This window comes from Streptomyces sp. DSM 120436 (assembly GCF_055778765.1).
In genome coordinates, this window is the sequence record NZ_JBSKBS010000001.1 from 1019402 (window position 1) to 1122500 (window position 103099).

105 protein-coding genes, 1 tRNA gene, 2 rRNA genes and 1 pseudogene (2 of these 109 cut by a window edge) are annotated in these 103099 nt (G+C 72.6%); 48 read left to right on the forward strand and 61 right to left on the reverse strand.

The genetic code is table 11. The features are described from left to right. On the reverse strand, window positions 1–357 hold the 5' portion of the coding sequence (locus ACWH4W_RS04575) for a pentapeptide repeat-containing protein (RefSeq protein ID WP_473074551.1). 321 nt of this gene lie to the left of the window's left edge; only the first 357 of its 678 coding nucleotides appear in the window; its start codon is at window positions 355–357; its stop codon lies beyond the left edge, outside the window. Between the two features lie 312 nt (window positions 358–669). Between ACWH4W_RS04575 and ACWH4W_RS04580 the strand changes: the two genes are divergently transcribed. Continuing rightward, window positions 670–1644, forward strand: a complete 975-nt coding sequence (locus tag ACWH4W_RS04580; protein WP_473077414.1) for a zinc-binding dehydrogenase — start codon at window positions 670–672, stop codon at window positions 1642–1644. Window positions 1645–1719: 75 nt separating this feature from the next. After that, entirely contained in the window at window positions 1720–2607 is an 888-nt protein-coding gene (locus ACWH4W_RS04585) for an aminoglycoside phosphotransferase family protein (protein ID WP_473074552.1), read from the forward strand. Between the two features lie 56 nt (window positions 2608–2663). On the opposite strand, the gene ACWH4W_RS04590 is transcribed toward ACWH4W_RS04585, so the two are convergent. Both ACWH4W_RS04590 and ACWH4W_RS04595 read right to left on the reverse strand, forming a co-directional pair. Further along, window positions 2664–2740 (reverse strand) — tRNA-Thr (locus ACWH4W_RS04590). 70 nt (window positions 2741–2810) lie between these two features. Next, window positions 2811–3227 carry a DUF3224 domain-containing protein gene (locus ACWH4W_RS04595; protein WP_473074553.1) on the reverse strand — a complete coding sequence of 139 codons (417 nt, stop codon included), beginning with the start codon at window positions 3225–3227 and terminating at the stop codon, window positions 2811–2813. 101 nt (window positions 3228–3328) lie between these two features. Here ACWH4W_RS04595 and ACWH4W_RS04600 point away from each other — a divergent pair, with 101 nt between their 5' ends. The 4 genes from ACWH4W_RS04600 to ACWH4W_RS04615 all read left to right on the forward strand — a co-directional run bounded on the left by ACWH4W_RS04600 (window position 3329) and on the right by ACWH4W_RS04615 (window position 7421). Continuing rightward, window positions 3329–4309 (forward strand): helix-turn-helix transcriptional regulator, encoded by a 981-nt coding sequence (locus ACWH4W_RS04600; RefSeq protein ID WP_473074554.1) that lies wholly within the window; start codon window positions 3329–3331, stop codon window positions 4307–4309. A 162-nt stretch (window positions 4310–4471) separates the two neighbouring features. Next, window positions 4472–5560 carry an ABC transporter ATP-binding protein gene (locus tag ACWH4W_RS04605; protein WP_473074555.1) on the forward strand — a complete coding sequence of 363 codons (1089 nt, stop codon included), beginning with the start codon at window positions 4472–4474 and terminating at the stop codon, window positions 5558–5560. A 184-nt stretch (window positions 5561–5744) separates the two neighbouring features. Then, window positions 5745–6200, forward strand: coding sequence for a hypothetical protein (locus ACWH4W_RS04610; protein ID WP_473074556.1), 456 nt, complete (start codon window positions 5745–5747; stop codon window positions 6198–6200). A gap of 489 nt (window positions 6201–6689) precedes the next feature. Next, window positions 6690–7421 carry a nucleotidyltransferase family protein gene (locus ACWH4W_RS04615; protein WP_473074557.1) on the forward strand — a complete coding sequence of 244 codons (732 nt, stop codon included), beginning with the start codon at window positions 6690–6692 and terminating at the stop codon, window positions 7419–7421. 77 nt (window positions 7422–7498) lie between these two features. On the opposite strand, the gene ACWH4W_RS04620 is transcribed toward ACWH4W_RS04615, so the two are convergent. From ACWH4W_RS04620 to ACWH4W_RS04645, 6 genes are all read right to left on the reverse strand, one after another. After that, the gene (locus ACWH4W_RS04620) at window positions 7499–9163 is read right to left on the reverse strand and encodes a DoxX family membrane protein (protein ID WP_473074558.1); all 1665 of its coding nucleotides are present in this window, start codon (window positions 9161–9163) and stop codon (window positions 7499–7501) included. A gap of 118 nt (window positions 9164–9281) precedes the next feature. Continuing rightward, window positions 9282–10220, reverse strand: a complete 939-nt coding sequence (gene rlmB, locus ACWH4W_RS04625) for a 23S rRNA (guanosine(2251)-2'-O)-methyltransferase RlmB (protein WP_473074559.1) — start codon at window positions 10218–10220, stop codon at window positions 9282–9284. Window positions 10221–10402: 182 nt separating this feature from the next. Then, window positions 10403–11803, reverse strand: a complete 1401-nt coding sequence (gene cysS / locus ACWH4W_RS04630; protein ID WP_473074560.1) for a cysteine--tRNA ligase — start codon at window positions 11801–11803, stop codon at window positions 10403–10405. A gap of 122 nt (window positions 11804–11925) precedes the next feature. Continuing rightward, complete coding sequence (gene ispF / locus ACWH4W_RS04635; protein ID WP_473074561.1) at window positions 11926–12420, reverse strand: 2-C-methyl-D-erythritol 2,4-cyclodiphosphate synthase; 495 nt, start codon at window positions 12418–12420, stop codon at window positions 11926–11928. Further along, window positions 12410–13204, reverse strand: a complete 795-nt coding sequence (gene ispD / locus ACWH4W_RS04640; protein ID WP_473074562.1) for a 2-C-methyl-D-erythritol 4-phosphate cytidylyltransferase — start codon at window positions 13202–13204, stop codon at window positions 12410–12412. The genes ispF and ispD overlap by 11 nt, the downstream gene beginning before the upstream one ends. Window positions 13205–13590: 386 nt before the next feature. Beyond that, on the reverse strand, window positions 13591–14073 hold the full coding sequence (locus ACWH4W_RS04645; RefSeq protein WP_003953493.1) for a CarD family transcriptional regulator: 483 nt from the start codon (window positions 14071–14073) through the stop codon (window positions 13591–13593). A 690-nt stretch (window positions 14074–14763) separates the two neighbouring features. Between ACWH4W_RS04645 and ACWH4W_RS04650 the strand changes: the two genes are divergently transcribed. Then, window positions 14764–15453: a copper chaperone PCu(A)C domain-containing protein gene (locus tag ACWH4W_RS04650; protein WP_473074563.1), complete on the forward strand. Its 690-nt coding sequence runs from the start codon at window positions 14764–14766 to the stop codon at window positions 15451–15453. Between the two features lie 77 nt (window positions 15454–15530). Here ACWH4W_RS04650 and phoP read toward each other — a convergent pair whose 3' ends face one another. Together phoP and phoR are read right to left on the reverse strand one after the other, a co-directional pair. Then, window positions 15531–16202: a two-component system response regulator PhoP gene (gene phoP, locus ACWH4W_RS04655; protein WP_466090894.1), complete on the reverse strand. Its 672-nt coding sequence runs from the start codon at window positions 16200–16202 to the stop codon at window positions 15531–15533. A 5-nt stretch (window positions 16203–16207) separates the two neighbouring features. After that, entirely contained in the window at window positions 16208–17497 is a 1290-nt protein-coding gene (phoR, locus tag ACWH4W_RS04660) for a two-component system sensor histidine kinase PhoR (protein WP_473074564.1), read from the reverse strand. A gap of 248 nt (window positions 17498–17745) precedes the next feature. Here phoR and phoU point away from each other — a divergent pair, with 248 nt between their 5' ends. Both phoU and ACWH4W_RS04670 read left to right on the forward strand, forming a co-directional pair. Continuing rightward, entirely contained in the window at window positions 17746–18447 is a 702-nt protein-coding gene (gene phoU, locus ACWH4W_RS04665; protein ID WP_473074565.1) for a phosphate signaling complex protein PhoU, read from the forward strand. A 164-nt stretch (window positions 18448–18611) separates the two neighbouring features. Then, window positions 18612–18767, forward strand: coding sequence for a hypothetical protein (locus ACWH4W_RS04670; protein WP_198602524.1), 156 nt, complete (start codon window positions 18612–18614; stop codon window positions 18765–18767). Window positions 18768–18857: 90 nt separating this feature from the next. Here ACWH4W_RS04670 and ACWH4W_RS04675 read toward each other — a convergent pair whose 3' ends face one another. Then, a complete protein-coding gene (locus tag ACWH4W_RS04675; RefSeq protein WP_473074566.1) occupies window positions 18858–20243 on the reverse strand; it encodes an MDR family MFS transporter in 1386 nt (461 codons plus the stop codon). A gap of 198 nt (window positions 20244–20441) precedes the next feature. Here ACWH4W_RS04675 and ACWH4W_RS04680 point away from each other — a divergent pair, with 198 nt between their 5' ends. Continuing rightward, complete coding sequence (locus ACWH4W_RS04680) at window positions 20442–21203, forward strand: phosphoglyceromutase (protein WP_290001631.1); 762 nt, start codon at window positions 20442–20444, stop codon at window positions 21201–21203. A gap of 79 nt (window positions 21204–21282) precedes the next feature. Here ACWH4W_RS04680 and ACWH4W_RS04685 read toward each other — a convergent pair whose 3' ends face one another. From ACWH4W_RS04685 to ACWH4W_RS04720, 8 genes are all read right to left on the reverse strand, one after another. Further along, complete coding sequence (locus ACWH4W_RS04685) at window positions 21283–21804, reverse strand: DUF6336 family protein (RefSeq protein ID WP_473074567.1); 522 nt, start codon at window positions 21802–21804, stop codon at window positions 21283–21285. Between the two features lie 420 nt (window positions 21805–22224). Then, window positions 22225–24075: an Ig-like domain repeat protein gene (locus ACWH4W_RS04690; RefSeq protein WP_473074568.1), complete on the reverse strand. Its 1851-nt coding sequence runs from the start codon at window positions 24073–24075 to the stop codon at window positions 22225–22227. A 338-nt stretch (window positions 24076–24413) separates the two neighbouring features. Further along, the gene (locus ACWH4W_RS04695; RefSeq protein ID WP_473074569.1) at window positions 24414–24620 is read right to left on the reverse strand and encodes a hypothetical protein; all 207 of its coding nucleotides are present in this window, start codon (window positions 24618–24620) and stop codon (window positions 24414–24416) included. Between the two features lie 121 nt (window positions 24621–24741). Next, on the reverse strand, window positions 24742–25209 hold the full coding sequence (locus tag ACWH4W_RS04700) for a type II toxin-antitoxin system VapC family toxin (RefSeq protein ID WP_473074570.1): 468 nt from the start codon (window positions 25207–25209) through the stop codon (window positions 24742–24744). Next, a complete protein-coding gene (locus tag ACWH4W_RS04705) occupies window positions 25199–25468 on the reverse strand; it encodes a type II toxin-antitoxin system Phd/YefM family antitoxin (RefSeq protein WP_473074571.1) in 270 nt (89 codons plus the stop codon). Before ACWH4W_RS04705 ends, ACWH4W_RS04700 begins: the two co-directional genes overlap by 11 nt. Window positions 25469–25527: 59 nt before the next feature. Beyond that, complete coding sequence (gene gap / locus ACWH4W_RS04710) at window positions 25528–26526, reverse strand: type I glyceraldehyde-3-phosphate dehydrogenase (RefSeq protein ID WP_473074572.1); 999 nt, start codon at window positions 26524–26526, stop codon at window positions 25528–25530. A gap of 113 nt (window positions 26527–26639) precedes the next feature. Next, window positions 26640–27596 (reverse strand): GlxA family transcriptional regulator, encoded by a 957-nt coding sequence (locus ACWH4W_RS04715; protein WP_473074573.1) that lies wholly within the window; start codon window positions 27594–27596, stop codon window positions 26640–26642. Window positions 27597–27778: 182 nt separating this feature from the next. Continuing rightward, on the reverse strand, window positions 27779–28201 hold the full coding sequence (locus tag ACWH4W_RS04720; protein ID WP_473074574.1) for a DUF2000 family protein: 423 nt from the start codon (window positions 28199–28201) through the stop codon (window positions 27779–27781). Window positions 28202–28250: 49 nt separating this feature from the next. Here ACWH4W_RS04720 and ACWH4W_RS04725 point away from each other — a divergent pair, with 49 nt between their 5' ends. Beyond that, window positions 28251–29087, forward strand: a complete 837-nt coding sequence (locus ACWH4W_RS04725) for a helix-turn-helix transcriptional regulator (RefSeq protein WP_473074575.1) — start codon at window positions 28251–28253, stop codon at window positions 29085–29087. A 101-nt stretch (window positions 29088–29188) separates the two neighbouring features. On the opposite strand, the gene ACWH4W_RS04730 is transcribed toward ACWH4W_RS04725, so the two are convergent. From ACWH4W_RS04730 to mshA, 3 genes are all read right to left on the reverse strand, one after another. Further along, the gene (locus tag ACWH4W_RS04730) at window positions 29189–29998 is read right to left on the reverse strand and encodes a hypothetical protein (protein WP_473074576.1); all 810 of its coding nucleotides are present in this window, start codon (window positions 29996–29998) and stop codon (window positions 29189–29191) included. 167 nt (window positions 29999–30165) lie between these two features. Further along, entirely contained in the window at window positions 30166–30678 is a 513-nt protein-coding gene (locus ACWH4W_RS04735; RefSeq protein ID WP_473074577.1) for a type III secretion system chaperone family protein, read from the reverse strand. Beyond that, the gene (mshA, locus tag ACWH4W_RS04740; RefSeq protein ID WP_473074578.1) at window positions 30671–32008 is read right to left on the reverse strand and encodes a D-inositol-3-phosphate glycosyltransferase; all 1338 of its coding nucleotides are present in this window, start codon (window positions 32006–32008) and stop codon (window positions 30671–30673) included. The genes ACWH4W_RS04735 and mshA overlap by 8 nt, the downstream gene beginning before the upstream one ends. 220 nt (window positions 32009–32228) lie before the next feature. Between mshA and ACWH4W_RS04745 the strand changes: the two genes are divergently transcribed. The 3 genes from ACWH4W_RS04745 to ACWH4W_RS04755 all read left to right on the forward strand — a co-directional run bounded on the left by ACWH4W_RS04745 (window position 32229) and on the right by ACWH4W_RS04755 (window position 36048). Next, window positions 32229–33050: a class I SAM-dependent methyltransferase gene (locus ACWH4W_RS04745; protein WP_473074579.1), complete on the forward strand. Its 822-nt coding sequence runs from the start codon at window positions 32229–32231 to the stop codon at window positions 33048–33050. A 224-nt stretch (window positions 33051–33274) separates the two neighbouring features. Beyond that, on the forward strand, window positions 33275–34366 hold the full coding sequence (locus ACWH4W_RS04750; RefSeq protein ID WP_473074580.1) for a C40 family peptidase: 1092 nt from the start codon (window positions 33275–33277) through the stop codon (window positions 34364–34366). Between the two features lie 344 nt (window positions 34367–34710). Continuing rightward, entirely contained in the window at window positions 34711–36048 is a 1338-nt protein-coding gene (locus ACWH4W_RS04755) for a PP2C family protein-serine/threonine phosphatase (protein ID WP_473074581.1), read from the forward strand. A 43-nt stretch (window positions 36049–36091) separates the two neighbouring features. Here the strand turns inward: ACWH4W_RS04755 and ACWH4W_RS04760 are convergent, their stop codons facing one another. The 3 genes from ACWH4W_RS04760 to ACWH4W_RS04770 all read right to left on the reverse strand — a co-directional run bounded on the left by ACWH4W_RS04760 (window position 36092) and on the right by ACWH4W_RS04770 (window position 37816). Continuing rightward, window positions 36092–36424, reverse strand: a complete 333-nt coding sequence (locus ACWH4W_RS04760; protein ID WP_473077415.1) for a DUF2516 family protein — start codon at window positions 36422–36424, stop codon at window positions 36092–36094. A gap of 199 nt (window positions 36425–36623) precedes the next feature. Then, a complete protein-coding gene (locus ACWH4W_RS04765; RefSeq protein WP_473074582.1) occupies window positions 36624–37247 on the reverse strand; it encodes a hypothetical protein in 624 nt (207 codons plus the stop codon). A gap of 77 nt (window positions 37248–37324) precedes the next feature. Then, window positions 37325–37816, reverse strand: a complete 492-nt coding sequence (locus tag ACWH4W_RS04770) for a helix-turn-helix domain-containing protein (protein ID WP_473074583.1) — start codon at window positions 37814–37816, stop codon at window positions 37325–37327. A gap of 154 nt (window positions 37817–37970) precedes the next feature. Here ACWH4W_RS04770 and ACWH4W_RS04775 point away from each other — a divergent pair, with 154 nt between their 5' ends. From ACWH4W_RS04775 to ACWH4W_RS04785, 3 genes are all read left to right on the forward strand, one after another. Further along, window positions 37971–39047 (forward strand): MerR family transcriptional regulator, encoded by a 1077-nt coding sequence (locus ACWH4W_RS04775; RefSeq protein ID WP_473074584.1) that lies wholly within the window; start codon window positions 37971–37973, stop codon window positions 39045–39047. Between the two features lie 80 nt (window positions 39048–39127). Next, the gene (locus ACWH4W_RS04780; protein WP_473074585.1) at window positions 39128–39994 is read left to right on the forward strand and encodes a GNAT family N-acetyltransferase; all 867 of its coding nucleotides are present in this window, start codon (window positions 39128–39130) and stop codon (window positions 39992–39994) included. A 264-nt stretch (window positions 39995–40258) separates the two neighbouring features. Then, window positions 40259–40882 carry a DinB family protein gene (locus tag ACWH4W_RS04785; protein ID WP_473077416.1) on the forward strand — a complete coding sequence of 208 codons (624 nt, stop codon included), beginning with the start codon at window positions 40259–40261 and terminating at the stop codon, window positions 40880–40882. Here ACWH4W_RS04785 and ACWH4W_RS04790 read toward each other — a convergent pair. The 6 genes from ACWH4W_RS04790 to ACWH4W_RS04815 all read right to left on the reverse strand — a co-directional run bounded on the left by ACWH4W_RS04790 (window position 40804) and on the right by ACWH4W_RS04815 (window position 48094). Beyond that, window positions 40804–42042 (reverse strand): aminotransferase class V-fold PLP-dependent enzyme, encoded by a 1239-nt coding sequence (locus ACWH4W_RS04790; RefSeq protein ID WP_473074586.1) that lies wholly within the window; start codon window positions 42040–42042, stop codon window positions 40804–40806. The two genes, ACWH4W_RS04785 and ACWH4W_RS04790, sit on opposite strands and share 79 nt — an antisense overlap. Before the next feature lie 642 nt (window positions 42043–42684). Continuing rightward, window positions 42685–44724 carry a HelD family protein gene (locus ACWH4W_RS04795; RefSeq protein ID WP_473074587.1) on the reverse strand — a complete coding sequence of 680 codons (2040 nt, stop codon included), beginning with the start codon at window positions 44722–44724 and terminating at the stop codon, window positions 42685–42687. 40 nt (window positions 44725–44764) lie between these two features. Further along, a complete protein-coding gene (locus tag ACWH4W_RS04800) occupies window positions 44765–45376 on the reverse strand; it encodes a TetR family transcriptional regulator (RefSeq protein WP_473074588.1) in 612 nt (203 codons plus the stop codon). 9 nt (window positions 45377–45385) lie between these two features. After that, window positions 45386–46348: a phosphotransferase family protein gene (locus tag ACWH4W_RS04805; protein WP_473077417.1), complete on the reverse strand. Its 963-nt coding sequence runs from the start codon at window positions 46346–46348 to the stop codon at window positions 45386–45388. 52 nt (window positions 46349–46400) lie between these two features. Continuing rightward, window positions 46401–47210, reverse strand: a complete 810-nt coding sequence (locus ACWH4W_RS04810) for an HAD family hydrolase (RefSeq protein ID WP_473074589.1) — start codon at window positions 47208–47210, stop codon at window positions 46401–46403. After that, entirely contained in the window at window positions 47207–48094 is an 888-nt protein-coding gene (locus tag ACWH4W_RS04815) for a winged helix-turn-helix domain-containing protein (RefSeq protein WP_473074590.1), read from the reverse strand. Before ACWH4W_RS04815 ends, ACWH4W_RS04810 begins: the two co-directional genes overlap by 4 nt. A gap of 218 nt (window positions 48095–48312) precedes the next feature. Here ACWH4W_RS04815 and ACWH4W_RS04820 point away from each other — a divergent pair, with 218 nt between their 5' ends. Beyond that, window positions 48313–48498 carry a hypothetical protein gene (locus tag ACWH4W_RS04820; protein ID WP_473074591.1) on the forward strand — a complete coding sequence of 62 codons (186 nt, stop codon included), beginning with the start codon at window positions 48313–48315 and terminating at the stop codon, window positions 48496–48498. A 60-nt stretch (window positions 48499–48558) separates the two neighbouring features. Here ACWH4W_RS04820 and ACWH4W_RS04825 read toward each other — a convergent pair whose 3' ends face one another. Continuing rightward, window positions 48559–49467, reverse strand: a complete 909-nt coding sequence (locus ACWH4W_RS04825) for a winged helix-turn-helix domain-containing protein (protein ID WP_473074592.1) — start codon at window positions 49465–49467, stop codon at window positions 48559–48561. A gap of 181 nt (window positions 49468–49648) precedes the next feature. On the opposite strand from ACWH4W_RS04825, the gene ACWH4W_RS04830 reads away from it, so the two are divergent. Beyond that, complete coding sequence (locus ACWH4W_RS04830; RefSeq protein WP_473074593.1) at window positions 49649–49834, forward strand: hypothetical protein; 186 nt, start codon at window positions 49649–49651, stop codon at window positions 49832–49834. 204 nt (window positions 49835–50038) lie between these two features. Here the strand turns inward: ACWH4W_RS04830 and ACWH4W_RS04835 are convergent, their stop codons facing one another. Together ACWH4W_RS04835 and ACWH4W_RS04840 are read right to left on the reverse strand one after the other, a co-directional pair. Then, window positions 50039–51295: a GNAT family N-acetyltransferase gene (locus ACWH4W_RS04835; RefSeq protein WP_473074594.1), complete on the reverse strand. Its 1257-nt coding sequence runs from the start codon at window positions 51293–51295 to the stop codon at window positions 50039–50041. A gap of 61 nt (window positions 51296–51356) precedes the next feature. Then, entirely contained in the window at window positions 51357–51992 is a 636-nt protein-coding gene (locus ACWH4W_RS04840; protein ID WP_473074595.1) for an RsiG family protein, read from the reverse strand. A gap of 177 nt (window positions 51993–52169) precedes the next feature. On the opposite strand from ACWH4W_RS04840, the gene dtd reads away from it, so the two are divergent. Next, window positions 52170–52595, forward strand: coding sequence for a D-aminoacyl-tRNA deacylase (gene dtd / locus ACWH4W_RS04845; RefSeq protein ID WP_473074596.1), 426 nt, complete (start codon window positions 52170–52172; stop codon window positions 52593–52595). Between the two features lie 19 nt (window positions 52596–52614). Here the strand turns inward: dtd and ygfZ are convergent, their stop codons facing one another. From ygfZ to ACWH4W_RS04880, 7 genes are all read right to left on the reverse strand, one after another. Further along, a complete protein-coding gene (gene ygfZ, locus ACWH4W_RS04850) occupies window positions 52615–53583 on the reverse strand; it encodes a CAF17-like 4Fe-4S cluster assembly/insertion protein YgfZ (RefSeq protein WP_473074597.1) in 969 nt (322 codons plus the stop codon). 9 nt (window positions 53584–53592) lie between these two features. Continuing rightward, the gene (locus ACWH4W_RS04855) at window positions 53593–54030 is read right to left on the reverse strand and encodes a Fur family transcriptional regulator (RefSeq protein ID WP_473074598.1); all 438 of its coding nucleotides are present in this window, start codon (window positions 54028–54030) and stop codon (window positions 53593–53595) included. 29 nt (window positions 54031–54059) lie between these two features. Beyond that, window positions 54060–54713 (reverse strand): restriction endonuclease subunit S, encoded by a 654-nt coding sequence (locus tag ACWH4W_RS04860; RefSeq protein ID WP_473074599.1) that lies wholly within the window; start codon window positions 54711–54713, stop codon window positions 54060–54062. Continuing rightward, window positions 54710–56344, reverse strand: a complete 1635-nt coding sequence (locus ACWH4W_RS04865) for an N-6 DNA methylase (RefSeq protein ID WP_473074600.1) — start codon at window positions 56342–56344, stop codon at window positions 54710–54712. Before ACWH4W_RS04865 ends, ACWH4W_RS04860 begins: the two co-directional genes overlap by 4 nt. A gap of 13 nt (window positions 56345–56357) precedes the next feature. Then, the gene (locus ACWH4W_RS04870) at window positions 56358–57017 is read right to left on the reverse strand and encodes a hypothetical protein (protein WP_473074601.1); all 660 of its coding nucleotides are present in this window, start codon (window positions 57015–57017) and stop codon (window positions 56358–56360) included. Between the two features lie 339 nt (window positions 57018–57356). After that, window positions 57357–57932, reverse strand: a complete 576-nt coding sequence (locus ACWH4W_RS04875) for a heme-binding beta-barrel domain-containing protein (RefSeq protein WP_473074602.1) — start codon at window positions 57930–57932, stop codon at window positions 57357–57359. Window positions 57933–57957: 25 nt separating this feature from the next. Beyond that, window positions 57958–58092: a hypothetical protein gene (locus tag ACWH4W_RS04880; protein WP_274543384.1), complete on the reverse strand. Its 135-nt coding sequence runs from the start codon at window positions 58090–58092 to the stop codon at window positions 57958–57960. A gap of 74 nt (window positions 58093–58166) precedes the next feature. Here ACWH4W_RS04880 and ACWH4W_RS04885 point away from each other — a divergent pair, with 74 nt between their 5' ends. Continuing rightward, window positions 58167–58529, forward strand: a complete 363-nt coding sequence (locus ACWH4W_RS04885; protein ID WP_473074603.1) for a DsrE family protein — start codon at window positions 58167–58169, stop codon at window positions 58527–58529. A 5-nt stretch (window positions 58530–58534) separates the two neighbouring features. On the opposite strand, the gene ACWH4W_RS04890 is transcribed toward ACWH4W_RS04885, so the two are convergent. The 8 genes from ACWH4W_RS04890 to ACWH4W_RS04925 all read right to left on the reverse strand — a co-directional run bounded on the left by ACWH4W_RS04890 (window position 58535) and on the right by ACWH4W_RS04925 (window position 64397). Beyond that, a complete protein-coding gene (locus ACWH4W_RS04890; RefSeq protein WP_473074604.1) occupies window positions 58535–58795 on the reverse strand; it encodes a DUF3099 domain-containing protein in 261 nt (86 codons plus the stop codon). A 71-nt stretch (window positions 58796–58866) separates the two neighbouring features. Next, a complete protein-coding gene (locus tag ACWH4W_RS04895; RefSeq protein ID WP_004986406.1) occupies window positions 58867–59154 on the reverse strand; it encodes a DUF1416 domain-containing protein in 288 nt (95 codons plus the stop codon). A 28-nt stretch (window positions 59155–59182) separates the two neighbouring features. Then, on the reverse strand, window positions 59183–60028 hold the full coding sequence (locus ACWH4W_RS04900) for a sulfurtransferase (protein WP_473074605.1): 846 nt from the start codon (window positions 60026–60028) through the stop codon (window positions 59183–59185). Between the two features lie 116 nt (window positions 60029–60144). Then, entirely contained in the window at window positions 60145–60252 is a 108-nt protein-coding gene (locus ACWH4W_RS04905; protein WP_351998383.1) for a putative leader peptide, read from the reverse strand. Window positions 60253–60432: 180 nt separating this feature from the next. Further along, a complete protein-coding gene (locus tag ACWH4W_RS04910; protein ID WP_473074606.1) occupies window positions 60433–61173 on the reverse strand; it encodes an LmeA family phospholipid-binding protein in 741 nt (246 codons plus the stop codon). Between the two features lie 805 nt (window positions 61174–61978). Beyond that, window positions 61979–63187, reverse strand: coding sequence for a hypothetical protein (locus ACWH4W_RS04915; RefSeq protein ID WP_473074607.1), 1209 nt, complete (start codon window positions 63185–63187; stop codon window positions 61979–61981). Between the two features lie 3 nt (window positions 63188–63190). Next, window positions 63191–63445: a MoaD/ThiS family protein gene (locus tag ACWH4W_RS04920; protein WP_106413580.1), complete on the reverse strand. Its 255-nt coding sequence runs from the start codon at window positions 63443–63445 to the stop codon at window positions 63191–63193. Between the two features lie 40 nt (window positions 63446–63485). Beyond that, window positions 63486–64397 (reverse strand): alpha/beta hydrolase, encoded by a 912-nt coding sequence (locus ACWH4W_RS04925; RefSeq protein WP_473074608.1) that lies wholly within the window; start codon window positions 64395–64397, stop codon window positions 63486–63488. A gap of 276 nt (window positions 64398–64673) precedes the next feature. Between ACWH4W_RS04925 and ACWH4W_RS04930 the strand changes: the two genes are divergently transcribed. The 6 genes from ACWH4W_RS04930 (at window position 64674) to ACWH4W_RS04955 (ending at window position 70219) form a co-directional block, all read left to right on the forward strand. Beyond that, window positions 64674–65453 carry a winged helix-turn-helix transcriptional regulator gene (locus ACWH4W_RS04930; protein ID WP_473074609.1) on the forward strand — a complete coding sequence of 260 codons (780 nt, stop codon included), beginning with the start codon at window positions 64674–64676 and terminating at the stop codon, window positions 65451–65453. 107 nt (window positions 65454–65560) lie between these two features. Beyond that, the gene (locus tag ACWH4W_RS04935) at window positions 65561–66583 is read left to right on the forward strand and encodes a LacI family DNA-binding transcriptional regulator (RefSeq protein ID WP_473074610.1); all 1023 of its coding nucleotides are present in this window, start codon (window positions 65561–65563) and stop codon (window positions 66581–66583) included. 132 nt (window positions 66584–66715) lie between these two features. Next, window positions 66716–67720: a S1C family serine protease gene (locus tag ACWH4W_RS04940; protein ID WP_473074611.1), complete on the forward strand. Its 1005-nt coding sequence runs from the start codon at window positions 66716–66718 to the stop codon at window positions 67718–67720. Window positions 67721–67819: 99 nt separating this feature from the next. Then, window positions 67820–68554 (forward strand): response regulator transcription factor, encoded by a 735-nt coding sequence (locus ACWH4W_RS04945; protein WP_473074612.1) that lies wholly within the window; start codon window positions 67820–67822, stop codon window positions 68552–68554. Next, window positions 68551–70020 (forward strand): HAMP domain-containing sensor histidine kinase, encoded by a 1470-nt coding sequence (locus ACWH4W_RS04950; protein WP_473074613.1) that lies wholly within the window; start codon window positions 68551–68553, stop codon window positions 70018–70020. Before ACWH4W_RS04945 ends, ACWH4W_RS04950 begins: the two co-directional genes overlap by 4 nt. Before the next feature lie 13 nt (window positions 70021–70033). Then, window positions 70034–70219, forward strand: a complete 186-nt coding sequence (locus ACWH4W_RS04955; protein WP_473074614.1) for a DUF1737 domain-containing protein — start codon at window positions 70034–70036, stop codon at window positions 70217–70219. A gap of 48 nt (window positions 70220–70267) precedes the next feature. On the opposite strand, the gene ACWH4W_RS04960 is transcribed toward ACWH4W_RS04955, so the two are convergent. Continuing rightward, window positions 70268–72091 carry a bifunctional metallophosphatase/5'-nucleotidase gene (locus ACWH4W_RS04960; protein WP_473074615.1) on the reverse strand — a complete coding sequence of 608 codons (1824 nt, stop codon included), beginning with the start codon at window positions 72089–72091 and terminating at the stop codon, window positions 70268–70270. Window positions 72092–72272: 181 nt separating this feature from the next. Here ACWH4W_RS04960 and mshD point away from each other — a divergent pair, with 181 nt between their 5' ends. After that, complete coding sequence (mshD, locus tag ACWH4W_RS04965; protein ID WP_473074616.1) at window positions 72273–73199, forward strand: mycothiol synthase; 927 nt, start codon at window positions 72273–72275, stop codon at window positions 73197–73199. Between the two features lie 448 nt (window positions 73200–73647). On the opposite strand, the pseudogene ACWH4W_RS04970 reads toward mshD, so the two are convergent. Next, window positions 73648–74033: pseudogene (locus tag ACWH4W_RS04970) on the reverse strand (RNA polymerase subunit sigma-24); the annotation flags it as partial. A gap of 109 nt (window positions 74034–74142) precedes the next feature. On the opposite strand from ACWH4W_RS04970, the gene ACWH4W_RS04975 reads away from it, so the two are divergent. From ACWH4W_RS04975 to pstB, 10 genes are all read left to right on the forward strand, one after another. Then, window positions 74143–74568: a GntR family transcriptional regulator gene (locus ACWH4W_RS04975; protein ID WP_473074617.1), complete on the forward strand. Its 426-nt coding sequence runs from the start codon at window positions 74143–74145 to the stop codon at window positions 74566–74568. Continuing rightward, window positions 74565–75476, forward strand: coding sequence for an ABC transporter ATP-binding protein (locus ACWH4W_RS04980; RefSeq protein WP_473074618.1), 912 nt, complete (start codon window positions 74565–74567; stop codon window positions 75474–75476). The genes ACWH4W_RS04975 and ACWH4W_RS04980 overlap by 4 nt, the downstream gene beginning before the upstream one ends. Further along, window positions 75473–76480 (forward strand): ABC transporter permease, encoded by a 1008-nt coding sequence (locus ACWH4W_RS04985; protein ID WP_473074619.1) that lies wholly within the window; start codon window positions 75473–75475, stop codon window positions 76478–76480. The genes ACWH4W_RS04980 and ACWH4W_RS04985 overlap by 4 nt, the downstream gene beginning before the upstream one ends. A gap of 134 nt (window positions 76481–76614) precedes the next feature. After that, complete coding sequence (locus ACWH4W_RS04990) at window positions 76615–78981, forward strand: RNA degradosome polyphosphate kinase (RefSeq protein ID WP_473074620.1); 2367 nt, start codon at window positions 76615–76617, stop codon at window positions 78979–78981. Next, complete coding sequence (locus tag ACWH4W_RS04995) at window positions 78962–80161, forward strand: CHAD domain-containing protein (RefSeq protein WP_473074621.1); 1200 nt, start codon at window positions 78962–78964, stop codon at window positions 80159–80161. The genes ACWH4W_RS04990 and ACWH4W_RS04995 overlap by 20 nt, the downstream gene beginning before the upstream one ends. 25 nt (window positions 80162–80186) lie before the next feature. Beyond that, window positions 80187–80627, forward strand: coding sequence for an NUDIX hydrolase (locus ACWH4W_RS05000; RefSeq protein WP_473074622.1), 441 nt, complete (start codon window positions 80187–80189; stop codon window positions 80625–80627). A 209-nt stretch (window positions 80628–80836) separates the two neighbouring features. Continuing rightward, entirely contained in the window at window positions 80837–81964 is a 1128-nt protein-coding gene (gene pstS, locus ACWH4W_RS05005) for a phosphate ABC transporter substrate-binding protein PstS (protein ID WP_473074623.1), read from the forward strand. Window positions 81965–82097: 133 nt separating this feature from the next. After that, window positions 82098–83102: a phosphate ABC transporter permease subunit PstC gene (gene pstC / locus ACWH4W_RS05010; protein WP_106413565.1), complete on the forward strand. Its 1005-nt coding sequence runs from the start codon at window positions 82098–82100 to the stop codon at window positions 83100–83102. Then, window positions 83099–84160, forward strand: coding sequence for a phosphate ABC transporter permease PstA (pstA, locus tag ACWH4W_RS05015; protein WP_473074624.1), 1062 nt, complete (start codon window positions 83099–83101; stop codon window positions 84158–84160). The genes pstC and pstA overlap by 4 nt, the downstream gene beginning before the upstream one ends. A 49-nt stretch (window positions 84161–84209) precedes the next feature. Beyond that, window positions 84210–84986 carry a phosphate ABC transporter ATP-binding protein PstB gene (gene pstB, locus ACWH4W_RS05020; RefSeq protein WP_106413563.1) on the forward strand — a complete coding sequence of 259 codons (777 nt, stop codon included), beginning with the start codon at window positions 84210–84212 and terminating at the stop codon, window positions 84984–84986. A 132-nt stretch (window positions 84987–85118) separates the two neighbouring features. On the opposite strand, the gene ACWH4W_RS05025 is transcribed toward pstB, so the two are convergent. Both ACWH4W_RS05025 and ACWH4W_RS05030 read right to left on the reverse strand, forming a co-directional pair. Continuing rightward, window positions 85119–86117 (reverse strand): inorganic phosphate transporter, encoded by a 999-nt coding sequence (locus ACWH4W_RS05025; RefSeq protein WP_106413562.1) that lies wholly within the window; start codon window positions 86115–86117, stop codon window positions 85119–85121. 7 nt (window positions 86118–86124) lie between these two features. Beyond that, window positions 86125–86745 (reverse strand): DUF47 domain-containing protein, encoded by a 621-nt coding sequence (locus ACWH4W_RS05030; RefSeq protein ID WP_037930976.1) that lies wholly within the window; start codon window positions 86743–86745, stop codon window positions 86125–86127. A gap of 237 nt (window positions 86746–86982) precedes the next feature. Between ACWH4W_RS05030 and ACWH4W_RS05035 the strand changes: the two genes are divergently transcribed. Continuing rightward, on the forward strand, window positions 86983–87405 hold the full coding sequence (locus ACWH4W_RS05035) for a metal-sensitive transcriptional regulator (protein WP_473074625.1): 423 nt from the start codon (window positions 86983–86985) through the stop codon (window positions 87403–87405). 20 nt (window positions 87406–87425) lie between these two features. Here ACWH4W_RS05035 and ACWH4W_RS05040 read toward each other — a convergent pair whose 3' ends face one another. After that, a complete protein-coding gene (locus ACWH4W_RS05040; RefSeq protein ID WP_473074626.1) occupies window positions 87426–87611 on the reverse strand; it encodes a hypothetical protein in 186 nt (61 codons plus the stop codon). A 116-nt stretch (window positions 87612–87727) separates the two neighbouring features. Continuing rightward, entirely contained in the window at window positions 87728–88570 is an 843-nt protein-coding gene (locus ACWH4W_RS05045; RefSeq protein WP_473074627.1) for an SCO4651 family lipoprotein, read from the reverse strand. Window positions 88571–88672: 102 nt separating this feature from the next. Here ACWH4W_RS05045 and ACWH4W_RS05050 point away from each other — a divergent pair, with 102 nt between their 5' ends. Then, window positions 88673–88834 (forward strand): hypothetical protein, encoded by a 162-nt coding sequence (locus tag ACWH4W_RS05050; RefSeq protein ID WP_473074628.1) that lies wholly within the window; start codon window positions 88673–88675, stop codon window positions 88832–88834. A 129-nt stretch (window positions 88835–88963) separates the two neighbouring features. Beyond that, complete coding sequence (locus tag ACWH4W_RS05055) at window positions 88964–90520, forward strand: FAD-binding oxidoreductase (protein WP_473074629.1); 1557 nt, start codon at window positions 88964–88966, stop codon at window positions 90518–90520. Window positions 90521–90600: 80 nt separating this feature from the next. On the opposite strand, the gene ACWH4W_RS05060 is transcribed toward ACWH4W_RS05055, so the two are convergent. Both ACWH4W_RS05060 and ACWH4W_RS05065 read right to left on the reverse strand, forming a co-directional pair. Then, window positions 90601–91308 carry a phosphatase PAP2 family protein gene (locus tag ACWH4W_RS05060; protein WP_473074630.1) on the reverse strand — a complete coding sequence of 236 codons (708 nt, stop codon included), beginning with the start codon at window positions 91306–91308 and terminating at the stop codon, window positions 90601–90603. Window positions 91309–91518: 210 nt separating this feature from the next. Continuing rightward, window positions 91519–92463, reverse strand: a complete 945-nt coding sequence (locus ACWH4W_RS05065) for a bifunctional lytic transglycosylase/C40 family peptidase (RefSeq protein ID WP_473077418.1) — start codon at window positions 92461–92463, stop codon at window positions 91519–91521. Window positions 92464–92876: 413 nt separating this feature from the next. Between ACWH4W_RS05065 and ACWH4W_RS05070 the strand changes: the two genes are divergently transcribed. From ACWH4W_RS05070 to ACWH4W_RS05100, 7 genes are all read left to right on the forward strand, one after another. After that, window positions 92877–93185 carry a hypothetical protein gene (locus ACWH4W_RS05070; protein WP_106413556.1) on the forward strand — a complete coding sequence of 103 codons (309 nt, stop codon included), beginning with the start codon at window positions 92877–92879 and terminating at the stop codon, window positions 93183–93185. Between the two features lie 89 nt (window positions 93186–93274). Next, window positions 93275–93397, forward strand: a complete 123-nt coding sequence (locus tag ACWH4W_RS05075) for a hypothetical protein (protein ID WP_274543355.1) — start codon at window positions 93275–93277, stop codon at window positions 93395–93397. Beyond that, the gene (locus tag ACWH4W_RS05080; protein WP_473074631.1) at window positions 93394–94197 is read left to right on the forward strand and encodes a DUF8175 domain-containg protein; all 804 of its coding nucleotides are present in this window, start codon (window positions 93394–93396) and stop codon (window positions 94195–94197) included. The genes ACWH4W_RS05075 and ACWH4W_RS05080 overlap by 4 nt, the downstream gene beginning before the upstream one ends. Next, window positions 94187–95518 (forward strand): hypothetical protein, encoded by a 1332-nt coding sequence (locus tag ACWH4W_RS05085; protein WP_473074632.1) that lies wholly within the window; start codon window positions 94187–94189, stop codon window positions 95516–95518. The genes ACWH4W_RS05080 and ACWH4W_RS05085 overlap by 11 nt, the downstream gene beginning before the upstream one ends. Continuing rightward, window positions 95515–97074 carry an SCO6880 family protein gene (locus ACWH4W_RS05090; protein ID WP_473074633.1) on the forward strand — a complete coding sequence of 520 codons (1560 nt, stop codon included), beginning with the start codon at window positions 95515–95517 and terminating at the stop codon, window positions 97072–97074. The genes ACWH4W_RS05085 and ACWH4W_RS05090 overlap by 4 nt, the downstream gene beginning before the upstream one ends. Window positions 97075–97088: 14 nt before the next feature. Next, window positions 97089–98498: an ATP-binding protein gene (locus ACWH4W_RS05095; RefSeq protein ID WP_473074634.1), complete on the forward strand. Its 1410-nt coding sequence runs from the start codon at window positions 97089–97091 to the stop codon at window positions 98496–98498. Between the two features lie 20 nt (window positions 98499–98518). Next, window positions 98519–99997 carry a type VI secretion protein gene (locus ACWH4W_RS05100; RefSeq protein ID WP_473074635.1) on the forward strand — a complete coding sequence of 493 codons (1479 nt, stop codon included), beginning with the start codon at window positions 98519–98521 and terminating at the stop codon, window positions 99995–99997. On the opposite strand, the gene ACWH4W_RS05105 is transcribed toward ACWH4W_RS05100, so the two are convergent. The 3 genes from ACWH4W_RS05105 to ACWH4W_RS05115 all read right to left on the reverse strand — a co-directional run. Further along, entirely contained in the window at window positions 99986–100549 is a 564-nt protein-coding gene (locus tag ACWH4W_RS05105) for a GNAT family N-acetyltransferase (protein ID WP_473074636.1), read from the reverse strand. The two genes, ACWH4W_RS05100 and ACWH4W_RS05105, sit on opposite strands and share 12 nt — an antisense overlap. A gap of 102 nt (window positions 100550–100651) precedes the next feature. Beyond that, a 5S ribosomal RNA gene (rrf, locus tag ACWH4W_RS05110) occupies window positions 100652–100768 on the reverse strand. A 90-nt stretch (window positions 100769–100858) separates the two neighbouring features. Further along, window positions 100859–103099: ribosomal RNA gene (locus ACWH4W_RS05115) — 23S ribosomal RNA — on the reverse strand; it runs 883 nt beyond the window's last position.

The window sequence follows — 103099 nt, forward strand, 5'->3', positions numbered from 1 at the left end:
CTCCAGCGCCGCCCCGTGCAACTGGGTCCCGCCGAGCCGCGCGTCGGTCAGCTCGACGTCCCGCAGCGTCGCCCCCGCCAGATCCGTGCCCACACCCCGCACCCCGCCCAGCGCCGTGTCCAGCAGCCGGGCCCGGGACAGCCGCGTCTCGTCCAGCGCGCACCCCCGCAGCGCGCAGTCCATGAAGCGCGCCCCCGCCCCGTCCTGCCCGGCGAGGTCCGCGCCGTCGAACTCCAGCCCGTCGTAGTCCCCGTCCGGCTCCAGCCCGCCCCCCTCGTACCGCTCCAGCCGGGGCAGCCGCAGCTCCGGCCGCCGCGCCGCCCGCACACCCGCTCCGCCCGCCGCTCCACGCACCATGCGCCCATACTGCACCCGGCCACTGACATCCCGTCCGGCCTGGGGAAACACCCAGCGGGTCACCTCCCGGCGCCCTCCGGCGACCTGCTCGCGCACCGCCGGACGGCGCCTCCGGCAACCCGGCCGAACCCGGCCGAGCCCGGCCGGGGAGAAGCCCCGAAGCCCCGTCATGCACCGCATCACCGCGGCCGTCTCCCCCTCCCCGGCCGTACGGCGCTTGACCTCGAGCGCGCTTGAGGTCGCACCGTGGAGCCGGAGCGGCGCACGACACCGAAGGCGCCCCGCACCGGCGACCCGACCTGGGGGATCCACATGCACGCCGTCCGACTGCACGCCCACGGCCCGGCCGAGAACCTCACCTACGAGCGGGTGGAGGACCCGCGCCCGGGCCCCGGCCAGGTCCGCGTCGCCGTCCGGGCGGCCGGGGTGCACCTCCTCGACACGGCCCTGCGCGAGGGCCTGCCCGGACCCGGCCCGGCCCCCGCCACACTGCCGACGGTCCCCGGTCGCGAGATCGCCGGGGTGGTCGACGCGCTCGGCCCGGACACCCCCGCACACTGGCTCGGCAAGCGGGTCGTCGCCCACCTCGGCTTCGTCCCCGGGGGGTACGCGGAACTGGCGGTGACCGACGCCGGACGGCTGCACGAGATCCCGGAGCGCCTGGACTTCGCCGAGGCCGTCGCCATGATCGGCACGGGCCGTACGGCGATGGGGATCGTACGGTTCGCCGAACCGGGGCCCGGCGACGTGGTGGCCGTGCCGGCCGCCGCGGGCGGCGTCGGCACCCTCCTCGTGCAGTACGCCCGGAACGCGGGCGCGACCGTGATCGGCCTCGCCGGCGGCCCCGGGAAGACGGCCCTGGTGGCGGCGGGCGGCGCCGACCTCGCCGTCGACTACACGGCCCCGGACTGGCCCGCACGGGTCGAGGGGCACCGGGGCGAGGTGACCGTCGTGTACGACGGCGTGGGCGGGGACGTGGCCCGCACCCTGGTCGGTCTGCTGGCGCCCGGCGGCCGGCACGTGGTGTTCGGCTGGTCGTCGCAGGGCCTCCGCAGCGACAGCCCGTATCTCGTGGAGGGCGTCTCGGTGAACGTCCTCGGCCCCGAGATGATGCGCCGGGCCGGCGGCCCCGACCCGATCCGCACGCTCGAACTGCGCGCCCTCGCCGAGGCCGCCGCGGGCAGGCTCACCCCCGCCGTGCGGCGCTTCCCCCTCGCCCGGGCGGCCGACGCCCACCGGGCCCTGGAGAACCGGGCGACCACCGGCAAGGTCGTCCTGGAGCCGTAGGCGCCCCGCGCGCGGTCGTACGGCACTCGGGAAACCGGGCCCGCCGCACCCCCGTACGGCACTACCGTACGAGGCGTGATCGACGTCCCCGCGGAACTCGCCGAATCCCAGGTCAAGTTCAACAAGGAAGCCGGCCGGGCCTTCATCGCCGCCCTGCCGGACCTCGCCGCCGGTTTCCTGGAGCGCTGGGAGCTGCGCCTCGCCGGGGCGCCCATGCACGGCGTCAGCGCCCTGGTCCTGCCCGTCGACCGCGCCGACGGCACACCGGCGGTGCTCAAGCTCCAGATCCGCGACCACGAGAGCGAGGGCGAGCCGGTCGCCCTGCGCCTGTGGAACGGCGACGGGGCGGTCCGCCTGCTCGACCACGACGAGCCGACCGGCACCATGCTGCTGGAGCGCCTGGACTCCTCCCGGATGCTCGCCCACCGGCCGGACGTCCACGAGGGCGTCCTGGTGATCGCGCGGCTCCTGGCCCACCTCCACACCACCCCGGCCCCCGCGGGCATGCGCCGCCTCGGCGACATCGCCGCCTCCATGCTGGAGCGCACGCCCGCCGTGCTGGAGCGCATCCCGGACCCCGAGGCCCGCCGCCTGGTCGCCGACTGCGCCGCCGCCGTGCGCGAGGTCGCGGACGAGCCGGGCGACCGGCTGCTGCACTGGGACCTGCACGACGAGAACGTCCTCGCCGCCGACCGGGCGCCCTGGCTCGCCATCGACCCCAAGCCGCTGGCCGGCGACCCCGGCTTCGACCTGTGGCCCGCCCTGGCCAACAACTTCGACCCCGGCGACGTCCTGTGGCGCTTCGACGCGATGACCGAGGTACTGGGCCTGGACCGCGCGCGGGCGCGCGCGTGGACGTACGGCCGGGTGCTGCAGAACTGCCTCTGGGAGACCGAGGAAGGCCGCCCGCTGGACGACGCGGACCTGGAGATCGCCCGCCGCCTGCGCGGCCGTACGGCGTGAGGCGGCGTCTGCCATGAAGGACCCGGGCCGGAGAAGGTCCGGCCCGGGAACGTCGGTGGAGCCCCCTGTCGGATTCGAACCGACGACCTGCTGTTTACAAGACAGCTGCTCTGACCGTCTGAGCTAAGGAGGCACCGCGCGCGGCGCGCGCGAAGCGCGGTCCACTGTACACAGTGCCGGTTTCGCCGAGCCACGCACTTGTCTCAGGCGCGCGCCACCTCGTACGCGAAGGTGTACGGCACCTTCGTCTCGCCGTGCCGGTAGGTGAAGGCGCCCGTGCCGCGCAGCCCGGTCAACCCGCCGGTGCCCGAGCCCTCGACCACCTCGAAGGCGCAGTGCACGGTGCCGTCGCCGTCGAAGCGGCCGCGCTCCTCCAGCACGAAGGCGCCGGCCCGGCCGTCGAGCCGGCCGGTGACGAGCTCCAGTCCGGCGAAGGAGCCGGTGGCGGCGGCCTGGTAGGCGATCGTGTAGTCGCAGACGGTGGCCTCGGCCTCGATGCCGCCGAAGAAGGCGTTGACGACGGTGGCGTGCGCGAGCCGGGGGAAGGACCCCTCCGGTGAGACGGGGCTCTCCTTCCAGTCGGCGAAGGTGAAGTGGCCGGTGGTCTCGGTGACGGGCATGGCGGGCCCCTTTCAGGGTCGTCGGACGCTGCGCCCCCACCCTCCCGGCCGTACCTGACACCTCCTGTCAGGTACGGCGCCACGCCCCGACAATGGGCGGCATGCGTGCCGACCGGCTCCTCACCCTGCTCCTGCTGCTGCAGAACCGCGGCCGGATGACCGCGCCCGAACTCGCGGCCGAACTGGAGGTGTCGGTGCGCACCGTCTACCGGGACGTCGAGGCGCTCGGCGCCTCCGGGGTGCCGGTGCGCACCGAACGCGGACCGCACGGCGGCTTCCGGCTGGTGGAGGGGTACCGGACGCGGCTCACCGGGCTGACGGACGCGGAGGCCGGTTCGCTGGTCCTGGCGGGACTGCCGGGTCCGGCCGGGGAGTTGGGGCTCGGGGCCGTCCTGGCGAGCGCCCAGCTCAAGGTGGAGGCCGCCCTGCCGGACGGTCTGGCGGAGCAGGCGCGGCGGGTGCGCGAGCGGTTCCACCTGGACGCGCCGGCCTGGTTCCGGGACGCCGACCCGGTGCCGTACCTGGCGGTGGTCGCGCGGGCGGTGTGGGAGCGGCGGGTGCTGCGGACCCGCTACGCGCGCTGGCGCGGCGAGGTGCGGCGGGAGGTACGGCCGCTGGGGCTCGTGCTGAAGGGCGGCATCTGGTACCTGATCGCCCTCGCGGACGACGCGGTGCGCACCTACCGCGTGTCGCGGTTCCAGGAGGCGGAGGAGACCGGCGAGGAGTTCGACCGGCCCGCCGGGTTCGACCTGGCCGCGTACTGGACGGAGACCTCGCGGCGGCTGGAGGCGGCGCTGCGGCGGGGCACGGCACGGCTGCGGCTGTCCCCGCGCGGGCGGAAGTTGCTGCCGATGCAGTTCGGGGCGGCGGGCGCGCGGGCGCTGGCGGAGGCGGGAGCGCCGGACGCGGACGGCTGGGTGGAGGTGGAGGTGGCGGTGGAGTCGGAGGCGGTGGCCACCGGCGATCTGCTCCGCCTCGGCGTGGAGGCGGAGGTGCTCGGTCCTCCGGAACTGCGGCGGGCGGTCGCCGAGGCGGCGGCGGTTCTGGCGGAGCGGTACGCGCGGGATCGGAAGTTCTCGTGAAATTCACCGGCCGGAACCTGCTGACAAGCAGGTGAACGCCGGGTACCGTCCTGAGCCAGTTCACTCGTGTGGACCACACACCACAACGGAACACCCGTCGTGGCATCACCTTCCTACTCGGATCGTCCGGCACGTTCCTGCCGGTAGAAGGGGACCATTCACATGGCCACTGTCACGTTCGACAAGGCGACCCGGATCTACCCGGGCTCGACCAAGCCCGCCGTCGACGCCCTGGACATCGAGATCGCGGACGGCGAGTTCCTCGTCCTGGTCGGCCCGTCCGGTTGCGGCAAGTCCACCTCGCTCCGCATGCTCGCGGGTCTCGAGGACGTCAACGGCGGCGCCATCCGCATCGGCGACCGCGACGTCACGCACCTGCCGCCGAAGGACCGGGACATCGCCATGGTGTTCCAGAACTACGCGCTCTACCCGCACATGACGGTCGCCGACAACATGGGCTTCGCGCTCAAGATCGCCGGCGTCAACAAGGCGGAGATCCGCAAGAAGGTCGAGGAGGCCGCGAAGATCCTCGACCTCACCGAGTACCTGGACCGCAAGCCGAAGGCGCTCTCCGGCGGTCAGCGCCAGCGTGTGGCGATGGGCCGCGCCATCGTGCGTGAGCCGCAGGTGTTCCTCATGGACGAGCCGCTGTCCAACCTGGACGCCAAGCTCCGTGTGTCCACCCGTACGCAGATCGCGTCGCTGCAGCGCCGCCTGGGCATCACCACCGTCTACGTCACCCACGACCAGGTCGAGGCCCTCACCATGGGCGACCGCGTCGCGGTGCTCAAGGACGGTCTGCTCCAGCAGGTCGACACCCCGCGCAACATGTACGACAAGCCCGCGAACCTGTTCGTCGCCGGCTTCATCGGCTCCCCGGCCATGAACCTGGTCGAGGTCCCGGTCACCGACGGCGGTGTGAAGTTCGGCAACTCGGTGGTGCCGGTGCAGCGTGACGCGCTCTCCGCGACCAGCGACAAGACCGTCACGGTGGGCGTCCGCCCCGAGCACTTCGACGTCGCCGGCGCCGACTCCGACCTGGGCGTGGCGGTCACCGTCAACGTCGTGGAGGAGCTGGGCTCCGACGCCTTCGTCTACGGCACCGCGCAGATCGGCGGCGAGGCGAAGGACCTCGTGGTCCGCGTGGGCGGCCGTGACGTCCCGGAGAAGGGCAGCACGCTCCACGTCGTGCCGCGCTCCGGTGAGACCCACGTGTTCTCCACCTCGACGGGTGCGCGCCTGTCCGACTGAACGAGTTGACGCCGGAGAGCCCCGCAGCGCGCTGCGGGGCTCTCCGGCGTTGTCGACAAATACCTCGACAATCCCGGCAAATTCGCCCAGCTCGTCAACACGCGGCGCGGAAGCCGTCGTTCCTCGTCCCCCGTAACGGTGACGGAATGTTTCACCGCGGCTACCGGGCGCTACCCTCACACGCGTGACGCACTCCCTTCACCCTCAGACGCGACGCGGCCGGGGCCCCGCCCGCCGGATCGGCCGCTCCCTCGCCCTCGTCCTGCCCGTCGTCCTGGTGTTCTCCGGGACCCTCGCGGTCGCGCGGGTCAACTGGTCGGGAGCCCCGCAGAGTCCGGTGCTCACCGCCGCGGACACGTCCGCCGCCGGCGCCTCGTCGCGGGCCGCGTCCCGCGCGCCCCAGGACGTGCTGCGCGACCGACTGCTCATCGAACTGCAGAAGAAGGACCCGGGCGCCGCCCTGACCCAGCTTCAGCAGGCGGTCGACGACCGCCCGTCCCTGGCCAGGCACTGCGCCTCCATCGCCCGCTCCCTCGGCAAGGCCGCGGTCCGCGTCCACGGCCCCACCAAGGCCCAGTCCTACGCCCGCCCGGTCTGCGACACGTCCTTCGCGGCGGGAGTGGTCGCCGCGAACGACTGACGCCCCCGGGCACGACGCGCGCGGCCCGGCCCGTCCCCGGGTCACCTGCCACCCCCGTCCCGCACCCCCCACCGGGCCGCCACCCCGTCCCGCGCCGGCCGCCGACTCCCGCCCCGCGGCCGGCCGCACCCCACCCACCCGGACACGCGGGCCACGGCAGCGGCCCGACACGCGCGGAAGTCGCCCACGACCGGGCGCCGTCACCGAGCTCCCCCGCCGGACCGCTCCACCGGCGCCTTCGACAGCCCGGCCGCAGACACCGGACCCGCCGCCGCACCGGCGTGATGGCGGGGTGTCCCACCCGAGCACACACCGCACGTCCGCGAGGGCCGGCCCCAAGGGGGCCGCAGACAGCGCGACCCTCCGCCCACCGAGCCACGGCGCCTCAACACCCCCGCCGAAGCTCCCCGGCGGACCGGACCCGACAACACCGCCCCGGCACCCGAGACCGCCCATGATCCGCGGCCCCCGGCCGCGTACAGTGCGGGCATGACCGATCCGCGTGCCGTGTCCCGCCCCACGCAAGCCGTCGTCCTGGCCGGCGGCCAGGGTTCCCGGCTCCGTCCGTACACCGACGACCGGCCCAAGCCGATGGTCGAGATCCCCGGCACGGGAACCCCGATCATCGGCCACCAGCTGACCTGGCTCGCCGAGGAGGGCGTCACCGACGTCGTCGTGTCCTGCGGCCACCTCGCCGAGGTGCTGCAGAAGTGGCTGGAGACCGCCGACCTGCCCGTCTCCGTCACCACCGTCGTCGAGACGGAACCCCTCGGCCGCGGCGGCGGACTGAAGTACGCCGCCGCCCGTCTGCCGCACCCGGACCGGCCCTGGTTCGCCACCAACGGCGACATCTGGACCCGCTTCTCGCTGCGCGACATGGCCGACTTCCACACCGAGCGGGACGCCGTCGCCACCGTCGCGCTGGCCCGCCCGCGCCTTCCGTGGGGCGCGGTCCGCACCGACGGGTTCGGTCTGATCACCGACTTCATCGAGGCCCCGCCGTCCACCTTCGAGATCAACGCGGGCGTCTACGTCTTCTCCCCCGAGTTCGCCGGCCTGCTCCCGGAGCGCGGGGACCACGAGCGCACCACGTTCCCCCATCTCGCGCGCGAGCGCCGACTGGCCGGGTTCACGATCCCGCAGGGCTCCTACTGGCGTGCCATCGACACCGCCAAGGACCTCACCGAGGCCGCCAAGGAGCTCGCCTCACAGAACCGTTGAGCCGACGCGACCCACGAAGGACGGGGTCCCGTACGCCACCGCGTACGGGACCCCGCCGTCGTGCCGACGGGCGTCCGCTACCCCAGCAGGCCGCCCACCAGGCCGGGCCGGTCCGAGGAGCCGCCGTCGTCCCCGCCCGGGGCGCCGCTCCCGCTGCCGCCGGAGCCGTCGCCGCCGCCCGAGGTCGGGCCCGCGGTGGTGCTCGGCGCCTCGTCCACCGGCGTGGACTGCTGCGGCGGGGCCTGCCCCGTGGTGCCCTGGGTCTGGGTGGGCGCCCCGGTGGCGGCGTCCGCGCCCTGGGTGGCGCCGGGGGTGCCGCCGGTCCCGGCGGACGGGCTCGCCGAGCCGGAAGTGGCCTCCCGCGTGGGCGAGTCGGAGGCGGACGGCGTCCGCTTCTCCTCCGTGTCCTTCCGCTCGCCGGAGTCCTCCGGCAGCGGCGAGCCGGGCAGGTTGTTGCGCGGCGCCTCACCGGGGCCGGGCACGATCACCCGGTCCGCGTCCCGGACGGCGCCGCCGAGCAGCGCGCCCACGAGCATGCTGAACCCGCACACCACGAACGTGACGAGCGCCCCGCGGCGCAGCACGTAGCGGCGCAGGTCCCAGATGTCCGCGCGCGGCCCGAGCCGCCGCCAGGCCCGGCCCGCGAGACTGCCGTCGACGGAGTAGACGGGCGCGCCCGCGATGATCAGCGGTGACCAGGCGGCGAGGTAGATGATGTCGGGCGTCTCGTAGGCGGGGACGCTCTTCCAGCTCACGGTGACCAGCAGCGCCGCGGACAGCGTCGCCCCGATGCCGGCGGCCAGGCGCTGCCAGCAGCCGAGGACGGTGAGGACGCCGACGACGACCTGGGCGAAGGCGATGGCCAGACCGGTGCCGACGGGGTGGGCGAGCGCGAACTGCCGCAGCGGCTCGGCGACTTCCCACGGGTGCAGGCTGTGCAGCCACTTGACCATGGACCCGCGCGGCCCGCCGTCGAAGTACAGCGGGTCGCACAGCTTGCTCATCCCGGCGTAGACGGAGATCCCGCCGAGGAACACGCGCAGCGGCAGCAGCACGACGCCCAGGTTCATCCGGCGCCCGGGGTAGTACGCGTGCCGCGCCGGGTCGTCGCCGTGGCGCCGGCCGTGCCGGCCGCCGCCCTCCGGCCGCTCCCCGGGCTCGTAGTCGGCCTCGTACTCCGGTCCGGCCTCGTCGAGGACCGCGTGGTCGTCCTCGTCGTAGGCGCTGCCGACCGTGCGCATCGGGGGCAGCAGCGGCCCGCCGGGGTGGCCGCGCCGGGCGCCGGCGAACGGGCTCTCCAGCGGCTGGGTGTCGTCGTGGCCGCCGTACCCGCCCGGCCGCGGGATGACCCGGGTGTTCCCGGAGTCGGTGAGCGGCTCGTCGGCGTGGCGCAGCCCTCCGTGCCGTACGGCCTGGAGGAGGCGGTGGGCGCCGGTGTCGTCGGGGGCGGACCTGCCGCTCCACACGACGGGGCGGCGGCGCGGCGCGGCCGGTCCCGCGCCCACGGCGGTGACGACGGGGATCCGCGCGGTGTCCTCGGCGGCACCCGGATGCCGGGCGATGCGCGGCGACCGGGCGCGCCACGCCGAACCGCCCAGCTGCACGCGGAAGCTGGCGTGGTTGACGATGACCTGCGCCGGATCGCTCGGCACCTTCACCATGCTCAGCGCGGGAGCGTCGTCGAGTCCCGACGAGCGGGCCCCCGTGGGTGTGCGGGGTGGTGTTCTGGTGTCCACACTCATCTAACCGAGTGACAAGGCGTTAGGACACTGCCTTGACCGGCCAGATGTGTCCGGACCGCGTCAAGCCGGTCCGGACCGCCCGGAATCCGCCATGTGGGTGACGAACTCGCACATCCGTTCAGATACGGCGGCGGGCCGCCTCGTACAGCACGATGCCCGCCGCCACACCGGCGTTGAGCGACTCGGCGCCGCCCGGCATCGGGATCCGCACCCGCACGTCACAGGTCTCGCCGACCAGCCGGGACAGCCCCTTGCCCTCGCTGCCGACGACGATGACGACCGGCCCGCCCAACGCCTCGAGGTCACCCAGCTCGGCCTCCCCGTCGGCGGCCAGACCGACGACGACGACACCCGCCTTCTTGTACGCCTCCAGCGCCCGCGTCAGGTTGGTGGCGCGGGCGACCGGCGTCCGCGCGGCCGTGCCCGCGGACGTCTTCCAGGCGCCGGCGGTCATCCCGGCCGCCCGCCGCTCGGGCACGACCACGCCGTGGCCGCCGAAGGCGGAGACGGAGCGGACGACCGCACCGAGGTTGCGCGGGTCGGTGACCCCGTCGAGGGCGACGATCAGCGGGTCCTGCCCCTCGTCGTGCGCGGCGGCGACCAGGTCCTCCGGGTGCGCGTACTCGTACGGTGGGACCTGGAGGACCAGGCCCTGGTGGTTGAGGCCGTTGGTCATGCGGTCCAGCTCGGGGCGGGGCGCCTCCATGAGGTTGATGCCGCCGCGCTCGGCCGCGAGCTGCAGCGCCTCACGCACCCGCTCGTCGTTGTCGATGAACTGCTGGACGTACAGCGTGGAGGCGGGGACGCCCTCGCGCAGCGCCTCGACCACCGGGTTGCGGCCGACGACCAGCTCGGAGGCGGAGCGTCCGCCGCGTCGCTGCGTGGTGCGGCCCTGGGCGCGGCGCGCCTTCGCCTGGGCGGCACGCTGCTTGGCGTGCCCCTTGCGCATCTCGGCGGGCGGGGTCGGGCCCTTGCCTTCCAGGCCCCGGCGCCGCTGGCCGCCGCTGCCGACCTGCGCGCCCTTCTTGCCGGACATGCGGCGGTTGTTCGCGGCCATGAGGTATCCGTCTCCGTGAAGTCGTGGGGGTGCGCCCACGTCGGTGGGTGCGCCCGTGTCCGTAGGTGTGCCTGTGTTCGTAGGTGTGCCTGTGCAGTGTGCCGCCCGGCGGCCCGGACGGCACACTCGATCTTGCGCGCGGCCGGAGCCGGGAGGCCCCGGGCCGGGTCCGCGACCGGTCCTCAGCGGGGACCGAGGCTCCAGCGCGGGCCCTGCGGGCCGTCCTCGATGACCAGCCCGGACTGGTTGAGCTGGTCGCGGATGGCGTCCGCGGTGGGCCAGTCCTTGCGGGCCCGGGCGGCCTCGCGCTGATCGAGGACCATGCGGACCAGGGTGTCGACGACGCCGTGCAGGTCGTCCCCGCGGTCGCCGTCGCCTGCCCAGTGCGGGTCCAGCGGGTCGAGGCCGAGCACGCCGAGCATGGCGCGGACCTCGGCGAGGCGGGCGACCGCCTCCTCCTTGTCGTCGGCGGCCAGCGCGCTGTTGCCCTGCCGGACGGCGGTGTGCACGACGGCGAGCGCCTGCGGAACGCCCAGGTCGTCGTCCATCGCCTCGGCGAACGCGGGCGGCACCTCGGCGGCGGGCTCGACGACATCGCCGGCCTTCTCCATCACGCGCTGCACGAAGCCCTCGATCCGCGCGAACGCGGACTCGGCCTCGCGCAGCGCCTCCTCGCTGTACTCGATCATCGACCGGTAGTGCGGGGTGCCCAGGTAGTAGCGGAGCACGATGGGCCGCCAGCGCTTGACCATCTCGCTGACCAGCACCGAGTTGCCGAGCGACTTCGACATCTTCTCGCCGCTCATGGTGACCCAGGCGTTGTGCACCCAGTACCGGGCGAACTCGTCGCCGAAGGCCTTGGCCTGCGCGATCTCGTTCTCGTGGTGCGGGAAGACCAGGTCGAGGCCGCCGCCGTGGATGTCGAAGGCGGTGCCGAGGTACTTGTGCGCCATCGCCGAGCACTCCAGGTGCCAGCCCGGGCGCCCGCGGCCCCACGGCGTCTCCCAGCTCGGCTCGCCCGGCTTGGCCGCCTTCCACATCGCGAAGTCGCGCGGGTCCCGCTTGCCGGTCTCGCCCTCGCCGGACGGCTGGAGCAGGTTGTCCAGCTCCTGGTTGGACAGCCGCAGGTACTCCGGGAACGAGGTGACGGCGAAGTACACGTTGCCGTCGGCCTCGTAGGCGTGCCCGCGCTCGATCAGGCCGCGCATCATCTCGACCATCTCGGTGATGTGGCCGGTGGCGCGCGGCTCGTAGGTCGGCGGCAGGCAGCCCAGCGCGCGGTAGCCGTCGCTGAAGGCGCGCTCGTTGTCGTAGCCGATGGCCCACCAGGGGCGGCCCTGCTCGGCGGACTTGGCGATGATCTTGTCGTCGATGTCCGTGACGTTCCGTACGAACGTCACGTCGAGGCCGCGGTACTCGAACCAGCGGCGCATGACGTCGAAGTTCAGCCCGGAGCGGATGTGCCCGATGTGCGGTGCCGCCTGCACGGTGGCACCGCACAGGTAGATCGAGACACAGCCCGGCCGGAGCGGGGTGAAGTCACGGATCTGCCGGGCGCTGGTGTCGTACAGGCGAATAGTCACGGGTCCCAGGGTAGTGGGCGCGAGGGCGTGCGGTGTGCCCCCGGCGGTTTCGACGGCACATGTCACGTGCGGACCGGCGGGGGCTCGGCGCGCGGTTCCCCGCGCCCCTCAGGGGCGGACGCTCACCCCTCCCGTACGACCAGCGCCGTCGCCACCGCCATCAGGCCCTCGTCCCGGCCCGGGAAGCCCAGGCCGTCGGTCGTGGCGCCGGAGACGGAGACCGGGGCGCCCGCCGCCTCGGAGAGGATCCTCTGGGCCTCCTCCCGGCGCTTGCCGATCTTCGGGCGGGGGCCGACGACCTGGACGGCGATGTTGCCGATGCGGAAGCCCGCCTCCCGGACGATGCGCGCGGCCTCGGTGAGCAGGGTGACGCCGGAGGCGCCGGACCACTCCGGGCGGCCGGTCCCGAAGTGCCGGCCGAGGTCGCCGAGGCCGGCGGCGGAGAACAGGGCGTTGCAGGCGGCGTGCGCGACGACGTCCGCGTCGGAGTGCCCGGCGAGCCCGGGCCCCTCCCCCTCCCACTTGAGGCCGGCGCACCACAGGTCGCGGCCGTCCTCGAAGGCGTGGACGTCGGTGCCGATGCCGACCTGCGGCAGCGGGTACGCCTCAGAAGCCATCGTTGAGCCTCCTGCGCGCCAGGACCGCCTCGGCGAGGACCAGGTCGAGGGGGCGGGTGACCTTGAAGGCCTCCTCGTGCCCGGGGACGGTGACCACGGTCAGGCCGAGCCGCTCGACCATGCTCGCGTCGTCGGTGACGTCGTCGGTCACGGTCTCGTGGGCGCGGACCAGGGTGGCCCGGTCGAAGCCCTGCGGGGTCTGCACCGCCCGCAGCACGGACCGGTCGGGAGTGGCGACCACGGCCTCCGGCTCGCCGGCGGCGGCCGGCTCGACCTGCTTGACGGTGTCGGCGAGCGGCAGCGCCGGCACCACGGCGGGGGCGCCGTCGCGGACGGCCTCGACGACCGCGTCGACGGTGTCCACCGGGACCAGCGGGCGGGCCGCGTCGTGCACCAGGACGATGTCGTAGCCCGGGGGCAGCGCCTCCAGGCCGAGCCTCACGGATTCCTGGCGGCTGTCGCCGCCGGGGACGACGAGGACGTCGGTCCTCCCCCAGCCGCCGCCGGGGGGACCCCCGGGCAGCGCGTGGGTGTCGAGCAGTGACCTGACCTCGCCGGCGCCGTCGGGCGGCGCCACGACGACGACCAGGGAGACGGCGCGGGAATCGGCCATGGCGCGCACCGCGTGGACGAGCATGGGCGTGCCGCCGAGCGCGCGGAGCGCCTTGGGGGCGCCGGGGCCGAGCCGCACACCCCGGCCCGCGGCCGGGATGACGGCCGCCGTCCGGACCGTCGGACGGCCGGGAGCAGGGGTCGGCGGGGGCGGGAGCGGATCGTCAGACATCGGTTCCTGTCAGGTTTGTGGGCTCGGCCCACGTGGGTATGGCCTGGGCGTGCCTCCGCTCCTGGAGCGGGGGAAGTGCCGGGCGTTCCGCCTCGACCAGCCCCTTCCGTGACTCTGGTCGAGCCGACCGCCCGGGCCCGGCGCGCCAGGGGCGGGGACGTGAGTGAGGGCACATTCTGTGTCTTGGCGTATCGGCGTATCTGTGTGTCGGCGTTTCGGCGCACGTGCAGCCTACGCAGGGTGTCCGGGTACGAACATGCCGCAGCGCCCGGCGACGTCCTGGACGTCATCGGGCACCGCGGCATTTCGATGCGCTGAGCGCTCTGAGCGCTGCTCCGACGGCCGGCGTGGCGGCACGCGACGGGCGGAGCCACGACTCGGGGAACTCAGGAGGCGAGAACCTCGTCGAGCAGGGCCTCGGCCTTGTCCTCGTTGGTGTTCTCAGCGAGGGCCAGCTCGCTGACCAGGATCTGACGCGCCTTCGCGAGCATGCGCTTCTCACCGGCGGAGAGCCCGCGCTCCCGCTCCCGACGCCACAGGTCACGCACGACTTCCGCGACCTTGATGACATCGCCCGAGGCGAGCTTCTCGAGATTTGCCTTGTACCGACGGGACCAGTTCGTGGGCTCCTCGGCGTACGGTGCGCGCAGCACCTCGAAGACCCGGTCCAGCCCGTCCTGACCGACCACATCACGCACGCCGACGAACTCCGCATTGTCCGCTGGCACACGTACCGTCAGGTCACCCTGGGCGACCTTCAGCACCAAGTAGGTCTTGTCCACGCCTTTGATCTGGCGAGTTTCGATTGCCTCGATCAGCGCGGCCCCATGATGGGGATAGACCACGGTGTCGCCAACCTTGAACGTCATGTGACAGGTACCCCTTCCGTGGCTATCCAGGGTAACACGGATACGACGGCTCCTGAATGGCGTTTTCGCAGGTCAGGGCCATTCTCGGGGCTTGACAACAGCAACAGGAACGTGCTTCGGACGCCCGGCGGAAGCAGGTATTCGCAGGTCGGAGCGGTTCTCCGGGGCGAGCGAAACGCGCACGTCACACCCTTCCGGAGTCCCCCACGAGTGATCGAACAGCCCCATATGTCCGGTTCCAGAAGTGCGACTTCCGCTACTCCGTTCGGTGAGTCGAACCGCTTCCGGCCGAATCCGGAATTGATCACACGGTGTGAGGATCACCGACCGGTGATCAATTACCGGGATCCCCCTCATTCCTTCACCGAAATGCGCGCCCGCGTGAATGAAGGGGCGGCGCGGACGGAAGTGGCGGATGTTTACCGGCGGGTCACGTGCGGTTCCCGTGACCGGTGGGGTGTGCGGTCCGCGCGAGGGGCCGGTCGTCCGGGAGGACCGGCGGGCCGGTCACCGGGTGATCGGGTGACTTCCCCGGCGCGGGCACGCCTCGCGGGCCCGGCCCGGGTAGGCGTGGGGAGGGCCGGGTGCAGCCGTCCGCGGGCGGCTCGGTAATCTGGGGCCGCTGACAGACACTTAGGGCGGCTTCACCCGGTCGCCACCGCACGCTCGAGTCAAGGAGTTGCCGCCGCCGTGAGCAGCAGCCTTCGACGCGGCGCCCTCGCCGCCGCCGCCATCGCTTTCTCGATCACCACGCTCTCCGCGTGCGGGGCCGGCAACAACGCCCAGTCCCTGCAGATCCAGCCGGACAACGCGTCGACGACGGTCGGCGACATCCAGGTGGAGAACGCCGTCGTCATCACCCAGCCCGACCTGGAGTCGACCGGCCCCGCCTCCATCGCCGCCACCCTCTTCAACTCGGGCGACAAGGACCAGACCCTGGAGTCGGTCACCGTCTCCGGCACCGGCAAGACCGCCGAGCTCAGCCCCGCCGAGGGCGGCGACCTCGTCGTCCCGGCCGGCGGCAGCCTGATCCTCGGCGGCGAGGGCAACGCCTCCGCCATCCTGCCCAGCAGCCGCGAGGCCGTCCGGGACGGCAACGCCCAGAAGATCACCTTCACCCTCAGCGAGACCGGCGAGGTGAGCCTGCGGGCCCGCGTCCACCCGGCCGAGAACTTCTTCGAGAGCTGGGGCCCGAGCGGGGCCCCGGACGCGGGCGCCTCCCCGTCGCCGTCGGCGGACGCCTCCGGCGCGCCGGCCGACGAGGCCACGGGCGAGGGCGCGTCGGGCGAGGAGACCTCCGGCAGCGCGTCCGAGTCGAGCGCCCCCTCGGGCACCCCGTCCGACGCGGCCTCCGCGAGCCTGGACCCGGCCGACCACTGACCGGCCGTACGCGCACCGCACGTCGAAGGGCGGGACCCCCACCGGGGTCCCGCCCTTCACGTCGACGAGGCCGCGGCCTACGGCTCGAACTTGTAGCCGAGCCCGCGCACGGTCACGAGGTAGCGGGGCGCCCCCGGGTCCGGCTCGATCTTGGCGCGCAGGCGCTTGACGTGGACGTCGAGGGTCTTGGTGTCGCCCACGTAGTCCGCGCCCCACACCCGGTCGATGAGCTGCATCCGGGTCAGCACCCGGCCGGCGTTGCGCAGCAGCATCTCCAGCAGGTCGAACTCCTTCAGCGGCAGGTCGATCTTGGTGCCGCCGACGGTCACCACGTGCCGGTCGACGTCCATCCGCACCGGGCCGGCCTCCAGGGCCGCCGGGGCGGTCTCCTCGGGCTCGCCGCGCCGGCGCAGCACCGCGCGGATGCGGGCCACCAGCTCACGCGAGGAGAACGGCTTGGTGACGTAGTCGTCGGCGCCTATCTCCAGGCCGACCACCTTGTCGATCTCGCTGTCCTTGGCGGTCACCATGATCACGGGGACGTTGGAGCGGCCGCGCAGCTGACGGCACACCTCGGTGCCCGGCAGCCCGGGCAGCATCAGGTCGAGGAGGACGAGGTCGGCGCCGTTGCGCTCGAACTCGTCGAGTCCGTCGGGCCCGGTGGTCGCCACGGCGACCTCGAAGCCCTCCTTGCGGAGCATGTACGACAGGGCGTCGGAGAAGGACTCCTCGTCCTCGACGACGAGCACTCGGGTCACGGAAGGACCTCCGGGGAGGGAAGCGTTTCGTACGCGGATGGATCGGACGCGTGGGGGGAGGGGTGGGACGTCCCTCCGGCCTCGTTGTCGAGGCCCTCGGAGTCGTCCCGCTCGGACGGCCGGCGGCCGCCGCGGGCCGCTCGGGCCTCGGGCAGCCGCAGGGTGAAGGTGGAGCCCTGGCCCTCGGCGCTCCACACCGTGACTTCCCCGCCGTGCGAGGCGGCCACGTGCTTCACGATCGCGAGGCCCAGCCCCGTGCCGCCGGTGGCACGGGAGCGGGCGGGGTCGACGCGGTAGAAGCGCTCGAAGATGCGCTCCTTGTCCTTGTCGGAGATGCCGATGCCCTGGTCGGTCACGGCGATCTCGATCAGGTCCCCGCCGGGCTGCGCGACCGAACGGACCGCGATGCCCACGCGGGTGCGGGCGGGTGAGTAGTTGACCGCGTTCTCGACGAGGTTGCCGAGTGCGGCGGCGAGCTGTCCCCGGTTGCCCCAGACCCGCAGGTCGACGGCGCCCGCGGCGGCCATGGTGATCTCCTTGGTGCCCGCCGCGTGCCGGCAGCGGTCGACGGCCTCGGCGACCAGTTCCTCGACCGGGACCGGCTCGGCGTCCTCCAGCGGGTCGTCGTTCTGCACCCGGGACAGGTCGATCAGCTCCTGCACCAGGCTGGTCAGCCGGGTCGCCTCGATCTGCATGCGCCCGGCGAACCGCTGCACGGCCTCGGGGTCGTCGGAGGCGTCCATCACGGCCTCGGACAACAGGGACAGCGCGCCGACGGGGGTCTTCAGCTCATGGCTGACGTTGGCGACGAAGTCGCGCCGTACGGCCTCGATACGGCGGGCCTCGGTGAGGTCCTCCACCAGCAGCAGCACCAGCCGGGAGCCGAGCGGCGCCACCCGCGCGGACACCGCGAGGGCTTCGCCCCGTCCGGTCCCCCGGCGCGGCAGGTCCAGTTCCACCTGCCGTATCTCGCCGTCCCGCCGGGTGTCGCGGGCCATCTTCAGCATCGGCTCCACGGCGAGCTTGCCGCCGCGGACCAGGCCGAGGGCGTACGCGGCCGAGCTGGCCTTCACCACGCCGTCGTTCTCGTCGAGGACCACGGCGGACGAGCGCAGCACGGACAGCACCGTGTCGACGCCGGGCGGGAGCACCGGATCGGTGTGCAGCGAGGTGCGCGTGGGGCGCCGCTGCTCGCGTTCACTGACGCGGAACGCCAGCATGGCGATGACGCCGGTGAGCAGTCCGGCGATCGCTGCCACTGCGGCGACCGCCGCGTTCACGTCCATGCGTCCAGGTTAGGCATGGGGTGAGCGCTGCCCACAGCGGTCGACGGGCGACCTCGGACACTCGTCGCCCAGAGTTCACCTACAGGCCAAGGCCGGTTCACGCGAGGTGACGGAACCGGACGCGTGGCGGGCGGAACGTGGGAACGTGGGCGGGACCCGGACGCCGGACGCCGGAACCCGGAGAGCCCGAAGAGCCCGGAGAGCCCGGACCGGGACAGCCCGGACAGAGACGCACGAGAGGAATTCCGATGCGGGACGCGTACCACGAGGAACTGGATTCGATCGGCGACGGTCTGGTGGAGATGGCCCGGCTGGTCGGATCGGCGATCGGACGCGCCACGACCGCCATCCTCGACGCCGATCTGAAGCTCGCGGAGAGCGTGATCGAGGCCGACCAGAAGGTCGACGAGCTGCAGCACGACCTGGAGGCGCGGGCCATCGCCCTGCTGGCCCGGCAGCAGCCGGTGGCGACCGACCTGCGGATCGTCGTCACCTCGCTGCGGATGTCCGCGGACCTGGAACGGTCCGGCGACCTCGCCCAGCACGTGGCGAAGCTGGCCCGGCTGCGGTACCCGGAGCGCGGGGTGCCGCGGGACCTGCACGCCACCATCCTGGAGATGGGCCAGCTCGCCCAGCGCCTGATGGCGAAGGCGGCCGAGGTGATCATCACCAAGGACGTCGACCTGGCGCTCCAGCTCGAGCAGGACGACGACGCGATGGACCTGCTGCACCGCACCCTCTTCCGGCACCTGATGGACGACCGCTGGAAGCACGGCATCGAGACGGCGGTCGACGTCACCCTGCTGGGCCGCTACTACGAGCGGTTCGCTGACCACGCGGTGTCGGTCGCCAAGCGGGTGGTGTACCTGGTCACCGGCGAGCACGCGGACGAGATCCAGGCGGAGCTGCAGCCGGGGACCGCACCGGCGCAGGGGGCGGAGGGGAGCTGAGGTCCGTGTGATCCGTGCGGTCCTCGCGGTCTCTGCGGGCGTGCACGCGGTGGACGGGGGCGCGGGTGAGCTTCAGCCGCTCCCGATGCGCCGTTGATGCGCCCGGCCGGCCGGGCGTGCAATGGGGAGCAGGTGTGCGCAGGCCCCAGCCCGAGGAGGGACCCATGGCCGAATCCCCCGGCACGACGCCCGACCCCACGCAGGAGCGCGAGACCGAGCAGCCCGCCGAGGTCAGGCGCCTCACCCTGATCGCCGCCTGCGGCTGCGGTTCGGGCTGCGGCTGCGGGTGCCAGTCGGGCAGTCCGTGCCAGTGCGGCTGACGTGACGGACGTACGGAGGCCCCGGTGCCGGTGACGGCGGCCGGGGCCTCCGGCGTGAGGGGGGCCGGGAGGGGGCCAGGGGGCGGGCGGTCAGGAGGCGCTGCTCTCGGGGACGGCACGGGTGGTGGTGTCTTTGAGCCGTGGCATCGGCTCGGTGGGCTGCTTCAGCAGTCCGGTGGGTTGCTTCGCTTGCTCGGGGGACTGCTTCACCGGCTCGGCGGGCGGCTTCGCTGATCCGGTGGGCTGCTTCACCGGCTCGGTGCCGGTCTCCTCCGGCAGCCGCCGCATCAGCAGCCCGTACCCGAGACCGGCCACCGTGCCGACGACGGCACACGTCCCCCACAGCCAGGCGGCGCCCCACCGGTCGATGACGAAGCCGGACATCAGCGGGGCGACGAGGGCGGCGACCGCCCAGGACGAGGTGTACATGCCCTGGTAGCGTCCGCGCCCGTGCACCGGGGAGAGACGTACGACGAGGCCGGTCTGGGTGGGCGCGTTGACGATCTCGGCGAGCGTCCACACGCAGACGGTGAGGGCGAAGACCCCGACCGACCCGGCGAAGGCGGTGAGCCCGAAGCCGTACCCGGCCAGCAGCGAGGAGACCACGAGCAGCCGGCGCGGGTCGCGGTGCTCGATCAGCCGCGTGACGGGCAGCTGGAGGACGACGATCAGGACGCCGTTGACGGCGATGGCCATGCCGAAGTCCGCGGGCGTGAAGCCGGCCTCGCCCATGGCGACCGGGAGTCCCAGGTAGCCCTGCTGGAAGACGAGGGCGATGAGGAAGGACAGCCCGACGACGCTCATGAACCGCCCGTCGCGCAGCACGGTGCCGAGGGAGACGGCCTCCTCCGCCTCCTTCCCCGGACCGGCGGCCTGCTGCTCCGGGCGGGACTCGGGCAGCTTGACGAAGACGAGCACGGCGCAGACGAGCGTCATCCCGGCCTCGATCAGGAAGCCGGCGAGGTAGCTGACCTCGGCGATGAACCCGGCGCCCACGGAGGAGATCGCGAAGCCGAGGTTGATGGCCCAGTAGTTGAGCGAGAAGGCCCGGATACGGTCCTCCGGCCGCACGATGTCCGCCATCATCGCCTGCACGGCGGGCCGGGAGGCGCTGGACGCCATGCCGACGAGGAAGGCGACGGCCGCGATGGCGACGGGGTGGTGGACGAAGCCGAGCAGGGCGACGGACAGCGCGGTCGCGGTCTGGGCGACGAGGAGGGTGGGCCGCCGCCCGAGCCGGTCGGTCATGACGCCGGCGCCGAGGGAGGAGATCACCCCGCCGAGCCCGTGGAGCGCGACGACGAGACCGGCGTAGGAGGCGGAGTAGCCGCGGTCGAGGGTGAGGTAGAGCGCCATGAAGGTGGCGACGAAGGCGCCGAGCCGGTTGACCAGCGTGCTGGCCCACAGCCACCAGAAGGCGCGGGGAAGCCCCGAGACGGACTCGCGCAGGGCACGTCTGACTCCGGTGACTGACATGAGTGGCCCCCCAAGGCGCCCGGGCCCGGCCCGGGGTGACGTGTGCGTGGCTGACGCCGACGTGTAAGTGTCTGTTGCAGCGAGCACACATTACGAAGGCGGGGCCCCCGGCGGCCACTCGATTAACAGATCCCGTCAACCGTCCGCCAGGCGGGCAGGGCGCGCGGTCCGCGCGGGGCGTCGATTACGCTCGGGCACATGGCCGACGCACCGTACAAGCTGATCCTCCTCCGCCACGGCGAGAGCGAGTGGAACGAGAAGAACCTGTTCACCGGCTGGGTGGACGTCAACCTCACCCCGAAGGGCGAGAAGGAGGCGACGCGCGGCGGCGAGCTGCTCAAGGAAGCCGGCCTGCTGCCCGACGTGCTCCACACCTCCCTCCAGAAGCGCGCGATCCGCACGGCCCAGCTCGCGCTGGAGTCCGCCGACCGCCTGTGGATCCCGGTCAGCCGCAGCTGGCGCCTGAACGAGCGTCACTACGGCGCCCTCCAGGGCAAGGACAAGGCGCAGACGCTCGCGGAGTTCGGCGAGGAGCAGTTCATGCTGTGGCGCCGCTCCTACGACACCCCGCCGCCGCCGCTCGACCGTGACGCCGAGTACTCCCAGTTCTCCGACCCGCGCTACGCGACCCTCCCGCCGGAGCTGCGTCCGCAGACGGAGTGCCTCAAGGACGTCGTCGTCCGGATGCTGCCGTACTGGTTCGACTCGATCGTCCCGGACCTCCTCACCGGCCGCACGGTCCTGATCGCCGCCCACGGCAACAGCCTCCGAGCCCTGGTCAAGCACCTGGACGGCATCTCGGACGCCGACATCGCGGGCCTCAACATCCCGACGGGCATCCCCCTGTACTACGAGCTCGACGCCGACTTCAAGCCGGTCACCCCGGGCGGCAAGTACCTCGACCCGGAGGCCGCGGCGGCGGCGATCGAGGCTGTGAAGAACCAGGGCAAGAAGAAGTAGACGCCCACGCACAAGCCCCCTGCCTGCGGTCATCCGCGAGCAGGGGGCTTGTTGCCGCCTTCGGGGCGCCTGTGGGCCGTCACGGTACGGGTCCGGTGCCCGGTTGCCGCTGTGCGAGTACTGCGACGGCCCTGGCGGTGACGAAGTGGGGCAGTCTCCTACGCGCCTCCTGGGCGCGTTCTGCTGGTGAGGGCAGGTTCTGGCTGTGCAACCAGCTGCCGTGAGGCGCAGCGTCCACGAGTTGGTACAGCCCGGAAGCGGCAGCCCCTACGACGAAGAGACACAGCCCGGAGCGCAGGAACACCGGACCCACGACGGTGACTGAGTCGGCCTGCCCCGTGAGGGTGCGCCAGTCCCGCACACGTCGGATGTCCCCCGCACTGAGCCACCAGAAACCGGCACCGAACACGAGGAAGATCGCACCGAGGAAGCCCAGAACGCTGACGCCGGCCAGGAAGTCCCGTCGGTCGCTGTGGCCACTGATGCTCAAAGTCGCCACCACGAGCGGCACCACGCCCCACAGGCCGAAGGCGACCCCTCGCCGCGCGACGACGCCCGGCCGCAGTCGCGGCAGCATCACGCCGTCCTGGTCCAAAGCCATGACCAGCACCCTGGTCCGCCCGGACCGAGCAGCCGCAACGTCCCTCGGGCCGCCCTTGGAGGATCGCGTTGGTCACCGGTTCCGAGAGCATCAGCCCAGACTCGCCGAACTCGGTTACGAGCCGGCGCACTTCCGGGAAGAGGTCCGTTCACGCATGCCGTTGAAGGACGGGGATGACACTGGACGCCGCCTCGTACGTCCTGGAGTACGACTACGTCCTGGAGTACGACTTCGACGCGAGCCCGGCGAGCACCCGGGCCGGCGGCTGAGTCACCTCCGCGGTCCTGCCGCCGTCAGGGACGAGGGCGGGATGCGTCACTTCGACCGGGCGGGGTGACTCGCGGTCCTCACGTGACGACGCCTCCCACCCCCCGCGTGCGGCACGGAGGGGGAGGCGTCGTCATCGCCTCGCGGCGCGGGTCACTTCGTGAACGTGAAGTACTTCCAGGCGCCGTGGGTCGTCGAGTTGACGGAGTCGCCCGAGGAGCCGTTGACGTACGACGAGCGGATGCGGGCGCGGATGCCCGGCTCGCCCGGGGCCTCCAGGCGTACGACCGACTTGCCCTTGCTGTTCAGGGCGAAGTACTCGGCGGCCGTGTCGCGCCAGGCGCCCGCGTACCGGACCTGGAGCTGGACGCGCTGCGCGCGGCCCTTGTAGTAGCTCATGGTCGTGGTGAACACGGGGTCGGTGTTCTTGCGGAAGTAGTGGTACCTGGTGGAGCCGATCTTGCCCGTCTTGTAGTGCCTGGAGACGGCGGTGGAGACGCTCACCCTGGCGTACCCCGTGGACTTCACGGTCTTCGAGGCGTAGCGGGCGTCGCCGGCGAAGACCGCGCTGACGGTGGTGTCACGGCCCAGGGTGACGGTCGCCGACAGGTTGCCCTTGGAGTTGACCCGGCCGGTCCTCAGCAGCTTCCTCGGCTTGTCGGCGCCGAAGGGGTCCGCGTAGATCGAGACGGTGCGGTTCTTGTAGGTCGTGCCGAGGTGCGCCGTGAAGGTGACCTTCTTGCCGTACGCGTAGACCTTGCCGTTGTTGTTCAGGGTCAGCGAGGTCGCCTTGCGCGAGACCGCCACGGCGTCCGAGCCGGAGGCGGGGGCGTGCGTGGCGTCGCCCGCCCAGGTGACCTTGTAGGTGACCTTGCCGCCGGCCGGCGGGGTGTCCGCGAAGGAGAAGCTGCCGTCCGCCTTCGTCCTGACGGACGCCAGCGCCCTGCCCTTCGGCGACTCGACGTCCGTGCGCGTCACCTTCAGGGCGGTCCCGGCCGGCGGGAGCGTCCTCGAGGTCAGTTTGCCGGTGACGGTGAGCCTCTTGGCCCGCTCCGCCTTCGCCGGGGCCGACACCTTGAGGGCGGGCAGCTCCTTGGTGGGGCTGGTCAGGGCACGCAGGGTGTGGGTGCCGTAGTCGTTCACGGAGACGGCGAAGACCCGGCTGGAGTCCGGCGCCCACGCCAGCGCCCCGTCCACGAGGGTGTCGGCGCCGCTGGTGTTGCCCGTGTTGGGGAAGTCGTACTCCCGCACCGGCACCGGGTCACCGGGGCGGTGGATGTGGACGTCGGGGTCGTACCAGGAGAAGCTGCCGCCCGCGATGCTGCCGTCGGGCGCGATGCGCACGGCGTTCGGGTAGGCGTCGATGGGATAGCCCGGCTGCTCGGTGAGGTCGGCGGTCGAGTAGGCACCGAGGCTGTAACCGTCGCCCTGGCCCCACGAGGTGAGGACCTGCTTGCCGTCCGGCGTCAGGTCCAGCTGCTTCACGCCGCTGCCCATGTAGCCCTTGGCGCGCAGAACGGCCCCGTCGGCCGAGACGTCGTAGACGGCGAAGCGGCTGTCGCTGGCGGCCACCAGGGTGCCCGGGACGGCGGGGTCGGACGCCAGGATGCTGTCGGCGCCGTAGAAGCCGGCGTCGCCCCGCTGGCCGAGGTGCACGACGGGCTCGGGACCGGAGAGGTCCAGCGAGCCGAAGTCGGTGCCGTGGGCGAACCAGACGCGGCCGTCCACCACCTCCAGGTCGCCGGGGGCCGCGCCCACCAGGTGACTCGCCGTCTGCGTGTACGTGCTGGTGTCGACCGAGACGATCCGGTCGCCCTTCGTCACGGCGGCGTACACCTGGCCGCCGTCGTCGGACACGGCCAGGCCGGACACTCCGGACAGGCCCGTGAGCGTCGCCCTCACGGTGCCGTGGTAGTCGGTGACGACGATCTTTCCGCCGGTCGGGTCGGAGACGTAGACCCGCTGGTGGGTCCCGTCGACGACGATGTCGCCGACCGAGCTCACCGGAAGGACCTTCGCGGAATCGGCCGCCGCCGGTGTTGCCGCGCCCCCCACCAGAGCCGCGGAACTGAGGACGACCGCGAGTGCCGTCGCGGTCGCGGTGCTGCGCCTGCGCACAGTGATGTGCCCCCAAGGAAGAAGTCCGGTACTCGCCGGACGTGAAGAGGAAAGAGGCCGCGCGTCCCCCTCACCCGGACGGGTGTTGGACGCTGCCGGGAACGCAGCGTATGGCATGTGACTGACCATCGGGGAACGGAACACCTCGCGGATCGCGCGCGGGCTCGGGTGGGGCGGTCGGGGGCAGCGGTTCGGCCACGGTGTCCGTTCGCACCGGACGCCGCTCAGGCGTTGTTCCGCCGGGCGCGGAGGTGGCGGGTGCCCAGGGCCGTGAGGGCGGCGAGGGTGATGAGGCCCGTGGTCAGGTTCACCACGAGGGGGGCCTGGGCGACGGACGCGACGAGGTTGGCCACACCGCCGACGGCCACGAGGGCCCAGAGGGTCGTGCGGGTGGCGGAGTCGTCGGACGCCTTGGGGTGGGTGGTCGTCATGGCGGTTTCTCCTGAGTCGAGTTCGCGGATCCGTTCCGTGGTCCCACGCTAGGAAGTGGAGGGCTCGGCATCGCGCCGGGAAGCACCCCTGTTCGTGGTACAGCAGGCTGTACCGTCCACCTCAGCGTTCGTGCGGAACCGTCGGACGGGTGACCGGTACGACGGTGAGGAGGTCGTCCAGCCCTTTGAAGTCGTCGGGGTGGGTGGTGAAGAGGGGCAGGTCCTCGGCCACCGCGATGGCGGCGATCACCAGGTCGGCGATCCGGCGGCGCGGCTTGCGGCCCGCGCTGATCACCGCCGCGCAGATGCGACCGTAGATGCGGGCGGCTCCGGCGCCGAAGGGGATGGGGTCGAACCCGTTCTCGGCGCGCTGGAGGACGTCCAGCCTGCGGGCGCGTTCGACGTGCTCCTCGTAGAGGCTCTGCTCGTCGTTGCGGCGGACCTCGTGCGGGCCGGCGGACAGCTCGGCCAGGGTGAGGGCGGTGATCGCCCTCTCGTCCGGCGGTTCCTCGGGGTCGGCCCAGCGCCGCAGGATCACGATGTCGGTGTCGAGGAGCCCCTGCCCGTACGTCGGGTGGTCAGCGCGCATAGAGGTCGTCCGGGTAGGTGTCCGCCGTGGCGTCCTGGTCGGCGCGGAAGGTGTCGATGTCGATGGCCGAAGCCGTCCTCGACATCGGGGCGAACTCCTGGCGGGAGACGAAGCGACGGCGCCGCCGCAGCGGGACGAGCTGACCGATCGGGTGGCCGTCACGAGTGACCGTGAACGACTGACCGCTCTGTATGGCGTCCATGATCTCCCGGGACCGGTTCCGCAAGTCCCGCTGGATGATTTCCGGCTGAGCGCTCATGCCCGCCACCGCGGCAAGGCGTGCCACCCGGTGCCACGCCTTGCCGCGGTGCCCGTTCGTCAGCCCCGCGCCAGCAGCTCCAGCGTGTCGATCACCCGGTTCGAGAAGCCCCACTCGTTGTCATACCAGGCGACCACCTTGATGTGGCGGCCGTCGACGCGGGTGAGGGCCGAGTCGAAGACGGACGACGCCGGGTTGCCGGTGATGTCCGAGGAGACCAGCGGGTCCTCCGAGTACTCCAGGACCCCGGCCAGCGGGCCCTCGGCCGCCGTGCGGTACGCGGCCAGCACCTCGTCGCGCGTCACGTCGCGGGAGACCGTCGTGTTGAGCTCGACGACGGAGCCCACCGGGACCGGCACGCGGATCGAGTCGCCCGACAGCTTGCCGTCGAGGTTCGGCAGCACCAGGCCGATCGCCTTCGCGGCGCCCGTCGTGGTCGGCACGATGTTCACGCCGGCGGCACGGGCGCGGCGCGGGTCGCGGTGGGGGCCGTCCTGGAGGTTCTGCTCCTGCGTGTAGGCGTGCACGGTCGTCATGAACCCGTGCTCGATGCCGGCCAGGTCGTCGAGGACGGCGGCCAGCGGCGCGAGCGCGTTGGTGGTGCAGGACGCGTTGGAGACGATCGTGTGCAGCTCCGGGTCGTACGCGTCGGTGTTCACGCCGTACGCCAGCGTCACGTCCGCGCCGTCCGAGGGCGCGCTGACCAGGACCTTCCGTGCGCCCGCGTCGAGGTGGGCGCGGGCGGCCCCGGCCGAGGTGAAGCGGCCGGTGGCCTCCAGCACGATGTCGACGCCCAGGTCGGCCCACGGCAGCCGCGCCGGCTCGCGCTCGGCCAGCACCTTGATCCGGCGGCCGTCGACGACGAGGGTGTCGCCGTCGATGCTCACCGGGCGCCCGAGGCGTCCCGCGGTGCTGTCGAAGGCAAGCAGCCGGGCGAGGGCGGCCGGCTCGGTCAGGTCGTTGACGGCGACGACCTCCAGGCCGGTGTCGCGCTCCAGCAGGGCGCGCAGCACATTGCGTCCGATGCGGCCGAATCCGTTGATGGCGATGCGAGTCATGAGTGGTGTCCCTTCCTCTCGCCACCCAGACTCGCGCGCCCATCACGCCGCTGACAGTGGCGGGATCGCCATGGTTCACAAGGATCCTGCCAGCGGCCCTCATACCCTGCTGATCACTCGCCGCGCGTGAACGTGCGCCGGTACTCGCTCGGCGTCGTGCCGAGGATCCGCTGAAAGTGCAGCCGCAGATTCGCGCCGGTACCGAGGCCGGTGTCGGCGGCGATCTGCTCGACGCTGCGCTGCGAGCGTTCCAGCAGCTCACGGGCCAGGTCGATGCGGGCCCGCATCACCCACTGCATCGGCGTGTACCCGGTCTCCTCGACGAACCGCCGGGAGAAGGTGCGGGGCGAGACCCCCGCCCGCCGCGCCAGCACCTCCAGCGTGAGGGGCTCGCCCAGCCGGTGCAGCGCCCACTCCCGCGTCGCGGCGAACCGCTCGCCCAGCGGCTCGGGCACGCTGCGCGGCACGTACTGCGCCTGGCCCCCGCTGCGGTACGGGGCCGCGACCAGCCGCCGGGCCGCGTGGTTGGACGCGGCCACCCCGAGGTCGCCGCGCAGGATGTGCAGGCACAGGTCGATCCCGGAGGCGGCGCCCGCCGAGGTGAGCACGCTGCCCTCGTCGACGAACAGCACGTTCTCGTCGACCCTGACGTGCGGGTACCGGGCCATGAGGGCGCGCGTGTAGTGCCAGTGCGTGGTGGCGCGCCGCCCGTCCAGCAGCCCCGTGGCGGCCAGCGCGAACGCGCCCGTCGAGATCGCGGCGAGCCGCGCACCCCGCTCGTGCGCGGCGATCAGCGCGTCGACGACGGCCGGCGGCGGGTCCTCACGGTCGGGGAAGCGGTACCCGGGCACGAAGACGATGTCGGCCCACTCCAGCGCGTCGAGCCCGTGCGAGACGGCGTACGCGAGACCGTCTCCGCCGGTCACCAGGCCGGGCGCCGCCCCGCACACCCGCACCTCGTACGGCATGCTCGCGCGGGTCGTGAAGACCTGCGCGGGGATCCCGACGTCGAGCGGCTTCGCGCCCTCGAGCACCAGGACGGCGACGCGATGCGGACGGGGTGCGGGCACGGAGGAAGCGTACGCGGACGCGCCGGGTCCGGTCCCCGCCCGGCCGCCGCCCCGTCCCGCCCACCCGTGCGCAGGGCGGGCGGGACGGGGCGGTGGGCCCGGAGTGCGCGGGCGGCTGCCGGAGCCGGCCGCCGTCGGCCGTCGGTCGTCGTGCGGTGTGCGGTGTGCCTCGCGCCCCGTCCTCACGGATGCATCCGCGCCCCCTTCAGCGCCTTGTCCACCGCGTTGCGCGGGCCGTGGACGGCGAGGCCGACCAGGTCGAGGTCGCTCGTGCGGACCGCGCGGACGGCCGCGCGGTTGGCCTCGTCGTGGCCGGTCGCGAAGAGGTCGGAGGTGAAGACCGCGCGCGGCAGGGCGCGGCTCAGGGCCCGATCGTGAGCCGCTTTCAGGACCTCCTTGGCGCCCTGGAGGACCAGCACCGGCTGGCGGAACATCGGCAGGTAGGGCATGCCGTCCGCGTCCTCGTAGGGCTGCCCGATCAGCTCGGGGACCTGCGTGCCCAGGCCGCTGACCAGGAACGCGGTGACGTTGAGGCACTGCCAGGGCTCCAGGTCCTCACGCAGCAGGACGGCGATCTTCGTGTCGAAACGGGTGCTCGTGCTCATGCCGTGAGACTGCCGCCCGGGGCCGTCCCCGGTCTTGTACGTTGTTTGCATGCCCGCCCCGGCAGCCCCGCCCCCGGAACCAGCGCCGGCAGCGCCGTCGGCGAGCGTCTCCGCCTGGCGGCCCTCCGTCCCCGGTGTCGTCGAGGTGTTCCACGCCCGGTTCACCGAGTACGCCTATCCGATGCACGTCCACGACGCCTGGACGCTGCTGATCGTCGACTCCGGCGCCGTGCGGTACGACCTGGACCGGCACGAGCACGGCACCCCGGACGACACCGTGACCCTGCTGCCACCGCACGTCCCGCACAACGGCGAGCCGGCCACGGCCGAGGGCTTCCGCAAGCGGGTGCTGTACCTGGACTCCAGCCGGCTGGGCGACGACCTCATCGGCGCCGCCGTCGACCGCCCCGACCTGCGCGATCCCCTGCTGCGCAGGCGCGTCGGCCAGGTGCACTCCGCGCTGGTGCGGCCCGGGGACGAACTGGAGGCGGAGAGCAGGCTGACGCTGGTCGGGGAGCGGCTGCGCGCGCATCTGCGGTCACGGGAGACGGCCGCGCCCCGCCCGGACCCCGTACTCGCCAGGTGGCTGCGGGAGTTGCTCGACGCGCGGGTGGCCGACGGGCTGACGCTGGCGGAGGCGGGCGCCGAGCTGTCCGCCCACCCCGCCCACCTGGTACGGGCGTTCAGCACCGCGTACGGCATCCCGCCGCACCAGTACCTGATGTCCAGGCGGGTCGGGCGGGCGCGGCGGCTGCTGCTGGAGGGGTGGCCGCCGAGCGACGTCGCGGCCGCCGCCGGGTTCTACGACCAGGCCCATCTCACCCGGCACTTCCGCCGGCTGGTGGGGGTCACGCCGGGGCGGTACCGGAGCGGTGAACGCCCCTGAGGAACCAGGCCGGGGGCCTGGACACGCGGACCACCGGTGACGGACCGCCCCGCCGTCCGGAGCCGACCGCGAGGTCCGGCCGGACGGCGGAGCGGTCGCGGTCACCTCACGTCGACGTGGTCAGCCGCCGACGTCGCGCCGCCCGTCGTGGCCGTCTGGCCGAACGTCCAGCGCCAGGAGCCGTCCGCGGTCGCCTTCACCGTGGTCTTCAAGGACCCGCTGGAGTTCGCCCGCACCGTCTTGACCGTCGTGTAGGCGGTGGCGCCCGCCTTGCGGAACTGGAGCCTGGCCGACACGTTGCCGTAGCCGGAGTAGGCGCGCTTCGCCCAGTCGGCGCGCGTCAGCTTGCCCGTGACGGTGAGCGTCTTGTTCTTGGCCACCGGCTCCGGGGAGGCGTTGACCGTGGCCCGGGCGGCCCGCTTGACCTGGAGGGTGCCCGAGCTGTTCAGGTACCCCCAGCTCGTGGTCCCGCCCTTCTTGTGCAGGAAGGTGACGAACGCCAGCTTCCACGTCGTGGCGTCCTTGGCCGAGTCGAGGCTCTCGCGGGGCCGGATGCGCAGCTCGCCCTCGCAGTTCGCGGCACGCGGGCCGTCCTCGTAGCAGCGGATCATGTCGTGCTGGATGAGCTGGCCGCCCGGGCCCTCGAAGGCCTTGGCCGCCGTGGTCCCGTGGTACATGAACGGGGTGGTCGTCGCGGTGCCGATGGTGTACCCGGCGGGCCAGGTCACCCGGTAACTGATCGTCGGGTACTTCGTCTCGGTCGTGCCCACGACCATGGGCCTGCCGTTGTTCACGACCACCTTCGACACTCTGATGCCGGTGTCGGCGGCCTGGGCGGGCTGAGCGGTCAGCGCCCCGAGGGCGATCGTTCCGCCGAGCACCGCCGCCAGGGCGGATCTGCCTGTGCGCATGCACGTCCTCTTATGCATGGGACCCCTGTGTCCAGGGCCCGGATCGCGGCAGGCTAACAGCCTGTCCTCGCGCGCCCGTTCGGACCCCCACCGGGGTGCGGCCGCCGGGCTCACCGGTCCGGCGGGCGAGGTGCGTGCCCGTGGCGGAGGACGCGGCCCTGGGGTGGTCAGTCGGCCGAGGGCCGCTGCAGCAGGTGGGTGAAGGCGTCCAGGTTGCGGGTGGACTCGCCGCGGGACACGCGCCAGGCGTACTCCTTGCGGATCGCGGAGGCGAAGCCCAGTTCCAGCAGGGTGTTGAAGCTGCCGTCGGCGGCCTCCAGGACCTGCCCGAGCAGGCGGTCGAGCTCCTTCGGGGTGACCGCGGGCAGCGGCAGGCGGCCGGTGACGTAGATGTCGCCGAGCGGGTCGACGGCGTAACTCACGCCGAACAGCTTGAGGTTGCGTTCCAGCAGCCAGCGGTGGACGCCGGCCTCGTTCTCGTCGGGGTGGCGGATGACGAAGGCGTTGAGGGAGAGGGTGTGCCGGCCGACGATCAGGGAGACCGTCGTGGACAGTTTCCGGGTGCCGGGCAGGGTCACCACGTAGGTGCCGGGGGCCGGGCTCTCCCACTCCAGTTCGGCGTCCTCCAGCACGTCCTCGACGACCTGGGCCGCCCGCCGCTCCGCTTCCGTGTCAGCCATGGTGGGAGCGTACGTGACGGCGGTGGGCCTGGGTCGCGGCCGTGTACACGTCGGCGGTGGCGGCGGCCGAGGTGTCCCAGCCGAACGACTGGGCGTGCCGGGCCGCGGCCTCGCCCATCCGGGCGGCGAGCTCCGGCCGGTCGGCGAGGTCCCGCAGCACGCGCGCGTAGGCGGCCGGGTCGTGGCCCTGGATCAGGAAGCCGGTCTCCCCGTCGCGCACGGCGACCGGGAGGCCGCCGACCGCGGCGGCGAGCACGGGGGTGCCGGAGGCCTGCGCCTCTATGGCGACCAGCCCGAACGACTCGCTGTACGACGGCATGACCAGCACGGACGCGGCGCGGAACCAGTCCGCGAGCTCCTCCTGCCCGACCGGCGGGTGGAAGTGGACCACGTCGGCGATGCCGAGCCGGGCGGCGAGCTTCTGCAGCCCTTCCGGCTTGGCGAGGCCGCTGCCGCTGGGGCCGCCGACCACGGGCACGCAGACGCGGGAGCGCAGCTCGGGGCGGTCGGCGAGCAGCACGGCCACCGCGCGCAGCAGCACGTCGGGGGCCTTGAGGGGCTGGATGCGGCCGGCGAAGAGCGGGATCAGCGCGTCCTGGGGCAGGCCCAGGCGGGCGCGGGCGGCGGCGCGGCCGTCGGCGGGGCGGAAGCGGCCGAGGTTCACGCCGGGGTGGACGACGGCGACCTTGCCGGGGTCGGCGGCGTAGTGGTGGACGAGTTCGCCGGCCTCCTCGGCGGTGTTGGCGATCAGCCGGTCGGCGGCGGAGACGATCTGGGTCTCGCCGATCACGCGGGCGGCGGGCTCGGGCGTGTCGCCGTCGGCGAGGTTGGCGTTCTTGACCTTGGCCATGGTGTGCATGGCGTGCACCAGGGGGACGCCCCAGCGCTGGGCGGCCAGCCAGCCGACGTGGCCGGAGAGCCAGTAGTGCGAGTGGACCAGGTCGTAGTGGCCGGGGCGGTGTCCGGCCCAGGCCTGCATCACCCCGTGGGTGAAGGCGCAGAGCTGGGCGGGCAGGTCCTCCTTGGCCAGTCCCTCGTAGGGGCCCGCGTCGACGTGCCGGACGAGCACGCCGGGGGCGAGCTCGACGACGGGCGGGAGGGCGGCCGTGGTGGCCCGGGTGAAGATCTCCACCTCGATGTCGATCGCGGCGAGGCGCTGGGCCAGCTCCACGATGTAGACGTTCATGCCGCCCGCGTCGCCGGTGCCCGGCTGGTGCAGCGGCGAGGTGTGCACGGAGAGCATCGCCACGCGGCGGGGCCTGCGGTGCAGCCGCAGCCGCGACGGGGTGGCGGGGGAGCGCCGCCCGAGCCTCGCGATGTAGTGGCTCACGTGGCGTTCCTCCTCGCTGCGAGCACGGCTGAGTGGGGGCGTACGGCCCTCGGCGGCGTCAACGTCGGAACGCCGCGTTCCCATTTCCGGGGGGCGCCGTCGAGGACGGTCTTTACCGAATCATTGCCTTGTCTAGCTCAACCGTTCGACCGGATGGAGCGTGGCCGTGGCGGCGCACGCGCCGCGAACCCGGGGCGGGTACCCCCGTACCCTCGTCCCCATGACACCGCGTCCCGCCTCCGCCCCCGTGGGCACGGTGACGCGCGGCACCACCCACCCGAACCGGCTGCGCCGCATGGACCGCTGGATCGCGGCCGCGCACGGCGCCGAGCTGCGCCGCGCCGCCGACCCCCTCGCCGTCGACCTCGGCTACGGCGCCGCGCCCTGGACCGCGCTCGAGCTGCTGCACCGGCTGCGCACCACGGCGCCCCGCACCCGGGTGGCGGGCGTGGAGATCGACCCGGCCCGGGTCGCCTCGGCGCGGCCGTACGAGCGGGAGGGGCTGGTGTTCCTGCGCGGCGGCTTCGAGATCCCGGTGCCGGGCAGCCCGGTCCTGGTCCGCGCGGCGAACGTGCTGCGCCAGTACGACGAGGGGGAGGTCGCCGGCGTGTGGCGGCGGCTGTGCGCGCGGCTCGCGCCGGCCGACCCGGCGTCCGGCTCGCGCGGCGGGCTGCTGGTCGAGGGGACCTGCGACGAGATCGGACGCCGGCACGTGTGGGTCGCGCTCGGCCCGGAGGGACCGCGCACGGTCACCTTCGCGACCCGGATCGGCTCCCTGGACCGCCCCTCCGACCTGGCGGAGCGCCTGCCCAAGGCGCTCATCCACCGCAACGTCCCCGGCGAGCCGGTGCACGCCTTCCTCCGCGACTTCGACCGCGCCTGGGCGGCCGCCGCGCCCTACGCCTCCTACGGCGCACGCCAGCGCTGGACCCGCGCCGTGCGGGACCTCACGGCCGACTGGCCGGTGACGGACGGCCCGGCGCGGTGGCGACAGGGGGAAGTCACCGTGCGGTGGGGGGCATTGGCGCCGCGGGGGTGGTGAAGCCGCCACGCCGCCGGGCTCCCGCGCCCCATCGGCCGGGAACGATGTCCCCGGCCGTTCGTCACACCGGCGGGACGACGGTCGCCCAGGGGCCGACGGGACGCAGGGGGCGTCGCCCCCACCCCCTGCTGTCGTTGTCCACACCCCCTGTCGCTTCGCGCTCCGGCATGGCAGCATCCCGGCAGGGACAAGTTACTGACGATTAACCAGGCGGGGGTGCACGCATGGGGGCAGGCAGGCGCAGAGTGCTGACGGCGGCCGTGACCGTGGTCTGCGCGGTCACCGTACTGGCCGCGCCCGGTACGGCGTTCGCGGCCCCCGCTCCCCCGCCGGACCCGGGCACGACCGCGAGCGTCACCGTGGTCACCGGCGACCAGGAGCTCGAGGCCGTCCGCAAGAAGCTCGAAAGCCTCTACCGCGCGGCCGCCAAGGCCACCGACGAGTACAACGCGGCCGAGGAGAAGGCCCGGCAGCAGACCGCGCAGGTCGTCCGGCTGGCGAAGCGGATCGTCGAGGGCCGGGAGAAGCTGGCCCACCTCAAGGACCGCGCGGGCGCCGCGGCCGCCGCGCAGTACCGCAGCGGCGGGCTGCCGCCCGAGGCGCACCTGGTGCTGAGCGACGACCCGCAGGACTTCCTGGACGGCGCCGACCGGGTCCGCCAGGGCCAGCACGCGGCCAAGGGCCTGATCGGGGAGCTGACCCGCACGCAGGAGGACCTGGAGCAGTACGCACAGGACGCGCGGGAGCAGATGCGGAAGCTGGAGGCGGGCCGCAAGGCCAAGGCCGCGGCGCAGCAGCGGATCGAGAGGCGGATCGAGGCAGCCGAGAAGCTGGAGGCCGAGCTCGAGGAGGAGGAGAAGGAGCGGCTGGCCCGGCTGGAGCGGCAGGCCGCCGCCCGCGCCCAGGCCGGCTGGCTGAGCTCCGGCGTCCTCGACGACGTCACCGCGAAGGCGACCGCGCAGGGCCGTGAGGCCGTGGCGTACGCCACGGCGCAGATCGGCAAGCCGTACCAGTGGGGCGCGGAGGGGCCGAACACGTTCGACTGCTCCGGACTCACCTCACAGGCCTGGCTGGCCGCGGGGAAGACCATCCCGCGCACCTCACAGATGCAGTGGCAGCAGCTGAAGCGCGTCGACGTCAAGGACATGCGGCCCGGCGACCTCATCATCTACTGGGCCGACGCCAGCCACGTCGGGATGTACGTGGGCGACGGGACGATGGTCCACGCGCCCCGTCCCGGACGGACGGTGACCCTCGCCGGGGCCGGTTCGATGCCGATCCTGGGCGTCGTACGGCCCGACCCCGCCGCGGAGTGACGCCCGGACCGTGCCGTCGCCGCGCCGTCGGGCCCCAACGGCCCGGTGACACGGGCCACGTGACCCACCGCACGTGGATCTCGCGGCCGACGCCCCGTGGACGTGACGTTCGTCATCCCCCACAGCGTCTCCGGCCTGTCCAACTGCGGTAGCAAACGCGGCATATGACAGCGGCCGTCGGCCGGGCGGCGCGGCTCACACCATTCCGCTGCGGCGCGGTCACCCGCTATCGTCCCCGTTCGAAGGGGCATCCCCGGTCCGCTCACGCCAGACGCACGCGGGGGACGGGGCCGAGATCCGTCGCCCCCGCCATGCCCTCGGGGGGAGGGAAGGAACCCGGAACCATGCCCGCACCCGTACCGCGGCAGAGAGCGATCCCGGCCGCGGAGGGTGGTCAGGGGCCGGCCGCCGCACCGGACGAGTCCGCACAGGAGTTGCCCGGGAACCGGACGGCGGCCCCCGCGGCCACCCCGTCCGACGCCGCACCGGCGAAGACCCAGACCACCACGCCCGCCCAGCTCACCCTGCTGCTCATCGAGAACGACCCGGGCGGCACGCCGATCGTGCCCGACCTGCTCGACCAGGCCGGGCGGCCGATGCGCGTCCGCACCGCCCGCAACCTCACCGAGGCCGAGCGGCTGCTGACCGACGACGTCCACTGCATCCTGCTGGACCTGGCGCTGCCCGCGCCCGGCCGGACGGACGACGGCGACGAGCTGGCCGTGCTCCGGCACGTCCTGGAGCTGGCGCCCCGGCACGCCGTCCTCGCCCTCACCGGCGCGGACGACACCGAGCGCGGCGCCGAGGCCGTACGGGTCGGCGCGCAGGACTACCTGGTCCGCGACGAGCTGGACGGCCGGCTGCTGAGCCGCGCCATCCGCTACGCGGTGGAGCGCAAGCGCTCCGACTCCGCGGAGCGGCGGCTCGCCGAGGGCCGGCTGCGCGCCCAGGAGAACCGCCGGCTGGAGCGCGGCCTGCTGCCGACGCCGCTGCTGGACGGCTCCCCGCTGCGGTTCGCCGCCCGCTACCGGCCCGGTCGCTCCCGCGCCCTGCTCGGCGGCGACTTCTACGACGTGGTCCGCACGCCCGACGGGACCGTGCACGCCATGATCGGCGACGTCTGCGGGCACGGCCCGGACGAGGCGGCGCTCGGCGTGGAGCTGCGCATCGCCTGGCGGGCGCTGACCCTGGCCGGGCTGTGCGGGGACCAGCTGCTGAGCACGCTGCAACAGGTGCTGGAGCACGAGCGCCCGGACGACGAGATCTTCGCGACGCTGTGCACGGTGGACATCGCCCCCGACGGCCGCCGGGCGGGCCTGTGCCTGGCCGGCCACCCGTCGCCGCTGCTGGCCGCCCCGGGCGTGCCCGCACGGCTGCTGCCGTACGACGACAACGGTCCGGCGCTCGGGCTGCTGCCGCGCGCCCGCTGGCCGCGGACGCAGGTGGAGCTGGGCGCCGAGTGGAGCCTGATGCTCTACACCGACGGCCTGATCGAGGGCCGGGTCGGCGACACCGGGGAGCGGCTCGGCCAGGACGGCATGGTGGAGATGATCCGCCGCCGGATCGCCGAGGGACTGAGCGGCGAGGCACTGCTGCGCACCGCCGTCAACGAGGTCCGGGACCTCAACGGCGGCGAACTGACGGACGACGTGGCGGTGCTGCTGCTGGACCGGACGCGCTGAGCGCCCTTCCGGGTCCTCCCGGGCGCCCCGGGAGGCCTTCCGCTCAGCGTCCGCCGTTGTACGGGCCGTAGGGGCCGTCGCTGCTGGAGCCCCTGCGGCTCCGGCCGCCGCCGGACAGACCGCGCAGCGCCGGACGCACGTCGACCATGTACACGATCGTCGCGATCAGGCCGATGATCGGCAGGAACGACAGGATGTTGAAGATCAGATTCACCACGAAGGCGAGAGCCAGGATGATCAGCCAGAACGGCTTGGTCTTCTTGTCCGCCGCGCGGTAGGCGTCCTCACGGCGCGTGGCGGCGTCGATCAGCGCGAAGCCGCTGAACAGGATCAGAGCCATGCTCAACAGCCACAAGAAATTAGCGAAGCCCTGCATCAGCACTACGTCCACCACCCGTGATCGGCTCGTCCACCGCGCCGTCGTCGTCCTTGTCGCGCCGCCGGCGGGCGCCACGTCGTCTTCCCGCCGTCACCGTACCCGCATCCACCGGCCGGATACCCGGTGAACGGGCCGGGCACCGCACACGTGCCCGGCCCGTGCCGTTCCGTCCCGCTTCAGCGGGGTCCCGCGCCGCTCACTTCGCGGGCGGCGTCGTCTTCTTCGCCGTGGCCTTGCGGGCCGCCGGGGCCTTCTTCGCGGCGGGCTTCCCCGGCTCCGTGGCCGCGGCGGGCTCCTCCCGCTCCGCCCCGGCCGGCTTCTCCCCGGTCCCGGCCCCGGCCGGGGCGGTCGCGGGCTTCGGACCGGCCGGCGGCTCGACGGCCACGGCGATCTCCTCGATGCCCTCGGCGGCCTCGCCGCGCCAGGTCTTCACGGCCTGCTCGCCCTGCTCGGCGAGCTTCTCGTAGGCCTCGCGGGCCTTGACCGCGTACTCGGCGGCGACGCCCACGCTGCGCAGCGCGAGGTCCTGGGCGGTCTCGCCGAGCTTCTTCAGGTCGGTGTCGATCGACCCGAACAGCTCGTTGGCCTTGGTCTGCAGGGTCTCCTGCGTCTCCCGGACCCGGACGGTCACCCGCTCCTGGACGTCCTTGGGGTCGGTGTTGCGCACGGCCTCGATGCGGGCCGGGGCCTCGGTGCGCAGCTGCTCCACCAGGGCCGGCACCTTCTTGGCCTGCTGCAGCGCCAGGTCGGCGGTGCCGGCGGCGAAGTAGAGCGGCTTGGGGTCGCTGAGGGTCTTGCGCAGGTCGTCGGTGATGGCCATGGTGAGGGTCCTCCCGGATGTCGTTTCGGCTGAGGTTCTGTGGGGGGCCGCGGCGGGCGGCCGGCGCCCTGGCCGGCTCAGCCGGCCGTCCGCCGCGGACCGCCGTCGTCGTCGCCGGCCTCGCGGCCGGGGCGCTCGGCGGGTCTGCCGTCCTCGCTGGTGGAGGTCTCCGCACCCGGCCCGGGCCCGGCGGGATCCGCCCCGCCGTCCTCGCCGCCCCCGAATCCGTTCTCCTTGCGGAAGGATTCGTAGATCTGGAGGAGCACCTGCTTCTGGCGCTCGTTCAGCGTGGGATCGGCGAGGATCACGGCGCGCGTCTCGACCTCGTCCCGGTCGCGCTCGGCGTCGAGGATCCCGGCACGGACGTACAGCGTCTCGGCGGAGATGCGCAGCGCCTTGGCGACCTGCTGGAGCACCTCCGCGCTGGGCTTGCGCAGCCCGCGCTCGATCTGGCTCAGGTACGGATTGGACACCCCGGCGGCGTCGGCGAGCTGCCGCAGCGACAGCTGCGCGTTGCGCCGCTGCTCGCGCAGATACTCACCGAGACCGCCGACGTTCAGGGATGCCATGTCTCCCACCATGACGCACTGCGCTAACAATTGCAAGCAACCTGCTTGCAAGAGTGCGCTCGCGCGCGGCGCGGCCCGCTGTTGACCTTCACCCCGGGGGAGCGCCCAGCATCGGTGGGGCCGGGCGACGGGCCCGGCACGAGGAGGGACGTGCATGGAGCTGCTGACCATCGGGGCGTTCGCGAAGGCGTCCCGGCTGTCGCCCAAGGCGCTGCGGCTGTACGACGAGCTCGGTCTGCTGACTCCCGCCCGCGTCGACCCGGACACCGGCTACCGCCGTTACGCGCCCGCGCAGCTCGAGCAGGCCCGGCTGATCGCCTGGCTCCGGCGGCTGGGCATGCCGCTCGCCCGCATCCAGCGGGTCTGCGCCCTGGAGGCGGGCGAGGCGGCCGGGGAGATCCGCGCGTTCTGGGCCCGGGTCGAGGCCGACACCGCCGCACGGCGCGACCTGGCCTCCTTCCTCGTCGACCACCTGTCCGGGAAGGACCCCGCCATGTCCCCCGCCACCGCACCCCTCGCGCTGCGTCACGCCGCCCTGTCCGACACCGGACGGGTCCGCGCGAGCAACCAGGACACCGCCTACGCGGGGTCCCGCCTGCTCGCCGTCGCCGACGGCTACGGCAGCGGAGGCGCCCCCGCGAGCGCGGCCGCCGTCGACGCGCTCAGGAGCCTGGAGACGGAAGCCCTCCCCGCGGGCGGCCTGCTCAACGCCCTGGAGGACGCCCTCGGCCGCGCCGAACAGGCCGTGCACGGCGCCTCCGGCCCCGGTGACGCCGGCCCCGACGCGGGCACCACGCTCACCGCGATGCTGTGGACCGGCTCGCAGCTCGCCCTCGTCCACATCGGCGACTCCCGCGCCCATCTCCTGCGCGACGGGGAGCTGTTCCAGATCACCCACGACCACACGGTGACGCAGTCACTGATCGACGAGGGGCGCCTCACCCCCGAGGAGGCCGCCTCGCATCCCCAACGGTCACTGCTGCTGCGCGCCCTGGGCCGGGGCGCCGACTCCACACCCGACCTGCGCCTGCACGACGCCCGCGCCGGCGACCGCTACCTGCTCTGCTCCGACGGCCTGTCCACGGTCGTCCCCGCCGAGGACGTCCTCCGGGTGCTCACCGGCGCCCCCGCCCCCGAGGCGGCGGTCCGCGAACTCGTCGCCCTCGCCCGCGAGTCGGGCGCCCCCGACAACGTGAGCTGCGTCGTCGCGGACGTGGTGGCGCAGGCGTAGGCGCCACCGTCGTCCGCCGTGTTCGCCGGGGCCGGTGCGGGCCCCTGCCCGTACCGGTCCCGTGTCCGGCACGATGAGGCATGCTTCCGGACCACTGGCGCCTCACCACCGACGTCGAGGACTTCCTGACCCGAGCCGGAGACTTCCTCCGTTCGCGGCCCGCCCTGCACACCACACCGCTGACGGACATCGAGAAGCTGCGCCTCCCCGACGCGGGTCCCTCCGTCCTCGGCCGGCTGGAGACGGAGGGCACGGTCCGCGCGGTCTGCTACCTCACTCCGCGCGGCCGGCTCGGCCTCACCCCGCTGACCGCCGGCGGCGCCGGCGCCCTCGCCGCCCGCCTGGCCGCCCTCGGCCACTCCCCCGCCCAGGTCATCGCCGACCAGGACACGGCCGCCGCCTTCGCCACCGCCTGGCAGCGGCACACCGGCGCGGAGCCGGCCCCGTTCTGGCGCACCCACCTCTACCGTCTCGGCACGCTCACCCCGCCCCGGCCCCGTCCGGAGGGCCGGGCCCACGTCGCGGGGGCGGCGGACCGCGACCTCGTGGTGCGCTGGTGCCGGGAGTTCTGCGTCGAGGTCGGGGAGCAGCGGTCCATCGACCTGATCGACGCCGGCGCCTGGACCGCGTCCCGGTTCGGCGACCGGCACTTCACGTTCTGGCAGACCCCGGACGGCACCCCCGTCTCCCTGGCGGCCGTCACCTCGGTGGTCGGCGGCATGGTCCGCGTCGACCCCGTCTTCACCCCGGCCCGCTTCCGGGGCCACGGCTACGCGGGCGCCGTGACGACCGAGGTGAGCCGGGCCGCGCTGCACACCGGCGCGACGGACGTCGTCCTCTACGCGGACCCGGGCAACCCCACGAGCAACGCCCTGTACCGGCGCCTCGGTTACGTCCGCCTCGCCGACTGCGCCGGGTACCGGTTCTCCGGCGGGGACCCGGCGTGAGGTGAGCGGGAAACCCGGTGGCCTCCGCGGCCGGCCGGCGGCCGGACTCCCCGGGTGACGTCGCCGCACGACCACGAGATCGCCGTGGACGAGAGCCTCGTCCGGACGCTGCTGCGGGCGCAGTGCCCGCACTGGGCCGGCCTGCCCCTGCGGCCCGCGGGCGCGGGCACGGAACACACCCTGTACCGGCTGGGTGACGGCCTCCTCGTCCGCCTCCCGCGGACGACGGGCGCCCCGGCCGACACACTCGACACACTGCACCCCATGACGCTCACCGACACCGCCAGGACCGATCTGCGCCGCTACCTCCAGGAGGCCCGTGACGCGCTGCTGTGGAAGCTGGAAGGGCTGTCCGAGTACGACGTCCGGCGGCCGCTGACGCCGACCGGTACCAATCTGCTCGGGCTGGTGAAGCATGCCGCCGGGGTCGAACTCGGTTACCTGGGGGACACGTTCGGGCGGCCGTCCGGGGAGCCGCTGCCCTGGCTCGCGGAGGGCGCGGAGGTCAACGGGGACATGTGGGCGACGCCCGACGAGACGCGGGCCGGCGTCGTCGGCCTGTACCGGCGGGCCTGGGCGCACGCCGACGCGACCATCGGGACGCTCCCGCTGGACACGGTGGGCACGGTGCCGTGGTGGCCCGAGGACCGGAACGAGCTGACCCTGCACCACGCCGTGGTCCGCGTCGTCGCCGACACCAGCCGGCACGCGGGCCACGCCGACATCCTGCGCGAGCAACTGGACGGCGCGACGGGCGAGCGGCCGGGCGCCACCAGTCTGCCGTCGGCGGACCCGGCCTGGTGGGCGGCCTACCGCGACCGGCTGGAGCGGGCGGCGCGCGCCCACGCGCCGAGCACGGGCACGCAGCGCTCGGCGAAGTACTCGTAGTCCTCGCCGGTGTTGTAGACGTGCGCGGACAGCCGTACGTAGCCGGTGCCGCCGAAGGCGGTGAACGCGGCCTCGACGCCCAGCTCCGCGGCCACCCGGTCGCGCAGGGCGTCCGCGGCGACCCGGTTGTCGGCCAGCCCGTCCGGCAGCCGCACCAGCCGCATGCCGGGCACCGGCATCCCGACGTCCACGCGGGCGTCCTCGCCGGTCAGCCCGGTGACGGCGGCGGCCACGACCCGCTCGCCGTACCCGGCCAGCTCGTCCATGTAGCGGCGGGCCCGGTCCCAGCCCCAGGTGGTGCCGACGAAGTCCAGCGCGGTCCGCGCGGCGAGGGGGCCGGTGGCGTCGAGCGTGCCCTGCTGGTCGAACCGGTCCGGGTACGGGTCGGGCGCGCCCCAGGAGTCGATCAGCGGGTGCAGGCCGTCCCGCAGCGGGCCGCGGGCGACCAGGGCGGCGGTACCGCGCGGGGCACAGGCCCACTTGTGGAGGTTGCCCGTCCAGAAGTCGCAGGTCAGCCCGGCGAGGGGCGCGGCGAGCAGGCCGGGCGCGTGGGCGCCGTCGACGAGCAGCGGCACGCCGCGCCGGGCCGCCTCCGCGCCGATCCGCTCCACGGGGAGCCGGCGGGCGGTCGCGGAGGTGATCTGGTCGACGACCAGGAGACCGGTGGCGTCACTGACCTCCGCCATGACCGCCTCGTACGCCTGCTCCTCGTCCGCGTCCAGCGGCACCCGGGCGGTGCGCACCCGGCCGCCCCAGCGGCGGGCGAGGCGTTCGGCGCCCATGGTGACGGCGCCGTAGCCGTGGTCGGTGACGACGATCTCGCCGCCGGCCCGCTGCTCGAGGCCGGCGTGGACGACGCTCGCCCCGGCGCTGGCGTTGGGCACCAGGGCGAGGTCGTCCGCGTCGGCGCCGAGGAACGCGGCGAGTCCGGCGCGGGCCGCCGCGATCCGCCCCGGCAGCCCGGGGAACCACACCACCGGCGCCCGCTCCATCTCCGCCCGCAGCGCGTTCTGCCGCTCCTGGGCGACCAGCGGGACGGCGCCGAAGGAGCCGTGGTTGAGGTGGCGCAGGGCGGGATCCAGCGTCCACGCGTCCACCGCCGGCCGGCCGTCGGCCAGCAGCAGGGGGCGGGGCGCGGTGCTGACGTCGGTCTCGCTCACATGACTCCCATCCGCGAGGGACATCGGACCCTCGGGAGACCCGAGGGGCAAGACATTGGGTGATCAGGGATGCTGGCATGGCGTTTTCGGTCACAACAAGGTGTGTGAGCGACTGGGGATCAGATGACCCCGAGCTGTTTCACCGAGTACATCTGATCTCCCGGCCGCTACGGTCCGCTCGGGCGGGGATCGGCGGATGCGGCCCGTCCGGGGAGGCACTGGATGCCGGCAGCCGACGAGGCTTTCCACGGCCTGCTCCACAAGGCGGCCCGGCGCCGGGGGTCGGGCTCCGCCCGAGGCGGACCTCTGCGAAGAACCTGGCGTCTCGCGGGTCTCGTTGCGCGAGGCGGTGCGGGTGCCGGCGGCGCTGGGAGTGATCGAGCCGCGCCACGAATCGGGCCCGTACGTCCCGCAGCTCCGCCCCCAGGGCCTGATCGATAGCCTGCCCCTGACGTCGCAACTCCCGTTCTCGCCAGGCCTTTCGGATGTCTGCGAAATCCGGGGTGTTCCGGAGGCCACGTGGCGGTGAAGGCGGCGGCCCGGGCGCGGCGGAGGCACATGTCGCGCGGGCTGAGAGGTGGTTGCGGGCGTTGATGCCGCCGGTGGAGGACGAGGCGCGGGCTGAGCGGCCGAGGGCCCGTGTCAGAACGGCAGGGGCCGCGCCCGCACCACCTCCAGGCGGGACACCGCCCGGGTCAGCACCACGTACAGCCGGTGCAGTCCGCGCTCCTCGGCCTCGGCGATCGCGGCCGGCTCCACCGCCACCACGTGGTCGTACTCCAGACCCTTGACGACGCTCGCCGGTACCACGCTGACACGCTCCTCCAGTGTCTCCGGCCCTGCGGCCTCGACCTCCGCCTCCGCCAACGCCCGCCGCAGCACGGGCACATCGGCGTCCGCCGCCACGACGCCGACGGATCCCTCCCGCTCCAGGGCCTCCCGTACGGCAGCCACAACCGCGTCCGGCACCTCCGCGGGGCCCGCGACGACCCGGTTGCGCACCTCGCCGTCCGGGCGCAGGGAGCGGGCCGCCGGAACGTTCACGTCCAACCGCCGCAGCAGCCGGTTGGTCAGCTCCACCACCGCCTGCGGCACCCGGAAACCGGTGGTGAGCGGTGTGACGGCCGCACCGGGGCGACCCAGGTGGCGCAGTTGCTCGGGCCAGGAGCGCGCCGCCCAGGGAGTCGTGCCCTGCGCCAGGTCGCCCAGCACGGTGAGCGACCCGAAGGCGGCCCGGCGGGCGATGGCCCGGCACTCCATCGGGGACAGATCCTGTGCCTCGTCGACCACGACGTGTCCGTATCCCTCGGGGTGTTCGATCAGTCCGGCCACCTCGTCGAGCAGCAGCAGATCGGCGGCCGACCAGACCGCCGACCGCCACGACCGTGGCGGGCGTGCCCACAGCAGGGCGCACTGCTCCTCCGCGTCCAGAATCCCGTCGGCCGCACGCCCCAACGGGGCGGTGTCCGACAGCAGTTCCGCCACCACCTGCTCCGGCCGCACGTCCGGCCAGACGGCGTCCACGTACGCCGACACCGGCCGCGCCCGCTCGAGCCGGCGCACCCAGGCGGCGCCGCGCAGACCGCTGCGCCGCTCGGCCTGCTCCCGTACCGCCCGCACGATGCGGGCCCGCACCCGCTCCCGCCCCACGGCGTACGGCGGGGCCTCGTCCAGCACGCCGGCGACGATCCGCGCCAGCGCGTCCCCGTCGACCCGCCACCGGTAGGAGCCGTCGGGCACGGCCAGCGAGTCCTCATGGCCGGTGCGCACCCGCGCGTACAGCGCTCGACGCAGCACCTCCGCCATGCGGGTGTCGTGCTTGACGAGGGCGGTCCGCTCGTCGTCCTCACCGGTCACCGGGTGCCGGGCGATCTCCTCGGCGAGGGTCGACTGCCGTACGCCGGTCTCGCCGAGGGAGGGCAGGACCTCGGCGATGTAGGTGAGGAAGGTCCGGTTCGGTCCGAGGACGAGGAGTCCGTCACGCCGCATGCGCCGCGGGTGCGTGTAGAGCAGGTAGGCCGCCCGGTGCAGGCCGACGGCGGTCTTGCCGGTGCCGGGAGCGCCCTGCACGCACACGGTGCGGCCCAGATCGCCGCGTACGAGGTCGTCCTGCTCGGGCTGGATGGTGGCGGCGATGTCCCGCATCGGGCCGACGCGCGGCCGTTCGATCTCCCGGGCGACGATTCCGCTGACCCGGTCCTCGCCCCGCTCCAGGTGCTCGTCCTCCAGGCCGGTCAGGTCGCCGGAGTCGCCCTTGCCGCCGGGCGCCCAGCCGAATCGCCGGCGCACGACCACGCCCTGCGGGTCGCGGGCGGACGCCTGGTAGAAGGTGCGGGCCACCGGCGCCCGCCAGTCGACGACGAGGGGTGGGGCGGCCGGGTGTTCGGTGATCCGCAGCCGCCCGATGTGGTAGCTCTGCCCGGCGTGGTCGGGCTCGCCCCGGCCGAAGTCCAGGCGCCCGAAGAACAGCGGGCCGGGCGGCAGTTCGCGGAGCTCCTTGGCCCGGCTGCGCAGACGGTACCCGAGGACCTCGGCGTCGGCGCCGGACGCGGAGACGTCCTCGCCGGTGATCACTTGCTCGTCGGCGCCTCCGGTCATGGCGGCGAGGGCCTCACGGCAGCGGTCGTGGTGGGCGCGTTCCTGGTCGAGGGCGTGCTGCGGTACGGGAGCGTCAGGCGTCATTCACCCGAGCGTATCAAGAAACATGACTGAGTAACGTTTTTTACTCGGTTTTCAATGTGGGCAGGCTCCGCACCAGCACCCCGAACGCCCGCTCCGCCGCGGCCACCGCGTCCTCGCGCACGTCGTCGAGGCGCCCGCCCGCCGCGATCCGCCGCCAGTTCTCCTGCGCGAGGATCCGCCGTACGGCGATGATCTGCCCGGCGGCCAGCCGGGCGTCGAGCCCGCCCCCGAGCGCTTCGGCCAGCGCCTCCTCGCTCCGCTCCAGCAGCCCGTACAGCCGGGCGACCAGAGAGGGTGTGCCGTACAGCAGCGTGTGAAAGGCGAGCACCTCGGGATCGTCGTTGAGCCCGGTGACGGGATCGCACCGCTCCAGCCCCTCCAGGAAGTGGCGCCGCAGCGCTTCGAGGGCCGTCGGCCCCTCCCTCACGATCCGCGCGGGCTCCTCCTCGTGGTCCGCGATCCGGTACAGGACGAGGTCCTCCTTCGCGGGGAAGTACCGGAAGAGCGTGGGCTTGGAGATCTCGGCCGCGGCGGCCACCTCCGCCACGGACACCGCGTCGAACCCCCGCTCCAGGAACATCCGGATCGCGATGTCCGACACCGTCCGGTACATCCGCCGCTTCTTGCGCTCCCGCAGGCCGATCTCGCTCATGCGGCGAGCCTACGCACCGCCAGGGACGTGCCGGCCTCGGACCAGGACGCGGGCGAGGTACGGATCGGCCGCGGCCCGGACCGGCAGGCCGAGGGCCCCGGTGGCGACCGCCAGGGTCACCGCGTACGAGGCGACCGCGCGGCGGACGTTGGGGGCGTCGAGGCTCGCTCCGGTGACGATGCGGTCGAGGTCGACGTAGGCGGAGCGGACGGCCTCCAGCCGCCGGTACACCTGCCGGTCCTTCCGCCAGTCGCGCGTGTACGCGGCCGGAAGGGTGCGTTCCCAGCGGCGGAACATGCGGTCCCGGATCTCCGGGCGGGTCGGTGTGAGGTGCATGTGCCGGACCAGGTCGTACACGGGGTCCCCGATCAGCGCCATCTCCCAGTCGATGATGGCCAGTCCGCCGCCCCGGCGGACCAGGTTCCACGGGTTGAGGTCGCCGTGCAGCAGGGAGGGCTCCCGGTTGCCGACTTCCTGCCGGGACAGGATCTGGCGCAGCCGCCCGGCGTCCGGGAGCCCCAGTCGCCGGGCGAGCCGCTGCGTCCTCCCGGGCAGTCCGTCCACGAGGCGGACCAGCTCGTCCTTGAGCCAGCGGTGGAAACCCGGCTCGCCCGCCGTCGGATCGAGCTGCCCGTAGTCCACCCGGGTCAGGGCGCAGAGCTGGTCCACCAGCCCGTCCGCCTCGTGCGGCAGCAGGCCGTGCACGGGGTGGTCCGGGGGGCGGTCGACGTCCTCCGGGCCCAGGTGGGTGTGGATGGCGAAGGGGTCGTCCGGGTACGTCTCGCCGAGCGCCAGGACCCTGGGCGCGTGCACGGCGGCACCCGCCCGCTCGATGCCGCGCAGCACGGCGTGCTCGCTGAGGAAGTGCGGCTCCCGCCGGGCGACGTCGGGCAGCCTGCGCCGTACGACGACGGGGTGACGGACTCCCGGGACGCGCACGACGGTGTTGAGGTGGGCCGTGCCCTTGAACACCCGGCCGGCCGGTGCCGCGCCCTCCGCCGACGGGGCGTCGAGGACCGCGCTCTCACCGAAGTCCTCCGGCAGCGGCAGGCGCCGGTCCGGGGACCACCCGGCGGCCTTCGTGCCGTGCCCCCCGCGTGAGGTCGGCCAGCGGTACAGCGCCCGCTCGATCTCCTTCGGCCCGGGCACGCTCCGCAGGCCGCTTGCGGTCGTCGCGGGCATAGCCCAGGAACGGCACGCCCACCGCCTGCGCCGCCCGGAGGTCGGACGGCGTGTCGCCGATCATCAGGGCGGCCGGCGGGGCGGCGCCCATCGCGTTCAGGGCGCGGTGGAGGCAGTGCGGGTGCGGTTTGAGGTACCGGAGTTCCCGCGTGCGGCCGTAGAGGTGCGGGGCGAAGCACGGCAGGACACCCCGTGAGGTGAGGTACTCACGCGCCACGCGCGGGGAGTTGTTGGTGGTGACGGCCAGCCGGGCGCCCACCGCCGTCCAGGTGCGTGCCAGCGGATCGGCGTAGGGCGTGGGCCTCGCCGAGGCGGCGGCCTTCAGCTCCTCCTGGGTGAGGCGTTCCTCGAGTTCCGCGACGAGGTCGCTGCCGGGGTGCCGGCGGTCCGCGGCGCGCAGGACGACGTGCGGGTCGAGGGACTCGCGTGCGGACTCGTCGAGCAGGCCGTGCAGCCCCTGCCCCTCCAGCCACTCCACCAGGCCCCGCGCCACCCGCTCCGCGGAGTGGCCCGCGAACAGGCGGCAGACCGGGCCGTCGAAGTCCCACAGCACGACGCGGACACCTTCGATCAGGTTCCGCAGACCGTCCGGTTCCGTCCCGGTCCCGGTCCCGGCTGTCACCGCTTCGGTCCGCTGCGTCTCAGAAGTCACCAGGAGAGTGTCAGCTCCGTCGTGATGGTTTCCCAGAGGGCGTCGAACCACTTCTGGGATTCCTCCACGAACGCCTGGTCCCGCCGGCCGGCCCGCTTGGCGAAGGAGAAGAGGAGGGAGGCGGAGCCGAGGGCGTCGTACATCTCCAGGGTCCGGTTCTCCCACTCCTCCTCACGCCGGGTCAGCATGTAGTAACCGATCAGCGCTTCCTCGCCGTTGAGCAGGTACAGCTTGACCGGCGGGGTGAAGGGCAGGGCGCGGAAGGAGACACGCACGTCGATGCCGTGCGTGGCGCGCAGGGTCTGGAGGTTGTGCTGGAGCACGCGGGCCTGGGAGTTGCGCTGGGCCAGCCACCGGTCGTGGACCGGGTCGTCGTCGCCCGCGTCGCGGCCGTCGACCGGCACCGGGAAGGCGAGGTTGATCCGGCGGGACGGCAGCATGACGCGCACGTCGATCGCCTCGGGACGGATGCGGCCCTCGTGGATGTGCCGGACCGGTTCGCTCACCGCCAGCATGAAGCTCTCCGCCGTGAGGCACACGGCGTCGATCCGCACGCGGGGCGTGGAGAACGCCTCCGTCAGCCGCGGCGCCAGCCCCACCATCGTCGGCTGGGGTTCCTCCCGCGCCGGTGCGGGCGCGGCGATCCGCGGCGGGCTGCCCTTGCTGACGTTGCTGAGGAGCCCGTCGTCCTGGAGGGCGCGCAGGGCCTGCCGGACGGTGCCGCGCTCCACGCCGAACTCCTCGGCCAGCTCGGCCTGCGTGGGCAGCCGGTCGCCCGCCTTCAGTTCGCCCTCGCGGATGCGTTCCCGCAGGATGTCGGCGATCTCCTGGGCCGAGTGCCTGCTGCCGCCGTTCACTGACACGTTCTCCTGGGCCACGGCCAAACGCTACAACCGTGATCCATCTAAGGGGAGTTGCCTGGAAGTTGTTTATGAGTAGGGGCCAAGTGGGGACAACTTAACTGGAGTTGGCTGCCAACTTGGCGGAGTTGGCGGAAGTTAGCTTTCCGTTCACTCGACCATCGGCCCTCGGCCGCTGACCGCCACAGGGCCGCCCGCACCGTCCGCCCCGTTCCACCGTCTTTGCCCGAAGGGGGTACACCATGCCCGTCATCGCCCTGCTTTCCGCCGTCGTCGTCACCGTCGAGCAGCTCGTCCAGTGGAGGTACGGCGCGGCCGGCCTCCTCGGCCTGCTGCTGGTCACCGTGGGCATCCACGCCAACCGGCCCGGCGTCAGCTCCGCCGGAGCGGTGCTGCTCGCGCTGCTCGTGACCCGCCCCGCCCTGTGACCGGCCCGCCCCGGGCGCCCCGGGACCGCGGCCGGTCCGGCCGCACCGCTGTGGGAGACGTCAGTCCGTGAGCTCCAGCTCCGAACTGATCGTCTCCCACAGTGCGTCGAACCACAGCCGGGACTGCTCGACGAAGGCCGTCTCGCGCCGCCCGGCGCCCTGCTCGAAGGCGAACAGCATCGACCGCATGCCCTGCGTGTCGTACGTCGGCAGGCTCTCCCGGCAGATCTGCGCCTCGCTGCGGGTCACCGTGTAGTAGGCGAACAGCGCCTCGGCGTCGTTGAGCAGGTACAGCTTCACCGGCGGCGTGAAGGGCAGCGCGCGGAAGGTCACACGCACGTCGATCCCGTGCGTGGCGCGCAGGGCCAGCAGGTGGTGGCGGAGCACCTGCCCCTGGGCGTTGCGCTGGGCCAGCCAGCGCTCGTGCACCGGGTTCTCGTCCCCCTGCCGCCCGCCGACCGGCACCGGGAAGGCCAGGTCGATGCTGCGGCTGGGCAGCAGGACGCGGACGTCGACCTTGGCCGGTTTCAGCCGTCCCGTGTAGACCTGCCGCAGCGGTTCCCCGATGGCGAGGGTGAGGGAGACGGCGGTCAGGCAGACGGCGTCGATCTTCACGTGGTCCGCCTCGAAGGCGGCCGTCATCCGGGGCGCGAGCGCCACCGTGGTGGGCTGCGGCGGGGCGGCGGGGCCCGCCGGGGCCCGGTCGGCACGGTCCGCGACGGTCGCGGGCGCCCCCTTGGAGACGTTGGTCAGCAGGTGTTCCGACTGCAGGATGCGCAACGCGCCCCGCACGGCCTGCCGCTCGACGCCGAACTCGGCGGCCAGCTGTGCCTGCGTGGGCATGCGCTGGCCCGGCCGCAGCGCTCCGGACCGGATCCGGGCGCGCAGCTCGTCGGCCACCTCACGATGCGTCCGCTGCGGCCGCTGCGGCTTCTTCCGTCCGTTGACGGAGGCGTGTTCCGGCTCCACGACCGAACACTACAACTTCTCGCCATCTTCCGTCAGTTCCCCGCAGGATGGTTATAGGACTCCTCCAAGTGGAGATAACTAAAACCAAGTTGGTCACCAACTTGCCCAACCTGGCAGACCCATACGGGGGTTGGCTCACCAGGAGGGCGATGCGGAGGCCACCGGACAAAGGGGGACCGCCATGCCACTCGTCGCCGTCGTCGTCGCCGCCCTGGCCGTCGGGTTCGAGCAGCTCGTCCAGTGGAAGTACGGCCCGATGGGGATCATCGCCTTCGTCGCCCTCACCGTGGGGATCAAGGCGCGGAACACCATGATCGGCGGCATCGGCGCGGTCATCCTCGTGATGCTCTTCGCCCAGTCCGGCTGACGGCACTCCGCACGGACCGCCGGCCGGGCTCCCTTCCGGAGGGGAGCCGGGAGCCCGCCGGCGGCGCACCACCACAACCACAACTGAACAGCTCGCTACGGATGCACGACCACGCCCACCCGTTCGCCGGCGGAAGGAGGAAGCGGCAGCAGGAGCGCGCACGCGGCCACGCGCCACGCGACCGCGCTCGCACAGCGACAGCGCTCAGAAGAGGTCCGGGCACCACGGTCGCCTGGACGTACGCAGCAGGGCGTCGGCCTGACGGGCGGCGCCCGCTCGTCCTTCCCGGACCCGGCCCAGCGCAGCGAGCCGCACCGCCGACTCGTCCCCGAGCCACAGCGTCGCCAGGTCCGCGACGTCCAGGGAGAGATCCGGGTCCTCGGTGGTCGGCGCACAGGCGCCGGCGCCGTCCGCCGACGCCTCCAGCCGGTACCGTCCGCCGGCCAGTCCGCCCGCGTCGGCCACCTCCAGCACCAGCGACCCCGCCGCCCCGTACGTCCGCGCCTCCAGCGCCCGGACGACGTCGAGGACGCGCACCCACAGCCAGTCGGCCTGTGTGGTGACGGCGGCGGCGCGCGGGTCGGGCAGGAAGTGCGGGAGCAGGTCGTCGGGGGCCCGGTAGCCGGTGCGGACCGCGACCACCCAGTCGATCGAGCACAGGTACCGCCACAGCGCCCGCTCGGCGGCCGGGGTCACCCCGGTCAGCCACTTCACCCGGACCGTGTTCAACGGCTGCTTGCCGTCGCCCCACTTGCCGTCCGTGGTGTAGGCGGCCATGCCCTCGACCTCACCGCCGGCCGAGCGGTGGATCACGTAGTACGGCTCGTGGAACGTCGCGTGGAAACGCACGGCGCCGGTGGTGGTCTTCCACCACAGGTCGTCGCGGCTCACCGCGCCCGGCTGGGACCGGCGCAGCCGCTCGTGCAGTTCGGGGCCGTGCTTGCGGACGTCCTCGGCGTCCACCAGGTCGATGCGGCCGCCGTCCTCCGGGCCCGCCCAGCGCGGGTCGAGCCCGGCGCGCGGCACGTCGACCGTCCACTCGGTGGTCCAGGTGGCCGGGCCGAAGCCGTACCGCCCGTAGATCGGGTACTCGGCGGCGATCAGCGTGGCGACGACGTCTCCCCGCTCCTTCGCCGCGGCGAGGTCCTGGGCCATCATCCGGGTCAGCAGCCCGCGCCGGCGGTGGGTCGGGGAGACGGTGACGTTGGTGACCGCGTCGGCCGGCACGGCCGCCCCGCCGACCACCGTGAGCTCCTGCGCGAAGGAGCGGAAGGTGGCGACGCAGCGCCCGCCGTCGAAGGCGCCCACCGAGCGGCCGGGCGTGAAGTGCGCCCGGCGCGCGTCGAGCACCTCCTCGGGCGTGGTCGGCTCACGCAGGAAACCGGTGTTCATGGCCCGGTTCCAGTCGGCGAACTCGGACTCGTCGATGGGGCGTACGTCGATGCCGGCGCGGGAGGTCATGGGGGCCACGTTAGGTCGGTCCCGCGGCGGGTGTCGACGCGGTTTTCCCGGGCCCCGGACCTCACACCAGCAGGTCGTCGACCTGGGCCTCCCCCTCCCGGTACCGCCGGGTGATCTCCGCCCCGCAGGCGTCGGCGGTGCGCTGCAGCCGCTGCCGCCGCCGCGACACCTGCTGCTCGTACCCCGTCAGCCGGGCCATCGCCGTGTGCAGCTCGCCGTCCGTGCGCGCGCCCAGGTCGGACAGCTCCACCTCGCCGAGCATCTCGGCCGCCAGCCGCCGGTACTCCTCGCCGCGCGGCGTGCCCAGCGTGAGGTGGCGGGCGGAGGACCGGTGGCGCGCCGGGGTGTCGCGCAGGATCTCCGGCAGCCGCTGCACGACGGAGGTCTCCCCCGGCGCGACGGCCGCGGGCGCCCCCGCCGGCAGGTCGCGCCGGGCCAGCTCCGCGCGCAGGATGTCGATCCGCCCCTGCAGCAGCCGCCGTACGTAGCTGAGATCGGCCTCGTCGCGCTGCGCGTCCCGTCGCGTCGCGCGCAGCTCGGCCAGGCTCAGCCCGGTCAGACCGTCCTCCGCCCCGTCCCCGGGCAGCGCGGGGCTGTCCGTGCGCTGTGTGGGCGGCCGGCGGAACTCCCGCTCCCCGACGCCCTCCTGGGTCAACGCGACAGCCGCAGACGACTGCCCGGTCCCCGGTGTGCTCATGTGCCTCAACCGTCCCCTCGACCGGCATGTGCCAGCATGGTGCCACCCTGAGCGGCCGCGATGTATCCGAGTGGCCCCGATCCGCCCCAGATGGGCGCTAAGGAGTAAAAATAGCCCGACCGGGGCGTCCCGCGGGCCGCCGTCGAGCGTCTGTTCACGGACCGGCATCATGGGCGTATGCGTGCGGTGGTGCAGAGGGTGGACGGCGCGAGCGTCGTCGTGGACGGCGAGACCGTGGGGGAGATCGAGGGCGAGGGCCTGTGCGTCCTGGTCGGCGTGACCCACGAGGACACCAAGGAGAAGGCGGCGCAGCTCGCCCGCAAGCTGTGGTCGGTCCGGATGCTGAGAGACGAGAGGTCCTGCAGCGACGTCGGCGCCCCGCTCCTGGTGATCAGCCAGTTCACCCTCTACGGGGACGCCCGCAAGGGCCGCCGCCCCACCTGGAACGCGGCCGCCCCCGGCGACCTCGCCGAGCCGCTGGTCGACGAGGTGGTGGCGCAGTTGCGCGCGCTGGGCGCGACGGTGGCGACGGGCCGGTTCGGCGCGCAGATGCGGGTGTCGCTGACGAACGACGGCCCGTTCACCGTGCTGCTGGAGATGTGACCCCGACGGGCCGCGCGGCTCAGGGCTCGACGACGGTCTCCTGCGCGGCGGCCGTGTCACCGGCCAGCAGCCGGGCGTCCACCGGGACGTTCCGCTTCACCAGCGCGAGAGCGACCGGGCCCAGCTCGTGGTGGCGTACGGAGGTCGTGACGAAGCCGACCTTCCGGCCGTCCGGGCCTCCCCCATCCGCCAGGCGCAGCTCGGTGCCCGGCACGGGCAGGTGCACCTCGCTGCCGTCCAGGTGCAGGAAGACCAGCCGGCGCGGCGGCTTGCCCAGGTTCTGCACCCGGGCGACCGTCTCCTGGCCCCGGTAGCAGCCCTTCTGCAGATGCACGGCGGAGCCGATCCAGCCCAGCTCGTGCGGGATGGTGCGGTGGTCGGTCTCGAAGCCGAGCCGCGGCCGGTGCTGCTCCACCCGCAGCGCCTCGTAGGCGAGGAGTCCGGCGGCCGGGCCCGCCTTCCCCGCGTACGTCTCCAGGTCGCCGCGGGGCAGGAACAGGTCCCTGCCGTACGGCGTCTCGCGCACCACCGCGCCCTCCGGCACCTCGGCGATGGACCCGGCGGGCAGGTGCACCACCGCGATGTCCTCGGTGCGGTCGGCGACCTCGACCCGGTAGAAGAACTTCATCGACTCCAGGTAAGCGATCAGCGCCTCCTGGGTGCCGGGCTCGACGTGCGCCCAGGTCGTCCCGCCGTCGTCGACCAGGTAGAGCGCGTGCTCGATGTGGCCGTTGGCGGACAGGATCAGCGCCTCGGTGGCCTGGTGCGGCGGCAGCTCCTGGACGTGCTGGGTGAGGAGCAGGTGGAGCCAGGCGAGCCGCTCGGGTCCGGAGACGGCGACGACCCCGCGGTGGGACAGGTCGACGAAGCCGGTGCCGTCGGCGAGGGCGCGCTGCTCGCGGAACAGGTCGCCGTAGTGGGCGGCCACGCCTTCGTCCACGCCCTCGGCGGGGACGGCGCCGGGCAGGGTCAGCAGAGGGCTTTTCATACGCCTAGCCTACGACTCGGCGGGGGACGCCTTCGGGGAGCAGTCCCGGCACCGGCCGAAGATCGCGAAGTGCTTCATGTCGGTGTCGAAGCCGAAGGCGTCCCGCAGCTTCTCCGTGAACTCGGCGGCCACCTCCACGTCCGCCTCGATCACCTGGGAGCAGTCGCGGCAGACCAGGTGCAGGTGGTGGTGGCGGTCGGCGAGGTGGTAGGTCGGCGCGCCGTGCCCGAGGTGGGCGTGGCTGACCAGGCCCAGTTCCTCCAGCAGCTCCAGCGTGCGGTACACGGTGGAGATGTTGACCCCCGACGCCGTCTTCCTCACTTCCACGAGGATGTCGTCGGGGGTCGCGTGCTCCAGGGTGTCGACGGCTTCGAGCACGAGCTGGCGCTGGGGCGTCAGCCGGTACCCGCGCTGCCTGAGGTCGCTCTTCCAGTCGGTGCTCACCACACCACGAGTCTAGGCCGGTGCGGGTCGGATCATTTCCCGGTCGACAGGAAACCGCTCAGCAGGGCGTCGGCGAGCGTGCTGCGGTAGGCGCGGGTCGTGCGGGCGAGTTCGGTGTGCGCCTGGATCTTGTCGTCGAGGGCGGCGAGCGCGGCCCCGATGGCCTTCTGCTCGACTGCAGGAGGCAGGAGGACGGGCAGCTCGCTCACCGTGCGGATGCTCAGCGACGGGATGACCGCGCCGGCCGCCCGCGATCTGATCCAGTCCTGCGCAGCCGTGGCACTCAGATACGCGACGAGATACGCGGCCTCGGTCCTCCCGTCCTCGGGCAGCCTGAGCCGCACCAGGTTGGGGTGGAAGAGCCGGCCCGCGTGCTCCCGGGTGACCAGTGCGCAGCGTCCCACGGTTCCGGTCCTGGTGAGGAGGATGTCCCCCTCGGCCAGTTCGTACTTCGCCAGCGTCCGTGCCCGCGCCCACGGAATCGTGGGCACGGTCGCGGCCTCGTCGGTGACGATCCGCTGGCCCCGCAGGTCGCGCGGCGACACGACGGGGACGCCGCCGTCCGCGGGTTCTCGGCCCTTGTCCTCGGCCCGCAGGCCCGGTCCGGCCTGGATGGACGCGCACAGCTCCCCGAGCGGGTGTCGCGACCAGCCGGCCGGTGGTGTCGGTTCGTCAGTTGTCGTCACAGTCCGTATCTCCTGAGCCACCGGGCCGCGTCGGCGTCGGCCGCCGCGGCCCGCGTGTGCAGGCTCTCGATCCTCTCGGCCAGTCTCGCCAGCCGGTCCCGGGTCTCGGTGGGGTCAGGCGCGACCCAGTCGGACGCCCGCACGTACCCGGCGGGGTCCAGACCATGTCTGCGGTCCGCGATGTCTGACACCGGTACGACCCGGCTCAGACCGGGGGTGCCCGCGAAGGGGCGCCCGGCCGTGGGTGCCGAGTGCCAGGACGTGTACTCACCCACCAGCAGGGTGACGTCGTCATCGGTCAGGGCCCACTGGGTACGGCTGACCTGGTGCCCGAGGTGCTCACCCGAGACGAACAGCACCTCGGGGCTGGTCGTCCCCGTGGTCCCGGGCGCGCGCAGGAACCAGATGTGCGTCTTGACGGCGGTGAGGGTGAAGAGCCCGGCGGGCAGCGCGATCACGCATTCCACGGCCCCGGCTTCGACCAGCCCGGCCCGTACGGTCTCGGCGGCACCGGCGTTGGAGGACGCCCCGGCCGGCAGCAGTACGGCGGCCCGGCCCCCCGGAGCGAGCCGCGAGACGACGTACTGCAGCCAGTCGAACTCGGACCTGCGGGCCGGACCGTAGGTCCAGTACGCAGGTGGCTCCGCGTTCTCCAGGCGGCGACCGAAAGGTGGATTGGTCAACAGCACGTCGAAGGCGCCGGCGGGGTCGGCAAAGGGGGCGAGCACCGGGGTGAACGTTCCCTCACCGAGGCGCACTGCGCGCCCATGGCGCACCCGCAGGTTCGCTTCCGCCACCTGCCGTTCCAGCGCGTCGGGCACTCGGCCGCCGACGCGGGACGGCGGGTCGCCACCCCGCGCGGCGACGGCATCCAGGTAGGCGACGAGCAGTTCTCCGGTACGGCCGTACGGATCGTGCACGCTCCGCGCCCCGGGATGTACGGCGGCCAGTGCTCCGGCCATGACCCGGCTCACAGACGGCGGGGTGAGGAACGCACCGCCCTCGCGCGCATGAGCGGCTCGCCAGAGCACCAGTACATGGTCGAACGCCGCCTGGTTCTCCTGCTCGGAGCTCGAGGGGGTGCGGCCGAGGATGTCGGCGAGTTCATTCAGCAGGTCACGCGGAACCGTCTCCCGCGACAGGTCGTGCTCGTGCACCGCCTGACGGAAGTGGTCCACGGCCCTGGCCAGGCCACCGTCGGGTTCCACGACCTGGTCCAGGACGAGCCACAGCAGCCACCAGAGATAGCGGTCCCTCGGCATCGGCCCCCGAAGCCGGTCCGCCTCCGGCCCCGCGAGCCGCTCGACCGTGCGCAGGAGCCCGCCGGGTGTGCCGCCGGAAAGTCCCGCGCGGAACCGGTCGCCGTAGGTCGTGCCCGCCGGTTCGCCCGGACGTCGGGCGTTGGCGGGGACGACCCGGCCGGAGAGCCAGGTGAGCACGTCGCGGGCACGGAACCTCTCGGTCCCGGCGTCAACGGTCACAGGCCGGGGGAAGTCCGCGTGCCGCCGCTCCCAGTTGGTCACGGCGGGGCGCTTCACTCCCGCGAGACGGGCGATCTCCGGCCGGGAGACGAGGACACCGGCGAACTCCGTCTCGTCCTTCGCCGCGGTCGGTGCCACAGAGTCGGTCACCGGGTCCTCCCCCTCAGAACTGCGGCGGTCTGGCACCGCTCAGGACATCCGCCCGGTCCGCGACCACGGTCGGGAAGCGGTCCATGGCCCGCGCTTCCTTGGTCAGCTCCAGGCTGAGGTAGCCGAGCACGCGGTAGATGGTGTCATGGTCGGCGGCGAGGTGCCGGTGATGAACCGGCTCGTGGTGCATCACCCGGTTGCGCAGCAGGACCAGAGAAGTCAGGTCGCGGTAGAGACGGTCGCGACGCCCTCGGTAGTACGGAAACGCCGAGTGCAGGACAGGCACCCAGAAGTCACGGTCGTAGCCTGCGCTGAGCAGCGACACCCAGAAGCCGAAGGTCAGCTCCGCCACCATGTCGTCCGGCGTCGTGCGCCGCAGGCGGCGCCCACAGCAGCGGCGTGCGTCGTCCACGAGCTTGCGCCCTCGCTCGTTCAAGGGCGCCACCGTCCACCAGTCCGGTCTGCCGTGGTGTCGTACCAGCGCGCCGTGCAGGGCGTTGCGCAGGGCCAATTCCAGACAGTGCAGTGAACCCAGCAGGGCGGCCGACACCTCGACGTTCCACCAGTACAGTCGCTCCGCGGCGCGGGCGTCGCCGTGTGCGGCCCGGATGTATCGCCGCAGGCGCGGCAGGGACAGGTCGCGCAGCATCCACGCCGGCAGGCGATCGGTCACGGTTCCTCCTACGCGCCTCCAGGGATGCGCTGTGCTAGCGTGGTGAACGAACGTTCTGGGTCCGCCTCTGCCTCGCAAGCCGCCCAGGGCACAGCCTCCGGAGCCCCGGTCGCAGGCATGTTGCGACCGGGGCTCCGCGCATGCACGGCGCCCCGGGGTTCGCTCCGCGAAGACATCGTCAATGTAGTCGCGCGCCCCGGCAGCAGCAAGCGCATTGCCATGCGGTTTGATTTGTTAACCGTGGAGCCTCCTCAACACGCACAACACCCCCCGGCCGCAGTGGCACGGGGGGCGTGGGGGGGCGTGGGGCCGTGGGCACCTGGCTCAGTCGCGAGGCGCCTACTTGAAGAACGCGATCCCGTCGTCCGGCATGTCGTCGGGCAGGGCCTTGGCCCAGCGCTCGACCTCCTCCGGGGTGACGACCTTCTTCAGGTGCGCCGACATGTAGGGGCGCAGCTCGACCTCGGGGGTCTGCTTCTCGCCGACCCACATCAGGTCGCTCTTGACGTAGCCGTACAGCCGCTTGCCGCCGGTGTACGGGCCGGAGGCGGCCGTGCGGGCGACGGCGTCGGTCACCAGGTCGATCTGCGGCTTCTTGTCGGCCATCTCGCCGTACCAGACCTCGACGACGCCGTCGTCACGGACCATGGTCACCTCGACCTTGCGGTCGGCGTCGATGCGCCAGTAGCCGTGCTCCGACTCCAGCGGACGGACCTTGTTGCCGTCGCCGTCGAGCACCCAGGTGTGCGAGGAGTACTCCAGGAAGTCCCGCCCGTCATGGGTGAAGGTGACCTCCTGGCCGAAGTTGCACTTCTCGGCGCCGGGGAAGTCGTGCACGCCCGCACCCGCCCAGTTGCCGAGCAGGAACGCGAGCGGGACGAGGTCCTTGTGCAGGTCGGACGGAATCTCGATCATGAGCGGAACTTCCTGGCGTCGGTGATCAGCGCTGGCCCTGGTACAGCTTCTTCACGGTCAGCCCGGCGAAGGCGAGAACGCCGACGGCGACGAGGACCAGCAGGATTTCGAAGAAGAGGATCACGGGGTGCTCCTTGAGCGGGGGTGCGAGGGTGTGCACGGGGCCGGCCCCCAGCTTACGCGGCCGGGCACGGCCCCCGTCGTGCGAGGTGGCCCCCTGACTACCATGCGGTCATGGCGAAGAAGCTCGTGATCAAGGTGACCGCCGGGGCCGATGCACCCGAGCGCTGTTCTCAGGCGTTCACGGTGGCCGCGGTGGCGGCGGCCAGCGGCGTCGAGGTGTCCCTGTGGCTCACCGGGGAGTCGGCGTGGTTCGCGCTGCCGGGGCGGGCCGCCGAGTTCGAGCTGCCGCACGCCGCTCCGCTGCCCGATCTGCTGGACTCCGTCCTCGCGACCGGCCGGATCACGCTGTGCACCCAGTGCGCGGCCCGCCGGGACATCACGGAGAAGGACGTCCTCGAGGGCGTGCGGATCGCGGGCGCGCAGGTCTTCGTGCAGGAGGCCGTGACGGACGGCGTCCAGGCGCTCGTGTACTGACGGGTCTACCGGGGTCCTTTCCTCCCGTCCAGCTCGTCCCACCACTCGTCGGACTGCGGGTCGCCCGAGGGGGCGTCCCACCAGCGGTCCTCGGGGCCCCGCCGGTTGGCGACCACCGCGGCGACCGGCGGGATCACCATGGCGACCAGGCACATCGCCACGGCGGCCGGCACCGACCAGAGCCGTACGACGCCCCAGGCCAGGACGAACAGCCCGATGCAGCCGCCCATCAGCACGAAGTAGGCGTGGCGCCTGCGCGCGTACATGTCTCCAGCGTAGGTCCGGACATGCCGGAGGGCCGCGCCCACGAGGACGCGGCCCTTCGTGCGAGCCTCGCTCAGACCGCGATCGCGACCTCGGCCAGGCCGCCCTGCTGGGCGACGACCGTGCGGTCGGCGGTGCCGCCGGGCACCAGGGCGCGGACGGTCCAGGTGCCCTCCGCCGCGTAGAAGCGGAACTGTCCGGTCGCGGAGGTCGGGACCTCCGCGGTGAACTCGCCGGTCGAGTCGAGCAGGCGGACGTACCCCGTCACCGGCTCGCCGTCGCGGGTCACCTGACCCTGGATGGTGGTCTCACCGGGCTTGATCGTCGAGGCGTCCGGGCCGCCGGCCTTCGCACCGCACATGTCTTAACTCCTGAAGGGGTCGGGAGGGTTACTTGCCGGGGCCGAGCTCGATCGGCACGCCGACGAGGGAGCCGTACTCGGTCCAGGAGCCGTCGTAGTTCTTGACGTTCTCCACGCCGAGCAGCTCGTGCAGCACGAACCAGGACAGCGCGGAGCGCTCACCGATGCGGCACAGGGCGATGGTGTCCTTGGACAGGTCGACCTGCTCGGCCTCGTAGAGCGCCTTGAGCTCCTCGTCGGACTTGAAGGTGCCGTCGTCGTTGGCGTTCTTGGACCACGGGATGTTGCGGGAGGTCGGCACGTGGCCGGGGCGCTGCGACTGCTCCTGCGGCAGGTGGGCCGGGGCGAGCAGCTTGCCGGAGAACTCGTCGGGCGAGCGCACGTCGACGATGTTCTTCTTGCCGATGGCGTCCACGACCTCGTCGCGGAAGGCCCGGATGGACAGGTCCTGCGGCTTGGCCTTGTACTCGGTCTTCGGCCGCTGCGGCACCTCGTCGCCGGGGACCAGCTCGCGGGCGTCGAGCTCCCACTTCTTGCGGCCGCCGTCGAGGAGCTTGACGTTCTCGTGGCCGTACAGCTTGAAGTACCAGTACGCGTACGAGGCGAACCAGTTGTTGTTGCCGCCGTAGAGGACGACCGTGTGGTCGTTGGCGATGCCCTTGTCGGACAGGAGCTTCTCGAAGCCGGCCTGGTCGACGAAGTCACGGCGGACCGGGTCCTGCAGGTCCTGGGTCCAGTCGATCCGGACGGCGTTCTTGATGTGGTTCTTGTCGTAGGCGGACGTGTCCTCGTCCACCTCGACGATCACGATGGTCGGGTCGTCCAGGTGCTCCTGGAGCCAATCGGCGTCGACCAGGACGTCGCTGCGGGCCATGCTGTTCTCCTCCGGGGCAGGTGCGGGGGGCGTGCGGGTACGAGGGTGCGTACGCGCCCGGACCGGGGCGGCGCGCGGGTCCCCTCGACGGGAATGCGGACGGAAGACGCGTCCGCTCAGAAAGTGCGACAGAGCATGGCGGCGACACGGCACAGGTCCACTGCCCGCCGCTTCGTGAGATCCGCCTGTCCCCTCGAACGGAGGACGCTCGTCTGACACTGCATGAGGACGATCGTAGGGACGGACCGGCGCCCCTGTCACCGACGTGTCGCATACTGAGACGAGATCGTCCACGGACCGATACCACGACCAGGAAAACCGCCCACCGCGCCGAGGGCGCGCCCACCGTCCGCGCCGCCCCATCTGCCCAGCGGACGTCCCCGTCTCGCCCACCGGACACCCGCCTACCCGGCCAGCCGCACGTCCGTCCCCGTCACCGTGACGTCCACGCCGTCCGCGGCCGCCTGCACCTTCTCCAGCCGGATCCCGCCCGGCAGCCCGTCGATGTTCTGCTCGAAGTCGGTGATCCGCCGCACCCGCGACTCGGCGATCTCCACCCCGCCCAGCACCGGCAGCGCGTCGGCCCGCACCCGCACGGTGTTCCCGTCGACGACGGTCACCGAGCTGAGCACGGGGACCGGCTCGGGCAGCTCCTTGCCGAGCACGGTGGTCTCCAGCGCGACCTTGATCTTCCCGTTCCCCCCGTCGGACAGCCCCACCACCTCGGCGGTGATGCCGGGGGCCACCTGCCGGGGCTCGGCCTTCGCGGCCTTCAGCAGCTCGTCGTAGGCGAGGGTCGCCGTACCGGTGGCGCTGTCCGCGACGGCGGAGCCGAAGTCACCGGAGAACTCGACGTCCCGCAGATCGGCCCGCAGATCGGCGATCCGGATCGTCCCGCCGCCCTCTCCGGCGCCGGCCTCGTAGTCCGAGATGCCGACCCGCACCTCGTCGAACGAGCCGCCGAGCACCTGGGTGAGGAAGGGGAAGCCCTCGATGTCCACGTCGGGGGTGGAGGCCAGGCCCTCGGTGGCCCGGAGGCGGTCGGCGGCCTCACCCTCGGCGATGTGGACGGCGACGCGGTCGACGATGACGAAGATGCCGCCGAGTACCACGGCGATGACGAGCAATGTTCGCAGTGCGCGCATGCGGAGTCCCCCACCTGACGTGTGCCCGGCGACCGGCGGCCGCCCTCACGCGAGCGTAGTGCGGGGGCTGCGGAAGAACGGGGGATTGTGGATCACCTGTGACAGGGACGCCTCGGATCCGCCCGACGTACGGCGCCCGCCGTGCGGGGGACGGGGCGGCTCGGTCCCGTACTCACGGCCCGGGCGATCGGACCGTCCCTGACCGTCCGGAAAGGACGCGACACGGTGGGCGCCGGGGTGACGTGGGAGCCGACCGCCATGACACGGAGGACCTTGTGTTCCAGCCCTCGGGGCACTCCGCGCTGACGCGACGTCCTGCACGGGGTCGGTGCGGGCCGGGGGTGTCTGCGCAACCCGGCGCCGGCGGGGCGCCTCCCCCGGAGGGGGTGCCCCCAGCGCCCACCCGTGCCGCCCCGGGGGCACCTCCCAGGCCTTTGAGGCACGGGGGAAGACACGAATGCCCGCTAGTTGGCGGGGCCTGCACTCCCTCGAACCGTCGGGCGGTAGCCGCGTACGGCGGGGCGGGGCACCCGGCGTGGGCGGGGGTGTGGCCGCGTACGGCGGGGTGGGGGTGGGGGTGGGCGCCCGCAGCGGCTGGCGCCCACCCCCTTCACTCACCAAGACGCACTCTCGCGCCGGACCGAGGACGACCGCCCCCACCGCGGCCCCGCACCACCCACCGCCCGTGGGCGCTACGCCCGCCCCCACCGGACAGCATCCCTGCGCCGCAGGCGTCACACCGCGACCCCCACCGGACAGCAGCCCCACCCCCCTCACCGGGCGGAGCCCCCTGCACAGGGCGGCCTCAGGCGAACAGCCGGCCCAGGACGTAGACGGCCGGACCCGCCGCTGCCAGAGGCAGGGCGACGCCCGCCGTGAAGTGGACGAAGCGGGACGGGTAGTCGTAGCTGGCCACCCGGTGGCCGATCAGCGCGCAGACCGCCGCCCCGGCCCCCATCAGGGCCCCGTCCGCCGACATCCCACCGGCCACGTACCCCGCACCGGCCGCCACCGCCAGCGCGACCGCCACCGAGGCCGCCGTCGCCACCGGCAGCGCCCGCGCGACCATCGCCGCCGCCACCGCGACCGCCCCCACGACCACCGCGTCCGCGTCCGCCGCGAGGTATCCGCCCGCCGCGATCGCCAGGGCCGCCGCGACCACCGTCGCCATCAGGCCGTACATCCGCTCGTCGGGGTCCGCGTGCGACCGCAGCTGCAGCGCCAGCGACAGCAGCACCCACACCCCCAGCGCCCCCAGGATCGCCGCGGGCGACCGGTCCGCGACCAGCATCGCCGCGTCCGCGGCCAGCGCCCCCAGGAACCCGAGGGCGATGCCCTGCCGCGCCGGCCACATCCCGTTGAGCCGGAACCACCCCGCCGCGGTCACGCCCTGCAGCACCACCAGCGGCACGAGCAGCGCGTACGTGCCCAGCGCGGCCCCGCCGGCCAGCAGCAGACCGAGCACCGCCGTCAGCGCCGCGGGCTGCACCCCGGGCTCGATGATCGGCGACCGCCCCTCGGCCCGGGCCCGCTGCGCGTCGGTCACGCGGGAGTTCCCGGCGAGGGTGGCCGGACCGTATGCGGGCTCGCCCTCCCCCACCGGAGCGGGCTCCGGCACCTGCGCGGGAGCGGCCGCGGGAGCGGTCACCGGAGGGACCCCCTGCGGAGGCAGGTAGGACGTCTCCTCAGCCGCCGCCACCGGCGGCTGCATCTGCGTCTCCCACGTCTGTCCCTGCCACTGCTGCGTGTGCTGCTGGTCCGCGTACGGATCGTCGTACCGCTGCCCCGGCCACGCCTGCGGCTGGGACTGCGGCTGCTGGTGGGGCGCGTACGGATCCGGCGCCCCCTGAGCCCCCTGAGCCCCGTAAGTCCCGCGGGTCCCGTAGGTGCCGTGGGTCCCGTGGCCTCCCGGAGCCTCATAGCCCCCCTGGCTCCCAGGAACCCCGTAGCCCTCGTGGCCCTCGTGACCCTGGCCCCCATAGCCCCCGTACGACCCGTACGGCTGGTTCGTCATCCCTCACCCTCCTGCGAACGGCGGAAGCACCTCGACCGTGCCGCCGTCGGCCAGCCGTACCGTCTCATGCGCGCGCTTTCCCACGGGATCACCGTCGACGAGGAACGAGCACCTCAGCAGCACGCGAGTGAGCTCGCCGGGATGCCGCTCGCGCACGGCGGCGAGCGCGTCGGCGAGCGTGCCCGCCTCGTACGGCTCCTCGGCCACCCCCGCCGCGGCCTTGGCGGCGGCCCAGTACCGCACCGTGACCTTTGCCATCTGCTGGTTCCTCGATCGGTTGACGGTGAACACGGCCAGGCTAGCCCGCCCGGGCGACCGCCCAGTCCCCGATGCGCCCCAACAGCGGCTCGGGCGCCGCGTTCTCCGCGTGCCCCATGCCGTGCTCGACCCACAGCTCCCCGTGCTCCCCGGCGGCGTCCGCCAGCATCCGGGGATGGTCGAGCGGGAAGTAGGCGTCCCGGTCCCCGTGCACGACCAGCAGCGGCGTCGGCGCGATCCGGGGGACGGCCTCGACGGGGGACAGCGGCACGGGGTCCCACTGCCGGTGGTGGATGCGGGTGCGCAGCCCGTACCGCCCGACCAGCCGCCCGGAGGGCCGCGTCACCAGCCAGTGCAGCCGCCGCATGGGCGCGGTCCCCCGGTAGAACCACCGCGCCGGCGCGCTCACCGAGACGACGGCGTCCACCCCGCCGGCCTCCAGCGCGGCGTGCCGCAGCACCACCGAGCCGCCCATGGAGAACCCCACGGTCACCACCCGCGTGTGCCCCAGCTCCCGCGCCCACGCGACCGCCGCGGCGAGGTCGAGCACCTCGCGGTCGCCCACGGTGGACCGTCCGCCGGACCGCCCGTGCCCCCGGAAGGAGAACGTGACGACGGCGCCGTACCGCGCGAGGACCCGTGCGACGCGCCGCACGTGGGGCCGGTCCGCGTCCCCGGTGAACCCGTGCGCGACCACGAGAGCGAGCCCCGGCGCATCATCGCGGACCCTCTTCCCCCCGCCCCCGTCACGGTTCTCGGAACCGTTTCCGGAACCGCTCCGTGCACCGTTCCGCGCACCGCCCCCACCTCGTTCGTACACGGAATCGATCGCCACGCCGTCCGCCGTGCGCAAGAACGTCCGCAGCGGCGCACCGCCCTGCGTGACGTTCCGCGTCCCGGCATGTGGACCCAGGGTGGATCGCGCCACATCACCTGCCGCCTCGGTGCCCATGTCGGCTATTCTGCTGCGAAGAGGACTCGGGCACTGAAGCCCCCGGGTCCTTTTGTGCTTTCGGAAGCGTTGTATACGAAGGCGGGGGACCGCCGGGTGTACGGGCCGTCGAACGCACGCGGCAAGGCCGTGAACTCCCCCGCTGCCTCGATGGCACGGGAGGTGCCCCATCGCAGGGACCCAGGAGGAACCAGACGTTATGGGCGAGCGAACCGTGCACGAACGCAGGACGGCCGCGTTCCGGGAAACCACGAACCGGGCAGGTGAGGCGACCCGATGAGTTCCCTGCTGCTCCTGACCAACGCGCTCCAGCCGTCGACGGAGGTGCTCCCCGCCCTCGGTCTGCTCCTGCACAACGTCCGGGTGGCGCCCGCGGAGGGCCCGGCGCTGGTGGACACCCCCGGCGCCGACGTGATCCTCGTCGACGGCCGCCGCGATCTTCCCCAGGTCCGCAGCCTGTGCCAGCTGCTGCGCTCCACGGGCCCCGGCTGCCCGCTGCTGCTGGTGGTGACCGAGGGGGGCCTGGCCGCGGTCACCGCGGACTGGGGCATCGACGACGTGCTGCTGGACACCGCCGGCCCCGCGGAGGTCGAGGCGCGGCTGCGGCTGGCGACGGGCCGCCGGCAGCTCGTCGACGACGACTCGCCGATGGAGATCCGCAACGGCGACCTCTCCGTGGACGAGGCGACCTACTCCGCGAAGCTCAAGGGCCGGGTCCTGGACCTGACCTTCAAGGAGTTCGAGCTGCTCAAGTACCTCGCGCAGCACCCCGGCCGGGTCTTCACCCGCGCCCAGCTGCTCCAGGAGGTCTGGGGCTACGACTACTTCGGCGGCACCCGTACGGTCGATGTGCACGTGCGGCGGCTGCGCGCCAAGCTCGGCCCGGAGCACGAGTCGCTGATCGGCACCGTACGGAACGTCGGTTACCGATTCGTTACACCGGAGCGGGGGGAACGCGCGTCCGAGGAGGCCAGGGCGAAGGACGCCCGGCGAAAAGCGGCGGAAGCGGACGAGACGGCCGTGCGGGACGCCGGCGCCGTCCGGGCCGAGGCCTGACGGCCGCACGCCTGAGCGTCGCGTGCGCGCACACGAGCCGTTCTCCCCTTGTTCACCGCCTCCGGCACGCCCTGCCCGGAGGGGATATATCCGCGTAGACTCCGCGCGTGGCCAAGGTAACCAGGGATGACGTGGCGCGACTGGCGGGGACGTCCACCGCCGTCGTCAGCTACGTCATCAACAACGGACCCCGGCCGGTCGCCCCGGCCACGCGCGAGCGGGTGCTCGCAGCGATCAAGGAGCTGGGGTACCGGCCCGACCGCGTCGCCCAGGCCATGGCGTCCCGGCGCACGGACCTCATAGGCCTGATCGTGCCGGACGCCCGCCAGCCGTTCTTCGGGGAGATGGCGCACGCGGTCGAACAGGCCGCGTCCGAGCGCGGGAAGATGGTGCTGGTCGGCAACTCCGACTACATCGGCGAGCGCGAGGTCCACTATCTGCGCGCCTTCCTCGGCATGCGGGTCTCGGGGCTGATCCTGGTCAGCCACGCGCTGAACGACCTGGCCGGCGCGGAGATCGAGGCGTGGGACGCCCGGGTGGTGCTGCTGCACGAGCGGCCGGAGGCGTTCGACGACGTCGCCGTCGTCACCGACGACCTCGGCGGCGCCCAGCTCGCCGTGCGCCACCTGCTGGAGCACGGCTACGAGTACGTCGCCTGCGTCGGCGGCACCGCGGAGACCCCCGCCGTCGGCGACCCGGTCTCCGACCACGTCGAGGGCTGGCGGCGCGCGATGGAGGAGGCCGGCGTGGCCACCGAGGGCCGGCTCTTCGAGGCCCCGTACAACCGCTACGACGCCTACCGGGTCGCCCTGGACATCCTGTCGGGGCCGCGACGGCCGCCCGCGGTCTTCTGCTCCACCGACGACCAGGCCATCGGCGTGCTGCGCGCCGCCCGGGAGCTGCGCATCGACGTGCCGGGCGAGCTGGCGGTCGCCGGGTTCGACGACATCAAGGAGGCGGCGCTCGCCGACCCGCCGCTGACCACGGTCGCCTCCGACCGTCCGGCGATGGCCCGCGCGGCGGTCGACCTGGTCCTGGACGACGGCCTGCGGGTGGCGGGCTCGCGCCGGGAACGCCTGAAGGTCTTCCCGTCCCGCCTGGTGGTCCGCCAGTCCTGCGGCTGCTCCTAGCCCCCGGGGTCCGGGACTCATCGCACCGCACCCGCGGACGCGCCGGGCCTTTATGTCGGACATACATACTTCTGCCGGACTTCTCAGCGAGGACTCAGGCGGCTCTCATCGACGGGCGGAACGCTCAGGAGCATGAGCGAGAACTCCCGCCCGAGCGGCGCCCCCGAGTACGGTCCGTCCCAGGTGAACCCCCAGTGGCCGCCCCCGCCGGCCTACGCTCCCCCGGCCCCGGATCCCGCGGACGGCCCCGCCGCCCCGGCCCCGGCGCACCGGCGGAACCGGGGCCCGGCCAAGCTGCTGGTCGCCGTGGCGATCGTCGCCGCCGCGATCGGCGGCACCACCGCCTACGGGGTGCAGGAGCTGACCGGCGGCTCCCCCGCCGGCGTCAGCGCCTCCTCCGCCGCCGGGACCGACGTGGTGCCGGCGTCCCTCGAGGGGACGGTGGCCGGGGTCGCCGAGGCGGCCGGCCCGAGCATCGTGGAGATCACGGCCGCCTCGTCGTCCGGTTCGGCCACCGGGTCCGGTGTGATCCTCACCGAGGACGGCGAGGTCGTCACCAACCACCACGTGGTGGTCGGCGCCTCCCGGATCCAGGTGCGCACCGACGACGGCAGGACCTACGACGCACGGATCACCGGCACCGACAGCGGCAAGGACCTGGCGCTGATCGAGCTGGAGGACGCCTCCGGCCTGAAGGCCGCCACGCTCGGCGACTCCGACCGCGTGCGGGTCGGCGACCAGGTCGTCGCGATCGGCTCCCCCGAGGGCCTGACCGGCACGGTGACCAGCGGCATCGTCTCCGCCCTCGACCGTGACGTCACGGTGTCCACGGACGGGGGCCAGGGGCAGCGCGGCGGCGGCTGGCCGTTCGAGTACGGCGGCCGGCAGTTCAACGGCGACACCGGCGACTCCACGACCACGTACCAGGCCATCCAGACCGACGCCTCGCTGAACCCGGGCAACTCCGGTGGCGCGCTGATCGACATGAACGGCAACGTCATCGGCATCAACTCCGCGATGTACGCGCCGAGCGGCGCCGAGTCCTCCGCCGCGGGCAGCGTGGGGCTGGGCTTCGCCATCCCGGTGAACACGCTCAAGGCGGACCTGCCGGACCTGCGGGCCGGTGCGACGAACTGACGCACCGGACGGGAAACGTGCGACGCTGAGGATCCGACAGCCCGCCCCCTCCCCCGCCGCGCCCGCCGCGCGGCGCGCAGCCGAAGGACCCGCCACCCGATGAGCCCCGCAGACGGCGACCGTGCCCCGCAGCGCATCCTGATCGTCGACGACGAGCCGGCGGTGCGCGAAGCGCTCCGGCGCAGCCTGGCCTTCGAGGGATACGACACCGAGGAGGCCGTCGACGGCGTGGACGCCCTGGAGAAGATGGCGGCCCACCGCCCCGACCTCCTCGTCCTCGACATCCAGATGCCCCGGATGGACGGTCTGACCGCCGCCCGCCGCATCCGCGCCACCGGCGACACCACGCCGATCCTGATGCTGACGGCCCGGGACACCGTCGGCGACCGGGTGACCGGTCTGGACGCGGGGGCGGACGACTACCTGGTGAAGCCGTTCGAGCTGGACGAGCTGTTCGCCCGGATCCGCGCCCTGCTGCGGCGCAGCTCGTACGCGGCGGCGGTGGCCGCCTCCGCCGGGACCGACGACGTCCTCACCTTCGCCGACCTGACCATGAACCTGGCCACGCGGGAGGTGACCCGCGCCGGACGCCCGGTGGAGCTGACCCGCACGGAGTTCACCCTGCTGGAGATGTTCATGGCGCACCCGCGCCAGGTGCTCACCCGTGAGCAGATCCTCAAGGCGGTCTGGGGGTTCGACTTCGAGCCGTCGTCCAACTCGCTGGACGTGTACGTCATGTACCTGCGCCGCAAGACCGAGGCGGGCGGCGAGCCGCGCCTGGTGCACACGGTGCGGGGGGTGGGGTACGTGCTGCGGCAGGGCGGCGCGGAGTGACCGGACCGGTACGCCGTTTCCGCGCCCTGCCGATCCGGGCGCGGCTGTCGCTGCTGGTCGCCGCGGCCGTGGCGTTCGCGGTGGCCGCGGTCTCGGTGACCTGCTGGTTCATCGTGCAGGGCAAGCTGTACGAGCAGGTCGACGAGGACCTGAAGAAGGCGACCGTGCTGCAGGGCCCGCAGCGGGTGGACGAGATCCGCAGCGCCCTCACCGACTGCACGCAGACGCCCCGCGACAGCGGCGCGGGCGGTTTCCAGTACACGTACTCGCAGGTGGTCAAGGAGGACGGCACGGTCTGCCTGTTCCCCAGCTCGGTGGGGAGCGTGAAGGTCACCGCGTCGGACCGCAGGGTGATCGAGAACGCGGGCAACGGCTCGCGGGGCATCTTCCGCGACGGCGCCGACCAGGACGGCGACGACGTCCGCGTGCTGACCCTGCCGCTGGTCATCAACGACCCCGCCACGCTGACCAGCACCCACGCGGCCGTCATCGTGGCGGTCCCGCTGAAGGGCACCCGGTCCACGCTCAACGACCTGGCGCTGATCCTGCTGCTGGTCTCCGGTCTCGGGGTGCTCGGCTCGGCCGCCGCGGGTCTCGCCGTGGCCCGCGCCGGACTGCGCCCGGTCGACAAGCTCACCGAGGCCGTCGAACACGTCGCCCGCACCGAGGACCTGGGCGTCCGCATCCCCGTGGAGGACGAGTCGGAGGACGAGATCGCCCGTCTGTCGCGCTCCTTCAACTCCATGACGTCCGCCCTCGCCAGCTCCCGTGACCTGCAGCAGCAGCTCATCGCGGACGCCGGGCACGAACTGCGCACCCCGCTCACCTCGCTGCGCACCAACATCGAACTGCTGACCCGCAGCGAGGACACCGGGCGGCCCCTGCCGCCCGCCGACCGCAAGGCGCTGCTGGACTCGGTGAAGGCGCAGATGACGGAGCTGGCCGCGCTCATCGGCGACCTCCAGGAGCTGTCCCGCCCGGACCCGGGCCACCAGGCGGGCCGTGCGGAGATCGTCGCCTGGCAGGACGTGGTGGAGGCGGCCCTGCGCCGGGCCCGGCTGCGCGGCCCGGAGCTGACCATCACGGCCGGCCTGAGCCCCTGGTACGTGCGGGCCGAACCGGCGGCGCTGGAACGGGCGGTGGTCAACGTGCTGGACAACGCGGTGAAGTTCAGCCCGCCGGGCGGCACGATCGAGGTGCGGCTCGCCGACGGGGTCCTCACCGTCCGGGACCACGGTCCGGGCATCGCGGCCGACGAACTCCCGCACGTCTTCGACCGCTTCTGGCGCTCCCCCGGCGCCCGCGCCCTGCCCGGCTCGGGCCTCGGCCTGTCCATCGTGGCGCGCACGGTGCAGCAGGCGGGCGGCACGGTCGCCCTCACCCCGGCGGAGGGCGGCGGCACCACCGCCGTCATCCGCCTCCCGGGCGCCCCGACGCCGCCGCCCGAGGTGCCCGGCGGCCCGTGACACCCTGGGGCGCATGGCGAATCCACCGGACGGGCTGCCCGTCTACCGCGTCCTGACCGGCCCCGACGACGCCGCGTTCTGCCGGCGGGTCAGCGAGGCGCTCGAGCTGGGGTACCGGCTGCACGAGGGACCCGCCGTGACCTTCGACGGGGAGCGGGTGATCGTCGCGCAGGCGGTCGTGTGGGACCTCGAGGGCTAGAAAACGAAGAGGGCCGGTGCACAGCACCGGCCCCGTCCGTCATGCGGGTCACTGCACGATCGTGATGCGGTCCGCCGCCGGCGGGTCGATCGGGTCGCCGGCCGAGGAGTTGGCCGTGAGGTACTGCTCCAGGGCCGTCAGGTCGTCCTCGCCGACCAGGTCGTCGGTGCCTTCGCCCAGGGTGGGGAAGCCGTCGCCGCCGCCCGCGAGGAAGCTGTTCGTCGCGACGCGGTAGTCGGCCGACGGGTCGACCGGCTCGCCGTTCAGCCGGATCGAGTCCGTGACGACCCGGTCGGCGCCGGTCTTCGTCAGGTCCAGCGTGTAGGTGAGCCCGTCGGACACCTGGAGGATCTTCGGCGCGGCCTCGTTCGGGCCGCCGACCTGCTCCTTGAGGGCCTGGATCAGCTGCTCGCCGGTGAAGGTCTGCAGGTTGACCGTGTTGGCGAACGGCTGGACCGTGAAGGCCTCCGCGAAGGTCACCACGCCGTCGCCCTCACCGCCGCTCGCCGCGTGGGTGAGCGGGGCACGGATGCCGCCCGGGTTCATCAGGGCGAGGTCGGTCTCCGGGTCCAGCGTGCGGGCGTACTCCAGCTGCGCGTCGGCGATCAGGTCGCCCAGCGGGGACTCGGTGCCGTCCTTGACGATGTCGCCGGAGATGTAGCCGATCGGGCGGTTGCCGATCGGGGCGGCGAGGGTGTTCCACTTGTCGATCAGGCGGGTCATGTCGGGCGCCCTGGGGACGTCCCGGGTCACCACGTGGTTCGCGGACTTCACGGCCGTACGGGCGATGTCGCCGGTCCGGCGGTCGTACGTCAGCGTGGTGTCGGTGTAGAGCCGGCCGAAGGACGCGGCGGAGGTGACCGTGCGGGGCTTGCCCGCCGGGTCGGGAACGGTGCAGACGTACGCGTTGTGGGTGTGGCCGGTGACCAGCGCGTCCACCTCGGGCGAGACGTTCTTCGCGATGTCCGCGATCGGGCCGGAGATGCCGTCGCCGGCGCCGGGGGAGTCGCAGTCGTAGTTGTAGCTCTGCGAGGCCGGGAAGCCGCCCTCGTGGATCAGCGCCACGATGGACCTCACGCCCTTGCGGCGCAGCTCCTCGGCGTACCTGTTGATGGTCTCGACCTCGTCCTTGAAGACGAGGCCCTTGACGCCCTCGGCGGACACGATGTCCGGGGTGCCCTCCAGGGTCACGCCGATGAAGCCGATCTTGACGTCCTTCTTCTTCCACACCCAGTACGGCTTGAGGAGCGGCTTCCCGGTCCTCTCGTCCAGGACGTTGGCCGCCAGGTACGGGAAGTCGGCGCCCTTGAACCTCTTGTCCGTGTAGCAGCCGTCCGTCGGGTGGCAGCCGCCGTTCTGCAGGCGGGACAGCTCCTTCGCGCCCTCGTCGAACTCGTGGTTGCCGACCGAGGTGACGTCCAGCTCGAGCTTGTTCAGCGCCTCGATGGTGGGTTCGTCGTGGAACAGGCCCGAGATCAGCGGGGAGGCGCCGACCATGTCGCCGCCGGCCGCGGTGACGGAGTACGGGTTGCCCTTGCGGGCCTGGCGCAGGTGCGTCGCCAGGTACTCCGCGCCGCCCGCGTCGATCGTCCTCGTCGTGCCGTCCGGCTGGAGTTCGGTGACCCGGCCGGAGGAACCGGTGGGCGGCTCCAGGTTGCCGTGCAGGTCGTTGAAGGACAGCAGCTGCACGTCCTGGTAGCGGCCCGGCCGGTGGTCGTGGCCCTTGCCCCTGCCGTGCTGCTCGCCCGCGCTCGCCGCACCGGGCAGGGCCGCGGCGGCCAGGGCGCCGACGGTGAGGACACCGGCGGCGGTCACGAGGAGACGGTTCGTACGGCGTCTGCGGCGCGGGTGCGCCGGGGATGTGGCTGGCATACGCCCCCCTGTCGGTGCGAGTGGGTACCGGCGCAGCCTAGGGTCAACGCGCGTAGCGCGACAGGGTTTCCGGGTCACAGCCTGGTCTATCTTTCACCGCGACCGCCGTCGTCGCCCGTGCGGCACGCTGCCGCCCCTCGCCGTGCCGTGCCGTCCCCTCGCCCTCGTTACCCTCGTACGCATGACCAGCGACGCGTTCCCCCCGCCCGGCCGTCCCCGTTCGCTCCAGACGTACACCGCGCTCGACCCGGCGCAGGTCGACGCGGTCCTCGCCCTGCTCGACGAGGCGGCGCGCGACGACGGCCGGCAGGCCGTGTCGGAACAGGGGCGGCTGCAACTGCGCGGCGGCGAGCGGGAGGGCGTCTCGCACCTGCTGCTGACCGTCGGTGAAGAGCTCGCCGGGTACGCCCAGTTGGAGGACACCGATCCGGTGGAGCCGCCGGCCGCGGAGCTGGTGGTGCGCCCCTCGTACCGCGGGCAGGGGCACGGGCGGGCGCTCGGCACGGCGCTGCTCGCCGCGTCGGGCAAGCGGCTGCGGGTGTGGGCGCACGGCGGGCGCTCCGCCGCCCGGCACCTGGCGCAGGTGCTCGGTCTGACGCTGTTCCGCGAACTACGGCAGATGCGGCGGCCGTTGGCGGGTCTCGACCTGTCCGACCCGGTGCTGCCGGAGGGCGTGACCGTGCGCACCTTCGAGCCCGGCCGGGACGACGCGGCCTGGCTCGCGCTGAACGCCGCCGCGTTCGCCCACCATCCCGAGCAGGGCTCCCTCACCCAGCGGGACCTCGACGACCGCAAGGCCGAGCCGTGGTTCGACCCCGAGGGCTTCTTCCTCGCCGAGCGCGACGGACGGCTGATCGGCTTCCACTGGACCAAGGTGCACGCCGACGAGGGCCTCGGCGAGGTGTACGTCCTCGGCGTCGCCCCCGACGCCCAGGGCGGCGGACTCGGCAGGTCCCTGACGACGATCGGGCTGCGCCACCTCGCGGACCGGGGCCTGCCCACCGCGATGCTGTACGTCGACGCCGACAACAAGGCGGCGGTGTCCGTCTACGAGCGGCTGGGCTTCGTCACCCACGAGACGGACCTGATGTACCGGACGGAGACCTGAGCGGACGGAGACCTGAGCGGACGGAGCGCTCGCCGCCGGACCGACTCGGCGCAGCACACCGCGACCGCGACCGCGAGCAGCACGGCGCACAGCGGCAGCGCCCAGCAGTCGTGGGCGTCCGCCCGGCGCGGGTCGCCCGGCGCGGTGAACGGCGCCCGGTCCGCGGGGCTCAGCGGCGGCGCCGGCACCGCCGCCATGAGCAGGAACCCGGCGACCGCCTGACCCGGCCGGGCGGTGTCCCGGCCGGGCGATGTCCCGGCCGGGCGGTGTCCCGGCCGGGCGGTGTCCCGGCCGGGCGGTGTCCCGGCCGGGCGGTGTCCCGGCCGGGCGATGTCCCGGCCGGGCGATGTCCCAGCCCGGCGGTGTCCCGGCGGCGCACCGCGGAGGCCGCGCCCGGCCGGGGCGGGGGCGAGGACGGCCGCCGCCCCCACCGTGACGTCCCCGGCCGGCCGCGAAGCACGCGCTCCTCCGCCGGCGCCTCGTCCCGGTGGCGCAGCCGCCGCGTCGGCGCCTGCCGAGGCCGCCGCCGTGCCCCCGGCCTCCCCCGTGCCCCGGCCCCGCGCAGGGCGTCGACCAGCCGGCGCGAGGCGATCCGCCCCAGCCGGCCGGCGGCGTCCGCGCGCGCCGCGTCCTCCCGCCGGCGGACGGTGCCGCGCCACACCGCGAGGAAGGTCTCCCGCAACGTCGTCGACGAGAGTCGCGTCGGCGCACCGGGCGCGCCTGCGCGCGGTGCGGCCACGGCGCGCACCGCCGGTGCGGCTCACCGAAGGCGCGCCGGCCGCCGTCGGCCGTGACGGCGCGCAGCAGCTCGCCGTCGCTTCTCACCTCGCTCACGTCCCCTCACCGGACGGGCCCCGCCGACCGGTTCACGGGTCCGCGGTTGACTTTCGCGCCCCCTTGCACCACCCTTTCACTACTCAATTAGTGAAAGGGTGGTTGTCGAGTGGTGGACTACCGCATCGACCGGCGCAGCGGCGTGGCCACCTACGTCCAGATCGTGCAGCAGACCAAGCAGGCGCTCCGCCTGGGACTGCTGGCCCCGGGCGACAGACTGCCCACGGCCCGCGAGGTCGTGGAGGCCACCGCCGTCAACCCGAACACCGTGCTGAAGGCGTACCGGGAGCTGGAGCGCGAGGGACTGGTCGAGGCCCGGCGCGGCCTGGGCACCTTCGTGCGCCGCTCCCTCGGCGCCGCCCCCGCCGACTCCCCGCTGCGCGCCGAGCTGGAGGACTGGGCCGCCCGGGCCCGGGAGTCCGGCCTGGAGCGGGAGGACGTCGCCGCGCTGTTCACCGCCGTGCTCGAGACGCACTATCCGGAGCAGGACGCTCGCCCCGCGCCTGCGCACACCTCACAGGGAGACCCCTCATGATCGTCCCGGCCCTCGAGGCGGACGCGCTCGGCAAACGCTTCGGCCGGCGCGCCTGGGCGCTGCGCGACTGTTCCTTCCGGCTGCCCGCCGGACGCGTGTGCGCCGTCGTCGGCCCCAACGGCGCGGGCAAGTCCACCCTGCTCGCGCTCGCCGCGGGCCTGCTCGCCCCCACCGAGGGCACGGTCCGCGTGCTCGGCGCCGCCCCGGCCGCCGCCCGCCCCCGGGTGGGCTTCGTCGACCAGGGCAAGCCGCTGTACCCGCAGCTCACGGTCGCCGAGACGCTGCGCATGGGCGCCGACCTCAACCCCGGCCACTGGGACGCCGGCACCGCGCGGCGGGTCGTGGCCGGCGGCGACCTGGACCCGGACCGGCGGATCCGCGCGCTCTCCGGCGGCCAGCGCACCCGTGTCGCGCTCGCCCTCGCCCTCGGCAAGCGGCCCGAACTGCTGCTCCTGGACGAACCGATGGCCGACCTCGATCCGCTGGCCCGGCACGAGCTGACGGGCGTCCTGATGGGGGAGGCGGCCGCCCACGGCACCACCATCGTGATGTCCTCGCACGTGGTCGCCGAGCTGGAGGAGTCCTGCGACCACCTGCTGCTGGTCGGCGGCGGCCGGGTCCGGCTGGCCGGCGAGATCGACGACCTGCTGGCCGCCCACACCCGGGTGGCCGCCCCCGCCGCGGCGGACCTCGCGCCGCACGAGGTCGTCGAGTCCCGCACCACCGGCCGCCAGCTCAGCGCGCTGATCCGCCCGGCCGGCCCGCTGCCCGGCGACTGGCGCACCGGCACGCCGTCCCTCGAGGAACTCGTCCTGTCCTACCTGCGCAACCCCACGGCCCCGGCTCTGACCCCCGCGTCCGCGTCCGCGTCCGAGTCCGCGTCCGAGTCCACGGAGACCGCCGCATGACCACCGCCCTCACCACCCCGGCCGCCCCCGCCGCCGACCGCACCGCCCGCGCCCCCCGCCAGTGGCGCTGGCTGCTCCGGCTGCACCGCCCGGCCCTGATCGGCGGCGGCGCGCTGGTCCTGCTGACCTCGGCGGCACTGCTGTGGCTCGGCGGTCCCCTCACCGACTCCTCGGCGGCGGCCTGGCAGGCGTACAACGCCTGCGAGTGGGGGGCGGGCTGCCGCTACGACCAGGACGCGATCCTCCGCTTCAAGAACGTCTACACCTGGACGACGGCCGCCGCGCTCGTCGTGCCGTTCCTGGTCGCCGCCTGGGCGGGCGGCTCGCTCGCCGGCCGTGAGACGGAGTCCGGCACGGTCCGCCTGGCCTGGACCCAGGGCGTCTCCCCGGCCCGCTGGCTGGCCTCCCGGCTGGCCCTGCCCGCCGTGCTCGTCGTCATCGCGGCCGGTCTGCCGGCGGCGCTGCACCGCTGGGCGTGGACGGCGGCCGACGGCCGCGTCGACACCGCCAAGTCCTGGCACGGCCCCGCCACCTTCCTCGCGGGCGGCACCGTCCCCGTGGGCCTGGCGCTGGCCGGTCTCGCGGCGGGCGTCCTGGCCGGGCTGGTCCTGCGCCGCGCCCTGTCCGCCCTGGTCACCGCCGTCGCCGCCCTCGGCGTCCTGTGGGCGGGCGTCCATGCGGCCCTGCCGTACCTGTGGCCGTCCGTGACCCGGCTCAGCGCCCTGCACGAGGGACCGGCGGGGAGCGGCCTGCACGTCCGCGAGGGCGTGCTGACCGACGGCGGGGGCCGGGCCGCGGCCCCGTGCCTCAACAGCCAGGCCCCCGACTGCGGTGACGCCCTGGCCGACCTGGGCGCGACCGCCTTCTACCGCGACTTCCACCCCGCCTCCCACTACTGGCCGCTCCAGCTGGTCGCCACCGGCGTCCTGCTCGCCGTCGCCGCCCTGCTGGCGTACGCGGCCTTCCGGGTGGTGCGCCGCACCACCCAGGCGGCGCGCGGCTGACGCGTCCGGCAGCCGGAGGGGGCGTGCCCGCACGGGCACGCCCCCTCCGCCGCGTCCCCGCGGGCCACCACCCGCTGCCTTGGACGTCATGTCGCCGTAACCCCGGGTTCAGACGGCCTTGCGACGCTCGGCCCATGCATCCCGCCGCGCCAGAGCCCTCACCCGGCAGGGTGAACGGGAGGCACGGGAGCGCCTCAGGGCCACCACCGCTCCCACCCGCGCTTTCCGACGCGCCCGCGACACCGTCCGCGCGGAAGAATGGGGTCATGAGCCAGCCCGACACCCAGGCACAGGTCCAGCACTCGCAGCCCTCCGTGGGCTCCATCGCCGCGCACCGGCCGCACACCGTGGCCGGAACGGTCTCCGACCTGGAACCCGACATCGACGCCGACCTGGACGGCTACGAGGAGGCGCACACGGACGGCGCCGCCCCGCTGCCGCGAGGCCGTTTCCTCGACCGCGAGCGCAGTTGGCTGGCGTTCAACGAGCGTGTGCTCGAACTGGCCGAGGACCCCGAGACCCCGCTGCTGGAGCGGGCGAACTTCCTCGCGATCTTCGCCAGCAACCTGGACGAGTTCTTCATGGTCCGGGTGGCGGGACTCAAGCGCCGCATAGCCACCGGCGTGGCCACCCGCTCCGCCTCCGGCCACCAGCCGCGCGAGGTGCTGGAGATGATCTGGGCCCGCTCCCGCGAGCTGATGGCCCGGCACGCCGCCTGCTACCACGAGGACGTCGCCCCCGCCCTCGCGGAGGAGGGCATCCACCTGGTCCGCTGGAACGAGCTCACGGAGAAGGAGCAGGCCCGCCTCTTCACCCTGTTCCGGCACCAGATCTTCCCCGTGCTCACCCCGCTCGCGGTGGACCCGGCGCACCCCTTCCCGTACATCTCCGGCCTGTCGCTGAACCTGGCCGTGGTGGTGCGCAACCCGGTCACCGGGCACAAGCACTTCGCCCGGGTGAAGGTGCCGCCGCTGCTGTCCCGCTTCCTGGAGTCCTCCCCCGGCCGCTACGTCCCCGTCGAGGACGTCATCGCCGCCCACCTGGAGGAGCTGTTCCCGGGCATGGAGGTGCTGGAGCACCACGCCTTCCGGCTCACCCGCAACGAGGACCTGGAGGTCGAGGAGGACGACGCGGAGAACCTCCTCCAGGCCCTGGAGAAGGAGCTGATGCGGCGCCGCTTCGGACCGCCGGTGCGCCTGGAGGTGGAGGAGTCCGTCGACCGCGAGGTCCTCGACCTCCTCGTGCGCGAGCTGAAGGTCTCCGAGGCCGAGGTGTACCCGCTGCCCGGCCCGCTCGACCTGACCGGCCTGTTCCGCATCCACAGCCTGGACCGGCCGGAGCTGAAGTACCCGAAGTTCGTCGCCGGCACCCACCGCGACCTGGCCGAGGTGGAGTCGGCGTCCGCGCCGGACGTCTTCGCCGCCCTGCGCAGCCGGGACGTGCTGCTGCACCACCCCTACGACTCGTTCTCCACGTCGGTGCAGGCGTTCCTGGAGCAGGCGGCGGCCGACCCGGACGTGCTGGCCATCAAGCAGACCCTGTACCGGACCTCCGGCGACTCCCCGATAGTGGACGCCCTCATCGACGCCGCCGAGTCCGGCAAGCAGGTCCTCGTCCTGGTCGAGATCAAGGCCCGCTTCGACGAGCACGCCAACATCAAGTGGGCGCGCAAGCTGGAGGAGGCCGGCTGCCACGTGGTCTACGGCCTGGTCGGCCTGAAGACCCACTGCAAGCTCTCCCTGGTGGTCCGTCAGGAGGGCGAGACGCTGCGGCGCTACAGCCACGTCGGCACCGGCAACTACCACCCGAAGACGGCCCGGCTGTACGAGGACCTCGGGCTGCTCACCGCGGACCCGCAGGTCGGCGCGGACCTCTCCGACCTGTTCAACCGCCTCTCCGGCTACTCGCGGCGCGAGACCTACCGGCGGCTGCTGGTCGCCCCCAAGTCCCTGCGGGACGGCCTGGTCTCACGGATCGACAAGGAGGCCCAGCACCACCGCGCCGGGCGGCCCGCGTACGTCCGCATCAAGGTGAACTCGATGGTCGACGAGGCCGTCATCGACGCCTGCTACCGGGCGTCCCAGGCGGGCGTGCCGGTCGACATCTGGGTGCGCGGCATCTGCGCGATCCGGCCGGGCGTGCCGGGGCTGTCGGAGAACGTGCGGGTACGGTCCGTCCTCGGCCGCTTCCTCGAGCACTCCCGCGTGTTCGCCTTCGGCAACGGCGGCGAGCCCGAGGTGTGGTTCGGCAGCGCCGACATGATGCACCGCAACCTCGACCGGCGGATCGAGGCACTGGTGCGGGTCACCGACCCGGCCCACCGGGCCGCCCTCAACCGGCTGCTGGAGACCGGCATGTCCGACACCACGGCGTCCTGGCACCTCGGCCCGGACGGCGAGTGGACCCGGCACTCCACGGACGCGGACGGCCAGCCGCTGCGGAACATCCAGGAGACGCTCATTGACGCCCGGAGGCGCCGGCGTGGCACAGCAGCCCCCTGACCCGACGTCCGGCCCGGTGCCGGCGGACGTCCTGGCCCGCCATCTGCGGGAGAGAGCGACCGAGTTCCTCCGCGCGCTGCGCCTCCACCGGGAGTCCGGTGCGGGCGCGGCGCCGGAGGACTCCGCCGAGGCGGCCCGCGCACTGAGGCGCGCGGCCCGCCGCATCAGCGCCGGGCTGTACACCTTCCAGCCGGTCCTGGACCCCGTCTGGTCCCAGGCCCTGGGCCCCGAACTGGCCTGGGTCTCCGGGACCCTGTCCCTGGAGGACGCGTGCGCGAACCGCCTCGACCGCCTCCTCCAGGCCCTCCACCGCCTCTCGGGCCCCGCGGCCCCGGACCCCCCGCCCGGCGCCCGGCTCGCGTCCCGCGTCCCCGACGTGCCCGCGCCCGCCGACGGTGTCCCGCCCGGCGTGCCCCGCCCCGCCGCGGCCCGCCGCGCCACCACCGGCACCGTGATCGCCACCGTCCCGGCCCCGGACGGCCGCCGCGCCGCCGACCGGCGCACGGAGGAGACTCCCCCTCCTGCCGGCCCCCGCTCCTCCCGCCCCGCCGCCGACCGGGGCCCCCTCACCTTAGGCGCCGCCAAGGCCGGGGCCCTGCTGGACCGGCAGCTCACGCTCGCGCGGACGCGGGCGCACTCGACCGCGTTGCGGGCGCTCGAGTCGGCCCGGTTCCACGCCGTGGCCGATCAGGTGGCCGTGCTGGCCAGCGAGGTACCGCTGGCGCCGGCGGCCGAGGGCGCCGACCTGCGCCCGCTGGCGGACGCGGCGCGGGAGCGGCTCGCGGACGCCGTCGCCGCACTGCCCCTGCTCACCGCGGGCAGCCCGTACAACGCCGAGGCGCTGGCGCACGGCCTGTCCCCGGACTCCGCCCCGCACCCGCAGGACACCCCCTGGCACCAGGTGCGGCTCCTGCTCCGCCTGCACCGCTACGCCCGCGAGGCCCTGGACCCGGCCGCGGGCGACGACCCCCGGCTGCGCGCCGCCGGCGAGGCGCTGGACCGGCACCGTGACGCCGCCGAGGCCGCGGCCGCCGCCGCGCAGGCGGCCCGCACGCCGCGGATCGCCCCGGCCACGGCGTACGCGCTGGGCGTGCTCCACGCCGACCAGCGGCATGAGGTGGAGGCGGCGCGGTACGCGTTCCAGCGCGCCTGGCAGAAGCCGGCCGCCGACGCGCCGTAGCCGTACGGAACCGAGGAGGCACCCGGTGCGCACCCCACGACCCGCCCGGAGCGGCGCCCTCACCGTCGAGGCCGCCGGCTGCGTCCTGTGGCGCCGCTCGCCCGTCACCGGTGAGCTGGAGCTGTGCCTGGTCCACCGGCCCAGGTACGACGACTGGTCCTGGCCCAAGGGCAAGCTGAAGCACGGCGAGGACCCGCTCGCCGGCGCCCTGCGCGAGGTCGCCGAGGAGACCGGGCACACCGCCGTGCCGGCCGCCGAGCTGCCCAGCACCCGCTACCTCGCGCACGGCCGCCCGAAGCGGGTCCGCTACTGGGCGGCCGAGGCCGTCTCCGGCACGTTCACGCCCGGTGACGAGGTCGACCGGATCCTGTGGCTCCCTCCGGACGCCGCCCGCCGCCACCTCACCTCGTCGATGGACGCCGGCCTGGTGGACGCCCTCCTCGCCACCCTCCGCCCGGCCGGCTGAGAGCGCCCGCTCCACGGCCTCACCGCACCGTCCACAGGGGTTCACCCCTCGTTCATGTGCGTCCATCGACCGCTTCACCTGTTCTGCCTAATTTCGGCCTTACGCGGTGCGGATCGCCCGGACACGAACCCTTACAGGACGAGGCGGCCGCCTCACCCACACTTCGCACGCCGCCGAATTCAGGACGGCGGCCACTGGAAGGAACAAAAGTGAAGCTTCAGCGCATGAACCGGCGGGCCCTCGCTCTCGGTGCTCTCGCCGTCTCCGGCGCCCTGGCCCTCACGGCGTGCGGCTCCGACGACACCGGCAACAGCGACGGCGGCGGCGCCTCGGCGACCACGCAGGCCGGCAACATCGACTGCGGCGACGCCAAGGGCCAGCTGCAGGCCTCCGGCTCTTCCGCCCAGAAGAACGCCATCGACGCCTGGGTCAAGCAGTACTCCGCGGCGTGCAAGGACGTTCAGGTCAACTACAACCCGACCGGTTCGGGCGCCGGCATCACCGCGTTCCTCCAGGGGCAGACCGCGTTCGCCGGCTCGGACTCCGCGCTGGAGACCGAGGAGATCGAGCAGTCCAAGAAGATCTGCAAGGACGGCCAGGGCATCGACCTGCCCATGGTCGGCGGCCCGATCGCCGTCGGCTACAACGTCCCGGGCGTCGACAACCTGGTCCTGGACGCGTCGACCCTCGCCAAGATCTTCGACAGCAAGATCACGAACTGGAACGACGAGGCGATCGCCAAGCTCAACCCCGACGCCAAGCTTCCCGACCTGAAGATCCAGGCCTTCCACCGCTCGGACGAGTCCGGCACCACGGACAACTTCACCACGTACCTCAAGGAAGCCGCTCCCAAGGACTGGACCTACGAGCCGAGCAAGGCGTGGGAGGCCAAGGGCGGCCAGTCCGCGCAGGGCTCCTCCGGTGTCGCCCAGCAGGTCAAGCAGACCTCCGGCGCGATCTCCTACATGGAGCTGTCCTACGCCAAGGACGGCATGAGCACGGTCTCCATCAAGACCGAGGCCGCCGAGCCGGTCGCGGCCACCGTCGAGAACGCCACCGCCGCCATCGGCGCCGCCAAGGTCGTCGGCACCGGCAAGGACCTCGCGCTGGAGCTGGACTACACCCCGTCCGCCGAGGGCGCCTACCCGATCGTCCTGGTGACGTACGAGATCGTCTGCGACAAGGGCAACAAGGCGGAGACCCTGCCCGCCACCAAGTCCTTCCTGAACTACATGGCCTCTGAGGACGGCCAGGCCCTGCTGGCCGACGCGGGCTACGCCCCGATGCCCAAGGAGATCATCACCAAGGTCCGCGAGACCATCTCGGGCCTGAGCTGACCCGAGTGTGCGGACCGGCCCCCGTCCGGGGGCCGGTCCGCACCGTCCGGTGCACCGCCATCAGGAGCCCCCGGCCCCCGGACGGCTCCTACCGAGCCGTCCGCCCCGGCGGCTCCGCAGACCGGAGAACCCGATGGACATCACGACACAGCAACCCACCGCACCCCCCGCACCCGGCCCGGCCGCGCCCCAGGACAAGCGCGCCGCGCGCGGTGCCACCCGCCCCGGTGACCGGATCTTCCTCGGGTTCTCCCGCGGATCCGGCATCTTCGTCCTGGTCATCATGGCCGCCATCGCGGCCTTCCTGACCTACCGCGCCTCCATAGCCATCAGCAAGAACGAGGCGAACTTCTTCACGACCTTCGAGTGGAACCCCAGCGGCATCCCGCCGGAGTTCGGCATCGCGGTCCTGGCCTTCGGCACCGTCGTGTCGTCGGTCATCGCCATGGTCATCGCGGTCCCGATCGCGGTGGGCATCGCCCTGTTCATCACGCACTACGCCCCGCGCCGCCTCGGCGGCCCCATCGCGTACGTGATCGACCTGCTCGCCGCCGTCCCGTCCATCGTCTACGGCCTGTGGGGCGCCCTCGTCCTCGTGCCGCACCTGGAAGGCCTCTACGGCTGGCTGGACGACTACCTCGGCTGGACCGGCATCTTCGAGTGGAACGACGGCGCCCCGCGCTCGCTGTTCACCGTCGGCATCCTGCTCGCCATCATGATCCTGCCGATCATCACCAACGTGAGCCGCGAGGTCTTCCGGCAGGTCCCGCGGATGCACGAGGAGGCGGCCCTGGCCCTCGGCGCCACGCGCTGGGAGGTCATCCGCATGTCGGTGCTGCCCTTCGGCCGCTCCGGCGTCATCTCCGCCTCGATGCTCGGCCTCGGCCGCGCGCTCGGCGAGACGATGGCCGTGGCCATGGTGCTCTCCTCGAGCTTCGACATCAACGCCAGCCTGCTCGACACGGGCGGCGGCACCTTCGCCCAGAACATCGCCAGCAAGTTCAACGAGGCCACCGAGATGGGCCGGGACGCCCTGATCGCCTCCGGTCTGGTCCTCTTCGTCATCACGCTGCTGGTCAACGGCGCGGCCCGCCTGATCATCGCCCGCCGCAAGGAGTACTCGGGGGCCAACGCATGAGCCACGCAACCCTTTCCCCCAAGCGCAGCTCCCTGCGCGGCGCGACCCTGCCCAAGTGGTTCGCCTGGGCGGTCGCCGCGGGCTCCGTCGCCGCGGGCCTCGGCATCAGCGCCGTGGCCGGCCTGGACAGCAGCATCCAGTGGGCCCTGATCGCGGCCGCCCTGTTCGTCGGCGGCTCCTACGCCGTCTCCGCGAAGGTCGAGGGCCGCCGCCAGGCCAAGGACCGCACCGCGACCAGCCTGGTGTGGGTCGCCTTCCTCCTGGCCGTCGTCCCGCTCGCCTCCCTCGTCTGGGAGACCGTCAAGCGCGGCGTCAAGGTCCTCGACGGCTACTTCCTCACCCACTCCATGGGCGTGGTCGCCGACACCGAGCCCGGCGGCGGCATCTACCACGCCATCATCGGCACGCTGGAGCAGGTCGGCCTCGCCACCCTGATCTCCGTGCCGGTCGGCGTGCTCACCGCGATCTACCTGGTCGAGTACGGGCGCGGCAGGCTCGCCAAGGCCGTCACCTTCTTCGTCGACGTCATGACGGGCATCCCGTCCATCGTCGCGGGTCTGTTCGTCCTCAGTGTGTGGATCCTGATGCTGGACATGGGCCCCTCCGGCTTCGCCGGCTCGATGGCCCTGTCGATCCTGATGATCCCGGTGGTCGTCCGCTCCACCGAGGAGATGCTCAAGCTCGTCCCGAACGAGCTGCGCGAGGCGTCGCTGGCGCTCGGCGTGCCGAAGTGGCGCACCATCCTCAAGGTGGTCCTGCCGACGTCGATCGGCGGCATCATCACGGGCGTGATGCTCGCGATCGCCCGCATCACCGGTGAGACCGCCCCCGTGCTGCTGCTGGTCTGGGTCACGAACTTCATCAACACCAACCCGTTCCAGGACCCGCAGGCGTCGCTGCCGATGTACATCTACCTGCAGTACACCAACAGCGGCGGATACGGCGCGCCCTACGACCGCGCCTGGGCGGCGGCCCTGACGCTCATCGCGTTCATCATGATCCTCAACCTGGTGGCCCGCGGCATCGCCCGCTGGAAGGCCCCGAACACCGGTCGCTGACGCGGCCAGGACGTATTCCGTCAGCGACCCGAAAGAAGCAGTGATTCACATGGCCAAGCGCATCGATGTCAGCGGCCTCAACGCCTACTACGGTTCCTTCCTGGCCATCGAGGACATCTCGATGACCGTCGAACCGCGTTCCGTGACGGCCTTCATCGGCCCCTCCGGCTGCGGCAAGTCCACCTTCCTGCGCACGCTCAACCGCATGCACGAGGTGACGCCGGGCGGCCGGGTCGAGGGCAAGGTCATGCTCGACGACGAGAACCTGTACGGCAGCGGGATCGACCCGGTGGCCGTGCGGCGCGAGGTCGGCATGGTCTTCCAGCGCCCGAACCCGTTCCCCACGATGTCGGTCTACGACAACGTGGCGGCGGGCCTGCGCCTGAACGGCAAGTACAAGAAGTCCGAGCTGGACGACGTGGTCGAGAAGTCCCTCAGGGGCGCGAACCTCTGGAACGAGGTCAAGGACCGCCTGAACAAGCCCGGCTCCGGCCTCTCCGGCGGTCAGCAGCAGCGTCTGTGCATCGCCCGCGCCATCGCGGTCGAGCCGAACGTCCTGCTGATGGACGAGCCCTGCTCCGCCCTGGACCCGATCTCCACCCTCGCCATCGAGGACCTGATCGGCGAGCTGAAGGAGCGCTTCACGATCGTCATCGTGACGCACAACATGCAGCAGGCGGCGCGCGTCTCCGACCGCACGGCGTTCTTCAACCTGGCGGCGGTCGGCCAGCCCGGCAAGCTGATCGAGATCGACGACACGGAGCGGATCTTCTCCAACCCGTCCGTGCAGGCCACCGAGGACTACATCTCCGGCCGCTTCGGCTGACCGGTCCCCTCGCGGTGCTGCATGGCGGTGCCACCGCGAGGTACGAAGGGCCCGCCCCCACTCGACGGGGGCGGGCCCTTCTGCGTGCTTGGCGTACAGGGACCCCGGCGTGCCGCCGTACGCGGTCCTCGGCTACAGCGCGATCAGGTGCACCAGTCCGAAGCAGGCCGCGGCCACCAGGGCGGCGGCCGGCATGGTGATGAACCAGCCCAGGACGATGTTCTTCGCGACGCCCCAGCGCACCGCGTTGACCCGCTTGGTGGCGCCCACGCCCATGATCGCGGAGGTGATCACGTGGGTGGTGGAGATCGGCGCGTGGAAGATGAACGCCGAGCCGAACATGATCGAGGCGCCGGTGGTCTCGGCGGCGAAGCCCTGCGGCGGGTCCAGCTCGATGATCTTCCGGCCCAGGGTGCGCATGATGCGCCAGCCGCCCGCGTAGGTGCCGAGGGACAGCATCACGGCACAGGCGATCTTCACCCACACCGGGATGGGGTCGCCGTAGTCCTCGACGTCGGCGATGACCAGGGCCATCACCACGATGCCCATCGTCTTCTGGGCGTCCTGGAGGCCGTGGCCCAGGGCCATGCCGGCCGCGGACACCGTCTGGGCGATGCGGAAGCCGCGCTTGGCCTTGTGCGGGTTGGCCCGCCGGAAGATCCACATGATCGCGGTCATCACCAGGTAACCGGCGATCAGACCGACCACGGGCGACACGAACATCGGAATGACGATCTTGTCGACGACGCCGTGCCAGTAGACGGTCGTCCCGCCGGCCAGCGCGGCGCCCACCATGCCGCCGAACAGGGCGTGGGACGACGACGAGGGCAGGCCGAAGTACCAGGTGATCAGGTTCCAGGTGATGGCGCCCACCAGCGCGGCGAAGAGGATCCCCATCCCCGTCGACCCCTCGGGCGTCTCGATCAGCCCCTCGCTGACGGTCTTGGCCACCCCGGAGCCCATGAACGCACCGGCGAGGTTCATCACGGCCGCCATCGCGAGCGCCACCCGGGGCGTGAGCGCCCGGGTGGACACGGAGGTGGCGATCGCGTTGGCCGAGTCGTGGAAGCCGTTGGTGTAGGTGAAGAAGAGCGCGACCCCGATGGTCACGACCAGAGCGAAGGTGTCCATGAACGGCTCAGGACTCCTTGACGGCGATGGTCTCCACCGTGTTCGCCACGTGCTCGAAGGCGTCCGCCGCTTCCTCCAGCACGTCCACGATCTGCTTGAGTTTCAGCACCTCGATCGCGTCGTACTTGCCGTTGAAGAGGTGGGCGAGCAGCTTGCGGTGGATCTGGTCGGCCTGGTTCTCCAGCCGGTTGACCTCGATCCAGTACTCGGTGAGGTTCTCCATGGTGCGCAGGTGCGGCATGGCCTCCGCGGTGAGTTCCGCGGCCCGCGCCAGGACCTCGATCTGCTGCTCGACGCCCTTGGGCAGCTCCTCGACGTTGTAGAGGACGACCAGGTCGACGGCCTCCTCCATGAAGTCCATGATGTCGTCGAGGGAGGACGCCAGGGCGTAGATGTCCTCGCGGTCGAACGGCGTGATGAACGAGGAGTTCAGCTGGTGGAAGATCGCGTGCGTGGCATCGTCACCGGCGTGTTCCGCGGCCCGCATACGCTCTGCGATCTCGGCCCGGGCGGAGGTGTCCGCCCCGAGCAGTTCCATCAGGAGTTTCGAGCCCGTGACGATGTTGTCCGCGGACGCGGCGAACATGTCGTAGAAGCTCGTCTCCCTGGGGGTCAGACGAAAGCGCACGTGGGGTCCTCGGTATGCGTCGGTTTCGGTCAGGCTGATGCTAGGCGCATCATCCGGCCACCAATAACGGCCGCCCCCCAGTGTCGCCCATCAGGCACAGTGATGAGTACGGGGGCGGGGGGTGCGTCCCGCCGGGGAGCGGCCCCTGGCGCGGACCGGCCGTCCCCGAACCGGCGACGTTCGGTAACATATACCCACCAGGGGTATATAGCGCCCATCGGACACCAGGAGGACGCGATGACCACCACCGGAACCGGCGCGCCCGCGCCCTCCTCCCCGGAGGCGGCCGACGCCGCGGGGACGGCGCCCGCCGTGGACACGACGGACGTGACGGACGTGACGGACGTGACGGGCATCGTGACCGATCACGACCGCGGCATCCACGGCTACCACCACCAGAAGCAGGAGCACCTCAAGCGGCTGCGCCGCATCGAGGGCCAGATCCGCGGACTGCAGCGGATGGTCGACGAGGACGTCTACTGCATCGACATACTCACCCAGGTGTCCGCCTCCACGAAGGCGCTGCAGTCGTTCGCGCTGCAGTTGCTGGAGGAGCACCTGCGCCACTGCGTCGCGGACGCGGCCGTCAAGGGCGGCGACGAGATCGACGCGAAGGTCAAGGAAGCCACGCAGGCCATCGCCCGCATGCTGCGGACCTGACCCCCTCCACGGCCGGGGCCTCAGGGCGCAGCGGTGTCCGTCCGCGCCTCGGCCACCCGCAGCACCTCGTCGATGCTCTCCAGGCTCAGCCGGTCCTCGGCGTTGGACGCGGCGATGATCAGCTCGCCGCACAGTTCGATCTCGGCGAGCGCCACGTGATCCTGGACCGGAACCGTCCCCCTCCCGAGCGGAGCCACGCGCCTCACCTCACTCTGTCGTCACCGACTTCCTAGAGTAGGGAGCGCCCTACGCACCGCGCATGGCACGGAAGGGCTAGTCCGGCCCGGCCACTGCGGGCCCGTCCCCCACCCGCGCGCACCGCTCACTCCTGCACGATCCGCCCGGCGTAGATGTCCTCGTCGGCGGGGAGCCGCACGTCGGCCGGGGCGCCGAAGTCGTACAGCAAGGTGGTGGAGGCGACCGCGACGGGCTCCTGCCGCTCGCCGTTCACGAAGCTGAACCGGTGCCGGATCTTGCGGATCCGCCCCTCGTCGTCGAGGTACGCGTCGAACGGCACCCGCGCGGTGGCGAACCCTTTCGCCGCCGCGCCCAAAAGGCCCCGGTTGACCTCCGACGCCGCCTGCGAGGCCGCCTCCAGGTCGGCGGTGCCCCGGTAGTGCCGCACCCGGGCCCCCGCCACCTCGGTCCGCCCGACGAACGTCGCCGCGTGCGTGCCGCGCAGCACCTCGGCCGCGGCGAACGGATCGGTCGCCCCGCCGGTGACCAGGTTCCCGTCGGACAGCGTCGCGGTGTCCACCCGCACCCACTTGTCGGCGGGCACCCCGGCGCCCCGGTTCTTCATGTACAGCGCCCCGGGGGCGAGCAGCTCGGTGATCGGCCGGCCGTCGGCGGCGCCCGCGGGGTCCTGCGGCAGCAGCACCTCCAGCCGCCCGAGCCGCTTGCGGTAGTCGTAGACCCCCTCGCCCCGGATGGTGACCCGGGTGCCGCCGGTGGCCATCTCCAGCGAGGTGCGCGCCTGGGAGCTGCCGGCCTCCACCAGCGCGTCGGCGGCGGTGCGCAGCACCTGCACCGGATCGCCGGCGGGCGGCCCCTGCGTCACGGCGTCGCTGCGCGCGCAGCCGGCGGCCCCGAGCCCGAGACAGCAGACGACCCCGACCGCGGCCGTCACGCCGTGCGTCCGCCTGTGCTGTCGCCGTCGCGCCATCCCTGCCTACCCCTGCTCCGTCCGACACGGGCCGCTGTCAGTGGCGTTAACGACCGGTCAAGGACCCCGTCACGCGGCCCGGCGGGCGTTACCGTGGGCCGCGTGCCGCATCAGGACGACGCGCCGGCCCCCCGGCCCCACCTCACGACCACCACCGAGCAGGGGCCCTTCTGCACGGCCCGCTGCACCTGCGGATGGCGCGGCCCGGCCCGCAGAGCCAGGAGCCAGGCCCGCAAGGACGCCGAGGACCACACGGGGGAGTGACGTCTCCCGGGCGAGGCGCCCAGAATGGCCCCGCACGACCACGGCGCCCGGAAGCAGCGGCGCGGCCGCACGCCGGCCCGCCCCGGACCCGTGACAGGCCGCCCCCACCCGACGTCCGGAAGGCCGACCGTGAACCGCCGCACCTTCGTCGCCGGCACCGCCGCCGCGCTCACCACCGCGGCCACCGCCTCCGCGTGCACCTCCGCGGAACCCCGGCCCGCCCCCGCCCCCTCACGCGCCCCGTCCTCCCCCGCCCCGCCGAGGCCCCCGCGCCCCGCGACCCCCGCCGACTGGACCACCCTGGCCGAACACCTCGACGGCCGCCTGGTGCGCCCCGGCGACGCCGACTGGACCACGGCGCACCGCCTCTACAACACCCGCTTCGACACCCTCCGGCCCGCCGCCGTCGCCTACGTCCGGCACGCCGACGACATCCGCACCGCCCTCACCCACGCCCGCGAGCACGCCGTCCCGCTCGCCGTGCGCAGCGGCGGCCACTCCTACGCGGGCTGGTCCTCCGGCGACGGCCGTCTGATCGTCGACGTGTCCGCGCTCGGCCACGTCCGCCTCGACGGCGACACGGCCGTCGTCGGCGCCGGCGCCCGGCTGATCGACGTCTACCGCACCCTCGCCGCCCGCGGGCTCACCGTCCCCGGCGGCTCCTGCCCCACCGTCGGCATCTCCGGCCTCACCCTCGGCGGCGGCCACGGCGTGACCTCCCGCGCCTACGGCCTGACCTGTGACAACCTCATCGGGGCCACCCTGGTCACCGCCGACGGCACGCGGCTCACCGCGTCCGACGCCGAGAACCCCGACCTGTTCTGGGCCCTGCGCGGCGCGGGACACGCCCAGTTCGGGATCGTCACCGAGTTCCGCTTCCGCACCCACCCCGCCCCGCAGGCCGTCACCGGTTACCTGACCTGGCCGTGGGAGCGGGCGGCCGCCGTGGTCACGGCCTGGCAGGACTGGGGCCCGGACCAGCCCGACGAGATCTGGTCCGCCCTCCACCTCGACCACACCGGCGCCGGCCCCTCCGTCTCCGTCACCGCCTTCTCCCTGGGCGCCCACGGAGAGCTGCAGAACGCCGTCGACCGCCTCGCCGACCGCATCGGCGCCTCCGCGAACGGCGTCCTGCTGCGCCGACGGTCGTACCAGGAGTCCATGGAGCTGTACGCGGGCTGCGCCTCGTTCGCCGGCGACGCGTGCCGGCTGCCCGGCCAGGTGCCCGGCCGCAGCCCCGGGGGCGCCCTGGCCCGCGAGACGTACGCGGCCCGCTCCGACTTCTACGACCGCCCCCTCGACGACGCCGGGGTCACCACCCTGCTCGACCGGATCCGGGCGGCCCGCGGCGGCTCGGCGAGCATCGCGCTCACCGCCCTCGGCGGCGCCGTCAACCGGGTCGCGCCCACCGCGACGGCGTTCGTCCACCGCCGCTCCCGCGTGCTCGCCCAGTACCTCGCCTCCTGGAACCCCGGCGCCTCGGACGGCACCGCGATCCGCGCGTGGCTGACGGGCACTCACCGGGCCCTGCGCCCGCACGCGTCCGGCGCCGCCTACCAGAACTACCCGGACCCCGGCCTCGCCGACTGGCGCCGCGCCTACTACGGCGCCGCCGCCCCGCGCCTGTCCCGCCTGAAACGGCGCCACGACCCGGACCGCGTCCTCACCCACCCGCAGACCCTCTGAGCCCGGCCCCGGACGCACCGAGGGCCCGTGACCGCCCGCCCCTTCAGGGGACGGGGTCACGGGCCCTCGTCCGATCGTCGTCAGGCCGCCAGGTCCCGCTCCTCGGGGCCGGCGTCCGCGGCCCTGCCCCGGCTGCGCTCGGCCGCCTTCCGCCGCTGGCCCTGCGGCCGGGCCGCGACCAGCCAGCCGGCCCGCGGCGACCGCTCCACCGCCCGCGCCAGCGGCGTCAGCAGGGCCATCGCGAGCGGCGACAGCAGCAGCGCGACCGCCGTGCCCAGCGCCAGTCCGCCCACCACGTCCGTCGGGTAGTGCACGCCCATGTAGACGCGGATGAAACCGCCGATCAGCCCCAGCACCAGCGCGACCAGACCGTAACGCCGGTTGGCCAGGAACAGCCCCACCGCCAGCGCCATGCAGAGCGTCGCGTGGTCGCTGACGAAGGAGTAGTCCTCCTTGCCGTCGACGAGCACCTCGAGCCCCTCGTGATCGTTGAACGGCCGCGGCCGCTCGACGAATCCGCGGATCGGCACGTTCACCAGAACCGCGACGCCCGCCGCGAGCGGCGCCCACGCCAGCGCCGCCACCGACGGCGCCGCGTCGGGTCCGCCCCGCTTGCGCACGCCCCACCAGCACCAGAGCACCATGCCGATGAGGCCGAAGAGCACGCCGTACTCACCGACGAACTCCATGACGTGGTCGAGCCACGGCGGGGCGGCCTTGGCCAGGCCGTTGATGTCGTAGAGCAGGTCGACGTCGGGGTTCGACCCGGATTCGGCGAGTCCAGCCATGGTGCTGCGGCCCCTTCGTCATGTCGTCCGGCGCGCGGACGCGCGCCGTGTCTGCCACCCCCGTGGTCCGTAGATCCGCTCGTCCGCTCGGCTACGACAACAGGAACGCACGGTTCCCGCTTCCACGTTCCACCCTCCACCGAAAGATCACGCAGACGTTATCGAAGAGAGATGCGTCTTCGCAGCTCACGGGGGCGTTTGTCGTTTCGCTCACACCGTCGTGGGGAGCGCTTTCGCGCCATCTTCCGTGACGCGGGTGGCACCAAAGTAGTCAGGAGTGTCGACCGGGTCGAATCGGATCACCGCACCGGGACGCGGCGCGTCGATCATGTAGCCCCCGCCGACGTAGATGCCCACATGCCGGATGGCCCGTGAATCGGTGAGGTCGTCGGAGAAGAACACCAGATCGCCCGGCAGCAGTTCGTCCCGGTCCGGATGCGGCCCCGCGTTGTACTGGTCGTTCGCCACCCGCGGCAGCGTGATCCCCACACTCTCGTACGCGGCCTTCGTCAGACCCGAGCAGTCGAAGCGTCCACCCTGGTCGGCGGTGCCGTTGCCGCCCCAGAGATACGGCGTGCCGAGCTTCTTCTGCGCGAACGCGATCGCCCCCGCGGCCTGCCGCGACGGATCCACCCGCCCCACCGGCGCGGCGAACGACTTCTCCAGCTCCCGGATGCGCTTGACGTAGTTCCGCGTCTCCTCGTACGGCGGCACGCCCCCGTACTTGATGACCGCGTACGCCCCCGCGTTGTACGAGGCCAGCATGTTCGCGGTCGGATCCCCGCCGACGTCCTTCACGTAGGACGCCAGCGCGCAGTCGTAGGTCGCCGCGGACGGGATCGCGTCCGCCGGGTCCCACACGTCGCGGTCGCCGTCCCCGTCGCCGTCGATCCCGTGCGCGGCCCAGGTGCCGGGAATGAACTGCGCGATGCCCTGCGCCGCCGCGTGGCTCTGCGCCCGCGGGTTGAACCCGCTCTCCTGGTAGAGCTGCGCGGCGAGCAGCGCCGGGTTGATGGCGGGACAAAGATTTCCCCACCGGGCGATGAGCTGCTGATAGGCCGCCGGCACGCTCCCCTTGGCGAGGGTCTTCGCGCCGCCGCCCACCCCGTTCGCCAGGTTCCCGGCGACGACGTACACCCCGACGACGAGCAGCATCACGAAGGCGAGTGCGGAGCCGACGGCGAGAGTCGCACCGACCCAGACCTTACGCACCGTCAACCACCCCTCACCGTCCGGCAGTCCACCGCCGACCGACAGTGTAGAGGCGGGACCGCCGAACGGAAGTGATCGGATACGACGACATGCACGGCCCACACCACCGGAGCGAGCCGCGCTTCATTGCCCGGCGTTACCCAGCGTGATACACAGAGTGACGATACGACTCTTCACCCGTCGGAACGCGCCCCTCCCGGAGTCCGGTGCGCGCCGGTGGCAAGCTATTCCTACGAAACCCGCCAAGAGATGACGCCAAGTCGACATACGACAGCGGCATCGTCGGCGACAATGAGGTCTGACCTCTGCACCCCCGCAGAGGAAGCGGAACTACCCATACAGGGGCGGTGACTTACATGCTCTTCGCGGCCGACGAGGGAGACATCAACACCATTATCGGCGGAATCGCTCCGGATTGGGGCCCCTTCGGGGGTCTGGGCAACGAGGCGAAGGTGATGATCGAGGTGGTCATGGCGGTCGCCATCCTCATCTGCCTCGGCATCGCCATCTGGGGGGCGGCCAAACAGCGCATCGGCGCCACCGCGCTGCGGGACACGTTCTCCGCCGAACAGGGCAAGGGCCTCATCATCGCGGGCCTCACGGGCGTCTTCATCATCGGATCGCTCGGCACCCTGTTCACCATCGTGTACGGCATGGCCGTCTGACCCCGCACCATCGGTCCGACCGGGCACGCCCGGCATCCCCTCCATCCCATCCGCCCGTCGTGCCCACCGGCTGAGGTTGCGTTTCCCTGATGTCCAGTCACCACACCACGCCCGAGCGGCGGCCGGTACGGCTACCGTCGTACGTGGAGTACACGGAGTACGCGGAGTACGAGGTGTTCCCGCACGACGCTGAGGGGGCGTACGCGGCATGAGTCTCGGAGACGACACGGGCCGGACCCGCACCCGCCTGCCCGAGGGGAGCGGCGACCCGTACGGAGGTGCGCGCCGACACGGCCGGTCGTCGTCGCGCAGCCTGGTCACGGTCGTCGGCGTGGTGGTCCTCCTCATCGCGGCGATCGCCTTCGCGAACCGCGGAGGCGGGGATTCCGACACGGAGGAAGGCGGCGACTCGCCCAAGGCGGCGGCGACGGCGCCCTCGGGTGAGAAGCCGGTCTCCACGAAGACCTCCGGCATCCCGACGGGCTTCACCCACGACCGCCGGGGGGCGGAGAGCGCGGCGGCCAATTATTCCGTAGTGCTCGGTTCCGCCGAGATGTTCGACAAGGAGCGGCGACGCGACATCGTGGCGGCGGTCTACGCCCCCGATGTCGCCGCAGCGCGCCAGGGCGATCTGGACGCGGCGTACTCCGATGAGGAGTTCCTGGCCAACATCGGCCTCGACAAGAACGGCAAGGCGCCCGCCGGGCAGACCTTCGTCTCACGGGTCGTCCCGGTGGGTACCAAAGTGACGGCGTTCAGCGCGGACGACGCCTCCGTGGAGGTCTGGTACACGTCACTGTTCGGCCTGTCCGGTGAGGGCTCGACCAACCCGGTCACCGAGAGCTGGTACACCACCACCTACCAGCTGCAGTGGATCGACAACGACTGGAAGGTCGTCGACTTCCAGCAGAAGGACGGGCCAGTCCCGGTCGGGCGCGACCAGAAGGCCTCCACCGCCGACGACATGACGAAGGCTGTCGAGGAGTACGGAGGGTTCACGTATGCGCGCTAGCCACCGCTTCCTCAAACTCACGACGGCCGTCGCGGCGGTACAGGGCGTCGCAGTCCTGTTCGCCGGCCGGGCAGTCGCCGACCCCACACCGACTCCCACCGGCAGCAGCGACCCCTGCGACCTCATCCGCGGCCCCGCCAAGGACTACTGCGAACGCGGTGAAGGCGGCTCCTCCGGCGGAGGAGGGGACCCCACTCCCCTCAACGACCCCACCTCCGCCCTAGACCCCCTCGCCTCCCTCGCCCGCGGCTGCGCCGACGCCGCGGCCTGGACGGTCAAGCAGCTCAGCGCCGCCGTCGAGGACACCGCGAAGGTGGACTTCACCAACGACACCTTCCTCCAGCAGTACGCCGTCGTCTTCGCCGCGTCGACGATCCTCACGCTCCTCCTCTGGCTGCTGGCGGTCGCCAAGCGGGCCGTCCGCGGCGTGCCGCTCACCACCGCCCTGTCCGAGGCGATCGGCTTCCTCTGGCTGACCGTCCTCGCCTCCGCCTTCACCCCGCTGATCCTCTACACCGTCGTCTCCGCGACCGACGGCGTCACCGACGTGCTGGCGAAGGCGACCGGCGACCAGACGGACACGTTCTTCGGGACGTTCTCCGCCGCCCTGGAGAAGGGCAACGACATCGGCGGCGGCCCGATCATGCTGATCGTCGTCTCCCTGGTCTCCATCCTCGCCGCCGGCGTCCTCTGGCTGGAGCTGGTCATCCGCGCCGCCCTGCTCTACGTCGGCGCCCTCCTCGGCACCGTCGTCTACGCGGGCCTGGTCGACAAGAACCTGTGGGGCCACGTCCGCCGCTGGGCGGGCATCATGATCGCCGTGATCATGGTGAAGCCGGTCATCGTCATCGTGCTCGGCCTGGCCGGCGCGCTCTCTGCCGACGACGGCCCGGACGCCTTCTCCGCCGTGGTCTCCGGCCTGGCGATCATCCTGCTCGCCATCTTCGCCTCGGCGATGATCTACCGCTTCGTCCCCGGCTTCGGCGACGAGATCGCCGGCTCCCGCAACAACCGCCTCATGCAGGGCGCCGAGGGCAAGGCCGCCGCCGTCATCAGCTCCCCGGCCACCCTGGTCGCACAGGGCATCAAGACTCACAGCACCCGTGCCGACAACCACGGCGGCGGCGGTGGCCAGTCCTCCGCGCCCCGCCCGTCCAACCCCGCCTCCGGGGGAGTCGCCGCGCACAGCTCCCGCACCTCCGGCGGCGGTGGATCCGTCCCCTCCGCCGCGCCCCCGCCCCGGACGGGCAGCCCGGTGAACACCCCGCACGCCAGCACCCGCAACAGCAGTACCAACCGCACGGGAGGTGAAGGGCGTTGACGACCGAGTCCCATCTGTCCCCCACGGTCACGCCCCGCCGTACGTATCTGATCGGCCGCGCCCGGCCGAACGCGATCGTCGGCCGCAACCGCGAGACCGGTGAGATCGCGCTCATCGTCGTCGGCGCGTTCCTCGGCATGATGTGCGGGCTCCTCGTCCCCGTCCTGTCCGTGCGGATCGTGCTGCTGGTGGGCCTGCCGATGCTCGCCCTGGCCGCCGTCTACGTGCCGTACAAGCACCGCACGTTCTACAAGTGGTTCGAGATCAACCGCAGTTACAAGCGCACCCTGCGCCGCGGCGCCACCTACCGGTCCGGGGTCGTCGAGGCCGGCACCCGGCTCGACGGCCGCGAGGTGGAGGTCGGGTCGCCGCCCGGCATCGGCAGGATCACCTGGCTCTCCGCGCCGTTCGGCCCCGACGAGATCGCCGTCCTGCTGCACGCGGACCGCAAGACCGTCACCGCCGCCATCGAGATCGAGGGCCCCGGCGTCGGCCTGCGCGACTCCGAGGACCAGGAGGCCCTCGTCGACCGCTTCGGCACACTGCTCAAGCACGTGGCGAACGGCGACGGCTTCGTCACCCGCCTCCAGATGCTCGCCCGCACCCTCCCCGCCGACCCCGACGCACACGCCAAGGACGTCACCGTGCGCGGCGACGACAGGGCGCCCGCCTGGCTGCAGCAGTCGTACGACCAGCTCCAGTCGATGGTGTCGACCAGCAGCGAGCAGCACCGCGCGTACCTGGTCGCCTGCATGCACTACAACCGCGAACTGGCCGCCGAGGCCGCCACCATGGCCCGCGCCATGCGCAGCCAGGGCGGCGGCCGGGTCGACCGGGACGCGGGACTCGCCGTCGTCATGGCCCGTGAGCTGACCGACATCTGCTCCCGGCTCCAGGAGGCCGACATCCGCGTACGCCAGCCGCTCGGCCAGAGCAGGCTGTCCTCGCTGATCCACTCCATGTACGACCCGGACCACCCGATCGACCACATCCAGGCGATGAGCAAGCGCAACGCCTGGCCGGCCGAGCTGGACGCCACGGAGCCGACCTACCTCCAGGCCAAGACCCGCGAGTCCTCGACCCGCGCCCCCTGGTGCCACGCCACCGCCTGGATCAAGGAATGGCCGATGACCCCGGTGGGCGTCAACTTCCTGGCCCCGCTCCTCGTCCACACCCCGGACGTGATCCGCACGGTCGCCGTCACGATGGACCTCGAACCCACCGAGGTCGCCATCGAGCGCATGCTGACCGAGAAGACCAACGACGCGGCGGAGGCGTCCCGCGCCGCCAAGATGAACCGCACCGTCGACCCCCGCGACATCGCCGCGCACAGCCGTCTCGACCAGCGCGGCGAGGACCTCGCCAGCGGCGCCGCGGGCGTCAACCTGGTCGGCTACATCACCGTTTCCTCCCGCACGCCCGAGGCCCTGGCCCGCGACAAGCGGACGATACGGGCCTCGGCCGGAAAGTCGTACCTGAAGCTGGAGTGGTGCGACCGCGAGCACCACCGCGCGTTCGTGAACACTCTCCCGTTCGCCACCGGCATTCGTAGGTAGGGGCTGAGCTGAAGATGCGGGATCCGCTGTCCGTCGTCACCGACGCCTTCACGTCCTTCCTGTTCGGGAAGGTCGAGACGACCCGGCTGCCGGTGCGCACGTCCACCGGCCAGGCGCAGGCGGTGTACCTGCCGACCGCCGCGCCCGGCCTCGGCGACTCCGGCGTCATCATCGGTCGCGAGGTCTACTCCGGGAAGGGCTACATCTACGACCCCTTCCAGCTCTACGGCCAGCAGCTCCCGGCCCCCCACTGGCTGGTCCTCGGCGAGTCCGGCAACGGCAAGTCGGCGCTGGAGAAGACATACGTCCTGCGCCAGCTCCGCTTCCGCGACCGCCAGGTCGTCGTGCTGGACGCGCAGGGCGAGGACGGCGTCGGCGAGTGGAACCTCATCGCGCAGGAGCTGGGCATCACGCCCATCCGCCTGGACCCGATGGCCGCCCTGAACCACGGCATCCGGCTCAACCCCCTCGACCCGTCCATCACCACGACGGGCCAGTTGGCGCTGCTGCGCACCATCGTCGAGGTCGCCATGGGCCACGGCCTCGACGAACGCTCCGGCTTCGCCCTGAAGGTCGCGCACGCCTACGTCAACGAGACCGTCGTGGAGCGCCAGCCGGTCCTGTCCGACATCGTCGAGCAGCTCCGCCACCCGGAACCGGAGTCGGCGGAGGCGATGAACGTCGCCATAGACGACGTCCGGGCGTGGGGCCTGGACGTCGCCCTGGTCCTCGACCGCCTGGTCGACGGTGACCTGCGCGGCATGTTCGACGGCCCGACGACCGTCGGCATCGACCTGGACGCCCCGCTCATCGTCTTCGACCTGTCCCACATCGACCGCAACTCCATCGCCATGCCGATCCTCATGGCGATCGTCGGCGTGTGGCTGGAGCACACCTGGATCCGTCCCGACCGGAAGAAGCGCATCTTCCTGGTCGAGGAGGCCTGGCACATCATCAACAGCCCCTTCGTGGCGCAGCTGTTCCAGCGGCTGCTGAAGTTCGGCCGACGCCTCGGCCTGTCCTTCGTCGCGGTCGTCCACCACCTGTCCGACGTGGTGGACGGAGCGGCTGCGAAGGAGGCCGCGGCGATCCTGAAGATGGCCTCGACCCGCACCATCTACGCCCAGAAGGCGGACGAGGCGCGGGCCACGGGCCGGGTGCTGGGCCTGCCGAGGTGGGCCGTGGAGATCATCCCGACGCTCACCCCGGGCATCGCGGTCTGGGACGTCAACGGCAACGTCCAGGTGGTCAAACACCTGGTCACCGAGACGGAACGCCCCCTGGTCTTCACCGACCGCGCGATGACCGAGTCGTCCGCCGACTTCGCCGACGACGCCCTGCGCGCCGCCGAGCTGGAGGCGGAGGAGCGGGCCGCGGCCTTCGTGGAGCAGCACGTCGGGGACTCCGAGTCGACGGTGGCGTAAGAGCGGCGGGAGGGGAACGCGTGAGACCGGACGAGCAGCGCGGGCGCACCGGCGGCCAGGGCGGCATCCCGGACGGACTGCTGGTCGGCGTCCTCGCGTTCCTCCTCGGCATGACGGCGATGGTGTGGACGGCCACCGGCCTCGCGGGCCTCCTCGCCCACGGCCACTGGCCGTCCGGCCTCTCCTTCACCCGCACCCCGCTGGCCCTGCGCCACCTGATCGCCGTACCGCACGACCTTCCCGGCGCCTGGCCCGACGCCCCGCCCGGGGACCTCTCCGGCCCCGGCCTCTTCTGGGGCCTGCTCATCGGCCAGCTGATGGTCCTGGTGGTCCTCACCGTGTTCGTCCTGGGCACGGTGGCCCGCTGGCGGGCGGTACGGGCCCGCCACCGCGCGGAGGGACTCATCGCGGAAGCACCCCCTCCGCCCAAGCCGATGCCCGAGCCGACCCGGAAGCCGGATCCGGCACCCGAGCCCAGGCCCGCACCGGCACCGACGCCGGTGCACGAGGTCCCCGCCCCCAGGCACCCCGAGCCCACCCCCGCCCCACCCCCTCAGCCCTCCCTCCAGGTGACCGCCCCCGGCCTCCACTACGGCCCCCCGGCCGCCCGCCACACCACCGCCGCCCAGGCCGTACGCGACGCCGAGGGCCCCGCCCTCGTCCTCACGTCCAACCCGGCCCTCTGGTACGACACCAAGGACGCCCGCGCCAAGCTCGGCCCCGCCCACCTCTACGACCCGACGCACCTGTGCGACACCCCGGCCCGCCTCCACTGGTCGCCCACCGCCGGCTGCGAGGACAGGGACACCGCGACCGCCCGCGCCGCCGCGCTCCTCGCCCCCGTCCGCCCCACCTCACGGCTCGACCAGGCGGTCGGCGACACCGCCGAACTGCTGCTCCGCAGCTACCTGCACGCGGCCGCCGTCGACGGCCGCACCGTCCGTCACGTCCACCGCTGGGCCCAGGGCCTCCAGGTCCAGGACGCCGTACGGGTCCTGCGCACCCACCCCAAGGCGGCCTCCGGCTCCGCGGGTGAGCTCGAGGCGGCGCTCACCGCGCACCCCGAACGCCGGGACATGGCCCAGCAGCTGACGACACGTGCACTGGCGGCCCTCTCCACGGTCAACGTCCGGGAAGCCTGCACTCCGCACCGAAGTGATGCCCTCGCCCTGGATTCCTTCGTCCACGAAGGGGGAACGCTTTACGTCGTGGGTGAATCCATCGAGGATCCCCGCACCGGTCCGGGCGCCATGCCTCTGCTCACGGCGCTCGTCTCGTACGTGGTCGAGCACGGCCGGCGCATGGCCGAACGGTCATCCTCCGGTCGGCTCGACCCACCACTCACCCTCGTCCTCGACGACGTGGCAGCGGTGGCCCCCCTCCCCCAGCTCCCGGAGCTCCTCGCGGCCGGCCCCGAGCGCGGCATGCCCACGGTGGCCCTCCTCCGCTCCCGCGAACAGGCCCGCGCCCGCTGGCCGCACGCCGACCTACCGGTCTGACTCCTCGTCCGGCCGCTCCACGGCCAGCTCCAGTTCCCGGTCGCCCGGAGCGCCCCCCAGCGTCATGGTCACCCCGGTCTCGACGAACCCCGCCCTGCGGTAGGCCCGCAGCGCCCGCCCGTTGTCCTCGTGCACGAGGAGCCGCACCCGCTCGGCGCCCTGCGCCCACGCCCACTCCAGCCCGGCGTCGAACAGCACCTCGGTGAGCCCGATACCCCGGTGCTCTGGCTGCACGTACACAGCGACCAGATGCCCCTGCCGCCGCTCGACGGACATCCCGGCCCAGTCCGTGGTCCCCGGCTCCTCGATCAGCACGGTCACGGTCCCGACCCACTCCTCGTCGGGCCCTTCGGCAATGATCTGCTGCGCCCCGGACGCTCCTTCGGCGTTCCGCTCGGCCCGCTCCCGCCAGAAGGAGTCGGGCTGCGCCACGGCCGACTCGTAGGTCTCCATGAAGGCGATGGGCGCCACAGGATCCCGCAGCGCGGCAAGCCGCAGAGCCTTGGCCCGGAGCCACTCATCGGCATGCAGGGACCGCACCACGTAGCTCATGCGGCCACGGTAGTACCGAGGCCGCACAGCCTCACCCGATTATTTTCCAAGAACGCAGAAAGCCCCCGTGCCATTCGGCACGGGAGCTCTCTTATAAGAATTGTTCGGCGGCGTCCTACTCTCCCACAGGGTCCCCCCTGCAGTACCATCGGCGCTGTAAGGCTTAGCTTCCGGGTTCGGAATGTAACCGGGCGTTTCCCCTACGCTATGACCACCGAAACACTATGAAACTGACAACCGGCCGCATGCCGTGACCATGGCATGGGGTTGTTCATGGTTTCAGAACCAACACAGTGGACGCGAGCAACTGAGGACAAGCCCTCGGCCTATTAGTACCGGTCAACTCCACACGTTACCGTGCTTCCATATCCGGCCTATCAACCCAGTCGTCTACTGGGAGCCTTACCCCATCAAGTGGGTGGGAGTCCTCATCTCGAAGCAGGCTTCCCGCTTAGATGCTTTCAGCGGTTATCCCTCCCGAACGTAGCCAACCAGCCATGCCCTTGGCAGAACAACTGGCACACCAGAGGTTCGTCCGTCCCGGTCCTCTCGTACTAGGGACAGCCCTTCTCAAGACTCCTACGCGCACAGCGGATAGGGACCGAACTGTCTCACGACGTTCTAAACCCAGCTCGCGTACCGCTTTAATGGGCGAACAGCCCAACCCTTGGGACCGACTCCAGCCCCAGGATGCGACGAGCCGACATCGAGGTGCCAAACCATCCCGTCGATATGGACTCTTGGGGAAGATCAGCCTGTTATCCCCGGGGTACCTTTTATCCGTTGAGCGACGGCGCTTCCACAAGCCACCGCCGGATCACTAGTCCCGACTTTCGTCCCTGCTCGACCCGTCGGTCTCACAGTCAAGCTCCCTTGTGCACTTACACTCAACACCTGATTGCCAACCAGGCTGAGGGAACCTTTGGGCGCCTCCGTTACCCTTTAGGAGGCAACCGCCCCAGTTAAACTACCCATCAGACACTGTCCCTGATCCGGATCACGGACCCAGGTTAGACATCCAGCACGACCAGACTGGTATTTCAACGACGACTCCACCCGAACTGGCGTCCAGGCTTCACAGTCTCCCAGCTATCCTACACAAGCCGAACCGAACACCAATATCAAACTGTAGTAAAGGTCCCGGGGTCTTTCCGTCCTGCTGCGCGAAACGAGCATCTTTACTCGTAGTGCAATTTCACCGGGCCTATGGTTGAGACAGTCGAGAAGTCGTTACGCCATTCGTGCAGGTCGGAACTTACCCGACAAGGAATTTCGCTACCTTAGGATGGTTATAGTTACCACCGCCGTTTACTGGCGCTTAAGTTCTCAGCTTCGCCCACCCGAAAGTGAGCTAACCGGTCCCCTTAACGTTCCAGCACCGGGCAGGCGTCAGTCCGTATACATCGCCTTACGGCTTCGCACGGACCTGTGTTTTTAGTAAACAGTCGCTTCTCGCTGGTCTCTGCGGCCACCCCCAGCTCAGAGCGTAAAGCCCCTCACCAGGCGTGGCCCCCCTTCTCCCGAAGTTACGGGGGCATTTTGCCGAGTTCCTTAACCATAGTTCACCCGAACGCCTCGGTATTCTCTACCTGACCACCTGAGTCGGTTTAGGGTACGGGCCGCCATGAAACTCGCTAGAGGCTTTTCTCGACAGCATAGGATCATCCACTTCACCACAATCGGCTCGGCATCAGGTCTCAGACTACGTGCCAGGCGGATTTGCCTACCTGACGTCCTACACCCTTACCCCGGGACAACCACCGCCCGGGATGGACTACCTTCCTGCGTCACCCCATCACTCACCTACTACCAGCTCGGGTCACCGGCTCCACCACTCCGACCTCGTCCGAAGACTCAGCCGGCGGCTTCACGGGCTTAGCATCACTGGATTCGATGTTTGACGCTCCACAGCGGGTACCGGAATATCAACCGGTTATCCATCGACTACGCCTGTCGGCCTCGCCTTAGGTCCCGACTTACCCTGGGCAGATCAGCTTGACCCAGGAACCCTTAGTCAATCGGCGCACACGTTTCTCACGTGTGAATCGCTACTCATGCCTGCATTCTCACTCGTCAACCGTCCACAACTCGCTTACGCGGCTGCTTCACCCGGCAGACGACGCTCCCCTACCCATCACGATCCCCGTTGGGGGTACATATCGCAATGACACGACTTCGGCGGTACGCTTGAGCCCCGCTACATTGTCGGCGCGGAATCACTAGACCAGTGAGCTATTACGCACTCTTTCAAGGGTGGCTGCTTCTAAGCCAACCTCCTGGTTGTCTCTGCGACTCCACATCCTTTCCCACTTAGCGTACGCTTAGGGGCCTTAGTCGATGCTCTGGGCTGTTTCCCTCTCGACCATGGAGCTTATCCCCCACAGTCTCACTGCCGCGCTCTCACTTACCGGCATTCGGAGTTTGGCTAAGGTCAGTAACCCGGTAGGGCCCATCGCCTATCCAGTGCTCTACCTCCGGCAAGAAACACACGACGCTGCACCTAAATGCATTTCGGGGAGAACCAGCTATCACGGAGTTTGATTGGCCTTT

Bases quoted from the DNA above. Each gene is read 5' to 3' on its own strand.
- ACWH4W_RS05045 (WP_473074627.1), bottom strand. From the start codon at position 88,570: ATGGCGCGACGGCGACAGCACAGGCGGACGCACGGCGTGACGGCCGCG.
- gap (WP_473074572.1), bottom strand. From the start codon at position 26,526: ATGACTCGCATCGCCATCAACGGATTCGGCCGCATCGGACGCAATGTG.
- ACWH4W_RS04940 (WP_473074611.1), top strand. From the start codon at position 66,716: ATGAGCGAGAACTCCCGCCCGAGCGGCGCCCCCGAGTACGGTCCGTCC.
- ACWH4W_RS04730 (WP_473074576.1), bottom strand. From the start codon at position 29,998: ATGCGCACAGGCAGATCCGCCCTGGCGGCGGTGCTCGGCGGAACGATC.
- ACWH4W_RS04720 (WP_473074574.1), bottom strand. From the start codon at position 28,201: ATGAGCACGAGCACCCGTTTCGACACGAAGATCGCCGTCCTGCTGCGT.
- ACWH4W_RS04615 (WP_473074557.1), top strand. From the start codon at position 6,690: ATGACCGATCCGCGTGCCGTGTCCCGCCCCACGCAAGCCGTCGTCCTG.
- ACWH4W_RS04645 (WP_003953493.1), bottom strand. From the start codon at position 14,073: ATGACGTTCAAGGTTGGCGACACCGTGGTCTATCCCCATCATGGGGCC.
- ACWH4W_RS04800 (WP_473074588.1), bottom strand. From the start codon at position 45,376: ATGAGCGAGATCGGCCTGCGGGAGCGCAAGAAGCGGCGGATGTACCGG.
- ACWH4W_RS04905 (WP_351998383.1), bottom strand. From the start codon at position 60,252: ATGCAGTGTCAGACGAGCGTCCTCCGTTCGAGGGGACAGGCGGATCTC.
- ACWH4W_RS04580 (WP_473077414.1), top strand. From the start codon at position 670: ATGCACGCCGTCCGACTGCACGCCCACGGCCCGGCCGAGAACCTCACC.
- ACWH4W_RS04725 (WP_473074575.1), top strand. From the start codon at position 28,251: ATGCCCGCCCCGGCAGCCCCGCCCCCGGAACCAGCGCCGGCAGCGCCG.
- ACWH4W_RS04885 (WP_473074603.1), top strand. From the start codon at position 58,167: ATGGCGAAGAAGCTCGTGATCAAGGTGACCGCCGGGGCCGATGCACCC.
- ACWH4W_RS04705 (WP_473074571.1), bottom strand. From the start codon at position 25,468: ATGAGCGCTCAGCCGGAAATCATCCAGCGGGACTTGCGGAACCGGTCC.
- ACWH4W_RS05105 (WP_473074636.1), bottom strand. From the start codon at position 100,549: ATGAGCTACGTGGTGCGGTCCCTGCATGCCGATGAGTGGCTCCGGGCC.
- ACWH4W_RS04980 (WP_473074618.1), top strand. From the start codon at position 74,565: ATGATCGTCCCGGCCCTCGAGGCGGACGCGCTCGGCAAACGCTTCGGC.
- ACWH4W_RS04600 (WP_473074554.1), top strand. From the start codon at position 3,329: ATGCGTGCCGACCGGCTCCTCACCCTGCTCCTGCTGCTGCAGAACCGC.
- ACWH4W_RS04745 (WP_473074579.1), top strand. From the start codon at position 32,229: ATGACACCGCGTCCCGCCTCCGCCCCCGTGGGCACGGTGACGCGCGGC.
- phoR (WP_473074564.1), bottom strand. From the start codon at position 17,497: ATGGACGTGAACGCGGCGGTCGCCGCAGTGGCAGCGATCGCCGGACTG.
- ACWH4W_RS05060 (WP_473074630.1), bottom strand. From the start codon at position 91,308: ATGGCTGGACTCGCCGAATCCGGGTCGAACCCCGACGTCGACCTGCTC.
- ACWH4W_RS04750 (WP_473074580.1), top strand. From the start codon at position 33,275: ATGGGGGCAGGCAGGCGCAGAGTGCTGACGGCGGCCGTGACCGTGGTC.
- ispF (WP_473074561.1), bottom strand. From the start codon at position 12,420: ATGGCTTCTGAGGCGTACCCGCTGCCGCAGGTCGGCATCGGCACCGAC.
- ACWH4W_RS04920 (WP_106413580.1), bottom strand. From the start codon at position 63,445: ATGGCAAAGGTCACGGTGCGGTACTGGGCCGCCGCCAAGGCCGCGGCG.
- ACWH4W_RS04960 (WP_473074615.1), bottom strand. From the start codon at position 72,091: ATGCCAGCCACATCCCCGGCGCACCCGCGCCGCAGACGCCGTACGAAC.
- ACWH4W_RS04770 (WP_473074583.1), bottom strand. From the start codon at position 37,816: ATGGCATCCCTGAACGTCGGCGGTCTCGGTGAGTATCTGCGCGAGCAG.
- ACWH4W_RS04605 (WP_473074555.1), top strand. From the start codon at position 4,472: ATGGCCACTGTCACGTTCGACAAGGCGACCCGGATCTACCCGGGCTCG.
- ACWH4W_RS04840 (WP_473074595.1), bottom strand. From the start codon at position 51,992: ATGAGCACACCGGGGACCGGGCAGTCGTCTGCGGCTGTCGCGTTGACC.
- ACWH4W_RS04990 (WP_473074620.1), top strand. From the start codon at position 76,615: ATGCATCCCGCCGCGCCAGAGCCCTCACCCGGCAGGGTGAACGGGAGG.
- ACWH4W_RS04760 (WP_473077415.1), bottom strand. From the start codon at position 36,424: ATGCAGGGCTTCGCTAATTTCTTGTGGCTGTTGAGCATGGCTCTGATC.
- ACWH4W_RS04930 (WP_473074609.1), top strand. From the start codon at position 64,674: ATGAGTTCCCTGCTGCTCCTGACCAACGCGCTCCAGCCGTCGACGGAG.
- pstA (WP_473074624.1), top strand. From the start codon at position 83,099: ATGAGCCACGCAACCCTTTCCCCCAAGCGCAGCTCCCTGCGCGGCGCG.
- ACWH4W_RS04680 (WP_290001631.1), top strand. From the start codon at position 20,442: ATGGCCGACGCACCGTACAAGCTGATCCTCCTCCGCCACGGCGAGAGC.
- rlmB (WP_473074559.1), bottom strand. From the start codon at position 10,220: ATGGCCGCGAACAACCGCCGCATGTCCGGCAAGAAGGGCGCGCAGGTC.
- ACWH4W_RS04695 (WP_473074569.1), bottom strand. From the start codon at position 24,620: ATGACGACCACCCACCCCAAGGCGTCCGACGACTCCGCCACCCGCACG.
- ACWH4W_RS04900 (WP_473074605.1), bottom strand. From the start codon at position 60,028: ATGGCCCGCAGCGACGTCCTGGTCGACGCCGATTGGCTCCAGGAGCAC.
- ACWH4W_RS05075 (WP_274543355.1), top strand. From the start codon at position 93,275: ATGTCCAGTCACCACACCACGCCCGAGCGGCGGCCGGTACGGCTACCG.
- ACWH4W_RS04830 (WP_473074593.1), top strand. From the start codon at position 49,649: ATGCCACTCGTCGCCGTCGTCGTCGCCGCCCTGGCCGTCGGGTTCGAG.
- ispD (WP_473074562.1), bottom strand. From the start codon at position 13,204: ATGTCTGACGATCCGCTCCCGCCCCCGCCGACCCCTGCTCCCGGCCGT.
- ACWH4W_RS04755 (WP_473074581.1), top strand. From the start codon at position 34,711: ATGCCCGCACCCGTACCGCGGCAGAGAGCGATCCCGGCCGCGGAGGGT.
- ACWH4W_RS05070 (WP_106413556.1), top strand. From the start codon at position 92,877: ATGCTCTTCGCGGCCGACGAGGGAGACATCAACACCATTATCGGCGGA.
- ACWH4W_RS05085 (WP_473074632.1), top strand. From the start codon at position 94,187: ATGCGCGCTAGCCACCGCTTCCTCAAACTCACGACGGCCGTCGCGGCG.
- phoU (WP_473074565.1), top strand. From the start codon at position 17,746: ATGCGGGACGCGTACCACGAGGAACTGGATTCGATCGGCGACGGTCTG.
- dtd (WP_473074596.1), top strand. From the start codon at position 52,170: ATGCGTGCGGTGGTGCAGAGGGTGGACGGCGCGAGCGTCGTCGTGGAC.
- ygfZ (WP_473074597.1), bottom strand. From the start codon at position 53,583: ATGAAAAGCCCTCTGCTGACCCTGCCCGGCGCCGTCCCCGCCGAGGGC.
- ACWH4W_RS04735 (WP_473074577.1), bottom strand. From the start codon at position 30,678: ATGGCTGACACGGAAGCGGAGCGGCGGGCGGCCCAGGTCGTCGAGGAC.
- ACWH4W_RS04780 (WP_473074585.1), top strand. From the start codon at position 39,128: ATGCTTCCGGACCACTGGCGCCTCACCACCGACGTCGAGGACTTCCTG.
- ACWH4W_RS05025 (WP_106413562.1), bottom strand. From the start codon at position 86,117: ATGGACACCTTCGCTCTGGTCGTGACCATCGGGGTCGCGCTCTTCTTC.
- ACWH4W_RS04925 (WP_473074608.1), bottom strand. From the start codon at position 64,397: ATGGGCACCGAGGCGGCAGGTGATGTGGCGCGATCCACCCTGGGTCCA.
- ACWH4W_RS04675 (WP_473074566.1), bottom strand. From the start codon at position 20,243: ATGTCAGTCACCGGAGTCAGACGTGCCCTGCGCGAGTCCGTCTCGGGG.
- pstB (WP_106413563.1), top strand. From the start codon at position 84,210: ATGGCCAAGCGCATCGATGTCAGCGGCCTCAACGCCTACTACGGTTCC.
- ACWH4W_RS04620 (WP_473074558.1), bottom strand. From the start codon at position 9,163: ATGAGTGTGGACACCAGAACACCACCCCGCACACCCACGGGGGCCCGC.
- ACWH4W_RS04915 (WP_473074607.1), bottom strand. From the start codon at position 63,187: ATGACGAACCAGCCGTACGGGTCGTACGGGGGCTATGGGGGCCAGGGT.
- ACWH4W_RS04670 (WP_198602524.1), top strand. From the start codon at position 18,612: ATGGCCGAATCCCCCGGCACGACGCCCGACCCCACGCAGGAGCGCGAG.
- ACWH4W_RS04765 (WP_473074582.1), bottom strand. From the start codon at position 37,247: ATGGCCATCACCGACGACCTGCGCAAGACCCTCAGCGACCCCAAGCCG.
- ACWH4W_RS04910 (WP_473074606.1), bottom strand. From the start codon at position 61,173: ATGCGCGCACTGCGAACATTGCTCGTCATCGCCGTGGTACTCGGCGGC.
- ACWH4W_RS04955 (WP_473074614.1), top strand. From the start codon at position 70,034: ATGGCGAATCCACCGGACGGGCTGCCCGTCTACCGCGTCCTGACCGGC.
- ACWH4W_RS05095 (WP_473074634.1), top strand. From the start codon at position 97,089: ATGCGGGATCCGCTGTCCGTCGTCACCGACGCCTTCACGTCCTTCCTG.
- mshD (WP_473074616.1), top strand. From the start codon at position 72,273: ATGACCAGCGACGCGTTCCCCCCGCCCGGCCGTCCCCGTTCGCTCCAG.
- ACWH4W_RS05035 (WP_473074625.1), top strand. From the start codon at position 86,983: ATGACCACCACCGGAACCGGCGCGCCCGCGCCCTCCTCCCCGGAGGCG.
- ACWH4W_RS04685 (WP_473074567.1), bottom strand. From the start codon at position 21,804: ATGGCTTTGGACCAGGACGGCGTGATGCTGCCGCGACTGCGGCCGGGC.
- ACWH4W_RS04985 (WP_473074619.1), top strand. From the start codon at position 75,473: ATGACCACCGCCCTCACCACCCCGGCCGCCCCCGCCGCCGACCGCACC.
- ACWH4W_RS04895 (WP_004986406.1), bottom strand. From the start codon at position 59,154: ATGTGCGGTGCGAAGGCCGGCGGCCCGGACGCCTCGACGATCAAGCCC.
- ACWH4W_RS04945 (WP_473074612.1), top strand. From the start codon at position 67,820: ATGAGCCCCGCAGACGGCGACCGTGCCCCGCAGCGCATCCTGATCGTC.
- ACWH4W_RS05065 (WP_473077418.1), bottom strand. From the start codon at position 92,463: ATGCTGCTCGTCGTCGGGGTGTACGTCGTCGCCGGGAACCTGGCGAAC.
- ACWH4W_RS04795 (WP_473074587.1), bottom strand. From the start codon at position 44,724: ATGACGCCTGACGCTCCCGTACCGCAGCACGCCCTCGACCAGGAACGC.
- ACWH4W_RS05080 (WP_473074631.1), top strand. From the start codon at position 93,394: ATGAGTCTCGGAGACGACACGGGCCGGACCCGCACCCGCCTGCCCGAG.
- ACWH4W_RS04890 (WP_473074604.1), bottom strand. From the start codon at position 58,795: ATGTACGCGCGCAGGCGCCACGCCTACTTCGTGCTGATGGGCGGCTGC.
- ACWH4W_RS04820 (WP_473074591.1), top strand. From the start codon at position 48,313: ATGCCCGTCATCGCCCTGCTTTCCGCCGTCGTCGTCACCGTCGAGCAG.
- ACWH4W_RS04785 (WP_473077416.1), top strand. From the start codon at position 40,259: ATGACGCTCACCGACACCGCCAGGACCGATCTGCGCCGCTACCTCCAG.
- ACWH4W_RS04875 (WP_473074602.1), bottom strand. From the start codon at position 57,932: ATGATCGAGATTCCGTCCGACCTGCACAAGGACCTCGTCCCGCTCGCG.
- ACWH4W_RS04595 (WP_473074553.1), bottom strand. From the start codon at position 3,227: ATGCCCGTCACCGAGACCACCGGCCACTTCACCTTCGCCGACTGGAAG.
- ACWH4W_RS04835 (WP_473074594.1), bottom strand. From the start codon at position 51,295: ATGACCTCCCGCGCCGGCATCGACGTACGCCCCATCGACGAGTCCGAG.
- pstC (WP_106413565.1), top strand. From the start codon at position 82,098: ATGGACATCACGACACAGCAACCCACCGCACCCCCCGCACCCGGCCCG.
- ACWH4W_RS04775 (WP_473074584.1), top strand. From the start codon at position 37,971: ATGGAGCTGCTGACCATCGGGGCGTTCGCGAAGGCGTCCCGGCTGTCG.
- ACWH4W_RS04700 (WP_473074570.1), bottom strand. From the start codon at position 25,209: ATGCGCGCTGACCACCCGACGTACGGGCAGGGGCTCCTCGACACCGAC.